The organism is Ralstonia sp. GX3-BWBA (assembly GCF_003290055.1).
Taxonomy (GTDB): domain Bacteria; phylum Pseudomonadota; class Gammaproteobacteria; order Burkholderiales; family Burkholderiaceae; genus Ralstonia; species Ralstonia holmesii.
This window is the reverse complement of sequence record NZ_QMKS01000002.1, coordinates 57,672-171,660: the sequence shown is the minus strand read 5'-3', so window position 1 is coordinate 171,660 and position 113,989 is coordinate 57,672. Positions and strand designations below refer to the sequence as shown.

At 64.3% G+C, this 113,989-nt stretch carries 105 protein-coding genes (2 of these 105 only partly in view); 51 read left to right on the top strand and 54 right to left on the bottom strand.

Annotated elements, in window-relative coordinates:
* On the bottom strand, positions 1 to 744 hold the 5' portion of the coding sequence (purB, locus tag DOD19_RS01540; protein ID WP_024979068.1) for an adenylosuccinate lyase. Its footprint begins 630 nt before the window's first position; only the first 744 of its 1,374 coding nucleotides appear in the window; it begins with the start codon at positions 742 to 744; its stop codon lies beyond the left edge, outside the window.
* A gap of 239 nt (positions 745 to 983) precedes the next feature.
* Between purB and DOD19_RS01535 the strand changes: the two genes are divergently transcribed.
* Positions 984 to 1,592: a glutathione S-transferase gene (locus tag DOD19_RS01535; protein ID WP_024979069.1), complete on the top strand. Its 609-nt coding sequence runs from the start codon at positions 984 to 986 to the stop codon at positions 1,590 to 1,592.
* Between the two features lie 19 nt (positions 1,593 to 1,611).
* On the opposite strand, the gene DOD19_RS01530 is transcribed toward DOD19_RS01535, so the two are convergent.
* The 3 genes from DOD19_RS01530 to DOD19_RS01520 form a co-directional block, all read right to left on the bottom strand.
* Positions 1,612 to 3,210: an FMN-binding glutamate synthase family protein gene (locus tag DOD19_RS01530; protein WP_112183689.1), complete on the bottom strand. Its 1,599-nt coding sequence runs from the start codon at positions 3,208 to 3,210 to the stop codon at positions 1,612 to 1,614.
* 89 nt (positions 3,211 to 3,299) lie between these two features.
* Positions 3,300 to 4,412, bottom strand: a complete 1,113-nt coding sequence (gene mnmA, locus DOD19_RS01525; protein ID WP_112183687.1) for a tRNA 2-thiouridine(34) synthase MnmA — start codon at positions 4,410 to 4,412, stop codon at positions 3,300 to 3,302.
* On the bottom strand, positions 4,409 to 4,903 hold the full coding sequence (locus tag DOD19_RS01520; protein ID WP_112183685.1) for an NUDIX hydrolase: 495 nt from the start codon (positions 4,901 to 4,903) through the stop codon (positions 4,409 to 4,411). The genes mnmA and DOD19_RS01520 overlap by 4 nt, the downstream gene beginning before the upstream one ends.
* 287 nt (positions 4,904 to 5,190) lie before the next feature.
* On the opposite strand from DOD19_RS01520, the gene DOD19_RS01515 reads away from it, so the two are divergent.
* The 9 genes from DOD19_RS01515 (at position 5,191) to DOD19_RS01475 (ending at position 15,443) form a co-directional block, all read left to right on the top strand.
* Positions 5,191 to 6,330: a Re/Si-specific NAD(P)(+) transhydrogenase subunit alpha gene (locus DOD19_RS01515; protein WP_024979073.1), complete on the top strand. Its 1,140-nt coding sequence runs from the start codon at positions 5,191 to 5,193 to the stop codon at positions 6,328 to 6,330.
* An 82-nt stretch (positions 6,331 to 6,412) separates the two neighbouring features.
* Positions 6,413 to 6,775, top strand: a complete 363-nt coding sequence (panD, locus tag DOD19_RS01510) for an aspartate 1-decarboxylase (RefSeq protein ID WP_024979074.1) — start codon at positions 6,413 to 6,415, stop codon at positions 6,773 to 6,775.
* A gap of 71 nt (positions 6,776 to 6,846) precedes the next feature.
* Entirely contained in the window at positions 6,847 to 7,176 is a 330-nt protein-coding gene (locus DOD19_RS01505) for an NAD(P) transhydrogenase subunit alpha (RefSeq protein WP_024979075.1), read from the top strand.
* The gene (locus DOD19_RS01500; RefSeq protein WP_024979076.1) at positions 7,173 to 8,633 is read left to right on the top strand and encodes an NAD(P)(+) transhydrogenase (Re/Si-specific) subunit beta; all 1,461 of its coding nucleotides are present in this window, start codon (positions 7,173 to 7,175) and stop codon (positions 8,631 to 8,633) included. Before DOD19_RS01505 ends, DOD19_RS01500 begins: the two co-directional genes overlap by 4 nt.
* Positions 8,634 to 8,783: 150 nt before the next feature.
* Positions 8,784 to 9,821 (top strand): response regulator, encoded by a 1,038-nt coding sequence (locus tag DOD19_RS01495; RefSeq protein WP_024979077.1) that lies wholly within the window; start codon positions 8,784 to 8,786, stop codon positions 9,819 to 9,821.
* Positions 9,822 to 10,477: 656 nt separating this feature from the next.
* Positions 10,478 to 11,890: a class I SAM-dependent methyltransferase PhcB gene (gene phcB, locus DOD19_RS01490; protein WP_024979078.1), complete on the top strand. Its 1,413-nt coding sequence runs from the start codon at positions 10,478 to 10,480 to the stop codon at positions 11,888 to 11,890.
* A gap of 20 nt (positions 11,891 to 11,910) precedes the next feature.
* A complete protein-coding gene (locus tag DOD19_RS01485) occupies positions 11,911 to 13,239 on the top strand; it encodes an ATP-binding protein (protein ID WP_112183684.1) in 1,329 nt (442 codons plus the stop codon).
* Between the two features lie 7 nt (positions 13,240 to 13,246).
* Positions 13,247 to 14,353, top strand: a complete 1,107-nt coding sequence (phcR, locus tag DOD19_RS01480) for a two-component system hybrid sensor histidine kinase/response regulator PhcR (RefSeq protein ID WP_112183682.1) — start codon at positions 13,247 to 13,249, stop codon at positions 14,351 to 14,353.
* 82 nt (positions 14,354 to 14,435) lie between these two features.
* Positions 14,436 to 15,443 carry a response regulator gene (locus tag DOD19_RS01475; RefSeq protein ID WP_024979081.1) on the top strand — a complete coding sequence of 336 codons (1,008 nt, stop codon included), beginning with the start codon at positions 14,436 to 14,438 and terminating at the stop codon, positions 15,441 to 15,443.
* Positions 15,444 to 15,477: 34 nt separating this feature from the next.
* Here DOD19_RS01475 and DOD19_RS01470 read toward each other — a convergent pair whose 3' ends face one another.
* The 8 genes from DOD19_RS01470 to DOD19_RS01435 form a co-directional block, all read right to left on the bottom strand.
* Positions 15,478 to 16,896, bottom strand: a complete 1,419-nt coding sequence (locus DOD19_RS01470) for a class I SAM-dependent RNA methyltransferase (protein ID WP_112183680.1) — start codon at positions 16,894 to 16,896, stop codon at positions 15,478 to 15,480.
* Positions 16,897 to 17,025: 129 nt separating this feature from the next.
* Positions 17,026 to 17,448: a CopD family protein gene (locus DOD19_RS01465; protein ID WP_024979083.1), complete on the bottom strand. Its 423-nt coding sequence runs from the start codon at positions 17,446 to 17,448 to the stop codon at positions 17,026 to 17,028.
* 87 nt (positions 17,449 to 17,535) lie between these two features.
* The gene (locus DOD19_RS01460; RefSeq protein ID WP_112183678.1) at positions 17,536 to 18,816 is read right to left on the bottom strand and encodes a glutamate-5-semialdehyde dehydrogenase; all 1,281 of its coding nucleotides are present in this window, start codon (positions 18,814 to 18,816) and stop codon (positions 17,536 to 17,538) included.
* 72 nt (positions 18,817 to 18,888) lie between these two features.
* On the bottom strand, positions 18,889 to 19,965 hold the full coding sequence (gene holA, locus DOD19_RS01455) for a DNA polymerase III subunit delta (protein WP_024979085.1): 1,077 nt from the start codon (positions 19,963 to 19,965) through the stop codon (positions 18,889 to 18,891).
* Between the two features lie 25 nt (positions 19,966 to 19,990).
* Positions 19,991 to 20,515: an LPS assembly lipoprotein LptE gene (gene lptE / locus DOD19_RS01450; protein WP_037027129.1), complete on the bottom strand. Its 525-nt coding sequence runs from the start codon at positions 20,513 to 20,515 to the stop codon at positions 19,991 to 19,993.
* A 30-nt stretch (positions 20,516 to 20,545) separates the two neighbouring features.
* Positions 20,546 to 23,179 carry a leucine--tRNA ligase gene (gene leuS / locus DOD19_RS01445; RefSeq protein ID WP_112183676.1) on the bottom strand — a complete coding sequence of 878 codons (2,634 nt, stop codon included), beginning with the start codon at positions 23,177 to 23,179 and terminating at the stop codon, positions 20,546 to 20,548.
* A gap of 177 nt (positions 23,180 to 23,356) precedes the next feature.
* Positions 23,357 to 24,148 (bottom strand): 4-hydroxy-tetrahydrodipicolinate reductase, encoded by a 792-nt coding sequence (gene dapB, locus DOD19_RS01440; RefSeq protein ID WP_112183674.1) that lies wholly within the window; start codon positions 24,146 to 24,148, stop codon positions 23,357 to 23,359.
* 123 nt (positions 24,149 to 24,271) lie between these two features.
* Positions 24,272 to 24,928: an outer membrane protein assembly factor BamE gene (locus tag DOD19_RS01435; protein WP_112183672.1), complete on the bottom strand. Its 657-nt coding sequence runs from the start codon at positions 24,926 to 24,928 to the stop codon at positions 24,272 to 24,274.
* A gap of 149 nt (positions 24,929 to 25,077) precedes the next feature.
* On the opposite strand from DOD19_RS01435, the gene fur reads away from it, so the two are divergent.
* Positions 25,078 to 25,509, top strand: coding sequence for a ferric iron uptake transcriptional regulator (gene fur / locus DOD19_RS01430; protein WP_004632868.1), 432 nt, complete (start codon positions 25,078 to 25,080; stop codon positions 25,507 to 25,509).
* Positions 25,510 to 25,580: 71 nt separating this feature from the next.
* Here fur and DOD19_RS01425 read toward each other — a convergent pair whose 3' ends face one another.
* The 13 genes from DOD19_RS01425 to DOD19_RS01365 all read right to left on the bottom strand — a co-directional run bounded on the left by DOD19_RS01425 (position 25,581) and on the right by DOD19_RS01365 (position 40,477).
* The gene (locus tag DOD19_RS01425; protein WP_112183670.1) at positions 25,581 to 26,624 is read right to left on the bottom strand and encodes a LysR family transcriptional regulator; all 1,044 of its coding nucleotides are present in this window, start codon (positions 26,622 to 26,624) and stop codon (positions 25,581 to 25,583) included.
* Between the two features lie 312 nt (positions 26,625 to 26,936).
* A complete protein-coding gene (gap, locus tag DOD19_RS01420; RefSeq protein WP_009241512.1) occupies positions 26,937 to 27,935 on the bottom strand; it encodes a type I glyceraldehyde-3-phosphate dehydrogenase in 999 nt (332 codons plus the stop codon).
* A gap of 86 nt (positions 27,936 to 28,021) precedes the next feature.
* Complete coding sequence (tkt, locus tag DOD19_RS01415; protein ID WP_112183668.1) at positions 28,022 to 30,037, bottom strand: transketolase; 2,016 nt, start codon at positions 30,035 to 30,037, stop codon at positions 28,022 to 28,024.
* A 116-nt stretch (positions 30,038 to 30,153) separates the two neighbouring features.
* Complete coding sequence (dgoD, locus tag DOD19_RS01410; protein WP_012762895.1) at positions 30,154 to 31,302, bottom strand: galactonate dehydratase; 1,149 nt, start codon at positions 31,300 to 31,302, stop codon at positions 30,154 to 30,156.
* A gap of 15 nt (positions 31,303 to 31,317) precedes the next feature.
* Positions 31,318 to 31,944: a 2-dehydro-3-deoxy-6-phosphogalactonate aldolase gene (locus tag DOD19_RS01405; protein WP_024979091.1), complete on the bottom strand. Its 627-nt coding sequence runs from the start codon at positions 31,942 to 31,944 to the stop codon at positions 31,318 to 31,320.
* Positions 31,941 to 32,750: an SDR family oxidoreductase gene (locus DOD19_RS01400; RefSeq protein ID WP_024979092.1), complete on the bottom strand. Its 810-nt coding sequence runs from the start codon at positions 32,748 to 32,750 to the stop codon at positions 31,941 to 31,943. Before DOD19_RS01400 ends, DOD19_RS01405 begins: the two co-directional genes overlap by 4 nt.
* Entirely contained in the window at positions 32,747 to 33,631 is an 885-nt protein-coding gene (locus tag DOD19_RS01395) for an aldose 1-epimerase (RefSeq protein WP_112183666.1), read from the bottom strand. The genes DOD19_RS01400 and DOD19_RS01395 overlap by 4 nt, the downstream gene beginning before the upstream one ends.
* The gene (locus tag DOD19_RS01390) at positions 33,612 to 34,526 is read right to left on the bottom strand and encodes an SMP-30/gluconolactonase/LRE family protein (protein ID WP_112183664.1); all 915 of its coding nucleotides are present in this window, start codon (positions 34,524 to 34,526) and stop codon (positions 33,612 to 33,614) included. The genes DOD19_RS01395 and DOD19_RS01390 overlap by 20 nt, the downstream gene beginning before the upstream one ends.
* 10 nt (positions 34,527 to 34,536) lie before the next feature.
* Complete coding sequence (araH, locus tag DOD19_RS01385) at positions 34,537 to 35,544, bottom strand: L-arabinose ABC transporter permease AraH (RefSeq protein WP_024979095.1); 1,008 nt, start codon at positions 35,542 to 35,544, stop codon at positions 34,537 to 34,539.
* A gap of 17 nt (positions 35,545 to 35,561) precedes the next feature.
* On the bottom strand, positions 35,562 to 37,109 hold the full coding sequence (gene araG / locus DOD19_RS01380; RefSeq protein ID WP_112183662.1) for an L-arabinose ABC transporter ATP-binding protein AraG: 1,548 nt from the start codon (positions 37,107 to 37,109) through the stop codon (positions 35,562 to 35,564).
* 33 nt (positions 37,110 to 37,142) lie between these two features.
* On the bottom strand, positions 37,143 to 38,090 hold the full coding sequence (locus DOD19_RS01375; RefSeq protein WP_235193270.1) for an arabinose ABC transporter substrate-binding protein: 948 nt from the start codon (positions 38,088 to 38,090) through the stop codon (positions 37,143 to 37,145).
* A 133-nt stretch (positions 38,091 to 38,223) separates the two neighbouring features.
* Positions 38,224 to 39,237, bottom strand: coding sequence for a 2-dehydro-3-deoxygalactonokinase (locus DOD19_RS01370; RefSeq protein WP_024979098.1), 1,014 nt, complete (start codon positions 39,235 to 39,237; stop codon positions 38,224 to 38,226).
* A 175-nt stretch (positions 39,238 to 39,412) separates the two neighbouring features.
* On the bottom strand, positions 39,413 to 40,477 hold the full coding sequence (locus DOD19_RS01365; RefSeq protein ID WP_024979099.1) for a porin: 1,065 nt from the start codon (positions 40,475 to 40,477) through the stop codon (positions 39,413 to 39,415).
* 174 nt (positions 40,478 to 40,651) lie between these two features.
* On the opposite strand from DOD19_RS01365, the gene gcvA reads away from it, so the two are divergent.
* The 4 genes from gcvA (at position 40,652) to DOD19_RS01345 (ending at position 43,541) form a co-directional block, all read left to right on the top strand.
* Positions 40,652 to 41,578: a transcriptional regulator GcvA gene (gene gcvA, locus DOD19_RS01360; RefSeq protein ID WP_024979100.1), complete on the top strand. Its 927-nt coding sequence runs from the start codon at positions 40,652 to 40,654 to the stop codon at positions 41,576 to 41,578.
* A gap of 77 nt (positions 41,579 to 41,655) precedes the next feature.
* Positions 41,656 to 42,075 carry a glyoxalase/bleomycin resistance/extradiol dioxygenase family protein gene (locus DOD19_RS01355; protein ID WP_024979101.1) on the top strand — a complete coding sequence of 140 codons (420 nt, stop codon included), beginning with the start codon at positions 41,656 to 41,658 and terminating at the stop codon, positions 42,073 to 42,075.
* 34 nt (positions 42,076 to 42,109) lie between these two features.
* Positions 42,110 to 42,859, top strand: a complete 750-nt coding sequence (locus tag DOD19_RS01350) for a 16S rRNA (uracil(1498)-N(3))-methyltransferase (protein WP_112183660.1) — start codon at positions 42,110 to 42,112, stop codon at positions 42,857 to 42,859.
* An 82-nt stretch (positions 42,860 to 42,941) separates the two neighbouring features.
* On the top strand, positions 42,942 to 43,541 hold the full coding sequence (locus DOD19_RS01345) for a YidB family protein (protein ID WP_024979103.1): 600 nt from the start codon (positions 42,942 to 42,944) through the stop codon (positions 43,539 to 43,541).
* Between the two features lie 57 nt (positions 43,542 to 43,598).
* On the opposite strand, the gene DOD19_RS01340 is transcribed toward DOD19_RS01345, so the two are convergent.
* Entirely contained in the window at positions 43,599 to 44,543 is a 945-nt protein-coding gene (locus DOD19_RS01340; protein ID WP_112183658.1) for a LysR family transcriptional regulator, read from the bottom strand.
* Between the two features lie 202 nt (positions 44,544 to 44,745).
* Here DOD19_RS01340 and DOD19_RS01335 point away from each other — a divergent pair, with 202 nt between their 5' ends.
* The 6 genes from DOD19_RS01335 to araH (DOD19_RS01310) are packed head-to-tail and all read left to right on the top strand — an operon-like array spanning position 44,746 to position 52,080.
* The gene (locus DOD19_RS01335) at positions 44,746 to 46,482 is read left to right on the top strand and encodes an IlvD/Edd family dehydratase (protein WP_024979105.1); all 1,737 of its coding nucleotides are present in this window, start codon (positions 44,746 to 44,748) and stop codon (positions 46,480 to 46,482) included.
* A 26-nt stretch (positions 46,483 to 46,508) separates the two neighbouring features.
* On the top strand, positions 46,509 to 47,450 hold the full coding sequence (locus DOD19_RS01330) for a dihydrodipicolinate synthase family protein (protein ID WP_112183656.1): 942 nt from the start codon (positions 46,509 to 46,511) through the stop codon (positions 47,448 to 47,450).
* A 2-nt stretch (positions 47,451 to 47,452) separates the two neighbouring features.
* A complete protein-coding gene (locus tag DOD19_RS01325; protein WP_112183654.1) occupies positions 47,453 to 48,391 on the top strand; it encodes a Gfo/Idh/MocA family oxidoreductase in 939 nt (312 codons plus the stop codon).
* A 53-nt stretch (positions 48,392 to 48,444) separates the two neighbouring features.
* The gene (locus tag DOD19_RS01320) at positions 48,445 to 49,449 is read left to right on the top strand and encodes an arabinose ABC transporter substrate-binding protein (protein ID WP_112183652.1); all 1,005 of its coding nucleotides are present in this window, start codon (positions 48,445 to 48,447) and stop codon (positions 49,447 to 49,449) included.
* 57 nt (positions 49,450 to 49,506) lie between these two features.
* Entirely contained in the window at positions 49,507 to 51,036 is a 1,530-nt protein-coding gene (gene araG, locus DOD19_RS01315) for an L-arabinose ABC transporter ATP-binding protein AraG (RefSeq protein ID WP_112183650.1), read from the top strand.
* A gap of 33 nt (positions 51,037 to 51,069) precedes the next feature.
* Entirely contained in the window at positions 51,070 to 52,080 is a 1,011-nt protein-coding gene (araH, locus tag DOD19_RS01310; protein WP_112183648.1) for an L-arabinose ABC transporter permease AraH, read from the top strand.
* A gap of 89 nt (positions 52,081 to 52,169) precedes the next feature.
* Here the strand turns inward: araH (DOD19_RS01310) and DOD19_RS01305 are convergent, their stop codons facing one another.
* From DOD19_RS01305 to DOD19_RS01295, 3 genes are all read right to left on the bottom strand, one after another.
* Positions 52,170 to 52,793 carry a barstar family protein gene (locus DOD19_RS01305; protein WP_024979111.1) on the bottom strand — a complete coding sequence of 208 codons (624 nt, stop codon included), beginning with the start codon at positions 52,791 to 52,793 and terminating at the stop codon, positions 52,170 to 52,172.
* A complete protein-coding gene (locus DOD19_RS01300) occupies positions 52,790 to 53,221 on the bottom strand; it encodes a ribonuclease domain-containing protein (RefSeq protein ID WP_024979112.1) in 432 nt (143 codons plus the stop codon). The genes DOD19_RS01305 and DOD19_RS01300 overlap by 4 nt, the downstream gene beginning before the upstream one ends.
* Before the next feature lie 472 nt (positions 53,222 to 53,693).
* A complete protein-coding gene (locus DOD19_RS01295) occupies positions 53,694 to 56,039 on the bottom strand; it encodes an NADP-dependent malic enzyme (RefSeq protein WP_112183646.1) in 2,346 nt (781 codons plus the stop codon).
* A 161-nt stretch (positions 56,040 to 56,200) separates the two neighbouring features.
* On the opposite strand from DOD19_RS01295, the gene thiL reads away from it, so the two are divergent.
* From thiL to DOD19_RS27660, 4 genes are read left to right on the top strand one after another with little or no spacing between them, the layout of a single operon-like run.
* On the top strand, positions 56,201 to 57,286 hold the full coding sequence (gene thiL, locus DOD19_RS01290; RefSeq protein ID WP_112183644.1) for a thiamine-phosphate kinase: 1,086 nt from the start codon (positions 56,201 to 56,203) through the stop codon (positions 57,284 to 57,286).
* On the top strand, positions 57,283 to 57,861 hold the full coding sequence (locus DOD19_RS01285) for a phosphatidylglycerophosphatase A (RefSeq protein WP_024979115.1): 579 nt from the start codon (positions 57,283 to 57,285) through the stop codon (positions 57,859 to 57,861). Before thiL ends, DOD19_RS01285 begins: the two co-directional genes overlap by 4 nt.
* Before the next feature lie 32 nt (positions 57,862 to 57,893).
* On the top strand, positions 57,894 to 58,394 hold the full coding sequence (locus DOD19_RS01280; protein WP_024979116.1) for a CinA family protein: 501 nt from the start codon (positions 57,894 to 57,896) through the stop codon (positions 58,392 to 58,394).
* Positions 58,395 to 58,434: 40 nt separating this feature from the next.
* Positions 58,435 to 58,674 carry a hypothetical protein gene (locus tag DOD19_RS27660; protein WP_204360015.1) on the top strand — a complete coding sequence of 80 codons (240 nt, stop codon included), beginning with the start codon at positions 58,435 to 58,437 and terminating at the stop codon, positions 58,672 to 58,674.
* Here the strand turns inward: DOD19_RS27660 and pyrF are convergent.
* Positions 58,655 to 59,470: an orotidine-5'-phosphate decarboxylase gene (pyrF, locus tag DOD19_RS01270; protein ID WP_024979118.1), complete on the bottom strand. Its 816-nt coding sequence runs from the start codon at positions 59,468 to 59,470 to the stop codon at positions 58,655 to 58,657. The genes DOD19_RS27660 and pyrF overlap by 20 nt on opposite strands.
* A gap of 210 nt (positions 59,471 to 59,680) precedes the next feature.
* Between pyrF and corA the strand changes: the two genes are divergently transcribed.
* Positions 59,681 to 60,643: a magnesium/cobalt transporter CorA gene (gene corA / locus DOD19_RS01265; protein WP_024979119.1), complete on the top strand. Its 963-nt coding sequence runs from the start codon at positions 59,681 to 59,683 to the stop codon at positions 60,641 to 60,643.
* A 12-nt stretch (positions 60,644 to 60,655) separates the two neighbouring features.
* On the opposite strand, the gene mtgA is transcribed toward corA, so the two are convergent.
* The 7 genes from mtgA to mpl all read right to left on the bottom strand — a co-directional run bounded on the left by mtgA (position 60,656) and on the right by mpl (position 68,115).
* Positions 60,656 to 61,360 (bottom strand): monofunctional biosynthetic peptidoglycan transglycosylase, encoded by a 705-nt coding sequence (gene mtgA, locus DOD19_RS01260; RefSeq protein ID WP_012436427.1) that lies wholly within the window; start codon positions 61,358 to 61,360, stop codon positions 60,656 to 60,658.
* A gap of 20 nt (positions 61,361 to 61,380) precedes the next feature.
* Entirely contained in the window at positions 61,381 to 62,295 is a 915-nt protein-coding gene (gene aroE, locus DOD19_RS01255; protein ID WP_024979120.1) for a shikimate dehydrogenase, read from the bottom strand.
* Between the two features lie 11 nt (positions 62,296 to 62,306).
* Positions 62,307 to 63,221 carry an energy transducer TonB gene (locus DOD19_RS01250; protein WP_024979121.1) on the bottom strand — a complete coding sequence of 305 codons (915 nt, stop codon included), beginning with the start codon at positions 63,219 to 63,221 and terminating at the stop codon, positions 62,307 to 62,309.
* Between the two features lie 52 nt (positions 63,222 to 63,273).
* On the bottom strand, positions 63,274 to 65,370 hold the full coding sequence (locus DOD19_RS01245; protein WP_112183642.1) for an RNB domain-containing ribonuclease: 2,097 nt from the start codon (positions 65,368 to 65,370) through the stop codon (positions 63,274 to 63,276).
* A gap of 153 nt (positions 65,371 to 65,523) precedes the next feature.
* The gene (locus DOD19_RS01240) at positions 65,524 to 66,102 is read right to left on the bottom strand and encodes a chorismate lyase (protein ID WP_112183640.1); all 579 of its coding nucleotides are present in this window, start codon (positions 66,100 to 66,102) and stop codon (positions 65,524 to 65,526) included.
* On the bottom strand, positions 66,099 to 66,722 hold the full coding sequence (locus DOD19_RS01235) for a YqiA/YcfP family alpha/beta fold hydrolase (protein WP_112183638.1): 624 nt from the start codon (positions 66,720 to 66,722) through the stop codon (positions 66,099 to 66,101). Before DOD19_RS01235 ends, DOD19_RS01240 begins: the two co-directional genes overlap by 4 nt.
* Positions 66,723 to 66,729: 7 nt before the next feature.
* The gene (gene mpl, locus DOD19_RS01230) at positions 66,730 to 68,115 is read right to left on the bottom strand and encodes a UDP-N-acetylmuramate:L-alanyl-gamma-D-glutamyl-meso-diaminopimelate ligase (protein WP_112183705.1); all 1,386 of its coding nucleotides are present in this window, start codon (positions 68,113 to 68,115) and stop codon (positions 66,730 to 66,732) included.
* A gap of 78 nt (positions 68,116 to 68,193) precedes the next feature.
* Between mpl and DOD19_RS01225 the strand changes: the two genes are divergently transcribed.
* The 10 genes from DOD19_RS01225 to DOD19_RS01180 all read left to right on the top strand — a co-directional run bounded on the left by DOD19_RS01225 (position 68,194) and on the right by DOD19_RS01180 (position 76,795).
* On the top strand, positions 68,194 to 68,868 hold the full coding sequence (locus tag DOD19_RS01225; protein WP_024979126.1) for a hypothetical protein: 675 nt from the start codon (positions 68,194 to 68,196) through the stop codon (positions 68,866 to 68,868).
* Between the two features lie 66 nt (positions 68,869 to 68,934).
* Positions 68,935 to 69,459 carry a TlpA disulfide reductase family protein gene (locus tag DOD19_RS01220; protein WP_112183636.1) on the top strand — a complete coding sequence of 175 codons (525 nt, stop codon included), beginning with the start codon at positions 68,935 to 68,937 and terminating at the stop codon, positions 69,457 to 69,459.
* A 183-nt stretch (positions 69,460 to 69,642) separates the two neighbouring features.
* Positions 69,643 to 70,110: a type II 3-dehydroquinate dehydratase gene (gene aroQ, locus DOD19_RS01215; protein ID WP_112183634.1), complete on the top strand. Its 468-nt coding sequence runs from the start codon at positions 69,643 to 69,645 to the stop codon at positions 70,108 to 70,110.
* 142 nt (positions 70,111 to 70,252) lie between these two features.
* Complete coding sequence (accB, locus tag DOD19_RS01210; protein ID WP_024979129.1) at positions 70,253 to 70,717, top strand: acetyl-CoA carboxylase biotin carboxyl carrier protein; 465 nt, start codon at positions 70,253 to 70,255, stop codon at positions 70,715 to 70,717.
* A 136-nt stretch (positions 70,718 to 70,853) separates the two neighbouring features.
* Positions 70,854 to 72,221, top strand: a complete 1,368-nt coding sequence (accC, locus tag DOD19_RS01205; protein ID WP_024979130.1) for an acetyl-CoA carboxylase biotin carboxylase subunit — start codon at positions 70,854 to 70,856, stop codon at positions 72,219 to 72,221.
* The gene (prmA, locus tag DOD19_RS01200) at positions 72,218 to 73,114 is read left to right on the top strand and encodes a 50S ribosomal protein L11 methyltransferase (protein ID WP_024979131.1); all 897 of its coding nucleotides are present in this window, start codon (positions 72,218 to 72,220) and stop codon (positions 73,112 to 73,114) included. The genes accC and prmA overlap by 4 nt, the downstream gene beginning before the upstream one ends.
* A 96-nt stretch (positions 73,115 to 73,210) precedes the next feature.
* Positions 73,211 to 74,668, top strand: a complete 1,458-nt coding sequence (locus DOD19_RS01195) for a DUF3426 domain-containing protein (protein WP_112183632.1) — start codon at positions 73,211 to 73,213, stop codon at positions 74,666 to 74,668.
* Between the two features lie 121 nt (positions 74,669 to 74,789).
* Complete coding sequence (gene tpx / locus DOD19_RS01190; protein WP_024979133.1) at positions 74,790 to 75,290, top strand: thiol peroxidase; 501 nt, start codon at positions 74,790 to 74,792, stop codon at positions 75,288 to 75,290.
* 92 nt (positions 75,291 to 75,382) lie between these two features.
* Complete coding sequence (locus DOD19_RS01185; protein ID WP_024979134.1) at positions 75,383 to 76,318, top strand: carbohydrate kinase family protein; 936 nt, start codon at positions 75,383 to 75,385, stop codon at positions 76,316 to 76,318.
* A 9-nt stretch (positions 76,319 to 76,327) separates the two neighbouring features.
* Entirely contained in the window at positions 76,328 to 76,795 is a 468-nt protein-coding gene (locus DOD19_RS01180; RefSeq protein WP_009241557.1) for a membrane protein, read from the top strand.
* A gap of 253 nt (positions 76,796 to 77,048) precedes the next feature.
* Here DOD19_RS01180 and DOD19_RS01175 read toward each other — a convergent pair whose 3' ends face one another.
* Positions 77,049 to 77,624, bottom strand: coding sequence for a histone H1-like DNA-binding protein (locus DOD19_RS01175; RefSeq protein ID WP_004632965.1), 576 nt, complete (start codon positions 77,622 to 77,624; stop codon positions 77,049 to 77,051).
* 992 nt (positions 77,625 to 78,616) lie between these two features.
* Here DOD19_RS01175 and DOD19_RS01160 point away from each other — a divergent pair.
* The 7 genes from DOD19_RS01160 (at position 78,617) to DOD19_RS01130 (ending at position 86,178) form a co-directional block, all read left to right on the top strand.
* Entirely contained in the window at positions 78,617 to 78,805 is a 189-nt protein-coding gene (locus tag DOD19_RS01160) for a hypothetical protein (RefSeq protein WP_112183628.1), read from the top strand.
* 561 nt (positions 78,806 to 79,366) lie between these two features.
* A complete protein-coding gene (locus tag DOD19_RS01155) occupies positions 79,367 to 80,164 on the top strand; it encodes a collagen-like triple helix repeat-containing protein (RefSeq protein WP_112183626.1) in 798 nt (265 codons plus the stop codon).
* Between the two features lie 132 nt (positions 80,165 to 80,296).
* Complete coding sequence (locus tag DOD19_RS01150) at positions 80,297 to 81,409, top strand: collagen-like triple helix repeat-containing protein (RefSeq protein ID WP_112183624.1); 1,113 nt, start codon at positions 80,297 to 80,299, stop codon at positions 81,407 to 81,409.
* 65 nt (positions 81,410 to 81,474) lie between these two features.
* Complete coding sequence (locus tag DOD19_RS01145; protein ID WP_024979138.1) at positions 81,475 to 81,930, top strand: DUF2147 domain-containing protein; 456 nt, start codon at positions 81,475 to 81,477, stop codon at positions 81,928 to 81,930.
* A gap of 205 nt (positions 81,931 to 82,135) precedes the next feature.
* A complete protein-coding gene (locus tag DOD19_RS01140) occupies positions 82,136 to 83,683 on the top strand; it encodes a methyl-accepting chemotaxis protein (protein WP_112183622.1) in 1,548 nt (515 codons plus the stop codon).
* Positions 83,684 to 83,801: 118 nt separating this feature from the next.
* Positions 83,802 to 85,145: a peroxidase gene (locus DOD19_RS01135; RefSeq protein ID WP_112183620.1), complete on the top strand. Its 1,344-nt coding sequence runs from the start codon at positions 83,802 to 83,804 to the stop codon at positions 85,143 to 85,145.
* A 121-nt stretch (positions 85,146 to 85,266) separates the two neighbouring features.
* Positions 85,267 to 86,178: a DMT family transporter gene (locus tag DOD19_RS01130; RefSeq protein WP_112183703.1), complete on the top strand. Its 912-nt coding sequence runs from the start codon at positions 85,267 to 85,269 to the stop codon at positions 86,176 to 86,178.
* A 6-nt stretch (positions 86,179 to 86,184) separates the two neighbouring features.
* Here the strand turns inward: DOD19_RS01130 and DOD19_RS01125 are convergent, their stop codons facing one another.
* The 3 genes from DOD19_RS01125 to DOD19_RS01115 form a co-directional block, all read right to left on the bottom strand.
* Positions 86,185 to 87,267: a M14 family metallopeptidase gene (locus DOD19_RS01125; protein ID WP_204360014.1), complete on the bottom strand. Its 1,083-nt coding sequence runs from the start codon at positions 87,265 to 87,267 to the stop codon at positions 86,185 to 86,187.
* A gap of 168 nt (positions 87,268 to 87,435) precedes the next feature.
* Entirely contained in the window at positions 87,436 to 88,644 is a 1,209-nt protein-coding gene (locus DOD19_RS01120; protein WP_024979143.1) for a ribonucleotide-diphosphate reductase subunit beta, read from the bottom strand.
* 116 nt (positions 88,645 to 88,760) lie between these two features.
* Positions 88,761 to 91,754, bottom strand: a complete 2,994-nt coding sequence (locus DOD19_RS01115; protein WP_112183618.1) for a ribonucleoside-diphosphate reductase subunit alpha — start codon at positions 91,752 to 91,754, stop codon at positions 88,761 to 88,763.
* A 651-nt stretch (positions 91,755 to 92,405) separates the two neighbouring features.
* Here DOD19_RS01115 and DOD19_RS01110 point away from each other — a divergent pair.
* Genes DOD19_RS01110 through DOD19_RS01100 form a run of 3 tightly spaced genes read left to right on the top strand, consistent with a single transcriptional unit; the run spans position 92,406 to position 96,857 of the window.
* Positions 92,406 to 94,436, top strand: coding sequence for an alkaline phosphatase family protein (locus tag DOD19_RS01110; protein ID WP_112183616.1), 2,031 nt, complete (start codon positions 92,406 to 92,408; stop codon positions 94,434 to 94,436).
* Between the two features lie 30 nt (positions 94,437 to 94,466).
* Positions 94,467 to 94,661: a hypothetical protein gene (locus DOD19_RS01105; protein WP_024979146.1), complete on the top strand. Its 195-nt coding sequence runs from the start codon at positions 94,467 to 94,469 to the stop codon at positions 94,659 to 94,661.
* Between the two features lie 36 nt (positions 94,662 to 94,697).
* Positions 94,698 to 96,857 (top strand): phospholipase C, phosphocholine-specific, encoded by a 2,160-nt coding sequence (locus tag DOD19_RS01100; protein WP_112183614.1) that lies wholly within the window; start codon positions 94,698 to 94,700, stop codon positions 96,855 to 96,857.
* A 71-nt stretch (positions 96,858 to 96,928) separates the two neighbouring features.
* Here the strand turns inward: DOD19_RS01100 and ampD are convergent, their stop codons facing one another.
* Genes ampD through ccsA form a run of 5 tightly spaced genes read right to left on the bottom strand, consistent with a single transcriptional unit; the run spans position 96,929 to position 102,439 of the window.
* Positions 96,929 to 97,525 (bottom strand): 1,6-anhydro-N-acetylmuramyl-L-alanine amidase AmpD, encoded by a 597-nt coding sequence (gene ampD / locus DOD19_RS01095; RefSeq protein ID WP_112183612.1) that lies wholly within the window; start codon positions 97,523 to 97,525, stop codon positions 96,929 to 96,931.
* Complete coding sequence (locus tag DOD19_RS01090) at positions 97,518 to 99,143, bottom strand: sigma-54 dependent transcriptional regulator (protein WP_112183610.1); 1,626 nt, start codon at positions 99,141 to 99,143, stop codon at positions 97,518 to 97,520. Before DOD19_RS01090 ends, ampD begins: the two co-directional genes overlap by 8 nt.
* Positions 99,144 to 99,182: 39 nt before the next feature.
* Positions 99,183 to 101,222, bottom strand: coding sequence for an ATP-binding protein (locus tag DOD19_RS01085; RefSeq protein ID WP_112183609.1), 2,040 nt, complete (start codon positions 101,220 to 101,222; stop codon positions 99,183 to 99,185).
* The gene (locus DOD19_RS01080; protein ID WP_112183607.1) at positions 101,219 to 101,485 is read right to left on the bottom strand and encodes a hypothetical protein; all 267 of its coding nucleotides are present in this window, start codon (positions 101,483 to 101,485) and stop codon (positions 101,219 to 101,221) included. The genes DOD19_RS01085 and DOD19_RS01080 overlap by 4 nt, the downstream gene beginning before the upstream one ends.
* A gap of 45 nt (positions 101,486 to 101,530) precedes the next feature.
* Positions 101,531 to 102,439 (bottom strand): cytochrome c biogenesis protein CcsA, encoded by a 909-nt coding sequence (gene ccsA, locus DOD19_RS01075; protein WP_024979152.1) that lies wholly within the window; start codon positions 102,437 to 102,439, stop codon positions 101,531 to 101,533.
* A 173-nt stretch (positions 102,440 to 102,612) separates the two neighbouring features.
* On the opposite strand from ccsA, the gene ffh reads away from it, so the two are divergent.
* Both ffh and DOD19_RS01065 read left to right on the top strand, forming a co-directional pair.
* Positions 102,613 to 104,028, top strand: coding sequence for a signal recognition particle protein (gene ffh / locus DOD19_RS01070; protein WP_024979153.1), 1,416 nt, complete (start codon positions 102,613 to 102,615; stop codon positions 104,026 to 104,028).
* 68 nt (positions 104,029 to 104,096) lie between these two features.
* On the top strand, positions 104,097 to 104,645 hold the full coding sequence (locus DOD19_RS01065) for a hypoxanthine-guanine phosphoribosyltransferase (protein ID WP_024979154.1): 549 nt from the start codon (positions 104,097 to 104,099) through the stop codon (positions 104,643 to 104,645).
* A 67-nt stretch (positions 104,646 to 104,712) separates the two neighbouring features.
* Here DOD19_RS01065 and DOD19_RS01060 read toward each other — a convergent pair whose 3' ends face one another.
* From DOD19_RS01060 to DOD19_RS01045, 4 genes are all read right to left on the bottom strand, one after another.
* Entirely contained in the window at positions 104,713 to 105,306 is a 594-nt protein-coding gene (locus tag DOD19_RS01060) for a MarC family protein (RefSeq protein WP_024979155.1), read from the bottom strand.
* Between the two features lie 13 nt (positions 105,307 to 105,319).
* Positions 105,320 to 106,186 carry a 2OG-Fe(II) oxygenase gene (locus tag DOD19_RS01055; protein ID WP_112183605.1) on the bottom strand — a complete coding sequence of 289 codons (867 nt, stop codon included), beginning with the start codon at positions 106,184 to 106,186 and terminating at the stop codon, positions 105,320 to 105,322.
* 66 nt (positions 106,187 to 106,252) lie between these two features.
* Positions 106,253 to 107,014: a lytic transglycosylase domain-containing protein gene (locus DOD19_RS01050; protein ID WP_112183603.1), complete on the bottom strand. Its 762-nt coding sequence runs from the start codon at positions 107,012 to 107,014 to the stop codon at positions 106,253 to 106,255.
* A gap of 23 nt (positions 107,015 to 107,037) precedes the next feature.
* A complete protein-coding gene (locus DOD19_RS01045) occupies positions 107,038 to 108,762 on the bottom strand; it encodes a proline--tRNA ligase (protein WP_112183600.1) in 1,725 nt (574 codons plus the stop codon).
* Positions 108,763 to 108,982: 220 nt separating this feature from the next.
* Between DOD19_RS01045 and DOD19_RS01040 the strand changes: the two genes are divergently transcribed.
* Together DOD19_RS01040 and DOD19_RS01035 are read left to right on the top strand one after the other, a co-directional pair.
* Positions 108,983 to 109,690 (top strand): RNA pyrophosphohydrolase, encoded by a 708-nt coding sequence (locus tag DOD19_RS01040; RefSeq protein ID WP_024979159.1) that lies wholly within the window; start codon positions 108,983 to 108,985, stop codon positions 109,688 to 109,690.
* Positions 109,691 to 109,695: 5 nt separating this feature from the next.
* Complete coding sequence (locus DOD19_RS01035) at positions 109,696 to 110,325, top strand: CNP1-like family protein (protein WP_024979160.1); 630 nt, start codon at positions 109,696 to 109,698, stop codon at positions 110,323 to 110,325.
* 72 nt (positions 110,326 to 110,397) lie between these two features.
* Here the strand turns inward: DOD19_RS01035 and proB are convergent, their stop codons facing one another.
* The 4 genes from proB to rplU all read right to left on the bottom strand — a co-directional run bounded on the left by proB (position 110,398) and on the right by rplU (position 113,454).
* Positions 110,398 to 111,522, bottom strand: a complete 1,125-nt coding sequence (gene proB / locus DOD19_RS01030; protein WP_200869066.1) for a glutamate 5-kinase — start codon at positions 111,520 to 111,522, stop codon at positions 110,398 to 110,400.
* 33 nt (positions 111,523 to 111,555) lie between these two features.
* Positions 111,556 to 112,650 carry a GTPase ObgE gene (gene obgE / locus DOD19_RS01025; protein WP_112183598.1) on the bottom strand — a complete coding sequence of 365 codons (1,095 nt, stop codon included), beginning with the start codon at positions 112,648 to 112,650 and terminating at the stop codon, positions 111,556 to 111,558.
* 194 nt (positions 112,651 to 112,844) lie between these two features.
* The gene (rpmA, locus tag DOD19_RS01020) at positions 112,845 to 113,105 is read right to left on the bottom strand and encodes a 50S ribosomal protein L27 (protein ID WP_004633021.1); all 261 of its coding nucleotides are present in this window, start codon (positions 113,103 to 113,105) and stop codon (positions 112,845 to 112,847) included.
* Between the two features lie 37 nt (positions 113,106 to 113,142).
* Positions 113,143 to 113,454, bottom strand: a complete 312-nt coding sequence (rplU, locus tag DOD19_RS01015; protein WP_004633023.1) for a 50S ribosomal protein L21 — start codon at positions 113,452 to 113,454, stop codon at positions 113,143 to 113,145.
* A gap of 336 nt (positions 113,455 to 113,790) precedes the next feature.
* Here rplU and ispB point away from each other — a divergent pair, with 336 nt between their 5' ends.
* A protein-coding gene (gene ispB / locus DOD19_RS01010) for an octaprenyl diphosphate synthase (RefSeq protein ID WP_050775659.1) crosses the window boundary here: on the top strand, positions 113,791 to 113,989 show its beginning. It continues 731 nt past the right edge of the window; the window shows 199 of its 930 coding nt (coding positions 1-199); its start codon is at positions 113,791 to 113,793; its stop codon lies beyond the right edge, outside the window.

Genomic DNA, 113,989 nt, shown 5'->3' with positions numbered 1-113,989 from the left:
CTGGATGGTGTACGGGTTGAACGTCAGGCCCAGGCGGGTCTCGATCACGTTCTTCGAGAAGGCTTCCCAGTCCAGCGACGGATATGCCGACAGGTGCGCGTTGTAGTTGCCCACGGCACCGTTCATCTTGCCCAGCAGTTCAACGGCTTCGACGCGGCGGATGGCACGGTCCAGGCGGGCGGCCACGTTGGCCATTTCCTTGCCCAGCGTGGTCGGGCTGGCCGGCTGGCCGTGCGTGCGCGACAGCATCGGCACGTCGGCATTGGCATGCGCCAGTTCCACCAGGCGAGCCTGTACGCGGCGCAGCGTCGGCACGATCACCGTATCGCGCGCGCCCTTGAGCATCATGCCGTGCGAGGTGTTGTTGATATCTTCCGACGTGCAGGCGAAGTGGATGAACTCGCTGGCGGCTTCCAGCTCGGCGTTGCCCTTCACGCGCTCCTTCATCCAGTATTCGACAGCCTTCACGTCATGGTTGGTGACGGCTTCGATCTCTTTGATGCGGGCGGCGTCTGCCTCGGCAAAGTTCTCGACCAGGGCCAGCAGTGCGCCTTCGGCGGCCGCCGAGAAACGCGGAATCTCGGCCAGGCCGGCCTGCGACAAGGCGATCAGCCAGTGCACCTCCACCTTCACGCGGTTGCGCATGAAAGCGGCTTCCGACAGCCACTCGCGCAGCGGATCGGCCTTGGCAGCATAGCGGCCATCGATGGGAGACAGAGCGGTCAGGGCAGAAAGCGACGACATGGCAGGCGGGGAAAAATGTGAAGGGAATCTCAATCCGGACAACCCGGACGCGGCGTTGCGCGTTGAACCAAGGTGCATACGCGCACCCAAGCAAGCCCGCGATTTTACCACCCGGCACCTGTCTTTCATGGCCAATCCGGCCTAAAGCAAGCCTCCGTTTGGTTGAGTCGGGTTCAGGCGCCGCGCAGCGCACTCGGGAAAGTGCGCAGCTATACTTCCGCCTCCAACATGACACGCCTATGAAACTGATCGGATCGCATGCCAGCCCGTACACCCGCAAGGTGCGCGTCGTCCTGGCTGAAAAGAAAATCGACTACCAGTTCGTGCTGGAAGACGTGTGGAGCGCAGGTACGCAAATCCACCAGTTCAACCCGCTGGGCAAGGTGCCCTGCCTGGTGATGGACGATGGCGGCGCCCTATTCGACTCGCGCGTGATTGCGGAATACGCCGATACGCTCTCGCCGGTGGCGCGCCTCATTCCGCCCTCGAGCCGCGAACGCGTGGAAGTCCGCTGCTGGGAGGCGCTGGCCGACGGCCTGCTCGACGCCGCGCTCATGCTGCGCATCGAACATACGCAGCGCACGCCCGAGCAACGCAGCGAAACGTGGCTCGCGCGCCAGACCCACAAGATCGATCAGGCGCTGCAAGCCATGTCGCAAGGCCTGGCTGACAAGACTTGGTGCAACGGCAACCACCTGACGCTGGCCGACATCGCCGTGGGCTGCGCGCTTGCCTACCTGGACTTCCGCCAGCCGCAGATCGACTGGCGCGAACGTCACGCCAACCTGGCGACGTTCTACGCGCGCATTGAAAAGCGGCCGAGTTTCATGGAAACCCAGCCGCAGTAGCAACGGAAACTCACGAGCGTTACACGGCCACCGGATCAAACCGTTCGGCCTGGGCCATCGGCCAGTAGCGCTCATAGAGTTGATAGCGGTACCGCCCCGCAAGCAGGTCGCCGGGTTCCAGGTACTTGAGCAGCGCGGAGAGCAACTGCACCTCGTTGCCCGACACGCGCCGCACGATGTGGTGCGCGCGAAAATCCGCCGGATGCTGCAAGCCGGCCGCCTGCGTCAGTTCCAGCAGCGCATGCAACGTGTGCGCGTGATATTGATGCACGCGCTCGGCCTTGTCGGGCACCACGAGCGCCTTCTGGCGAGACGGATCTTGTGTTGCTACGCCGGTCGGGCAGCGGTCGGTGTGACACTTCTGCGCCTGGATGCAGCCGAGCGCAAACATGAAGCCGCGCGCAGCGTTGCACCAGTCGGCACCCATTGCCAGCGTGCGCGCCACGTCAAACGCCGTGACGATCTTGCCCGACGCGCCGATCTTGATTTTGTCTCGCAGATTGGCACCCACCAACGTGTTGTGCACCAGCAGCAGCCCCTCCTGCAGCGGCGTGCCGACGTGGTCCGTAAATTCGAGCGGCGCTGCACCCGTGCCGCCCTCCGCGCCGTCGACGACGATGAAGTCCGGCAGGATGCCCGACTCCAGCATCGCCTTGACAATGCCGAAGAACTCCCACGGATGTCCGATGCACAGCTTGAAGCCAGTGGGCTTGCCGCCCGACAGCGTGCGCAGCCGATCCACAAACTGCAGCAGCCCCAGCGGCGTGCTGAACTCCGAATGCGCGGCTGGCGAAATACAGTCCTTGCCAATCTGAATGCCGCGCGTGGCGGCAATCTCGGGCGTCACTTTGGCAGCAGGCAATACGCCACCGTGCCCCGGCTTGGCGCCCTGCGACAGCTTCACCTCAATCATCTTCACCTGCGGGCTGCGCGCCTGCTCGGCAAAGCGGTCCGGATCAAAGCGGCCATTGGCGTCACGGCAGCCGAAGTAGCCCGACGCCACTTCCCAGATCAGGTCGCCGCCCTCTTCGCGGTGGTACGGCGAGATCGAACCCTCACCCGTGTCATGAATGAAGTTGCCGAGCTTCGCGCCACGGTTGAGCGCGCGAATGGCATTGCCCGACAGCGCCCCAAAGCTCATCGCCGAGATGTTGAACACCGACATGGAATACGGCTTGGCGCGGCCCTCGCCCACCATCACGCGAAAGTCCGACGAGGCGATGCGCGTGGGCGCCAGCGAGTGGCCGATCCATTCGTGCCCCGGCACCTTCACATCGACTTCAGTGCCGAACGGGCGGCTATCGACTTCGCCCTTGGCGCGCTGATAGACGATGCTGCGCTGGGCACGCGAGAAGGGCTTTTCGTCCGTATCGTCTTCAACGAAGTACTGGCGGATCTCCGGGCGAATGAACTCGAACAGGAAGCGGAAATGGCCCCAGAGCGGGTAGTTGCGCAACACCGAATGGCGCGCCTGTGTGATGTCGTGCACGCCCAGGATGACGAGCATGCCCGGAATGACCGCGCACACCCAATGCAGACGCCCCGCTATCGCAAACCCGGCGGTGACGGCAAACAACAGCACAACGCCCGCAAAGGCCCAGTAGCGACGTGGCAGCATGACAACCCTGTGTGGAGACAATCAGGGCGCAAGCTTAAACGAGTGCCGCAACGGCCGCAGCCGTCACAACGCAGTGTTGCGAAAAGCGCTTAGGCGATCGCCTTTTCGACGAGAGCCGGTTCAGCAGCCGAAATAATGCCGCCGCCCAGGCAGATTTCACCGTCATACAGCACAGCGGATTGGCCGGGTGTGACGGCCCATTGCGCCTCGGGAAAGGCCAGCGTGAGCGCGCCATCTGCCGCGCGTACAACCGTGCAAGGTGCATCCGCCTGGCGATAACGCGTCTTGGCGCCAAGATGGGCGCCTTCGGCGGGTGCGTGGCCGGCCACCCAACTCAGATCATCAGCATGCACGGTGTGCGCCAGTAGCCACGGGTGATCGTGACCCTGCACCACATACAACGTGTTGGCCGCCATGTCCTTGCGGGCCACATACCAGGCATCGCCGGTGCCGTCGCGGCTGCCGCCGATGCCAATGCCCTTGCGCTGCCCCAGCGTGTAGAACGCCAGGCCGATGTGCTCGCCGATGGTCTTGCCGTCGGGCGTCTTGATCGGGCCGGGCTTGGTCGGCAGGTAGCGGTTGAGGAAATCGCGGAAGGGCCGCTCGCCGATGAAGCAGATGCCGGTGGAATCCTTTTTCTTGGCGTTCGGCAGGCCAATCTCGGCGGCGATCTCACGCACCTTCGTCTTCGGCATCTCGCCCAGCGGGAAGAGCGTGCGCGAGAGCTGCGCCTGGTTCAGCCGGTGCAGGAAGTAGCTTTGGTCTTTCGTGTGATCGAACGCCTTGAGCAGCTCGAAGCGGCCATCGACCTCGCGCACGCGGGCGTAGTGCCCGGTCGCGATCGTGTCGGCGCCCAGCGCCATCGCGTGATCGAGGAAGGCCTTGAACTTGATCTCGGCGTTGCACAACACGTCGGGATTGGGTGTGCGGCCAGCCGAATATTCGCGCAGGAAGTCAGCAAATACGCGGTCCTTGTACTCGGCGGCAAAGTTGACGGCTTCCACATCCACGCCAATCAGGTCGGCCACCGATACCACGTCGATCCAGTCTTGCCGGGTCGAGCAGTACTCGCTGTCGTCATCGTCTTCCCAGTTCTTCATGAACAGGCCGACGACGTCGTAGCCCTGCTGTTTGAGCAGCCAGGCAGTGACAGACGAATCCACCCCGCCGGACATGCCGACGACGATGCGCTTCTTGCTCATGGCTGCCCTCCGAGCCCATACACACTGGCGTGCGTATGGATGACGTCGAGCGGGTAGCGCTTGCCGGCCAGGTAGTCTTCCACGCAGGCGAGCAGCAACGGGCTGCGGTGGCGTTCGCGGCTGGCGCGGATTTCATCCGGTGTCATCCAGACGGTGCGGACGATGCCGTCGTCCAGCGCGCGGCGCGGGTCTTGGGGGCCGAGCTCGCCGGTAAATGCCATCCGCACATAGGTGATCGGATCCCCCTGCGGCGGTTGGAACTGCGCCATGTAGCAGCCCAGGAACGCGGTCGGCACAAAGCTGTACGCGGTTTCTTCCATCGCCTCGCGCGCGACGGCGTCGACCAGGCTTTCGTCCGGGTCGAGATGGCCGGCAGGCTGGTTCAGGCGCAAGCCGACATCGGTGTGCTCTTCAACCAGTAGAAAGCGCCCATCTTGTTCAATGACGGCGGCAACGGTAACACCGGGTTTCCAGCGAACAGCTTGGTTCATGGCAAAAAGGCAACAAAAACAAGGCGTTATTGTAGCTGGAGGCCGCCCTCCCCGCTTGCCCAGGGCGTTGGAGCAGACGCATATGGCCGCGCGCCGCTGTTGTGAGCAATTGAGCACACGTTTGCGCAGGATCGGCCTGCATTCCTTGTCGGTTCGGATATTCGACATGCCATTCGACGAGCGTCCGTGCGCCAAAAAGTTCGGGTAAGCTGCACGTCGATCCTGATCCCGCGCGCCTTCGTTCACTTCGCGCGCATCCTAAACATAATCAGCGAGGAGAGAACACGATGCACATCGGCATCCCGCAGGAGACGCGGGCGGACGAGACGCGCGTTGCCGCGACCCCGGAAACGGTGAAAAAGTACGTGGCGCTTGGCCATCAGGTGACGGTGCAATCGGGTGCCGGCGTAGCCGCCGCCCAGCCCGACGACGCTTACGTGGCTGCGGGCGCCAAGATCGGCACCGCGGCTGAAGCGCTCGGCGCGCAGATCGTGCTGAAGGTGCGCTCGCCAGAAGCGGCCGAACTGGCGCAGATGCAGCCGGGCGCGGTGCTTGTCGGCATGCTCAATCCCTTTGATGACGAAAATACGGCCCGCCTCGCCGCCGCCAACGTCACCGCGTTTGCGCTGGAAGCTGCACCACGCACCACGCGCGCGCAAAGCATGGACGTGCTCTCCTCGCAGGCCAACATCGCCGGCTACAAGGCCGTGATGGTGGCGGCCAACCATTACCAGCGTTTCATGCCGATGCTGATGACGGCCGCCGGCACGGTGAAGGCCGCGCGCGTGCTGATCCTGGGCGCCGGTGTGGCCGGTCTGCAGGCCATCGCCACGGCCAAGCGCCTGGGTGCCGTGATCGAAGCCTCCGACGTGCGCCCGGCCGTGAAGGAGCAGATCGAATCGCTGGGCGCCAAATTCCTCGACGTGCCGTTCCTGACGGACGAAGAGCGCGAGATCGCCCAGGGCGTGGGCGGCTATGCCCGCCCGATGCCGCCCGACTGGATGCGCCGCCAGGCAGAACTGGTGCACACGCGCGCAAGCCAGGCCGACATCGTCATCACCACGGCGCTGATCCCGGGCCGCCGCGCGCCGACGCTGCTGTCCGAAGCCACCGTGCAGGCGATGAAGCCGGGCTCGGTCGTCGTCGATCTGGCGGCGGCGCAAGGCGGCAACTGCCCGCTCACCGAAGCCGACCGTGTGGTCGTCAAGCATGGCGTCACGCTGGTGGGCTACACCAACCTCGCGTCGATGGTGGCGGCCGATGCCTCTGCCCTCTACGCCCGTAACGTGCTCGATTTCCTCAAGCTGATCATCGACAAGGATGGCGGCCTGAACATCAACCGCGAAGACGACATCGTGGCCGCCTGCCTGCTCAGTCAGGCCGGCCAGGTGGTGCGCGCTCCCGCAGCCACGAGCGCCGCCAAATAAGAACGGAGACGGCGGCCTGGCGGGCGTCACAACCCGGCCTGGTCGCCAGTGGCGATTTCATTTTTGTTTCAAGGAAAGCTTCATGCAACGCAACATGCTTCGCGCCAAGCTGCACCGCGCGACGGTCACCCAGGCCGATCTCGACTACGAAGGCTCATGCGGCATTGACGAGGACCTCCTCGACGCTGCCGACATGCGCGAATACGAGAAGATCGAGCTGTACAACGTCAACAACGGCGAACGCTTCTCGACCTACATCATCAAGGGCAAGCGCGGCTCGGGCGAAATCTCGCTCAACGGCGCCGCTGCACGCCGCGCCCACGTGGGCGACCTGCTGATCATCTGCACCTACGCGCCGATGAACGAAGAGGAGGTCGCCGCCTACAAGCCCAAGGTCGTGCTGCTGGGCGAGGGCAACAAGATCAAGGCCATCAAGGAAACCTGACGCGCCAGGCGGCCCGTGTCTGCATGACAGGGCCGCTTCGCACATCGACCAAGAAGCGAGGAGGAGCACTCATGGAGCTGGTCAATCACACGGTGATCAACCTGATCATCTTCGTGCTGGCGATCTACGTCGGCTACCACGTGGTCTGGACGGTCACGCCGGCGCTGCATACGCCGCTGATGGCCGTGACGAATGCCATCTCGGCCATCATCATCGTCGGCGCCATGCTGGCGGCCGGCCTGACACAGACGGGCCTGGGCCGCACGATGGGCGTGGTGGCGGTGGCACTGGCAGCGGTCAACGTGTTTGGCGGCTTCCTGGTCACCCAGCGCATGCTGGAGATGTTCAAGAAGAAAGAGCCGAAGGCCAAGGGCGGTCAGAGCGAGGGAGCCAAGCAATGAGCATGAACCTCGTCACCCTGTTGTACCTGCTGGCGTCGGTGTGCTTCATCCAGGCGCTCAAGGGGCTTTCGCACCCGACCACGGCGCGGCGCGGCAACGCGTTCGGCATGACGGGCATGGCAATCGCCGCCGTCACCACCATCGCGCTCATCTACAAGCTCAAGGCCGAGATGTTTGCCGGCACCGAGAGCGGCACATCCACGGGTTTCATCCTGATCTTCGCGGGCTTGGTTGTTGGCGGCGGCATCGGCGCCTATGTGGCGCGCACGGTCGAAATGACCAAGATGCCCGAGCTGGTGGCCGCCATGCACTCGCTGATCGGTCTGGCCGCCGTGTGCATTGCCGTGGCCGCCGTGGCCGAACCGTCGGCGTTCGGCATCACGATGGCTGGTGACAACGTGCTGCCGTTGGGCAACCGCGTGGAGCTGTTCATCGGCACGTTCGTCGGCGCCATCACGTTCTCGGGGTCGGTCATCGCCTTCGGCAAGCTGTCGGGCAAGTACAAGTTCCGCCTGTTCCAGGGCGCGCCGGTGCAGTTTGCCGGCCAGCACATGCTGAACCTGCTGCTGGCGGTGGCCATGCTGGGCTTCGGCATCCTGTTCTTCCTGAGCCAGAGCTGGCTGCCGTTCGTCATCATGACGGCCATCGCCTTTGTACTGGGCGTGCTGATCATCATTCCGATCGGCGGCGCCGACATGCCGGTGGTGGTGTCGATGCTGAACTCGTATTCGGGTTGGGCAGCGGCCGGCATCGGTTTCTCGCTCAACAACCCGATGCTGATCATTGCCGGCTCGCTGGTCGGTTCATCCGGTGCCATTCTGTCTTACATCATGTGCAAGGCGATGAACCGGTCGTTCTTCAACGTGATCCTGGGCGGCTTCGGCTCCGAGGCTTCCGCCGGAGCCGCAGCGAGTGGCGGCGGGCAGCAGCGCCCGGTCAAATCGGGCTCGCCGGATGATGCGGCCTTCCTCATGGGCAACGCCGAAACAGTCATCATCGTCCCCGGCTACGGCCTGGCGGTGGCGCGCGCGCAGCATGCCCTGAAGGAACTGACCGAAAAGCTGTCGGACAAGGGCGTCACCGTCAAATACGCAATCCACCCGGTCGCAGGCCGCATGCCGGGCCACATGAACGTGCTGCTGGCCGAAGCCGAAGTGCCGTACGACCAGGTGTTTGAAATGGAAGACATCAACGGTGAGTTTGGCCAGGCCGACGTGGTGCTGGTGCTGGGCGCAAACGACGTGGTCAACCCGGCGGCCAAGAACGATCCGAAGTCGCCCATTGCCGGCATGCCGATCCTGGAGGCCTACAAGGCCAAGACGATCATCGTGAACAAGCGCTCGATGAACGCCGGCTACGCCGGGCTCGATAACGAGCTGTTCTACATGGACAAGACGATGATGGTGTTTGGCGACGCCAAGAAGGTCGTCGAAGACATGGTGAAGTCTGTCGAGTAAGGCCGTGCACTGACGGCTGTCAACGGGCCGTCAGGTCAAACGGGTTCCGCTTGCTCCCGGCGGCGGCAGGCAGTAACGTAGTGCAAACGGGCAGCGCCGGCCACACCGGCCGTGCGCTGCACCCGGCCCCCTTCCGATTCCTCCCGACGTATGCAACAGGACAGCGCCCTGCCGGTCTATTTCCACCCCACCCTGACGGTGGTGGTCGACGACAGCCAATCGTTCGTGGAAAGCCTCGGGTTCCAGATGGACCCATCGCGCGCGCTGTTGGCCTTCAATGATCCGGAAGAGGCCCTGGTGTGGCTGCGCCAGTGGCATTCGCTTCGCATGCCGGGTTTCCTGCCCGTGCGCGTCACGCACGACGACCTGACGTTCTCGACCGAGCGCCGCACCATCCAGCTTGACGTTGACCGCGTCTACCGTCAGATCCACGAGGTCAATCGTTTCCTGCAGCCCTCTGTCATCGTGGTGGATTACTCCATGCCGCGTATGAACGGGCTGGAGTTCTGCGCCAAGCTCAAAGATCTGCCGTGCATGACGATCCTGCTCACCGGCATGGCCGACGAGAACATCGCCGTGCAGGGTTTCAACGACGGCCTGATCGACCGCTACATCAAGAAAGACAATCCGGCGATGGCCGAGCGGCTTAGCGCGGAAATCGAAGCACTGCAGGTGCGCTACTTCAGCAACCTGTCGAGCACATTGCGCGATCTGCTGTCGCGCCACTCATTCAGTTTTCTGTCGGACCCCGCGATCACACGGCTCGTGCGTGAGCTGTCTACACGCTACCGTTTCATCGAGTACTACTTGTATCCGCACCCCGCCGGCGTGCTGCTGCTCACGGCCGACGGGCGCGCCACGCTCATGGTCATCGAGACCAACGCGAGCATGCTCACGCACCTGGAGAACGCCGAGGCGTACAACGCGCCCGATGCGCTGCTCAAGGGCTTGCACGACAAGCAGATCGTCCCGTTCTTCTGGCCCGGCGACGGCATGTACACCCCGGCCTGTGTGGAGTGGGAACAATATTGCCTGCCCGCAGAGGTTTGCCAGGGGCGCGAACCGTACTACTACGCGCTGTTCGACATGCCCAGCCACCTGCTGCCGGCACAGGTCTACAGCTACACCCAGTTCCTCACCAACTACAAGCAGGATCCGGACGCGCTCACCGGCCGCAAATCACGCTGAGGTGGTGTTTTCGCTTTGCTCTGCACTGCGGGTTTCCGCATTGTGTGGGTCACATTGGGCAAGTACAATCGATTGCGTCATCCGGCAGCCACGACGTCAGAGCATGGCCCGGCTGAATCGCCCTGATGCATGCGTGGCATAGCTGCGGCATCATGGCGAACGAGGGTTCCGGCACGCAACATTCGATACGGCGCCCCAAGTTCATTACTGTGCGGGATTCTCCTTGAGGGACGATTTGGGATGCAGCAGCGGGCCGCGCGTTCAAGCAGCGCGCGTTGCGGATGTCAGGGGAGTGCATCGTTCCAATCTGGTCATGGTTCACGGTTGCACGATTCCCGTTGCCACGCTGTTGATCGGCCGGTAGTAGAGGTGCCGCGGTAGCAATACTGACGGCGCCGGCTGCAGTCGATCATCTTCCCCGATCTTCTCGGAGCGGGTTTGGGCGAGAGACGCCCGGGCTGGCGCGTATTGCGCACGGCCAGCGGACGGCTTCAAGCACGCTTTCACGACTGATGCGGCGGCATGCCCGGCAGTGTCGGCGGGGCGCGTCGTATTCGCGGTGCCCGGATTCGCGGTGCGACCCCGGGTGCACGGTTGTTGGAGTGAGCGTCCCGCTTGGCAGACGTTTTCCCTGAAGTCTCCGGCAAATTCGCACCGTGTACTCACCCAACCAAATCGATCCCGCGGTCAGCTTCCGCAACTCACAGGGTCAGCAGGTCCGCGGCACCATCATCACGCTGCAGCGGCGTGCCCTGGTGATGGAGATCTACAACCCCTACTCGATCGTGCAGGTTAGCGAGGTGCTGTCCGAACTCGCGATCAAGATGGGGACGCGGCAAGCCTATCTTGGCAAGGCGGTGGTGATCAGCCTGGTGAACACGGGACTGACCGCAGTCGTCTCGCTCACGCTGATCGACGAATGGCGCGAGCTATCGGAAGTGGCCGACACGCCCGCCTCGGTGGGCGAAGAAGCGCGAACGTTCGTGCAGGAATGGCAGGAACGCTTCCGCATCCATCGCGACTATCAGATCGTCGTCAACGAGATGCGTGCGTTCTTGGCCGAGGTGTCGCGCTGGGTAGAACAGGTGGATCTGTCGAAGACATTGCCGCGAGAAGACAACAAGCTGCGCATGGATGTCTTCCAGGAGCTGGCCGAGCCCATCATGCTCAAGCTTAAGGGCTACATGGATGGGCTGGAGTCGGAAGCAGGCAAGGTGGAGGCGGAGCTTGCGCCGGCGCACCGCACGTTCGCGCAAGCCGCGCTGCATCCGCTGCTGTTGCGCGCGCCCTTCATCTATCGCACGTACACCAAGCCGCTGGGCTATGCGGGCGATTACGAGATGGTCAATCAGATCCTCTCCGACCCGCGAGAAGGTCCGAACACGTATTTCCAGATCGTCAACGCCGCCTTCCTGCGTACCGACGTGGCCGAGGCGCACCGCAACCGCATCGACATTCTTGTGCAGTATCTGAGCGACCTGGCCGCACAAGCCAAGGCGGCGGGCCGTACGTTCAAGGTGCTCAACGTGGGCTGCGGACCAGCGGTGGAAATTCAGCGCTTCATTCAGCAGCATCCGGAACCAACGCTGCTGTCGTTCGAACTGGTGGACTTCAGCGAAGAAACGCTCGACTACACCCGCGAGCAGATGCGCCGCGCGATGGACCGCGCGCGCAAGACCGTCACCGTCGATTTCGTGCATGAATCTGTACACCAACTGCTCAAACGCCGCATCACGGCCGACAGCCCGCAAGCCGGCGATTGCGATGCGGTCTATTGCGCCGGCCTGTTCGACTATCTCTCCAACAAAGTCTGCCAGCGCCTGCTCGCTTACTTTGCTTCGCGTACGCGTCGGGGCGGCGCCATTCTTGCGACCAACGTGCACGGCAACAACCCGATGCGCTTCGTGATGGAACACGTGCTGGAGTGGTACCTCGTCTATCGCGATGAACCACTGATGGCCGAGCTGCTGCCCGAAGGCTCGCACGACGTGCGTGTCTATACCGACGTGACCGGCGTCAACGTATTCGCCCATGCCAGCGTAGCCGGGCTCGCCACATCCGCCGCTTAATCCGCCGCCCAGGAACACGCATGGAGCCCATTACACATCGCGGATACCAGGCCGAGCTGAAGCAGTTCCGGCTCGTCTTCAGCCGCATGGCGGCCGTTACCGGCATCGTGCTGGTGCTGGCAGGCGTCGGGCTGGACTACGGCATGTACGTGGACAAGCTCTGGCTGTTCGCCTCACTGCGCGTCATCACCTCGCTCATCATGTTCGGCGCACTGCTTGTGCTCTATACGCGCTGGGGCGAAGAGCATGTGCAGAGCCTGACGTTCTTCTGGTTGATCTGTCCGCAGATCATGATCTCGTGGATGATCTACGACACCGAGGGCGCCAGTTCACCGTATTACTCGGGGCTCAACCTGGCGATCTACGCGGTGGGCATGGTGATGCCGATCGGCTTTCTGCAAGCCGTACTGTTCGGCACCTGCACGTATATCTTCTGGGTGATTGCGCGCACGCTGCATCCGGGCGGCATCCAGTCGCGCGAGATCTTCATCGTGCATTCGCTGTTCATCCTGTTCTCGATTGCGACGAGCACGCTGTACACGTACTTCAACGAACGCGGGCGCTTCCAGCTCTTCCGACTCAAGGAAGAAGTTGCGCAGAAGAACGAGCAGCTCGCGCAGACCAATCAGAACCTCACCGACATCAAGGGCCAGCTTCTGCAGCAGGAAAAGATGGCCGCCATCGGCACGCTGTCTGCGGGCCTGCTGCATGAGATCAACAATCCGGTCAACTTCTGCCTGATGGCGATTGCCGTGGCGCAGGAAGACCCGACCGCCAAGGGCAGCCCGATGCTGCTCGAATGTCTGTCCGATGCCAAGGAAGGCATGCAGCGTGTGCAGCATATCGTGTCGGATCTGAAAACCTTCGCCTACCGCAGCCCTGAGAAGGGCGAGGCCGACGCGCCGTTCCTGGCGGAGAAGGCAATCGACTCGGCCATCCGCCTGACGAGCCACGAGTTGCGTGGCGTGGCCCTCGAACGCAAGCTTCCTCCGGACACGCTCGTGCGCGGCGACGAGGCCGCCATCATCGGCGTGCTCATCAACCTGCTGTCGAACGCGGCGCTTGCCATGCAAAAGGTGCAGCGCGAGAACCCGCGCATCGAAATTGCCGGCGAGTGGATCGACAACCGCCTGCATGTGGTGGTGACCGACAACGGCCCGGGCATCTCCGAGAAAAACCTGTCGCGCGTGTTCGAGCCGTTCTTCACCACGCGCGATGTCGGCAAGGGCCTTGGTCTGGGCTTGTCGATCAGCTACAGCGTCATCCAGCGGCACGGCGGCACCCTTGCCGTGACGAGTCAGGAAGGCGAATGGGCGCGCTTCACGTTCGACCTGCCGCGCTCGGAGTAGAAGCATCATGGACACCACGCCGGACACCGTCACCATCCTCTACGTCGACGACGAAGCGCAGGCCTGCAAATGGTTCGCGCGCATGATCGGCACCGGCTACGAGGTGCTGACGGCCAACAGCGTCGAAGAGGCCAAGACCGTGCTGCACGATTCGCACGAGCGCATCAGCGTGGTCCTGACGGACTTCCGCATGCCGGGCGGCGACGGCACCGAACTGCTGCGCTTCATCGATGCGGAATACGGCGACATCGCCACCATCCTCGTCACCGCATATGCCGACAAGGACCTGCTGATCCAGGCTGTGAACACCGGGCGCGTGTTCAAGATCCTGGAGAAACCCTATCAGCCCGATGACGTGCGGCGCTCGCTGCAAGAGGCGCTGGCACTGCGCCAGGACCGCCTCTTGCGTACCCAGCGCCTCATGGCAATCGACGAAACGCTGGCTTTTCTTGCGCACGAGCTGAACACGCCGTTGGCCGCCATCTCGAACTTTGCACGCGGCATCCGCATGCGCGTTGACCAAAGCGAGCCCACACCCGGGGCCCTTCCCGAAATTGGCCGCGCTGCCGACCGCGTGCAGGACAACGCGCGCTATTGCCTCTCGGTGATCGCCACGTTCCTGAACTCCGTGCGCAACACGTACGGCAAGCCCGGCACAGCGGCCACGCCCAACAGCGCGGGCGGGCTGATCCGCTCGTTGTTCGACACGTACCCGTTTACGAACGCGCAGCGCGAATGGGTGTCGTACCGCGTGGAAGACGATTTTCCGATCCAGACGCTGCCCAACTGCGTGATGCTGGTGCTCTCGTCGCTCACGAGCAACGCGTTGCAGGCATTGCGGCACACCAACGCGCCGAAGCTTGAAATCGTTGCCAGCCGTGTGCCGGACGCCGGCACCACCCAGCACATGATTCGCATCGAGGACAACGGCCCCGGTATTGCGCCCGACGTTCTCGCGCGGCTGACCATCGACCCCGTGACGACGCGCGCCGAAGAAGGCGGCAACGGCATGGGCATGATTTTTTGTACGCGGATCATGCAATCGTTCGGGGGAGCGATTGCGATTGATTCTGCACCCAGCGCAGGCACGCGCGTGACTCTGACGTTCCCATGACAACACCACAAGACTTACGAACCAGGCCGCACGTGATTCGCGCGTTTGCCGTATCGACTGCAATTGCTATGAGGAGTGACGGATGATCAATCCCGGGGGCAACGAGCCCAAGATCCTGTACGTGGACGACGAGACATTGGCGCTGACTTACTTCGGCCGTGCCATCGGTTCACTGGCGCCGGTCGTCACCGCCACCTCGGTCGAAGAAGGCAAGCGCATGCTCGACCAGCACGCCGCCACGCTGGGCGTGCTCGTGTCGGACCAGCGCATGCCCGGTGAACTCGGCAACGAATTGCTGCGCTACGCACGCGAGCGCTATCCGCACCTCGTGCGCATCCTGACCACCGCCTACTCCGAAATCGAAGACACGGTTGAGGCAGTCAACCAGGGGCAGATTCACCGCTACATCAAGAAGCCGTGGGACATCACCGCGCTGCGTGTGGAACTGAAGCAGGCATTGGAATTCTCCGATCTGCGTCGCGAGCGTGACGCGCTGCTGCGCGAGAAGATGACCGTGCGCCAGAGCCAGACGCTTACACATCGCATCGGCGCGTTGCAGACGCTGTACCTCGCGGTGTCGGGGCTGTCGTCGTTCAGTGCAGTCAACGATTACCTCCGTGCAGCCGCCGTCGTGGGTCTGCAATCGCTGGCACAGCCCGATTGGGCGATGAAGGACTATACCGAGCTGGTTGGCGAAGAAAGCCTGCGTACCGGTGAGTTCAGCCACGCAGTGCGGCAGGCATATGTGGACCTGTCATCGCGCTTTGACAGCAAGCCCGCGGCGCAGGCGTTGGAAGTGCTGGCCGAGGTACTGCACGGCAAGGTCTCGCCGTCAGGTAGCGATGCTGCGGCGGTGGTGGATCTCACCACGCTGACGGAATTCCTGGAGGCGGCGTCCACGCACAAGGTGTCGGAATCGCATGCCAAGTGGCTGGCGTTCCTGCTGTGGCTCGATGGCAAGGGTTGGTCGCTCACGGCCGAGCGCGATGGCGCGACAGTCAAGCTGCGCCTGCTCGACAACCAGACGCAGCTCACGCCGGATCAACTCGCGGCGTGGATGGAGCATTTCCAGGATCTGCAGGCCGCCTGAAACGCCGCCCGCAGTTGTCACACAACGCCGATGCTTATGCGTCGGCGTTGTCGTTTGAGGCATCGCCCTTTGAGGGCCACTCGGACCGCTCGGGTCGATCGCGCATACCGCCCTTCACCATGTCGAAGCGGAACAGACGGCATTCGATGTTGCCGTTGTAGAGCGGTGTGCGCTGCGATTCCTTCAGTCGCATCCGACGCGGCATCGACAGATCGCCGGTGAAGACGAACGCCTTCCAGCCGGCGAAGTCGCGCTTGAGCGTGCCGGCAAAGGCCTGCGCGAACTCGTTGGCGGCGGCCTCTTCCTCGGGGTCGACGGGGGGCGGCGGCTCCGGTTGACGCAGCTCGCGCATCGGACGGCGACCATCGTCGCGCGGGGCGCCCATGGCTCGGCTGGCGCGCTCGAACACGGTGCCGTCCTCCTCACTCTCGCCTTCCGGCCGGCGGCGGCGCGAACCGTGAGCACCACGCACGACAATACGTTCACCGTAAGGCGGGTTCATCAGCAGCACACCGGCGGCCTCGAACGGCGGCTTGCCGAAACGCGCATCAACTTGCTTGAGCACCGGCTCGCCGGGCAGGCCGGCACGCTGCCAGTTGGCTGCGGCATAGGCGAGCATGTCGGTGGAAATGTCGGCGCCAGCAACCAACGGCGGCGCACGGCGCATGGAGGCGGCGGCAGCATCGGAGGCGGCTTCGCGCAGGCGCTTGAAGCATTTGGCGTCGTGGTCCTGCAACCACTCGCAGGCGAAGGCGCGCTGGCCGCCCGGCGCAATGCCAAGCGCGCGTTGCGCGGCTTCAACGAGGAATGTGCCGCTGCCGCACATCGGATCGTAGAACGGCATGCCGTGAGCACCCGTCCAGCCCGTCAGGCGCAGAATGCCGGCGGCGAGATTTTCCTTCAGCGGCGCCTCGCCCTTTTCCTGGCGCCAGCCGCGCTTGAAGAGCGGCTCGCCGGTGGTGTCGAGATAGATCGTGCAGTCGGTCTCGGTCAGGTACGCGTAGATGCGCACGTCGGGGGAGACGGTATCGACGCTGGGCCGCGCGCCCATGCGTTGGCGGAAGCGGTCACACACCCCGTCCTTCACGCGCAGGCCGACAAACTTCAAGCTCTGCAGCGGCGATTTGTGCGCAGTCACGTCCACGCGGATCATCTCGTCGGGCGTGAAGTAATCTTCCCAGCGCTGCGCGGCGGCCAGCGCGTAGATGTCGTCTTCCGAGCGATACCCGCGCGAGCCGAGGCGCATCAGCACGCGGCTGGCGATGCGGCTGTGCAGGTTCACGGCATACGCCGCACCCTGCGTGCCGAAGAAGTGCACGCCACCCGGCACGGTGCGGCCCACCTCGAACGCGGCCAGCTCATCCACCTCCGGGCGGATGGCGATTTCGGCCAGTTCATCGGCCAGCGCCTGTTCTAGCCCACGGGGGCATGGCGCGAAGTAAGCAGTTGCCATCGGAACACAAAATAGTTAGAGATCGCTGCAAAATGAAGCGAAGCGGTTCTGACGGGTCAATGCCGACGCAGACAGTACAAGTCGTACGGCAAGGAGGGGTTGGGCCGTCAGAATCATTTTGCAGTGATCTCAGAACGGCTTGACGACCACCAGGATCGTAATCGCCAGCAACAACAGCACCGGCAGTTCATTGAACCAGCGGTAGAACTTGTGGGAGCGCTTATTGGTGCCCGCCTCGAACTTGCGCAGCAGCACGCCACAACCGTGGTGATATCCGATCGTCACGAGCACCAGCGCGAGCTTCGCGTGCATCCAGCCATTGGGCGGATACAGCCCGATGCGATATCCCAGGAACAGCCACAGCCCCAGCAGGATCGCGACAATCGCCAGCATCGTCGTGAAGCGGAACAGCTTGCGCGCCATGATCAGCAGGCGCGTGATGGCCGCACGCTCGGTTTCCATCGCAAGGTTCACGAAGATGCGCGGCAGATAGAACAGCCCGGCAAACCACGACGCGATGAAGACGATGTGAAAGGCTTTGACCCAGAGCATGCGAACAGTCCCGTGAATGGTATGAAGCGCGATCGATGAAAACGCGTCGCGCCGCTCGTGGCGGCGCAAAACGTGCAAGAAGCGATATCAGGTGCGAATCTCGCCGTGCCCGAACACGACGTACTTCAGCGAGGTCAGCCCCTCCAGCCCGACTGGCCCGCGCGCGTGCAGCTTGTCGTTTGAGATGCCAATCTCGGCGCCCAGGCCGTACTCGAAGCCATCGGCAAATCGCGTAGACGCGTTGATCATCACGCTCGCCGAATCGACCTCGCGCAGGAAGCGCATGCCGGTCGAATAGTTTTCGGTGATGATCGAATCGGTGTGTGCAGACCCGTAGGTGTTGATGTGCTCGATGGCGGCGTCCAGGCCGTCAACGGTGCGGATCGACAGGATCGGCGCGAGGTACTCGGTGTGCCAGTCGGCCTCAACGGCATCCTTCAGATTGCCGAGGCCGGCAGCTTCCAGCGTGGCGCGCGTGGCCGGGCATACGCGCAGTTCAACGCCCTTGTCCTGGTAAATCTTCGCCAGAGGCGGCAACGCGCGCGCAGCCACATCGCGCGATACGAGCAGCGTCTCCATCGTGTTGCACGGCGCATAGCGCTGCGTCTTGGCGTTGTCGCACACGCGCACGGCCTTTTCGATGTCGGCATCGGCGTCGATGTAGACGTGGCAGATGCCATCCAGGTGCTTGATCATCGGCACCCGGGCTTCTTCGATCAGGCGCGCGATCAGGCTCTTGCCACCGCGCGGCACGATCACATCGACATACTCCGTCATGGTGATGAGCTTGCCTACCGCCGCGCGGTCTGTGGTGGCCACCACCTGCACGGCGTTGGCAGGCAAGCCCGCATCGGCCAAACCTTCCTCGATGAGCGCGGCCAGCGCGCCGTTCGATTCGATCGCCTCGGAGCCGCCGCGCAGAATGGTCGCGTTGCCCGACTTGATGCAAAGCGCCGCGGCATCCACCGTCACGTTCGGACGCGACTCATAGATGATGCCGATCACGCCCAACGGCACACGCATCTGGCCGACCTGGATGCCGGTCGGGCGGAACTTCATGTTGCTGATCTCGCCGATGGGGTCCGGCAGCGCGGCGATCTGCTCCAGGCCAGCGGCGATGGTATCGATGGCGCGGTCGGTGAGCGTGAGGCGGTCGATGAAGGCAGCATCCTGGCCGTTAGCGCGGGCGCGCTCGACGTCGCGGGCGTTGATCTCTTTGAGCTTGGCAGCATCGCGACGGACGGCGGCTGCAATATGCAACAGCGCGCGGTTCTTCTGCGCGGTGCCGGCACGTGCCATGCCGCGCGAGGCGGTGCGCGCCTGACGGCCGACCAGGGCCATGTATTCGTTCACGTCGAGCTGCTTCATGATGATCGCGACCGGCGAGCTGCCGGCAATTCAGAGTGAGGACAATTCGGAGGCTTGCGCCAATGGCGCGGATCAGGCCGGCACCGGGAGGCTGCCGGGCCGCGCGATGCGCATCGCCAGTTGCAGCAGGCCATCCCATGGTTCAGCCGGTAGCGATGGTTCGCGCAATCCCTTGACCTGCCGATCCAGCTTGGCAGCCATGGAGAGTGCTCCCTCCAGCTCGTGCAGCGACAACCGCTGCGCCGCCTGCGGCACCAGCCGCTCGCGCGGGCCCCACACCCGAAGTTCCCGCAGCATCGAGGCCACCGGCTTGCCTTGGGCCGCACCCGAGGCGATTTTTGATAGTACGCGAATTTCTTCGGTCAACGTCCAGAGGACCAGGACCGTGGCTTCGCCCTCGCCGCGCAGGCCTTCGAGCATGCGGACCAGACGCGGCACATCTCCCGCCAGCATGGCTTCGGACAGCTTGAACACGTCGTAGCGCGCCACGTTGAGCACCGCATCGTGCACATCGTCGAACGTCAGTACGCCCGCCGGATGCAGCAGACCGAGCTTCTGGATTTCCTGATGCGCGGCCAGCAAGTTGCCCTCCACACGGTCGGCAATGAACTGCAGGGCGCGTCGGCCAGCCTCACCAGGCTCCGCACGCTGCTGCTGGCGTGCCAGGCGCTCGCCAATCCAGCCAGGCAGCTTGGTGCGGTCCACCGAATCGATCTTGATCGACACGCCCGCGCCTTCCAGCGCCGCGAACCACGCCGACTTGGCGGTCGCAAAATCCAGCCTCGGCAGCGTAATCAGCGTGAGGGTATCGGTGGCGGGGCCGGACGGCGTGCCCGCAGCCAATGCGCGCAATGCCTCACCGCCATCCTTGCCGGGCTTGCCGGACGGAATGCGCAACTCGACGATCTTGCGATCCCCGAACAGCGACATCGATTGCTGCGCCTCGGTCACGCGCGACCACGAGAAACCGCGCTCGACGCTCATCACCTCGCGCTCGCTAAAGCCCTGCGCACGGGCGGCTTGGCGCAGCGCATCGACAGCTTCCAGTGCGAGCAGGTGCTCGTCGCCGTGCACCACATACAGCGGCGCGAGCCCCTTGGTGGTGGCCTGCTTCAGATGACCTTCGAGCGCATCGAGCCGCAATTGCATGCCAAACCTTGCCCTGATCCGCCGCTTACGACGGCAGCTTCACGGCACCCAGACGCCGCACGAGCTGATTGATCGTATCGCCCTGCATGTCGCGGTAGAGCGCCGCTTCTTCGTAGTCCTTGGCGAGCACCTGCGTCTCGTTGTACGAGAGATCGCGGAACTGCGTGATTTCCGACGGCGGGATCAGCAGGTTGTCGTGCGCATCGCGCAGCTGGAAGCGGAAGCGATACGTAATGCGGTATTCGCGCACCACACCTTGCGGCGTGAGCGACGAGATGGTCTTCACGCGATCTTCGGCCAGCACGTCGAGCAGCGCATCGGCGTCTTTCTTGTCCGACACGATGACGGTGTCAGAGCCGTTGTCGATTAGCCGGCGCAACTGCGCGCGCATCTGCGAGTTCTGCGGCAGATTGATGTACAGCCGCTTGAACGCAAAGTCGGTATTGCCCCGCATGTGAAAACCGCAGGCGGACAGCGCCGGAAGCGCGATCGCCAGGGCAAGGACAGAGCGACCAAAGCGGCGGCGGGACAAACCTCGGGACAACGACATAACCATGCGTTCCTTGAGTGGGATGGCCGATCAGGCCACCACGTTCACCAGACGGCCCGGCACCACGATGATCTTCTTGGGCGGCTTGCCTTCAGCAAATTTCTGGACCGCTTCATCCTTGGCGGCAATCGCTTCGATGGCGGCGCGGTCGGCATCGGCCGGCACGACGATGCTGCCGCGCACCTTGCCGTTGACCTGCAGCACAAGTTCGATCTCGCTCTGCACCAGGGCGCCTTCGTCGACCTGCGGCCACGGGGCGTCGAGCAAGTCACCATACGCGCCGGCGTAGCCCAATTCCGTCCACAGCACGTGCGTGATGTGCGGCACCACCGGATACAGCACGCGCAGCAGCAGCCCCAAGCCTTCGCGGCGCGTATCGGCACCCGCGTCCTTGGCGCCTTCCAGCGCGTTGAGCATCTTCATCGTCGCCGAGACAACGGTGTTGTACTGGAGGCGCTCGTAGTCGTAGTTGGCCTGCTTGAGCACGGTGTACAGCTCGCGGCGCAGCGCGCGATCGGCATCCGTTGCACCCGCCACGACGCCATTGCCGTGACCGGCGCGAATGGCGTCACCATGCGCCACGCCAAAATTCCACAGACGGCGCAGGAAGCGCGAGGCACCTTCCACACCGGCGTCGTTCCACTCGAGCTGTTGCTCGGGCGGCGCGGCGAACATCGTGAACAGGCGCGCCGTGTCGGCACCGTATTGGTCGATCAGCGCTTGCGGGTCGATGCCGTTGTTCTTCGACTTCGACATCTTTTCCACGCCGCCAATCACCACCGGCTGGCCATCGGCTTTGAGCGTGGCACCCACCGGGCGGCCGCGTTCGTCGGTCTGCACGTCAACATCGGCCGGATTGATCCACTGTTTCTTGCCCGACGCATCTTCGCGGTAGTACGTCTCGTTGAGCACCATGCCCTGCGTGAGCAGGTTGGTGAACGGCTCGTCGAACTTGACCAGGCCCAGGTCACGCATGACCTTGGTCCAGAAGCGCGCGTACAGCAGGTGCAGGATCGCGTGCTCGATGCCGCCGATGTACTGGTCCATCGGCATCCAGTAGTCGTTGCGGGCGTCGACCATGGTGTCGCCGTCCGGGCACGTATAGCGCATGTAGTACCAGCACGAATCGATGAACGTATCCATCGTGTCGGTCTCGCGGCGCGCGGGCTTGCCGCACGACGGGCACGGGCACTCCAGGAAGCGGGGGTCCTTGGCGAGCGGGTTGCCCGTGCCATCCGGAACGAGGTCTTCGGGCAGGCGCACCGGCAGATCCTGCTCGGGCACCGGCACGACGCCGCAGCTCTCGCAATGGATCAGCGGGATCGGCGTGCCCCAGTAGCGCTGGCGCGAGATGCCCCAGTCGCGCAGGCGCCAGGTCGTCTTCTTCTCGCCAAGGCCCTTGGCGGCCAGGTCAGCGGATACGGCGTCGACGGCCTGCTGATAGTTCAGGCCATCGTACTTGCCGCTGTGGAACAGCACGCCGTGTTCCTTGTCGCCGTACCACTCGGCCCAGGTGGTCGTGTCGTACGGCTGACCCTTTACGTCGATGACCTGCTTGATGGACAGGCCGTACTTGTTGGCGAAGGCAAAATCGCGCTCGTCGTGCGCGGGCACGCCCATCACGGCGCCATCGCCGTAGGTCATCAGCACGTAGTTGCCGACCCACACCGGCACGGATTCGCCCGTGAGCGGGTGTGTGACGGTCAGGCCCGTCGGCATGCCCTTCTTTTCCATGGTTGCCATGTCGGCTTCCATGACGCTGCCGTGCTTGCACTCTTCGATGAACGCGGCGAGTGCCGGGTTGGTCTGCGCGGCGTGCGTGGCGATCGGGTGCTCGGCGGCCACGGCGCAGAAAGTCACGCCCATGATGGTGTCGGCACGCGTGGTGAAGACATACAGCTTGCCGTCGTTGATCAGCTTGCCGTCGTCACCGGAAATGTTGTGCGGGAATGCAAAACGCACACCCTCGCTCTTGCCGATCCAGTTCTGCTGCATCAGCTTGACGCGCTCGGGCCAGCCCAGCGGATCGAGGTCGGAGAGCAACTCCTGAGCGTACTTGGTGATGCCCAGGTAGTACATCGGGATCTCGCGCTTTTCCACGATCGCGCCCGAGCGCCAGCCGCGCCCGTCGATCACCTGCTCGTTGGCGAGCACGGTCTGGTCAACCGGGTCCCAGTTCACGGTACCGGTCTTGCGGTAGGCGATGCCCTTTTCGAGCATCTTCAGGAACAGCCACTGGTTCCAGCGGTAATAGTCCGGGCTGCAGGTCGCCACTTCGCGCGACCAGTCGATCGCCAGACCCATCGACTGCATCTGCTTCTTCATGTAAGCGATGTTGTCGTAGGTCCATGCAGCCGGCGCCACGCCGTTGTTGAGCGCCGCGTTTTCCGCCGGCATGCCGAAGGCGTCCCAGCCCATCGGCATCAGCACGTTGTACCCCTTCATGCGCAGCTGACGCGTCATCACGTCATTGATCGTGTAGTTGCGCACGTGGCCCATGTGCAGCTTGCCCGACGGATACGGCAGCATCGAGCACGCGTAGAACTTGGGCTTGTCCGAGCCGTCAGCAGCGCGCGCGTGTTCGGTCACCCGGTAGGCATCCAGGGCCTGCCAGTGTTGCTGCGCTTGCTGTTCGACTTCGGACGGGGAGTATTTGTCTTGCATGGTGATGGGTCGTCCGGGTGCCCCGGGCGATTGCAGCCGCACAACCAACGCGCGCAGCCGGATTGAATAACGGAAAAGGCCCGATTATACCGTCGCCACCCATCCCATCCGGGCGATCGCGAGCGGAGAAAAAAGGCGCCGGACAGGCCTGCCGGCGCCCTTTCCTGCCCACCTGATTTACAGGCCGAGCACGTCATTCATGTCGTACAAGCCTTTCTTGCCGGCCACGTACACCGCAGCGCGCACGGCGCCTTCGGCATACGACTGGCGCGTGTTGGAGCGATGCGTGATCTCGATGCGCTCGCCGTCACCGGCAAACAGCACGGTGTGGTCGCCTACGATGTCGCCGCCGCGCACGGTGGCAAAACCAATGGTGCCAAGCTCCCGCGGGCCGGTCTCACCTTCTCGGGCATACACCGCACGATCAGCCAGCTTGGTGCCCTGCGCCTCGGCCACGATCTCGCCCATCTTGAGCGCGGTGCCCGACGGCGCGTCGATCTTGTGCTTGTGGTGCGCCTCCATGATCTCGACGTCATAGCCCTGCGCCAGGATCTTCGCGGCGACTTCGATCAACTTGAAGGTCGCGTTCACGCCCACGCTCATGTTTGGCGCCCAGACCACGCCGATCGACTCGCCGTAGGTCTTGAAGCTGGCCTTCTGCTCGGCCGTGAAACCGGTCGTACCGATCACCACGGCAGTGCCCAGCTCACGCGCCACATTCAGATGATTGAGCGTCGCGTCAGGACGTGTGAAATCGATCAGCACGTCGGCCTGCGAGAGCCCCGCGCGCACGTCGTCGGTCACAATCACGCCAGTGGTCTTGCCAAGCTTGGCGCCGGCGTCCTGTCCCACGGCGTCGCTGCCGGCGCGGTCCAGCGCGGCGCCCAGCGTCACGCCCGGCGTGCGCAGTACGGTGTCGATCAGCATCTGGCCCATGCGGCCCGAGGCGCCTGCAATCGCAATTTTCATGTCGGTGGAAGCGAAAAGCTGCAAAAGAGAAAGCGGTCTGTAAAACGCACAAGCGGCGGAACCCGTCCGCCGCTCGCTCGAAGATGGTGTGCCGGTGCTCCGGCTACACGCGCCCCTGGGCGTTCAGGGCGACGTGGTGGCCGGCGGCGGAACGCTGGTGTCGGTACCGCCACCACCAGTGCGGCGCTCCGGCAACGTCACGTCAACACTGTTTTTGGAGCCGGTGGTCGACTGCACGCGGTCAGCTGCTTCAGCCGACGGAATCGACGGCGCGCGCGCTGCCGGTGCGGCACCCGCAGCAGCAGCGGCTTGCGCGGCATCCTTCTTCGGGCGCTTGATGCCATCGATCTCGGAGATCAGTTCCGATTCGGACGGCAGCTCATCAGCGCCTACCCACTTGGCAAGGCGATCCCCATCAAACCACACGGTCAGCTTGCGTTCCTGCACAACGGCCGTGTTGCCACGCTTGAACGAGAAGATGTAGTCCCAGCGGTTGGCATGGAACATATCCGTCAACAGCGGCGTGCCGAGTACGAAGCGCACTTGGTCGCGCGTCATGCCTTCCTTGAGCTGCGCTGCTTGTTCGCGCGAGACGAAATTGCCTTGGACGATATCGATGCGATACGGCGTGATGGCATTGGCGATCTTGCGCGTGGTGCTGTCATAGGTGCCGCATCCGGCCAGCAACGCCGACGCAGCGAGCATGGCACCCACCAACAGGCCGCCGCGACGGACGACGTGGGTAAAACGGACAGGACTGCGCGCAAAGGAAAAGGTCATGAGCGATCGGCCTTCAAACGGTTCCGGACATGCCGGTACGGGAGGAATCGGCGACGGCGGTGCAAATCGTGCACGCCCGTCAATAGGACTTTTGCCGCCAAAACCCTTATGATTGGAATCCGAACATTGTACTCTAGGGAGCCTGGCGCATGCCGAGTCCTGCAGACCTCAAGAACATCGGTCTGAAAGCCACGGTGCCGCGGTTGAAGATCCTCGAGATCTTTCAGACCAGCGAAGAGCGCCACATGAGCGCCGAAGACGTGTACCGCATCCTGCTCGCCGAGCACATGGACATTGGCCTGGCCACGGTCTATCGCGTGCTGACGCAGTTCGAACAGGCGGGGCTGCTGTCACGCAACAACTTCGAATCCGGCAAGGCGATCTACGAACTCAACGAAGGCAAACACCACGATCACCTGGTGTGCCTCGATTGCGGCCGCGTGGAAGAATTTTTCGATGCCGAGATCGAGCAGCGCCAGCAGAGCATCGCCCGTGCGCGCGGCTTCGCGCTGCAGGAGCACGCGCTGTCGCTCTATGGCAATTGCACGAAGGAAGCCTGCCCGCATCGGCCAAAGCGCTGAAGCGTCATCGCAAAAGAAAACGGCCGCATCGTCTGCGGCCGTTTTTCATTGGAGCGGCGAGATGGCGGATGTCAGGCAGACAACCGCGTCTCGCCCTCCTTTTCTGCGTCGCCCTGGCCGCCCTTCTCGGCCTTGCCATGCTCATTGGCCTGTACGGGCGGATGGGCCGGCACGCCCGACGCCTGCCCGGTGTATTCGGCCACGACCTGCTTGAAGAGCTGACGCGCCCACACCAGCATCGGGTGCGTGTTGCGGCTACGGTGCCACAGCATGTTCAGCCCCAGCACGGTTTCAAGCTCTGCGGGCAGCGGGAACGCGTTGAGGTCGTACATCTTGCAGACCATGTCCTTCATCAGCGAGTTGACCGTGAAGATCATGTCGGTCTGGGCAGCCACTTCGCCCTGCGTGCGCCAGCTATGCACGGTCATGGTCGAGTTGCGCTTGAGGCCACGCTGCTGCAGGGCGTAGTCCAGCGGAATGAGCGACGGCGCAACGCGGCTGCCGGGGCTGCCCTGCGCGATGAAGATATGCTCGCAGTCGAGGTATTGCTCGAGCGTGCAGCGATCACCGAGGATCGGGTGGTCCTTGCGTGCACAGACCCACATGTTGAAGGAGGTCACGACCTCTTCCATGATCTCGGGGTGGCGCGTGGGAAACGGCGAGAACGCCAGATCCAGCTCGTTGGCGCGCATGGCGGCCACATCGGCCTCCCACGAGGACGACTCGGTCAGGCGTACCTGCAATGACGGTGCCAGCCGCTTGATGCGCAACAGGAAGCGATCGAACAGCGCATCGCCCAACGTGCCGGCAAAGCTGACGTTGAACGTACCGGTGGCTTCGGCCGGGTCAAACGTGGCGATATCGCCTTCGTTGATGGCAGCCCACAGGTCAAGCATCTCACGCACCTTGGGGCCGAGTTCGAGCGCCTTGGGCGTGGGTGTCAGACCGTGCGGAACACGGATGAAGAGGGGATCGTCGAAAATTTCGCGTAGACGGCCCAGCGAATGCGAGACAGCCGGTGCGGTCATGTGCATCTTTTCAGCCACGTAGGTGGCGTTGCGCTTGCTGAGCAGCTCAACAAAAATCACCAGCAGCTTGGTATCGACGTTGACCATGGGACGCCTTGGCTCGAACACGTTGGGAAACTGGAAAGGCAACCATTGCCGAGGCAACGGGTCAGATGCGGCGTAAAAGCCCGCCACATCACAATGTAGTATTTGTTCAGTGTACGGACTGCAACCCGATTTTCAAAGCGAATTCCTGTTGCGCGAATTCGAAACTTGCCCATCCGCAAACGTTTCTTTTCAGTTCTTAACAAACTGGTATCGAGCGTGCGCCGAGTGGCGCGTGGCTGTGACGGCTGCTGCGCTTCGCCCGCCTATGAAAAACGCGCCCGAAGGCGCGTTTTTCTGTGCCGTTAAGCAGGATTACTTGCCCACCACACGCGCCATTTCCAGGCACTTGTTCGAGTAGCCCCACTCGTTGTCGTACCAGCTCACGACCTTGATGAACGTGCCGTCCAGTGCGATGCCGGCTTCGGCGTCGAAGATCGAGGTGCGTGCATCGCCGCGGAAATCCGTAGCGACGACCTTGTCTTCGGTGTAGCCCAGCACGCCCTTCAGCGCGCCCTCGCTCTGTGCCTTCATTTCGGCGCAGATTTCAGCGTACGTGGCAGCGCTTTCCAGCTCGACGGTCAAATCGACGACCGACACGTCCGAGGTTGGCACGCGGAACGACATGCCGGTCAGCTTCTTGTTCAGTTGCGGGATCACCACGCCCACGGCCTTGGCGGCGCCAGTGGACGACGGGATGATGTTTTCCAGGATGCCGCGGCCGCCGCGCCAGTCCTTGTTGGACGGGCCGTCAACAGTCTTCTGCGTGGCGGTGGCAGCGTGCACGGTGGTCATCAGGCCGCGCTTGATACCCCACTTGTCGTTCAGCACCTTGGCAACCGGTGCCAGGCAGTTGGTCGTGCACGAAGCGTTGGAGATGATCGCCTCGCCCTTGTACGTTTCGTGGTTCACGCCGTACACGAACATCGGGGTGTCATCCTTCGACGGAGCCGACATGATCACCTTCTTGGCGCCCGCGTCGATGTGCTTTTGCGCGCCTTCCTTGGTCAGGAAGATGCCGGTCGATTCGATCACCACGTCGGCGCCGACTTCGCCCCACTTCAGCTCGGACGGATCCTTCACGGCGGTCAGGCGGATCTTCTTGCCGTTGACGACGAGCGTGTTGCCGTCGACCGACACTTCACCGTCGAAGCGGCCGTGCACCGAGTCGTACTTGAGCATGTACGCCAGGTAGTCGGGCTCGAGCAGGTCGTTGATGGCAACGACTTCGATGTCCTTGAAGTTGGCGGCGGCGGCGCGGAACACCATGCGTCCGATGCGGCCGAAGCCGTTGATGCCGATCTTGATGGTCATGGTCAGTCTCCTGATAGCAGAAAAGAAATCGACGGTGCGATAAAAACCAGCGCGGCACCTCGTGGGTGCCGCGTGCGCAAATTCAGTTAAGCAATGACGCTCTTGGCGGTGTTCACCACGTTTTCGACGGTGAAGCCGAAGTGCTTGAACAGCACGCCTGCCGGGGCCGACTCACCGAACGTGTCGATACCGACCACGGCTTGTACCTGGTACTTCCACCAGAAATCGGTCACGCCCGCTTCCACCGCAATGCGCGGCACACCGGCCGGCAGCACGCTCGCCTTGTAGGCAGAATCCTGCTTGTCGAACACGGTCGTGGCGGGCACCGATACCACGCGCGCATGAATACCCTCGGCAGCAAGCTGATCTGCTGCACCCACCGCCAGGCCAACTTCTGAGCCGGTGGCGATGATCACCACGTCCGGCTTACCGTTAGCGGCATCGCGGAGCACGTAGCCGCCGCGCGCGATGGCTTCGCGCGTGACCGGGTTGCGCGCCTGGAACGGCAGGTTCTGGCGGCTGAAGATCAGGCAGCTCGGGCCGTTCTGGCGCTCGATGGCAGCAGCCCAAGCGACGGCGGTTTCGGTGGTGTCGGCGGTGCGCCAGACGTCCATGTTCGGGATCAGGCGCAGGCTGGCAACGTGCTCGATGGACTGGTGCGTCGGACCGTCTTCGCCCAGGCCAATCGAATCGTGCGTAAAGACGAAGATCGAGCGGATCTTCATCAGCGCGGCCATGCGCAGCGCGTTGCGGCTGTAGTCGGAGAACGTCAGGAACGTGCCGCCATACGGAATGTAGCCGCCGTGCAGCGCGATGCCGTTCATGATGGCGCTCATGCCGAACTCGCGCACGCCGTAGTTGATGTGGTTGCCCCAGGCATCCACACGCACGGCTTTGCTGCCGCTCCAGTTGGTCAGGTTCGAACCGGTCAGGTCGGCCGAGCCGCCCAGCAGCTCACCCAGCACCGGGCCATAGGCTTCGAGCGTGTTCTGGCTGGCCTTGCGCGTGGCAATGGTCTCGGCCTTCTGCTCGCACTTCTCGATGAACTCGGCGACGGCCTTGTCGAAGGCTTCCGGCAGTTCGCCACGCATGCGGCGCTCGAACTGCGCGGCTTCGGCCGGGTGGCGCTCGGAATAGGCATCGAACAGCGCGTTCCAGGCCTTTTCCAGTGCCTGGCCCTGGCCCTTGGCATCCCACGCGTCGTACACGGCTTGCGGCACTTCAAACGGGGCGTGCGGCCAGGCCAGCGCTTCGCGCGCGGCAGCGATTTCAGCGCCGCCCAGCGGCGCGCCGTGCACATCGTGACCGCCTTCCTTGTTGGGCGCACCCTTGCCGATGAGCGTGCGGCAGCAGATCAGGGTCGGCTTGTCCGACTTCTTGGCTTCGGCAATGGCGGCGTCCACGGCGGCAACGTTATGACCATCCACGGCGCGGATCACGTTCCAGCCGTAGGCTTCGAAGCGCTTCGGGGTGTCGTCGTTGAACCAGTGGACAACGTCGCCGTCGATCGAGATGCCGTTGTCGTCCCACAGCGCGATGAGCTTGTTCAGCTTGAGCGTGCCGGCCAGCGAGCAAGCCTCGTGGCTGATGCCTTCCATCAAGCAGCCATCGCCCAGGAAGACATAGGTGTGGTGGTTGACGATGTCGAAGCCCGGGCGGTTGAATTCCTGGCCCAAAAGGCGCTCGGCCAGGGCCATGCCGACGGCGTTGGTGATGCCTTGGCCCAGCGGGCCAGTGGTGGTTTCCACGCCCGGGGTGATGCCGTATTCCGGGTGGCCAGCGGTCTTGCTGTGGAGCTGACGGAAGTTCTTCAGTTCCGACATCGGCAGGTCATAGCCGGTCAGGTGCAGCAGCGCGTAGATCAGCATCGAGCCGTGGCCGTTGGACAGCACGAAGCGGTCGCGATCAGGCCAGCGCGGGTTCAGCGGGTTGTGGCGCAGGTGGCGGCTCCACAGTGCCACGGCGATATCCGCCATGCCCATCGGCGCGCCGGGGTGGCCCGAATTGGCTTGCTGGACGGCGTCCATGGCAAGCACGCGAATGGCGCTGGCCATCAACTGGGTAGGCTGGGTGGTATTCGAGTGGAGGGCGGGGGCGGTCATGCGAACCTGCGGCAGGAGATAGGCGGGAAAACCGCGATTTTACCAGACGGGGATGACCCGGCTGGGGTGATCGCGGTCAGTAAAACGTGCTACGACTTCCCCCTCCCCCGCCCGGCTTACCACTCCGCGACGGAACCGTCGGCATGGCGCCACACTGGGTTGCGCCAGTCGGGGGCTTCCTTGCTGCGTTCGATGACCAGCGCCTCATCAATGTCGACGCCCAGGCCGGGCAGGCGCGGCGGGCGGATATAGCCGCCTTCCAGGGCGAAATCGGCCTTGTTCCGCACGTAATCAAGCAGTTCGGCGCCCTTGTTGTAATGGATGCCCATGCTCTGTTCCTGCAACGTGGCGTTCCAGCTCACGAAATCGACGTGCAGGCAGGCCGCCAGAGCGATGGGGCCCAGCGGGCAATGCGGCGCCAACGCCACATCGTAAGCTTCGGCCATTGCGGCGATCTTCACGCATTCGGTAATGCCGCCGGCGTGAGACAGGTCCGGCTGCAGAATCGATACCCCACCCGCTTCCAGCACGCGCTTGAAGTCGAAACGCGAGAACATGCGCTCGCCGGCGGCGATGGGCAGATGCGTGTGGGCGGCCAGGCGGGCGTAGGTTTCGGCCTGCTCGGCCAGCACCGGTTCTTCGATAAAGAGCGGGCGATACGGCTCCAGCTCCTTGATCAGCACCTTGGCCATCGGCGCAGAAACGCGGCCATGGAAATCGAGCCCGAATTCGACGGTATTGCCAAAGGCCGAGCGAATTTCTGCAACCTTCGCCACCGCGGCATCCACGGCGCGGGACGTGTCGATGATGCCCATCTCTTCGCAGCCGTTGAGCTTGAAGTGATCAAAGCCGCCGGCCTGCAGCGCCTTCATGCCGGCAATCACGTCGGCCGGACGGTCGCCGCCGACCCAGCTGTACGTGCGCATCTTGTCGCGCACGAGGCCGCCGAGCAGTTCGTACACCGGCACGCCCAGCACCTTTCCCTTGATGTCCCACAGCGCCTGGTCAATGCCGGCAATGGCGCTCATCAGAATCGGGCCGCCGCGGTAGAAGCCGGCGCGGTACATGGTCTGCCAGAGGTCGTTGATGCGGCTCGGGTCTTGGCCGATGAGGTAGTCGGACAGCTCATGCACCGCCGCTTCCACCGTGCGCGCACGGCCTTCGATGACGGGCTCGCCCCAGCCGGTGACGCCCTCATCGGTCTCGACTTTCAGGAACATCCAGCGCGGCGGCAGGCGGTAGGTGGTCAGACGGGTGATTTTCATGGATCGATGATGCGTTCAGGTGCGGACAGATTGGGCGGTGCGGTAAGCGGTGACGAAGGCGCGTGCGCGTTCGGCGGTGCGCTCGACGGGCTGGCCTGGGCGATACAGGTCGCTGCCGAGGCCAGCGCCAATGCAGCCGGCGGCAAGGTAATCGGCGAGGTTCTCCGGCGTGATGCTGCCCACGGCAAATACCGGCACCTCGGGCGGCAGCACGGCCTTGAGCGCGCGCACATAGCCGGGGCCGAGCGCGCCGGCCGGGAAAATCTTCAGTGCCTGCGCGCCCGCATCGAGCGCGGCAAAGGCTTCGGTGGCGGTCATGCAGCCAATGCAGGTGACGAGGCCGGCGTGGGCGGCGGCGCGGATCACCGGCGCATGCGTGTTGGGCGTGACGACCAGCTTGCCGCCCGCCGCGACCATCAGGTCAACGTCTTCGGGGCGCAGCACGGTGCCTGCACCGATCAGGGCGCGGTCACCGAAGGCGCGAGCGGCCAGTTGCACGCTTTGCGCCCAGTCGGGCGAATTCAGCGGAATTTCGATGGCATCGAAACCGGCATCGACGAGCGCCTGCGTGTGCGCCAGCACCTCGTCGGGCCGGATGCCGCGCAGGATGGCGATCAGCGGAAGGTGGGTTGTCCAGGTCATTCGTGATAGAGCTGCGAGCGCCCGCCATCGATCAGGATGTCGGTCGCGTTGATGAAACGCGCCTCGTCGGAAGCGAGGAACAGCGCGGTGTAGGCCACCTCTTCGGGCTCGCCGATGCGCTTGCACGGCAGCAGCTCAGCCTGGCGGCGGCGTTCGGCTTGCGGATCGGGGGCGGCGGCAAAGCCGGCCTCGGCAATCGGCGTAAGGATCAGCCCCGGCGAGATCGAATTCACGCGGATACCCCGCGCCGCATATTCAATGCCCAGCGCCCGCGTGAGCCCGATCAGCCCATGCTTGGCCACCGGATACGGAAACGCGCCCGGAATGATCTTGTGCCCATGCACCGAGGCAATGTTGACGATGCTGCCCGCGCCGCGCGCCAGCATGTGCGGCAGCACGGCGCGCGCGCAGTGCCACGCGCCTTCCAGATCGACGGAAAGACAACGCGCCCAATCGTCCTCGCTCAACTTGAGGGGATCGGCAAACACGTTGATGCCGGCGTTGTTGACCAGCACGTCAATCCCGCCAAAGCGCTCGACGCCTGCGGCGACCATCGCGTCGATCTGCGCACGGTCGCGCACGTCGGCTTGTACGAGGAGGATGTTGTCGTCGCTGCCGACGCTGTTGCCAATTTCGGCGGCGAAGGCCTCGGCGCGCTCGTCACGCACCAGCGCGTTGACGATCACACGTGCGCCGTGTTGCGCGAACAGCTTGGCAATCGCGCCGCCAATGCCTTGCGTGGCGCCCGTCACCAGGGCGACCTTGCCTGCGAGACGCGGCGGAAAAGACATCGGAGAAGCAGTCATGCGTCGGGTTGATTCACGGTGAATTGATAGCTGCGTTGCAGGCTCTGGCCGGTGCCGAGAATGGTCAGGCCGTGGTCTTGCGGCAAGCCCGGCAGGTTGTGCGCGTTGATCGCGTGGTCGATCGGCTCGAAGCAGAAGAAGTCGTACGCAACCGGCGTGTACAGCACATAGCGTGACGTGTCGGCGGCAATCTGCACGGACATGCGGCGGCTGGGCCAGACGATCTCGGCGCGGCCATCCCAGCCTTCGAAGCTGTGATTGATGGCGGCGCTGGCCTCCAGCTTCCGGAGCTTTCGAAAATCTGCGTCGGAAGATGGCGCCTGCAAGACCGTCGGCAGATAGTCCGGCGCGGATTGCCACATGGCCGTTGCGCCAGCGCGCAACCGAACATCGGGTGTGCGCGGAAAGAACGGATGCACGCCAAGCCCGAATGGCAGCGTCGCACCTTCGTTGCGCACCGTCAGCGCGATGTCTAGCGTGTTGCCTGCCAGCGTGTAGCGCTGCACCGCCAGATAGCGGAATGGGCGGCCGTGGTCGACCATCACGGCGAGTTCAACGGACGTATCTGTTTGCGACACTGCATGCCACGGCATCAGCCAGCCGTGGCCATGCAGCGGATACGGTTCGTCGTCACGCGTGCGCGGCACTTCGATGGTCTGCCCCTGGAACGCGAAGCGCCCGCCGCCAATGCGGTTGGACCACGGCACCAGCGGATAGCAGGCCAGCGTTCTCGGATCGCGCAGTGCAGCGTCTGCCTCGCCCTGCCGGAAGATGGGTGCAACATCACCGTCTCGCAGCAGATCGAAACGCAGCAATCCGGCTCCCGCCTCGGGCAGCACCTCGGCGCGTAGCACGCCGTTGTCAAGCCGCAACGTAGGCATGGCCGAAACGGCTCTCCGGCAATCCGCGTACGTCGGGCACGGCAAGCTGCAGCGTCGCGCCGGCGTTCACGTCTTCTGCCAGGCGGTGCGACGACAAGCCGTCGCGCGCCGTCGTCAGATACAGCGTGTCGAGCGCCTCGCCGCCAAATGCGGGGCACGTGGGCTGCGATGCCGGTACGGACATGCGCGCCAGCACGCGCCCATCCGGTGCGTAGCGCGTCAGGCGGTTGCCGCCCCACTCTGCGTTCCAGAGGCAGCCGTCTGCGTCGACGGTGGAGCCATCGGGCGAGCCTTTGTGGGCACCCTCGGCATCCTGGTCGCGCAGATCGGCGAAGACGCGAATATTGGCGACTTCGCCGGTCTGCCCGTCGTAATCGCACGCGTGGATACGGCGGCTGTGCGTATCGCACCAATACATGGTCTCGCCGTCGGGGCTGAAGGCAATGCTGTTGGCGATGGCAATGTGCGGTAGCGCCAGACGCTGCAGCGCACCCATCGGCGTGAAGCGATAAAAACTGCCGGTGGGTTCGGGGCCGCCTTCGTGCATGGTGCCGAAGACGTAATTGCCGGAGCGATCGGCGCGGCCGTCGTTGACGCGCGTGGTCGGGTTGTCGGGCTCAACCTCGGCCAGCAGCGTAAGCGTGCCGGTGTGCGTGTCGAAACGGGCGATGTTCTTGGCAAGGCCCAGGATGAGCACGCCGGGTTCGTCCGTCAGCACGAAAGAGCCCACGCGTTGCGGCAGCGGCCATTGGCGCTCCTGCCCCGTCGCCGGATCGTGCTGCCACAGCAGCGATTCCTGGATGTCCGTCCACCAGAGCAGGCGCTGGGCGTCGTCCCAGACAATGCCTTCGCCCAGCGTGCACCGCAGATCGGAGAGCGTGGTTGCGGTTGTCATCTGCGCAGCCTCACTCACGGCCGCCGCGGTTCTTCAACTGGTCGACCAGCACCGCTGCCAGCAGAATCGCGCCGCGCACGAGGTACTGGTAGAACGCGTCGATATTCAGCAGGTTCATCGCGTTCTGCACGGTGCCCATGATGAGCACGCCGACCAGCACCCCGCTGATGGTGGCGCGGCCGCCCAGCAGCGACACGCCGCCCAGCACACACGCCGAGATCACGTTCAGCTCAAAGCCTTGCGCAGCATTCGGCTGGCCGCTGGTGATGCGCGCCGCCAGAATCACGCCCGCCAGCGCAGCAACCACGCCCTGGATGAGGAAGATGACGATGCGCGTCATGTTGACGTTCACGCCCGCCAGCCGTGCCGCTTCCGGATTGCCGCCAATCGCCAGCGTATTGCGGCCGTAGATCGTCTTGTTGAGCAGCACGCCAAACACCACGAAGCACAGCCCCGCCACCCACACCGGCGTCGGCACGCCAAAGACGATGGTGTTGCCCAGGTCGAAGAAGTCCATGTCGGACACGCCCACCGCCTGCCCGTGCGAGGCAATGAAGGCGAGGCCGCGTACGATTTCCATCGTGGCCAGCGTGGTGATCAGCGCGTTGATCTTCAGCTTGGCGATCACGAAACCGTTGACGCCACCGATGATCGCGCCCGCCACCAGGCTGCCGCCGATGCCGAGTGCGATGCTGCCGGTGGCGTTGATGATCATCGCGCACAGCACGCCGGCAAACGCCACCGTGGAGCCGATCGACAGGTCGAAATCACGCGACGCCAGACAGAACATCATCGTGCAGGCGACCATGCCGATCTGCGAGACGGAGAGCGCCAAGCCCACCATGTTCTGCCACGAGAAGAAGTACTCGACCGAGAACGACAGCGCGGCAAACAGAATGGCGAAGATCAGCGGCAGGCTGAAATCGTCCAGCAGGCGAAGTAGGCGCGTCTTGTTCATGGCAGAGCGTGCCGATGCGGCGAGCGCATCGGAATGTTGCAGGGGTTGAGACTGGGACATCTTGGACTCCGGGGTTCTCAGGCAGCCAGCGGCGGCATGGGTGCAGACGGCAGCGGCGCAGATTCAGGGCCTGACTCGGGACGTAGGGCGAGCTTGAGCACGGCCTGCTCATTGGCCTGCTCGCGCGGCAGTTCGCCGGCGATGCGGCCTTCGCTCATCACGAGCACGCGGTCGGCCACACCGAGGATTTCCGGCAACTCGCTGGAAATCATCAGCACGGCCACGCCACGTTCGGCCAGCTCGTACAGCACCTGGTAGATCTCGTTCTTGGCACCGACGTCGATGCCGCGCGTGGGCTCATCGATGATCAGCACACGCATGTCGTCTTCGGCCAGCCAGCGCGCCAGAATGGCCTTCTGCTGGTTGCCGCCCGACAGCAGGCGAATCGGCTGCTCGCGGTTGGGCGTCTTGATGCGCAGGCGCGTGATGTAGTGGTCAGCCGTCTTCGCTTCCTGCTTGTCATTGACGAACAGGCCGAAGCGACGCTGGTTGCGCCGGCAGCTGATGTTGATGTTTTCCGACACCGAGCGGCAGCCGATGATGCCCTCTTCCTTGCGGTCTTCCGGGCACAGGACGATGCCTTGGCGGATGGCATCGGCCACATCGCGGATGCGGATCGGCGCGCCGTCGAGCGTGATGCTCCCGGCCGTCTTGCGATCGGCCCCGTAGATCAATCGCGCCAGCTCCGATCGCCCCGCACCCACCAGCCCGAACAGGCCGACGATCTCGCCGCGGCGCACGGACAGGCTTGCCGGCTCGGCCAACTTCGGGCCCACCAGGCCATCCACCTGCAAGCGCACGTCGCCCAGCGGGCGCGCGCGGTAATCGAAGATATCGTCGATCTGGCGGCCGACCATCTGCGCGACCAGCTCGTCGCGCGTGACGTTGGCCATCGACGGGAAATCCGCCACCTTGCGGCCGTCGCGGAAGATCGTGCAGCCGTCGCACAGCTCGAAAATCTCATCCAGCCGGTGCGAGATGTAGATCAGCGCACGGCCCTGCGCGCGCAGGTCTTTCACGAGGCGGAACAGGATGTCGGTCTCGCGGATCGACAGCGAACTTGTCGGCTCGTCCAGCGCAATCACGCGCGCATCGCGCAGGATCGCCTTGCAGATCTCGACCATCTGGCGCTGCCCGATCGACAGGTGTTTCAGCTTGGCGCGCGGGTCCAGATCGACACCGATGCGCCCGAGCTGTTCGCGCGTCCAGGCCATCGCCTCGCGCTGGCGGATGAACCCGCCGCTGGCCGGCAAATGGCCGAGCAGCAGGTTGTCCATCACCGTCAGTTCGGGCACCGTCTGCAGCTCCTGGTGGATGACGGCAATGCCGGCATCCAGCGCCGCCCGCGTGGTCGGGAACGCCGTCGGCTGGCCCTCGACGACGATCTGCCCTCCGTCGGGCTGATAGTCGCCGCCCAGGATCTTCAACAGCGTCGACTTGCCCGCGCCGTTCTCGCCCAGCAAGCCGTGCACGCGGCCGCATTCGATGCCAAACGACACATCGGACAGCGCCCGCACACCCGGAAACACCTTGCTGATGCCACGAAACTCAAGAAACGCCGACATGGCAAGTCTCCTTCAACAACGTTGTCCGCAAGATCACAAACCCATTTCCTGGCGGACTTGCTTCTCGTTGTCGCGTGTCATCAGGCGGCCGCTGGTCAGGGTAAGCGGGTCCGGTGCCTTGTTGTTCTTGATCCACTCGTACATGTTGATCGAGGTTTCGTAGCCGTGGCGCTTCGGGCTGATCAGCACGGTGCCGAAGAAACCGGTCTTCTCGGGCTTGGAGAACTCGTTGAGCGCCGACTGGCTGCCGCCGATGCCCACACCGATGATGTCTGCCGGCTTCACGCCGTGGCCTTCCGCTGCACGCACTGCGCCCAGCACGGCTTCGTCATTCAGGCCGAAGGCAATCCAGTGCTTGAACTTCGGGTTCTTGGTCAGGGTGATGTTGGCGGCGTTGAACGCGGCTTCGGTATCCGTCTTGGCCTGCGGGCTGGTCAGCACGTTCGCGGCCGGGAAGCCCGCTTTGGTGAGCGCTGCGACTGCGCCGTCGGTGCGCTCCTTGGCGGTCGGCAGTTGGTCATACGCAATACGGATGGCACCGACTTCCGACAGATTCCAGCCGCGCTTTTTCATCTCCTGCGCAATCGCATCGCCCACCTGTTCGCCGATCTTCGTGGCCGAGATGCCCATGTGCGGCACGGATTCGATCGGCTTGCCAGCACCGTCGACCAGGCGGTCATCCACCGTCATCAGCTTGAGGTTGTTCTGCTTGGCCTTGGCCACGACTGCCGGTCCGAGCTTCACGTCGGGCACGCAGATCACGAAACCCTGCGCATGCTGCGCGCCCAGGTTGTCGATGGCCGTCAGCACTTCGCCGCCGCTGGGCACGCCGATCTTCACCAGCTTGAAGCCCTTTTCCTTGGCGGCCTGGTCTGCGAACTTCCATTCGTCCTGGAACCACGGCTCTTCGGGCTGCTTGACCAGGAAGCCGATCTTCACGTCATCGGCTGCATGGGCAAACACCGAAAGGCCGCCGGCCATGGCGAACAGCGTGGCGGCAGCAATGGCCTTGAATGTCCCGCGTCGTTGTTGTTGCATGTTGTCTCCTTGCGATGCCGTCTTTGCGGCATCTGTTCTGCGTTGGATGAAAGATGGGATGGCGTGGGCGCCGGGCTTACGCCACCTTCAAGGTTTTGACCAGGCCGCGTTCGCGTGCGATGGCGATCGCGCCGCTGCCGGCCAGGTGTTCCTGCTGTTCACTGCTCGTAACGGTGACCTTGCCCGAGAAGAAATCGTCGTCCGACACCAGCACGGCCAGCGCCTCGCGCAGCAGCGGCTTGCCGGTGATGACGAACTGCGTGCCGGGGTTCATGCGGATCGCGCTGCTGTTCTTGAGCGTGAGCAGATCCGCGCCCAGCACCGCGCCCAGCAGGAAGTTGGCCCGCGCATTGCGCTCGTAGATCGTGAACTGACCCAGCGTGCGCACCATGAAACAGGCGCGCCCCAGTCCGATGCTGCTGGCGCTGCGCGCGCCGGACAGCAACATTTCCGAATCGACCTCGGTGGCAAAGTCGGAGTCGAGCGCGTCGGCCAGGATGGTGTTGTGCGTGATCACGTGCAGCAGCTCGCCAGCCAGCGTCGTCACACAGCCGGTGATGCGCTGATCCGCGTCCAGATGCACAAACTTCGAGTGCGAACCCGGCAGCACGATCACCGCCGGCTCTGTGATGCCAAGGCGAGCGACCAAACCCATGGTCTCGACTTCTTCGCCGCGCATCATGTCCATCGACTCGATGTTGTGCAGGCCGAGGTTGTCCACCGGATTGCGCACGCCCGGCACAAACCAGATTGGCTGGGGGCACACCTCGGGAATGCTCGCCTGCACCATCCCCGCGGCCAGGTCGCGCAGGCCGGCTGGCGCCACCAGGTGCGGTACTTCATGCAGGCCAACGTTGGAGGTGATCATGCCGGACGCCAGCACCAAGTCGACCTGGCTCATGCCGAAACCGGCCTTCTGCAGCGCAGCTTCAATGGTGTCCTGCACGCCGCGCTGCAGCGTCGTCCGGTTGCCGGTGATGGCGGTGTCGCGCACGCCAACCTGGCGCGCAGCCTGGCAGAGCGCAACGTCATCGCGCCAGACCGTGACGCGTGTGTTGGTGGTACCGGTATCGATGGTGAGGATGTTCATGCGTGGCATTGCTTGGTGTGACGTGGGACGGGCCCTGGGTTAAAACCGTTTCATGATCCGCAGCGAGCGGCCCGTGGTTGACTTGGAAGGCGCCGCCGTCCATGAAGACGTCGTCGAGAAGCGGCAACGTCGCACAGTCGAGTTCGGGGCGCGCAACAGGATCATGAGCGGTTTTTTAGAACGAGTGAACGATACCGGTGTAGGCACCCAGTTGGTTCTTACCCGGCGCCGGGTTGTTGTTGGTTGCTTCCACCGAGAAGTTGGCGGTAGCGCTGTTCTGCACCGTGCCCACGCTCGCGTACAGCATCGTGCGCTTGGACAGGTTGTAGTTGGCACCCGCCATGAACAGGTTGGCGTTACCGCCACCGTGGTTCACGTTGACGCGATAGGCCGCGCCGATCAGCGTCAACGCCGGCGTGACTTCATAGTTGATGCCCAGCCAGTAATGATTGGCCTTGGTCGGGGCGCCCGCTGCCGCATCCGGTGCAGACAGGTTTTCATACGCGGCAAACAGCTTCGCCTTGCCGATGGTGTACGTGCCGCCGATCGTCGCTTCCTTCGAGAAGTTGAAGATGTCGCTGAACTTGCCGTTGCCGTCGCGGATCACGTCGTAGATCGCGCGCACTTCCAGCGGGCCGGCGGTGTAGACGGCGGACACGCCATCGCGACGGCTGTTCGTGAACGAGCCGGGTTGTTCACCCAGGCCGGTCTGCAGGCCGATCTGGAAGCCGCCCCAGGTCGGGCTTTGGTATTCGACGACGTTGTTGGCGCCCGGCCAGTTACGCCCGCGCACCAGCGTGGCCGAGCCGATGAACTGCTGGCCGGTCGGGTCCAGGAACCAGACGTCGTTGCTGATGAAGAGGTTCTTGCCAGCCGTCAACGTGCCCCAGGTCGGGCTGGACAGGCCGACGTACGAACGGCGATTAAACAGCGCGTCACCGTTGGTTTTGCCTTGCGCCGCGCCAAAGCCGGACTCCAGCCGGAAGACCGCCTGCAGGCCACCGCCCAGATCCTCCTTGCCCATGAACCCGAACATGCTGGTCCCCCACTGGTTGTCGGCGGCGCGCCAGAGGCTGCCGCCCGGGGAGGTCGCGGTGGGGGCGACGTTGTTCTGGTAATCGATGCCGCTGGCGACGCGGCCGTACAGCGTGACGTTGGTTTGTGCGAGGGCGGGAGCGGTCCAGCCAGCGAGCGCAAGGCTGCACGCCAGCATCCCGCGAACAGCGGTGGTTCGATTCATGACGTCTCCTGAATGTTTTTGTAGGCGGGGTCCGGTGCGTCGCGCGGTTTGAGATCGCTGGAGGCACACACCAAGCATCGTCACCGGCCCCAGGCGCATTTGTAGTCGGGGCGGCCTTAACGTGGCAAACTACAAATTCTTCGTTGTACGTTAAATTTTTCTTAACGAGAACGCATGGCACGACGCCTCCCTCCCCTTAATGCATTGCGCGTCTTTGAAGTTGCGGGCCGCCATTTGAGCTTCAGCCGGGCTGCGGACGAGCTTTGCGTGACCAACGCTGCCGTCAGCCATCAGATCAAGCAGCTCGAAGATCATCTGGGCAAAAAGCTCTTTGCGCGCCGCAACAACCAGCTCTCGTTGACCGACGCCGGCGACAACTACCTGCCTCGCGTGCGCGACGCGCTGCGTGCCCTCGAACAAGCCACCGACCTACTGATGGACACCGCCGACGCGCCGCTGCGCGTGGCCGTGCCGCCAACCTTCGGCGCCAAATGGCTGGTGCCGCGGCTGTACCGTTTCTTCAACCAGCATCCGCACGTGCGCGTCGAAGTCTCGACCGCCGACGTGCAAGATCACGGCCAGTTCGATCTGTGCATCGACGACCGGCAAGTCAACGCGCCCAACCTGCGCGTCGAGTGGTTCACCTCCACCGATTTTTTTCCCGTCTGCAACGCCACGCTGCAGGCGGCCATCCGCATGCCGCAGGACCTCGCCACGCAAACGCTGTTGCACGAGCGCGGCGGCCGCCATCTCGCGCACCATCCGACGTGGCGGCAATGGCTCGACGAGGTCGGTGTGCCCCACATCGATGCCACGCGCGGGCCGGCATTTTCTGAGGCCCTGATGGCGCTGCAGGCAGCTATTGACGGCCAAGGCGTGGCGCTCGGCCAGGGCATCCTTGTCGAATACGACATCGCCGCCGGACGTCTGATGCGACCGCTGGCGACCGAAGCCTCGCTGCGCCTGTCGTACTACCTGATCCATCCACACCAGGCAGCCGAGCACGCGGGCTTTGCATTGTTCCGCCAGTGGCTCGTCGATGAAGTCGCGCGCGGGGGCGGCCGTGCACGCAACCAGCCCCCGGCAAGCGAGGTGTTTTGATTTCTTTTTGATTGTGGCGTGGCGGGCGCTCTACACTACTCGTCCCTGGCTGCATTGCGCCGAAGAAGGAGCCCGCCATGAGCTTCCCCCGCCCCGCCAACACCCCGTGGCTTGTCCCGTACCTGACCGTGCACGACGCCTCAGCCGCCATCGCCTTCTATCGCAACGCGTTCGGTTTCGATGTGCAGGATGAAATGCACGACCATGGCCGCCCGATCCACGTCGAGATGACCTACCAGGGCCAGCTCATGCTGATGTTTGCGCCCGAAGGCGTCTTCGGCTCCACCGCCAAAGCCCCTGCCGCCGCGGGCTTTGAATGCCCGCAGAGCTTCCACCTGTATTGCAACGACGTCGACACCGCGTATCAGAACGCGCTGGACCAGGGCGCCACGTCCATCATGGCGCCGCACGATGCCTTCTGGGGCGAGCGCTACGCCGCCGTGCGCGATCCCGACGGTTATCGCTGGGGCCTCGCCTGCCGCCCGGCGGCAGCCTGATCGCCTGACCCGATTCACCACAAGGATTGCTGTCATGGGGCTTCCCCGTTTTTTCGTCGATACGCCGCTCGCCCCCAACACAACCGTCACGCTGCCCGAGGCCGTCACACGCCACATCCACGTGCTGCGGCTGGCCGTCGGCGATGACGTCTGCCTGTTCGATGGCTCCGGCCACGAATTCCGTGCTCGGCTCGCCGCCATCAACAAGCGCGATGCCACCGCCAGCCTTGCGGATGCCACACAGCCCGACACAGAGGCCCGCTACGCCATCACGCTCGCGCAAGGCATTGCCGGTGGCGACAAGATGGATTGGCTGATCGAGAAGGCCATCGAACTGGGCGTGAATGCGGTGGCTCCGCTGCAGACCGAGCGCGCCGTGGTGCGCCTCTCCGGCGAGCGTGCAGCCAAGCGCGTGCAGCACTGGCAGTCACTGGTGCAGGCCGCCTGCGAGCAATGTGGCCGAGCCCGCGTGCCGGTTGTCGCACCGGTCGCCACGCTGCGCGAATGGCTCGCCGCCGCCACGTCGACCGAGGCGCCGCGCGTGCTGCTGTCACCGCGCGGCACGCAATCGCTTACGCAATGGGCGGTGCAGTCGCGCACGCGCATCGAAGGCAGCGGCATCGTGCTGCTGATCGGCCCCGAAGGCGGTCTTTCGCCCGACGAAGAAGCGCTTGCCGAGGCTGCCGGTTTCTTACCGCTGACACTCGGGCGACGTATTCTCAGAACGGAATCGGCGGCGCTTGTTGCCGTGTCCGCGCTGCACGCCGTGCTCGGCGAGTTCTAAGTTCTGACAACGAAACACTGACCGCTTGATCCCCCCGGCGGGCCTTTCCCCCATGCCCGCCACTGACCAAAGGAGCTTCATCATGGGTCTACTCGATTCGATTCTCGGCGGCGGCAATGACGCCAGCGGTGCGCAATCGTCCTTGCTCGGCAACAAGAAGGTGTTGCTTGCCGTGGGCGTGCTGGCTTACCTGGCGATGAAGCACAAGTCGCAAGGCGCGGGCGATGCGGCCGCGCCGCAAGGGCAGGAAGATCAGGGCGGCGGCCTGTTCGGTTCGCTGGGTGGCTTGCTGGGTGCGGCAGGCGGTGCCGGCGCACTGGGCAGCCTGCTCGGCGGCGCAGGCGGAGCGGGTGGCCTTGGTGGTCTGCTCGGCGGTTTGCTGGGCGGTGGCAACGGCAATGCCGATCAGGCGGCCGTCGGAGGCCTGGGGCCGCTGCAGCAGATCCTGGAGCAAGCCGGTCTGGGCGAACAGGTCAAATCGTGGATCGGCAATGGCCAGAACCTACCGGTGTCAGGCGAGCAGATTACGCAGGCACTGAGTGGCACGGGTGCGCTGGAGGAGGTATCGAAACTGGCCGCCCACTTCGGCATCAGCGAAGGCGACCTCGCCAACCAGCTCGCCGAAGGCCTGCCCGAAGCAGTCAATCACCTCACGCCGCAAGGCGCAGTGCCGGCGGCCTGAACGTTTATCGCCGCACAGAAGAAAGCCCGCAATTGCGGGCTTTTTTTGCGCCGACGGTCAACCCTCGCCGTAGGCCGTCCGGCCCGCGTCGCGCAGCGCCTGCACCACATGCAGCGCCGCCGGAGACAACAACCGGTCCGTGCGCGTGATGATGCCGAAGTCGTCCATCTGGCACGGCATCGGCAACGGAAGAATCGCCAGCATCCGATACGACGCGTAGTACTGCGCGACGTCGGTGCCGATCACGGCCAGCATGTCGCTCTGCTCGAGGATGCGCGTCAGGAACAGCAGCGCTGAAGTTTCCACCACGCTCGACGGCGCTGTCAGGCTCTCCCGCTGGAACATCAGGTCAAACCGGTGACGCAGCACGCTGCCGATGGGCGGCACCACCCAGGTGGCCGGCTGCACATCGGCCAGCGTCAGCGATGGTTCCGCCAGCAAGGGATGCCCCGGCCGCGCCACCGCAACCACCGGCTCGTCGGCCAGCGGCTCGTAGCGCAGATGCAGTTTGTCGTGCTCAGCAAACAGGCGGCCGACCACGAGGTCGAGCTTGTCTTGCGCCAATCGCTCCAGCAACACATTGCTGCTTTCGATTTCCAGCGACACCCGCAGCCCCGGATGCTCGCGCGTGATCTGCGCCACCACCGGCGGCAGCAGCCGCACGCCCGGCGACGTGATCGTGCCCACCGCCACGTGCCCGAGGTGTCCGGCCTTGAGCCCGAGCACTTCCTCCTGGGCCTGGTCCAGGCTGCCGACCACCGCACGCGCGTGGCGGATCAGCGCATCGCCATAGCGCGTGGGCCGCATGCCGCGCGGCATGCGCTCGAACAGCTGCACATCAAGCATGGCCTCCAGCTCGCGCAGCAGCTTGGAGGCGGCGGGCTGCGTCATGTTGAGCGCGGCGGCCGCCCGGTGGATGTTGCCCTCCTCGGCCAGGGCAATCAGCAGCAGCAGTTGTCGCGTCTTCAGGCGCGCACGGACGTACCAGGGGCTGTTCGACATCGGGTCTTCCTTGAGATATCAAATTGGATATCGGTCACGGCCAATATTTCATTGGAAGGATATCAGGGCGCTCCGTACACTCGGTCCGATCAAAAAACCACAACCACACCGGAGACAACGGACGTGCCGCGCGGCCCGCAAGTGCCACGCAGCCGATCGATGCGCGCGCGCCTCGACCTCCACGTCCGTGACACACGCACCCATGTCGGAATCGAAACCCAAGCTGCGCTCGGCCCAATGGTTCGGCACCGCCGATAAGAACGGCTTCATGTACCGAAGCTGGATGAAGAACCAGGGCATCCCCGATCACGAATTCGACGGCCGCCCGATCATCGGCATCTGCAATACCTGGTCGGAACTGACGCCGTGCAATGCGCATTTCCGCAAGCTGGCGGAACACGTCAAGCGCGGCATTTACGAGGCGGGCGGGTTCCCGGTGGAGTTTCCGGTGTTCTCCAACGGCGAATCGAACCTGCGCCCGACTGCCATGCTCACGCGCAACCTCGCGGCCATGGATGTTGAAGAGGCGATTCGCGGCAACCCGATCGACGCGGTGGTGCTGCTCACCGGCTGCGACAAGACCACGCCGGCCCTGCTGATGGGCGCGGCAAGCTGCGACGTACCGGCCATCGTCGTGACGGGCGGGCCCATGCTCAACGGCAAGCTCGACGGCAAGAACATCGGCTCCGGTACTGCGGTGTGGCAGCTGCACGAATCGCTCAAGGCGGGGGAGATCGACCTGCATCGCTTCCTGTCGGCGGAAGCGGGGATGTCGCGTTCGGCCGGCACGTGCAACACGATGGGCACGGCGTCCACCATGGCATGTATGGCCGAAGCGCTCGGCACATCGCTGCCGCATAACGCGGCCATTCCGGCGGTGGATGCGCGGCGCTACGTGCTGGCGCATATGTCAGGCATCCGCATCGTCGAGATGGCGCTGCAAGGGCTGACGCTGTCCAAGATCCTCACGCGCGCCGCGTTCGAAAACGCCATCCGCGCCAACGCAGCCATTGGTGGTTCGACCAACGCCGTGATCCACCTGAAGGCGATTGCCGGGCGCATTGGCGTGCCGCTTGAGCTGGAAGACTGGTCGCGCATCGGCCGGGACACGCCGACCATCGTTGACCTGATGCCCTCGGGCCGCTTCCTGATGGAGGAGTTCTACTACGCGGGCGGCCTGCCCGCCGTGCTGCGCCGCCTGGGCGAGGCGAACCTGCTGCCGCATCCCGATGCGCTGACCGTCAACGGCAGGACGCTGTGGGACAACGTCAAGGACGCGCCCATCACCGACGACGAAGTCATCCGCCCGCTCACCAACCCGCTGATCGACGATGGCGGCATTCGCGTGTTGCGCGGCAATCTGGCGCCGCGTGGCGCGGTGCTCAAGCCATCTGCGGCGAGCCCAGAGCTGCTCAAGCATCGCGGCCGCGCAGTCGTATTCGAAAACCTGGAGCACTACAAGGAACGCATCGTTGACGAGTCCCTGGAGGTGGATGCCAGCTCCGTGCTGGTGATGAAGAACTGCGGGCCCAAGGGATATCCGGGCATGGCCGAGGTCGGCAACATGGGCCTGCCGCCCAAGCTGCTGCGCCAGGGTGTGAAGGATATGGTGCGCATTTCCGACGCACGCATGAGCGGGACCGCCTACGGGACAGTGGTGCTGCACGTGGCGCCCGAAGCTGCGGCGGGCGGCCCGCTGGCCGCGGTGCAGGACGGCGATTGGATCGAACTCGACTGCGAGGCCGGCACGCTCCACCTGGACATTGCCCCCGAAGAACTCGCGCGCAGGCTGGCGGCCTACCAGCCCCAGCGTTCGCATGGCGAGGCCGGCGGCTACCAGCGCCTGTACGTCAACCACGTGCTGCAGGCTGACGAAGGCTGCGACCTCGATTTCCTGGTCGGTTGCCGTGGCGCCGCAGTACCGCGCCACTCGCACTGAATCGACACACGCGTAGGAGACTGGCTTTGCCGATTGCTCAACCCGCCGCGCACGCACCACGCTATCGCGGCATCTTTCCGGTGGTGCCCACCACCTTCACCGAAACCGGCGAACTCGATTTGCCGAGCCAGAAGCGCGCGATCGATTTCATGATCGATGCCGGCTCGGATGGCCTGTGCATCCTGGCCAATTTTTCCGAACAGTTCTCGCTGTCCGATGACGAGCGCGAAGTGCTCACCCGCACCGCGCTGGAACACGTGGCTGGCCGTGTGCCCGTGATTGTCACCACCTCGCACTACAGCACGCAGGTCTGCGCGCAACGCGGCCGCCGCGCGCAGGACATGGGCGCCGCCATGCTGATGGTGATGCCGCCCTACCACGGCGCCACCTTCCGCGTGCCCGAAGCGCAGATCTACGAATTCTTTGCGCGCGTGTCGGATGCCGTGGGCATTCCGATCATGATTCAGGATGCGCCGGCCAGCGGCACGGTGCTGTCTGCGGCGCTCCTCGCGCGCGTGGCCCGCGAGATCGAGCAAGTGGCCTACTTCAAGATCGAAACGCCCGGTGCGGCGGCCAAGCTGCGCGAGCTGATCCGCCTCGGCGGGGACGCCATCGAAGGCCCCTGGGACGGTGAAGAAGCCATCACGCTGCTCGCCGATCTGGATGCCGGCGCCACGGGCAGCATGACCGGTGGTGCATATCCCGACGGCATTCGGCCGATCATCGAGGCGCACGCGCAAGGGCAACACGATCTCGCCTTCGATCTGTATCAACGCTGGCTGCCGCTCATCAACCACGAGAACCGGCAGGCCGGCATCCTGGCCGCCAAGGCACTGATGAAGGAAGGCGGCGTGATCGCCTGCGAGGCGTCGCGCCATCCATTGCCGCCAATGCACCCAGACACGCGCCGGGGCCTGATCGACATTGCCCGGCGGCTCGATCCGCTGGTCTTGCGCTGGGGGCGATAGCCATGCACGGTGAACGTACCCCCGTTTCGATCGGCATTGTCGGCGTTGGCAAGATCGCGCGCGATCAGCATCTGCCGGCGCTTGCCGCGCAGCCCGGGTTCAAGCTCGCGGCCTGTGCCAGCCCGCATTCACGCGTCGACGGCCTGCCGCACTACACGACGCTCGACGCCATGCTGGCAGACGAACCCGCACTGCAGGCGGTGTCGCTGTGCACGCCGCCGCAGGTGCGATTTACGCAGGCCCGCGCGGCACTCGCCGCCGGCAAGCACGTGATGCTGGAGAAGCCCCCGGGCGCCAGCGTGTCGGAAGTTGCGATCCTGGCTGAACTGGCACGGGAGCATCGCAGCACGTTATTCACCTCATGGCACTCGCGCCATGCGCCCGGTGTCGAGGCCGCACGCGAGTGGCTTGCAAACGGCGCCATCGTCTCAGTCGATGTGCAGTGGAAAGAAGATGTGCGCCGCTGGCACCCGAACCAGGCGTGGATCTGGGAACCCGGCGGTCTGGGCGTGTTTGACCCGGGCATCAACGCGCTTTCGATCCTGACCCGCGTGCTGCCGCATGCGTTCTTTCTGACGGCGGCCGACCTGTGGGTGCCCGCCAATCAGCAGACCCCGATTGCTGCCCACCTGGCATTCACCGATGCGCACGGCACGGCCATCCAGGCGGAATTCGACTGGCGCCATGACGCAGGCGAGCTATGGCAGATCGACGTGACCACGCGCGACGGCACCTTGCGGCTAGCACAAGGCGGCAAGCAATTGACCATCGACGGCGTTGAGATCGACGTCGGCCCCGAACGCGAATACCCAAGCCTGTACACACGCTTTCTCGAACTGATCGCCAGCGGCGAGAGCGATGTCGATGTCCGCCCGCTTCAGCACGTGGCCGACGCCATGCTGCTCGGTCGGCGCCATCTGATTGATCCGTTCGTGCCGTGAAGCACGCCCGATTCACGTAGTGCCATAAGAGCCATTCCAACGAGGAGACAACCATGCAACGCAAACTTCGCCGCCTGACCCTATCCGCCCTGGCAGCCACCCTGTGCCTGGGGCCGCTGGCCGCCGCCCTGCCCGCCCACGCCGACGATCCGCTCAAGATCGGCTTCCTGGTCAAGATGCCCGAGCAGGCGTGGTTCATCAACGAACAGAAAGCTGCCACCGCGCTTGGCCAGAAGGACGGCTTTTCGGTGGTGAACATCGGCACGCCCGATGGCGAGAAGGTGCTGTCCGCCATCGACAACCTGGGCGCACAAGGTGCCAAGGGCTTCGTCATCTGCGCGCCGGACGTGCGCCTGGGGCCGGCTATCTCGGCACGCGCCAAGCACTACAACATGAAGTTCGTCACGGTTGACGATCAACTCGTCGACTCGTCCGGCAAACCGCTGGCCAACGTACCGCACCTGGGCATGTCGGCATTCAAGATCGGCAACCAGGTCGGCCAGGCCATCTCCGACGAGATGAAGCGCCGTGGCTGGAAGCCCGAGGAAGTGGGCGCGCTGCGCATCACCAACTACGAGCTGCCGACCGCCAAGGTGCGCACCGACGGCGCCACGCAGACGCTGCTGGCCGGCGGCTTCAAGAAGGAAAACATCTTCGACGCGCCACAGAAGACAACCGACGACGCCGGTGGCTTCAATGCCGCGTCGCCGGTGCTGGCACAGCATGCGGGCATCAAGAAGTGGGTCATCTTCGCGCTCAATGAAGAGAGCGTGCTGGGCGGCGTGCGCGCAACCGAGCAGTTGCACATTCCGGCAGCCGATGTGATCGGGGTCGGCATCAACGGTGCCGGCGAGGCGTTTGCCGAGTTCCAGAAGAAGGAGCCGACGGGCTTCTTCGGCACGATTGCCGTCAGCTCGACCAATCACGGCAAGGACAGCGCTGCAAACCTTGTCGATTGGATCAAGACCGGCAAGCAGCCGCCAGCCGATACGCAAACCACCGGCAAGCTGATGGTGCGCAGCAATTGGCAAGAGGTCCGCAAGGAACTGGGCATTTGATGCAACGCGCGGCGCGGGCCAGTCCCGCGCCCCACGTGCATCCGCAGAGAGCAACCGATGACAGTTCAATCACTTGATGAGAGTGGCCCGCCCGACGCTTCCGCAGGCGCCTATCTGAAGCTCGACGGCATCACCGTGCGCTTTCCCGGCGTACTGGCACTCGACCACGTCTCGCTCGACATCCGCCGCGGCGAAGTGCACGGCCTGATGGGCGAAAACGGCGCGGGCAAGTCGACGCTGCTCAAGGTGCTGTCAGGCGTCAACCAGCCGGAGGACGGCACGCTGTCGCTCGACGGCGTGCCGCAGCAGTTCACGAACACCCGCGCAGCCATCGCGGCGGGCGTCGCGATCATCTATCAGGAACTGCACCTCGTACCCGAACTGACGGTGGCAGAAAACCTGATGCTCGGCGCGCTACCCAATCGCTTTGGCGTGCTCGACGAGAAGACGTTGATCGCGCGTGCGCTGCGCGAACTCGAACGGCTGGGCGAGAAGCTCGATCCGGCCCAACCCGTCAAGCATCTGTCGATCGGCCAGCGCCAGATGATCGAGATCGGCAAGGCGCTGATGCGCGACGCGCGCGTGATCGCGTTCGACGAACCGACGAGTTCGCTCTCCTCGCGCGAGACGACGCAGTTGTTCCGCATCATTCGCGCGCTCAAGGCCGAGGGCCGCGCGGTCATCTATGTCACACATCGCATGGAAGAGGTGTACGAACTGTGCGATCGCGTGACGGTGTTCCGTGACGGCCGGCATATCGACACGTTCAACGCCGGCGCGAGCCTCGACCGCGAACGGTTGATCCGCTGCATGGTCGGCCGCTCGATCCAGGACGTGTATGGCTACAAGCCACGCCCGCTCGGTGAGGTGAAGGTCGACGTGCGCGGCCTGATGGGACCCGGCTTGACCGAACCCGCATCGTTTCGCGCGCATGCTGGGGAAATCGTCGGCTTCTTCGGGCTGGTCGGCGCGGGGCGCTCGGAACTGATGAAGCTTCTCTACGGCGCGGTCAAACCCACAGCGGGCGAGGTTCACCTCAAAGGCAAGCGCGTCCAGTTCAACACGCCGCGCGATGCGGTGCGCGCGGGTGTCGCGCTCTGCCCGGAAGACCGCAAGCAGGAAGGCATCGTCGCGATCGCCTCGGTGTCGGATAACCTGAACATCAGTTGCCGGCGCCACTTCAGCCGCTTCAGCGTGCTGAACAACCGGCAGGAAGCGCGGACCACCAAGTCGTTCATCGACAAGCTCGCCATCAAGACACGCAACGGTGAAACACCCATCGGCAAGCTGTCGGGCGGCAATCAGCAGAAGGTGATCCTCTCGCGCTGGCTGGCCGAAGACATCGACGTCTTCCTGATGGACGAGCCCACGCGCGGCATCGACGTCGGCGCCCGCAGCGAAATCTACAGCCTGCTCTACGGCCTTGCCGAGGCGGGCCGCACCGTCATCGTCGTGTCGAGTGATCTGGCGGAAGTCATCGGCGTTGCCGACCGAGTGCTCGTCATGAAACAGGGCCGCATCGTCGGCGATCTGCCCAGAGAGCACGCCTCGCCCGACACCCTCATCAAACTCGCGCTGCCACGCTAGCGCGCGAATCACGCCCTCATGGAAACCGATCCTATGCAAACGCCATCCACCGAATCCGTGCCGGGCGGCCCGCCATTGGCAGCCCCGGGCATCCCCAGCCGCGCAGCCCTCACGTGGGAGCTGGTCAACCGATCGGGCATCGTCGTGGTGTTCCTTCTGCTGTTCACCGCGCTGGCGTTCACGGTGCCGGGCTTCATCAGCAGCCGCAATATCCAGGGCCTGCTGCTCTCCGTCACCTTGATCGGCTCTATCTCGGTCACGATGATGTTCGTCCTCGCACTCGGCGAGGTCGACCTTTCCGTCGCCTCCATCGTGGCGTTCGCCGGCGTGGTGGCCTCCACGCTCATCACCGCAACCCATAGCGTGGTGCTTGGCGTCGGGGCCGGCGTGCTGGCGGGCGGCTTGGTCGGGCTCGTCAACGGCGTGCTGGTGGCGCGCTACCAGATCAACTCGCTGATCGTCACGCTGGCCATGATGGAAGTCGTGCGCGGCCTCGCCTTCATCACCTCCAACGGCGACGCGGTGATGATTTCCGAAGAGAGCTTCTTCGACCTGGGCGGCGGGTCATTCCTTGGCATCTCGTACCCGATCTGGAGCAATATCGTCGGCTTCGCGCTGTTCGGTTTCCTGCTCAAGAAGACGGTGTTCGGCAAGAACGTGCTCGCCGTCGGCGGCAATGAAGAAGCCGCGCTGCTTGCCGGCCTGCCCGTGACGCGCATCAAGATCGCCGTGTTCGTCCTGCAAGGCCTGGTGACCGGTTTTGCGGGCGTGATGCTCGCCTCGCGCATGAGCCTGGGCGATCCGAAAACGTCGGTCGGGCTCGAACTGGGCGTGATCTCAGCCTGCGTGCTGGGCGGTGTTTCGCTCACAGGCGGGGTGGCAACCGTGTCCGGTGTGCTGGTCGGCGTTCTGATCATGGGGTCGGTGCAGAACGCGATGAGCCTGATGAACGTGCCGACGTTCTATCAGTACCTGATTCGCGGCGGCATTCTGCTGCTGGCGGTGTGGTTCGACCGCATTCGCCGCAACAAGCGGGTAGGCTGACACGTCGGTCGGCCTTCGCACGGCAACAAAAAAGCCCGCATTTGCGGGCTTTTTCATTCCAACGCCGATCAATCAGCGGGAAAGTCAGTTCACGCGAACGAATAGAACACGCGGAACTGAACCTTGCGCTCGCCCCAGAACTCTGCCGCGTCGCGGAACACGTCCAGCAGCACTTCGCGCGCTTCCTTGTCGAACTTGGGCTGGCACGGCAGCCCCTCGAGCACGATGACAAAACCCGGCTGCGGGCCGGCCTTGTAGATCATGTCGGTCAGGCAGTCAGCCAAGGCGTCGAAGTTCTTGCCGAAATGCTTCGGGAACAGGAACTCGCGTGCGATCACGTCGAGCACTTCGCTCTTGGTGGTCGCGGCCGCGCAGTTGGCGTACAGGAAATGCTGGCCAAGGCTGGCCGCCGACTCGGCCAGATCCGCCACGCGAAACGCGCGGATCGACTGCACGATATTCGGACGCACCGTCTTGAACAGGTTCATGGCGTCTTCGCGGCCTCCGTCGTCGTCCGTCTGAATATTGTCCTGCGTCATGATGTTCTGCGGTGCGCTTTGAGGCAACTTGGCCGCTCCCCCGACGCGTGCGCCCAGAGCTTGCATTCCGACCACACCGTCGTACAGATTTTGCGCCTTGTGCCACGCCTCGCGGGCCACGCGCTCATCGCGTGCGGTGAGCGAGTCGTCCAGCCCAAACATGTTGGTCGTCATCGCTGTATCCGTTGAAAACTGTTGTAGTGATCTTCCGTGTAGTAGCAGTCGTTGGCCGCTTGCTGATCGCCACCGCAAATAATGCGTCGGGCGCCACGGTTGCGTGCCCCTCGCGTCTTCACGGTGTACTCGTGGTAATAGCCACGCCGCTGTGCAGGCAAACGCCGTTCATAATTGCCGAACGTGGTGCCATCTTTTGCATACGGAAACGGGCCGCCCTGCTCAATCAGTGCCAGCGTGCGCTGCGCCTCGTTGGGCAGGTCTACCGGGCGAATGGTTCCCACGGCGGCAGCCATGCCGGTGGTGTCCCGAGCAACCGCATTGGCCGGCAGGCCGGCCACCGACAACGCGAGCGTTGCCATCAGCGCGCCACGCGCCATCGCCTGAGATACGGAGCGGCCGATCCACGCTCCAAGTCGCTTTGTCATCAGCAGGCCCTAACGGGAGAATCGCGCCGACCGGAGCCCGGCGCAGGTCACAAGCGCAGGTGGCCGTCCAATAACGATCCGGACAGCCGGTTTGCAGCTGAAAGCGAAGCGGCTCAATGCGTGAGAGGCCTGGCAGGGAATGACAAGTCGGGCGACTGCCGAAGACTTGGGGAATCCTTCCGCCTGCAAAAACCACCCATTGCGCGCACCGAATAAGGCGAGCCAGTCAGACGTGTGTACGGAAAACCGCATTTTTTGAAACCCGTCCGGCCCGGTTCGGACCTCATGTGCTCAGAAGCACCCCTTCAGCCCGTAAGGGTACGCTCATCAATGACAACAATCAACCGACGGTGGAAGTCTGAAGGGTTTTTTGATATAGCTATTTAGTTTGCGTAAATGTAAGTACACGCAAACTTAGTGAATAAAAAAAGGGAGCGCAGCATCGTGCGCTCCCTTTTTGGTGCAGTCGCGATCAGCGTTGCGCTTGCGCAGCGGCATCCACGACGGTCAGAGCCGTCATGTTGAGGATACGCCGCACCGTAGCCGATGGCGTGAGGATATGCACCGGCTTTTTCGCGCCCAGCAGGATCGGACCGATGGCGATGTTGTTGCCGGCGGCCGTCTTCAGCAGGTTGTAAGCGATGTTGGCGGCGTCGATGTTCGGCATGACCAACAGGTTCGCTTCGCCTTTGAGCGGCGAATCCGGCACCAGCGAGTCACGCAGCTTCTCGTCGAGCGCGGCATCACCGTGCATCTCACCGTCCACTTCCAGGTTCGGGGCACGTTCGCGCAGGATTGCCAGCGTTTCGCGCATCTTGACGGCCGAAGGCGCTTCCGAGGAGCCGAAGTTCGAGTGCGACATCAGCGCGACCTTGGGCTTGATGCCGAAGCGGCAGAGCTCCTCAGCAGCCATGATGGTGATCTCGGCGAGTTCCTCGGCAGTCGGGTCGACGTTGACATGCGTATCCGCCAGGAACACCTGGCGGCCCGGCAGAACCAGGCCGTTCATGGCCGCGTACACGCAGTTCGTGCCACCCAGGATCTGGTCGATGTAGCGCAAGTGGGCGGCCGTGTTGCTGATCGTGCCGCAGATCATGCCGTCCGCTTCGCCCTTGTGGACCATGACGGCGCCGATCAGCGTATTGCGGCGACGCATCTCCAGCTTGGCGTACTGCGGCGTCACGCCCTTGCGCGCCATCAGCTTGTAATACGTCTCCCAGTAATCGCGGAAGCGCTCGTCATGCTCGGGGTTGACCACGGCGAAGTCCACGCCTTCGCGCAGACGCAGGCCGAAACGCTCGATGCGGTGGGCGATCACGCTCGGGCGGCCGATCAGGATCGGGCTGGCGAGCTTTTCGTCCACGACGATCTGCACCGCGCGCAGCACGCGCTCTTCTTCGCCCTCGGCAAAGACGATGCGCTTGTTCTCCATCGGCACCTTGCGGGCGGCCGAGAAGATCGGCTTCATCAGCGTGCCCGAGTGGTAGACGAACTGCTGCAGATGCTGGCGGTAGGCATCCATGTCTTCGATCGGACGCTGCGCCACGCCCGAGAGCATGGCGGCCTGCGCCACGGCCGGCGCGATCTTGACGATCAGGCGCGGGTCGAAGGGCTTCGGAATCAGGTATTCGGGGCCGAACGACAAGTCCTGGATGCCGTACGCGGAAGCAACGATGTCGCTTTGCTCCTGGCGGGCCAGTTCAGCCACGGCGTGCACGGCGGCAACTTCCATCTCACGCGTGATGGTGGTCGCGCCCACATCGAGCGCGCCGCGGAAGATGAACGGGAAGCACAGGACGTTGTTGACCTGGTTCGGGTAATCCGTGCGGCCGGTGCCCATGATGACGTCGGGGCGCACTTCCTTGGCCAGTTCGGGCAGGATTTCCGGATTCGGGTTGGCCAGCGCGAAGATGATCGGCTTGTCGGCCATGCGCTTGACCATGTCCTGCTTGAGCACGCCAGCGGCGGACAGGCCCAGGAAAATGTCGGCGCCGTCGATGACTTCAGCCAGCGTACGCAGATCGGTCTTCTGTGCGAAGTGCGCCTTGTCCGGGTCCATCAGTTCGGTGCGGCCTTCGTAGACGACGCCCGCCAGGTCGGTCACCCAGATGTTTTCGCGCGTCAGGCCCAGATCAACCAGCAGGTCAAGGCAGGCCAGCGCCGCAGCGCCCGCGCCCGAGGCCACCAGCTTGACCTTCTTGATGTCCTTGCCGACGACCTTCAGCGCGTTTGTAATGCCAGCGCCCACCACGATGGCGGTGCCGTGCTGGTCATCGTGGAAGACGGGGATCTTCATGCGCTTGCGCAGTTCGCGTTCGACGAAGAAGCACTCCGGCGCCTTGATGTCTTCCAGGTTGATGCCGCCGAAGGTCGGCTCCAGCGAGGCGATGATATCGACCAGCTTTTGAGGGTCTTTTTCGTTGATCTCGATGTCAAACACATCGATACCGGCGAACTTCTTGAACAGGCCGGCCTTGCCTTCCATGACCGGCTTCGAGGCTTCCGGGCCGATATCGCCCAGGCCGAGCACGGCCGTGCCGTTGGTCACCACGCCGACGAGGTTGCCGCGGGCGGTGTAGCGGAACGAGTTGGCGACGTCTTCGACAATCTCTTCACAGGCTGCGGCAACACCCGGCGAATATGCCAAGGCGAGGTCGCGCTGGTTCGACAGCGGCTTGGTCGGCGTGACGGAAATCTTGCCCGGGGTCGGAAACTCGTGGTACTCCAGCGCGGCCTTGCGCAAGGCGGCGCGCTGCTGCGCCTTGAGTTCTTCATCCGTGCGGGCGGGCTGCTGAGGCTGGGTATCCACCGTGGTCATGGGTCTCTCGTATCGGGTGGCCAGCGCGCGCGCCGGCCGTCGCATCTAGCGGGCCACCGGGATACCCTCACGAGCGCCACGGGAATACGGTCCGCCTCCTTGGGCCCGTCATTTTATATAGTGAAAAGCGATCTCACAACGGGATTTTGGGTGGGGGTGACATGCGTATTCGCTACAATATTCCACCGCCCTGTCACGGCACCATCGGGCTTGCCCCATATCTTTCCATCGCCGCCGCCGTGCCCAAGCCCGAAAATCCCAACAACTTCGCAGATCCAGCGGCAAATTTATCCGAATTTGACCTGATCAGGCGCTATTTCACCCGGCCGACGCCAAAAGCAATATTGGGCGTGGGCGACGACTGCGCCCTCCTCGCGCCGCGCCCCGGACACGAGTTGGCGATTTCCACAGATATGCTGGTCGCCGGCCGTCACTTTTTTCCGCATGCGGAGCCGCGCGCACTTGGACATAAAGCGTTGGCTGTCAACCTGTCGGATCTGGCTGCCATGGGTGCGGAGCCGCGCGCTTTTACGTTGGCCGTGGCGCTGCCTGAAGCCAACCCTGCGTGGCTTAAACCGTTTTCCGAAGGCCTGTTCGCCCTGGCGGATGCCTTTCACTGTGAACTCATCGGCGGCGACACCACGCGCGGGCCGCTCACGCTGAGCCTGACGGTCTTCGGCGACGTCCCCACCGCTGCGGCACTACGCCGTGACGCTGCCCGGCCCGGCGATGACCTCTGGATCTCGGGCACCGTAGGCGACGCGCGGCTGGCCCTCGGCGCCCTGCGCAACGAATGGGCGCTTACGCCCGACGCACTCGGACACGTGCAGCCGCGCATGGACATGCCCACGCCGCGCGTCGCACTCGGCCTGGCATTGCGCGGTGTCGCCCGGGCAGCGCTCGACATATCAGACGGCTTGTTGGGCGATCTAGGCCACATCCTCACACAATCCCGCGTCGGGGCGACGATCACGGTCGACGATGTACCGCGCTCGGCGACGCTCGCGGCGCAGCCCCTGGCACTCCAGCTGCAATGCACGCTGGCCGGCGGCGACGACTACGAACTTTGCTTCACTGCTCCTGCCGATGCGCGCGATGCCGTGGTCGCGGCGGGGCAGCGTGCGGGTGTGGCTGTCACACGCATCGGCCGCATCGACGCCGAAACCGGCTTGCGGCTCGTCGATGCCCACGGCATGCCAGTCCTCTTCACGCACGGCAGTTTCGATCATTTCTCTTCCGCCTCATGATGTCTTCCGCTCCCTTCCCGCCCTCCAATCCGCCGGGCCAGCCTGAAACCGTCGTCCTCGAGGCGGGCCAGACCGCGCAGGTGCGGCGCCCGACGGCGCGCTTCATGTTCGGCCATCCGGCACGCATCCTGGCGCTCGGCTTCGGCTCGGGCTTGTCGCCCATCCTGCCGGGCACGGTCGGTACGCTGTACGCGTGGCTGATCTACGTGGTGTTTGCACGGTGGATTTCGGGGCCGACTTGGCTGCTGATCGCGGCGGTTGGCTTCGTGATCGGCATCTGGGCATGCGCCCGCACCGCACGCGATCTGGGCGTGGCCGATCATGGCGCCATGGTCTGGGACGAGATGGTCGCGTTCTGGCTCGTGCTAGCGTTCGTCACGCCCACCACGCTGGGCGGGCAGTTCGCCGCGTTCCTGTGGTTCCGCTTCTTCGACATGGTCAAGCCCGCGCCCATCCGCTATTACGACCGCACGCTCAAGGGTTTTGGCGTGCGCGGCGGCTATGGCGTGATGGTCGATGACATTCTCGCGGCGTTCTACACGCTGCTCGTGTTTGCGCTGTGGCGCTCGTTTTAACGTCTGACGTCAGAAGCTTCGAAGGCATTGCAATGGCTGAATCCCGCGCCCTGGCCCAACTGGCCGAACTTGTGGCTGACACGCTGAACAAGCGCAGCCTGATGATGGCGTCCGCCGAGTCGTGCACAGGTGGGCTGGTGTCTGCAGCCATCACCGATGTATCAGGCTCGTCCGCGTGGTTTGAGCGCGGCTTCGTCGTCTATTCCAACGAAGCGAAATCGCAGATGTTGGGCGTTCCGGCGGCGCTGATCCGCGAACATGGCGCCGTGAGCGAGCCCGTGGCGCATGCCATGGCCGAGGGTGCAGTGCTCAACAGCCGCGCGCAGGTGGCCGTCTCGATTACCGGTGTGGCGGGCCCAACCGGCGGCACGCCCGACAAGCCCGTCGGCATGGTGTGTTTCGGCTGGAGCAACCGCCTGCAGACGCGCGTCGAAACGCGCCACTTCAAGGGCGATCGCAAGCAGGTCCGCCTGCAGGCAGCCGAGCACGCACTGCGTGGCCTGCTCGACTTCCTCGACTCGGCTGAGTCGTGATCTAAATCTCGCTGGGATGATCCGGCCGGCGACGATCTCCGTGATCGTGTTCCGGCTGGTGCTCGTGGTCGTGCTCGTGGCGACGGTCACGATCATGATCGCGGCGCGTCGTCTCGTGCTGATGGGTGTCGTCGCGCTCTTTCTCGAGCTTGCGGTCCGGGTCCTTGCCAGTCTCTTCTCGGTGCGTACCGGCAACGGGGCGGTGCGGATGCGTGGTCATGGTGTCCTCGCTCTCACCGCAACCGGACCGACAAGGCGGATCAGTTGCGGAACTGGTTGATCTGGTCCCGAGTGGCTAGCGCCACGCGGCGCGCGGCATCGGCGAAATCGCTGTCGGTGCTGGCGTAGAGAATGGCCCGCGACGAGTTGATCATCATGCCGGTGCCGTCGGCCGTACGGCCTGCGCGCACCGTGGCTTCGATATCACCGCCCTGGGCGCCCACGCCCGGAATCAGCAGCGGCATGTCGCCGACAATTTCTCGCACCTTGGCAATCTCTTCGGGGAAGGTCGCGCCCACCACCAGGCCCATCTGGCCGCTGGTATTCCACACGTCGCGCGCACGTTCCGCCACGACCTGATAGACAGGGCGGCCGTCGGTTTCCAGAAACTGCACATCGCTGCCGCCGGCGTTCGAGGTGCGACACAGCACGATCACGCCCTTGTCGGCATGCGCGAGGTACGGCTGCATCGAGTCGAAACCCATGTACGGGCTGACGGTGACGGCGTCGGCCTGATAGCGCTCGAAGGCTTCCTTGGCGTAGTGCTCGGCAGTCGAGCCGATATCGCCTCGCTTGGCATCAAGAATGACGGGGATGCCCGGATATGCCTCGTGGATGTAGTTGATGAGCTGCTCGAGCTGGTCTTCGGCGCGCTGCGAGGCGAAGTAGGCGATCTGCGGCTTGAAGGCGCAGACCAGATCGGCGGTCGCGTCCACAATGGCGCGGCAGAACGAGAAGATCGCTCCGCCCGTGCCCGTCAGCGACGCCGGCAGGCGCGACGGGTCAGGATCGAGCCCGACGCACAGCAGGGAGTTGTTGCGCTGCCAAGCGGCAGCCAGTTGTTCGGTAAATCGCATGGTGTCGGGAATGTGAGAGCGGCCGGCCGGCCGCGTGACTTGTCTGCATTTTACCCGTCGGGCGGCCCGGTGGCGGCATCTTCCGGGCGTGGCGCCTGCCCCACGCGTGTGCGCCAAGCCACCGCTTGTGGCTGAACCTGCCGCCTCTTTACGCTACACTCGGCGCGATTTTTTCGCCGCCCGTTCAACGCCTGCTTCAAGGAAACACCCATGATCAACCTGTTCGTCGTGCAAAAAGGCCGTCTCGCGCAGGAACAGGTCGAAGAACGCAGCGAACTCCTGCAGCATAAGCCGATCTGGATCGACGTGATCGACCCCGACGACGAAGAGCTGGCGTGGATCAAGGAAGCCTACGGCGTGGTCCTGCCCGAACTGGAGCAATTGGGAGACCTGGAAGCCTCAGCCCGCTACTTTGAAGGCGAGGACGGCCACATCCACATCCGCACCGATTTCCTGCTCGACGAAGAAGCCACCTCCCGTAACGTGCGCGTGGCCTTCGTCTTGACCAAGGATGTGCTCTTCTCCATCCACGACGAGGATTTGCCCGCATTCCGGCTGGTGCGCATGCGTGCGCGGCTTCGCCCGGGCTCGGTGCGCAACGCCAAAGATGTGCTGATGGATCTGTACGCCACCGACGCAGAATACTCGGCCGACTCCATCGAAGAAGTCTATGAACGCCTGGAAGATGCCAGCAAACGCGTGCTGGCCGATGAGGTGACCGACGCCGCCGCCGCCGATGTGCTGGAGATCATCGCCCGCGTGGAAGACTTGAACGGCCGGATCCGCCGCAACGTGATGGATACGCGCCGCGCGGTGTCGTTCCTGCTGCGCAGCCAGTTGCTCTCGGCTGACCAGCAGGACGAAGCGCGCCAGGTGTTGCGCGACATCGATTCCATCGAGAACCACACGGCATTCCTGTCGGACAAGGTCAACTTCCTGATGGACGCCACGGTCGGCTTCATCAACATCAACCAGAACAAGATCATCAAGCTGTTCTCGGTGGTGTCGGTGGCGCTGATGCCGCCCACACTGATCGCCTCGATCTACGGCATGAACTTCAAGGTGATGCCGGAGCTGGACTGGGCAGAAGGCTACCCATACGCGATCGTGATGATGGTGGTGTCGGCGGCGATTCCGCTGGTGTACTTCCGCCGCAAGGGCTGGCTGAAGTAGCCCTACGTCAGGTCAATCCGGCAGCGTGGCCGAGCCCATGCGGTTGGCGATTACGGTGGCCTTGCGTGTGAAGTTGACGTGCACGTTGGCGCAGTAGCTCTTCTTGTCGAAGCACTTCGGCGCGGGCAACGCTGCAGCCAAGCGGGCCGCCTGACCTACGGTGAGCTGCGAGGCCGGGCGCTTGAAGTAGTGCTGCGCTGCCGCTTCGGCGCCGAATACGCCTTCGCCCCATTCCACCGAATTCAGATAGATCTCGAGAATGCGTTCCTTGTCGAGCCAGAACTCAAGCATCCACGTGATGACGAGTTCTTCACCCTTGCGCAGATAGTGGCGCTCGCCCGAGAGGAAGAGGTTCTTGGCCAGTTGCTGCGTGATGGTCGAACCGCCCGCGACCACGTGGCCGCGCCGCTTGTTTTTCTCCCACGCGTCGAGCATGGCGTCGACTTCCCAGCCGCTGTGCGAGACAAAATCTGCGTCTTCACTGGCGATGACCGCACGCTTGAGGTTGCGTGATATCTGGTCGTAATTGACCCAGCGGTGGTCGACCTTGCAGGTAAAGACGTTGGCGCCGCACAGGCGCATGCGCTCGGCGCGCATGAAGCTGGTAGACGACGGATCAAACACCTGCCAACTCGCGATGGCGGCAAAGAAGTACAGGTTGAGCGCGACCACGCCCGCGACGAAGCAGCCGATCACGTAGCCGAACCAACGCATCATCGCGGGACTCCGCTCCAGGTTCAGCGAGGCGCGCGAGCCGCGACCGCGGCTTCGCCCTGCAACCCCTCGCGCATGGCGAGCAGCACCGGAGCGGTGTCCGGACGCACGTTGCGCCAGACGAAGAACGATTCCGCCGCCTGCTCCACCAGCATGCCCAAGCCGTCCCATGCGCGGGCGCCGTTGCGCCGGGCGAACTCCATGAATACCGTCGGCCGCGGTCCGTACATCATGTCGTAGGCCAGTGCGTTGGGGCCAAACACCGTGGTCGGGATCGGCGGCACTTCGGCCTGGAGGCTGCTCGCCGTAGCGTTGATGACGACGTCGAAAACGTCGTCCGCAGCAAGCTCGTCATAACCGCCGCCCACGAGTTCGACCTCGTGCAGCTTGGCCGAGACCTCGAAGCGCTCGACCAGCTTGTTGGCGCGGTCGGCCGTGCGGTTGGCAATAAACACGCGCGCGGGCTTGTGTTCCAGCAGCGGCAGCAGCACGCCACGCGCCGCACCGCCCGCGCCCAGGAGCAGCACGCGTTCGCCTTCGAACGAGTTGCCGATGTTGTGGGTGATGTCGCGCATCAGGCCGACGCCGTCGGTGTTGTCGCCAAAGATCTCTTCGCCGTCGAACTTGAGCGTGTTGACCGCGCCGGCAGATTCCGCCCGCAGCGACAGCGACGTCGACATGGCATACGCATCGAGCTTGAACGGCACCGTGACGTTGAGCCCACGCCCGCCTTCGCGCACGAAGGCCATCACGGTTTCGTCAAACGCGATCAGCTCCGCATAGATGCGGTCGTAGCGGATGAGCTGCCCGGTCTGCTGCGCAAACGCAGCGTGGATGGTGGGCGACTTGCTGTGCGAGATCGGGTTGCCGATCACGCCATAGCGATCTGTGGGCGGCGCGCTCGCAGCTGCGAGGATGGCCTCTTGAAACGACGACATGGACGACGAAATCAGCGGGTCTGCAGGTGGGTTTCCAGGCCTGCTCGGGTGAACTTGAAGGTGGCAACGACATCTTGGATGTCGACGCGCTTGCGCATCTCGGCCGGGAAGCCGCCAAACGGTGAAGACGAACGCACGATTGCGACGGCCTGCCGATCCAGCACGGGGTTGCCCGAGCTTTTGGCGATCTCGATGCCTTCGATCTTGTAGCCGTCCTGGTTGTAGCCAAGCTGGCCTTCGCGGTTGATGCTGATCACCACGATCAACTCGCCGTACAGCGGGCGGCCGTTCTGGCTGGGAAAGTTGGCGGTGCCGCGCGCTTCGATCTTGCGGCGCACGGCATCGTAGTAGCGGGCGTAATCGACCTGACGCGCGCTGGCGGCCGTCAGCACATTGCGGCGCGGGCGCTTGGCGTAGTTTTCGAGGTTGCGGTCAATCTCGGCCTGCAGACGGGCGATTTCGTCTTGCGTGGTGCGGTCGTCGGTACCATTGGTGGGCGATGGCTGCGGACGCTCGCCGGGCTTGACCTGACGATCGTTGACCAGCGGTGCGCGGTCAGTCGATTGCGTGAGCAGGCGACGCTGCTCTTGCTCAAGATATTCAACGCGGCGCTGCGTGAGCTTGATGGCATCGCCGGTCTGCTCGTTGGTGTCGGCGGGCAGCGGCGTGGTGGCGCGCTGTTGGTCGTATTCACCACCGCCGTTCAGGTTGACCTGGGCTACAGCCGTCGCCTTGGACGGCGCCGTCGACGACTTGGCGTTCACCAGCACCACATCCAGGCCCGGATCTTCGCGCTTGATATCGAACGCCTCGGGGGCCACCACACGCACGAACAGCAGCAGAACATGCACGGCCAGCGACACCACCAGTGCCTTGGTGAGCGTGCTGCTGCCGGACCAGTCCGGACGGTTTGCAAGGGCGGCCATGGGGCGATTCCTGGTCGATGCGCGAAGAATGAAGGTCAGGTTGCGATTGTAGTTAGGCAGGGCCAGGCGTTCCACCGCTCTCGCCGTCTTGCGGCGGCGGCGCCACAGCAGCGTCGGCTTCTGCGCGAGCCTCTTCCTCATCGGCCGCCGGTTGTGGTTCAGCCGGCACATCCGCTTCGTTCTCTGCCTCGGCCAGTTCCTCTTCGATGGCTTCGGCTTCAGCTTGCGCGTCCGTCGCGGGTGTAAGGATTTCGACCACGCGGCACGATACTTCCAGGCTGATCTCGTCGGTGTCCAGGATATCGAGCACGACATGCGTGCCGCGTGGCGTTTGCGCCAGTTCCGGCACCTTCGTCACCAGCGGAATATCGGCGAAGCGCACGGCGCCTTCCTTGAGCACCACGGCCTGCATGCGCGTGCGATTTTCCTGCTTGAGCCAGCGCAGGCACCAGTAGCGCTCCATGGTCGACTGATGGTCGGCATAGGCAGCGTAGGTGGCCTCGAAGTCGGCCACGGCAGCCAGCAGGTCGGCATCTTTGGGCTTGAACGGCGCGATCAGCTTGGCTGTCACGCCGTGCTGCGCCACCGCGGCAATCTGCCATTGGTTGACCAGATCGACATAGCGGCGCAGAGGCGAGGTGCTCCACGCGTACTGCGCCACGCCCAGGCCTTCATGCGGCGCCGGATACGTCTGCATGCGCGTGCGGTGCATGCCCCACGCCTTCTGCGTGCGATAGATGCCCGGCACCCCGGCGTCGGCCAGCATGCGGCCCCACGTGCTGTTGGCCAGGATCATCAGCTCGGCAACGATCTTGTCCAGCGGCGAGCCGCGCTTGCGCTGTTCGATCCGCACGCGCTCGCCGCCGCCTTCCGCTTCCGGAATCGCATCGATGTAGAACGAATAATCGCCCTTCTGCGCGCCCTCGGGCTTCAGGCCGCTGGCGATGCGTGCCTGCTGGCGACCGTCGTACAAGGCGCACACAAACGGCCACAACACCGCCAGTTCGGCCTTGAACGGGTAGTCGCCCGAGCCATCGGCCAGCGCGTCGGCGGTGATCACGTCGTCGAGCAGGTTGTGGCGCAGGTTGGCGGCCACGGTCACGGATTCGCAGCGCGTTTCGCTGGCGGTGACCGTCCAGGTGGCGCGGTCGACCGTCGCATACAGGGACAGCGCCGGGCACGCGCGCCCTTCCTGCAGCGTGTAGCGATCCACCACCGACTCCGGCAGCATCGTGATCTTGTCGCCGGGGAAATACACGGTCGACAAGCGCTGGCGTGCAATCACGTCCAACGGTTCGCCGCGCTGGATGCCAAAGCCCGGCGCGGCAATATGGATGCCGATGCGCACGGTGGCGTCATCAATCGGGGTTACGGAGATGGCGTCGTCGATTTCCGTGGTGGTCACGTCGTCGATCGAGAAGGCGCGCACGTCGGCGGCCGGCAACTCCATCGCCGGTTCCGGCACGGTCACATCGGGAAAGCCGGTGCCCTTCGGAAAGCATTCCGACAAAAAGCGCGCCTCGTGCAGCGCGCGGGCGTTGGCGATGCCGCCCACCGCCACCATCAGGCGCATCGGCGACAGGCCCAGCGCCGTGCACGCCGCGTCGAGCGCCTTGTATTCGAGACTGTTCTTGTCCGGTTTGAACAGCAGTTGCAGCGTCTTCCCGCGGAAGGCCTCGGGCAGGCGCATCGCCTTCAACTCGGTTTCGTATTCGGCCTGCAGTGCGGCTTGCTGCTTCTTGCGCTCCAGGCCCGCGAGCGCGGCTTTCAGTTGATCTTCGGGTGCGCGCTGGTAGCGGCCGCGGCCCTTGCGGCGGAAGTAGATCGGCGAGCCATGCAGCGCGATGGCCAGCGCGGCCTGCTGCGTGGCATTGGCGCCAGCGCCAAAGTATTCCCCGGCCAGATCGGTAAAACCGAATTCATCGGCCGAAGCGCATTCCCAGAGGAAATCCAGGTCGATCTCTGCTGACAGAGCCTGGGCGGCCTGCGACAGCTCCCCTGCGGACGGCTGCGCGAATTGCAGCAACACGTCGCGCGATTTGACCTTGGTGCGCTTGGCGCTCGGCAACTCGACCTGATAGGCCTCGCCCTGTTGGGACAAGACGGTGCCCGCGCGGATCTCGCCGCCTTCTTCAAACAGCAACTGCATGGATTTGTATGGATTGCGGCACTCGCACGACCGAGCATCGCTTTGAATGAGATGGAATGGCCGCGCACCCTGACGTCACAACGTAATACGCGGCGATAAAAAGTTGGGGGCGATGATACCGCACTGGCTCAACGCCTGGCCCGCCAAATACGCTTAACGCGGCGGCTGGAAGCCAGCCAGCGCGGGCAGGAAAACCTCCGTCACCAGCATCGCGCTCGCGCCACGCCGGAACACCGATCTGCGGGCCGGCAACCGGGCGGTGCCGGCAACAGGCGCATCGCCCAGTGCCCCGTGCGCACGGCGCACCAGCGGGTGGCGCGCGTCCAGCAAGGCGAATTCGAAGTCTCCGCGCTCGACACGCGGATCGGCAAACAGCGAGTGCCCCAGCGGCTGCGTCCCCAGCGCTTTCAGGAACGGCCAGTCAAGCGCCACGCTGCGCGGATGCACGATGGTGTGGGCATAGACCACCGGGATATCGTCGCAGATCAGCAAAACCTCGCGGACCAGCGTATCGGCAGGGCCGGCCATGCCGAGACAACGCCACTCGTCTCGCAATGGCATCGCCCGCCGCTGGCCGAGTAATTGAACGCGGAAGCGCGACGATGCCGCACGAAGCCGCGCAGTCAGCGAGTCGGCGCCGACTGCCCAGCGCGCCCAGTGCCGGTCATAGACCACAGCCGGGGGCAACGCGCTGCGCCAGAGGCTGCGCGGGTAAGACGGGGAATCGGTCATGCGGCGCTAAACGGATGCGCGGCCAACAGGTCGGCGGGAACGCCGCAGAAGACGAGCACTTCGTCCATGTACTGGGCGAAATCGCTGATGCCATGGTCGCCGCCCTCGATGATGCGGGTGGTCGCGCCAGGAAAGTGGCCAAGCATTTCACGGTAGTCGAGCACCTCATCGCCGGTCGCGGCGAGCAGGTAATAGCGCTCGGGTTGCGTGATGGCGGACACGGCGAGCGCTTGCAGCTCGTCCAGGTGATGCGGCTCGACGCGGATCGTGCCACCGCCATGCCACAGCGGCTGTTCGCCGACGTATTTGGCGAGATCCCGCTCTGGGCGGGTAGCGGGATTGAGCATTGCCGCGCGAAGCCCATGCCGCTCAGCCAGCCAAGTGGCGTAAAAGCCCCCCAAAGAGGAGCCGATAAGCACAGGTTTGATGCCGTCACGCGCACCCAACTCAGCGATCAGCGCCTCCATTTCGGCCATCGCTGCGCTGGGGGATACAGGCAATGTCGGGCAAACGTATTGATCTGCCAGCCCCACGGAAGCCATCCGCTTGGCCAACAACTGCGCTTTGAACGAGCGGGGCGACGAACGGAATCCGTGCAGGTAGATGATGGATGCCGGCATATACAGATCAGCTGGCGGTACCGACGCGTTCAGCCAAGGCGTTCAGCAGCTTCTGATGTACGCCGCCGAATCCGCCGTTGCTCATGACAAGGACATGGTCGCCTGGGCGCGCTGTAGCAGTGACGTCTGCGACTAGAGCGCCTAGATCAGAGAATGCCTTCGCGCGCTCCCCCAGCGGCGCCAACGCGCCAGCCAGATCCCAACCGATTGCATCGCGGCCATCGGCTGCCCCGTAAGCGAAGACTTGATCGGCTCCAGACAAGCTGTCCGGAAGCGCCTGTTTCATCACACCCAACTTCATGGTGTTTGAACGCGGCTCCAGTACCGCGAGAATGCGCCCCCTCCCTACGCGACGGCGCAGTCCCTCGATCGTCGTGCGAATGGCGGTCGGATGATGGGCAAAGTCGTCGTAGACGGTCACGTCATTGACGGTGCCGCGTACTTCCATACGGCGTTTCACATTTTCGAAACGAGCCAGGCTTTCAATGGCTTGAGCAGGCGACACGCCGACGTGACGAGCGGCGGCAATCGCCGCCAGCCCGTTCATGCGGTTGTGATCGCCCTGAAGCGCCCAGCGGACCCGACCCTGCGGTTGGCCATTGAAAACCACGTCGAAGCTATCGTCTTCACCCAGGTTCGCGATTTCCCAACCAAGGTCGCCTTCTGCGCCGAATTGCTCGACTTCCGACCAACATCCGCGCTCAAGTACACGCTTCAGACTATCTTCGCGACTATTGACGAGCAGGCGGCCTTGACCGGGCACGGTGCGCACCAGGTGGTGAAATTGGGTTTCGATTGCCGCAAGATCGGGAAAGATGTCGGCGTGATCGAACTCCAGGTTATTCAATATGGCAGTACGGGGGCGGTAATGGACGAACTTGCTGCGCTTGTCGAAGAAGGCCGTGTCGTACTCGTCGGCCTCGATGACGAAGAAGTCGGATTCCGTGAGCCGCGCCGACAGCCCGAAGTTGCACGGCACACCGCCCACCAGGAAGCCAGGGTTATAGCCTGCGTCCTGCAGAATCCAGGCGAGCATCGACGTGGTGGTCGTTTTGCCATGCGTGCCTGCCACGGCAAGCACCCATTTCTGACGCAGGACGTTGTCACCCAGCCATTGCGGGCCGGAAATGTAGGGCAGATTGCGATCCAGGATGGCTTCCATCAGCGGATTGCCACGGGAGATCACGTTGCCGATGACGTACAGATCGGCGCCGATGGAGAGCTGTTCGGGGTCGAAGCCCTCAATCAGCTCGATACCTTGCGCTTCGAGCTGGGTGCTCATCGGCGGGTAAACGTTGGCGTCGCAGCCGGTGACGCGGTGACCGGCCTGGCGGGCAATCAAGGCAATGCCGCCCATGAAGGTGCCGCAGATTCCAAGGATGTGGATATGCATGGGAGCCATCTCAACTTCGTTGCGCCGCATTGTACCTGCGGCTTCAGGCCGGCCCGCGCGCTTCAGTAAAATAGAGCCATGTCCAAACGCCCCACCCTCGACCCCGCCCGCGTGCGGGAGGAAATTGCCATCACCGCCGCTCGCATGATCGCGGAAGACGGCGCCGACTACGCCACCGCCAAGCGCAAGGCTGCGCGCCAAGTGCTCGGTACGGAATCCCGCGCGCCCGGCGAATGGCTGCCGGACAATGAACAGGTCGAAACGGAAGTCCGCGAATACCAGGCGCTGTTCCAGGCCGAATCCCAGCCGCGCGTGCTGGCGTTGCTGCGCCGCATCGCACTGCTGCTGATGGAAGGGCTGGCAGTCCATCACCCGTACTTGGCGGGCGCGGTCTTCAACGGCACCGCCAGCGAGCACTCCGACATCCACCTGCAGGTCTTCTGCGACAGCCCGAAGGATGTGGCGATCTTCCTGCTCAACGCCGGCGTGGATTTCGACACAACAGAGAGCGCTCACTTCGCCGGCCGCGACGAAGTGGAAACGCTCAGCTTCCTATGGCGCGGCCAGTGGCCCGCGGGGGCCGAATCCCGGGAGCTTGCGCGCGAGCTGCGCGCTGAAACAGGCACGCCTGTCGGCGTCCACATCGCCTTATACGACATGAACGATGTGCGCGGCGCGCGGCGCGCAGACGCCACCGGCAAGACCCAACGTGGCGACGCGGCGGCGGTGCGTGCCCTACTGTCGCAGGGGTGACCGGCCGACAGGAGTACAATCCCGCACGCTCCGCCTCTGTCTATATATAGAGACCTCCGCAAAACCATGTCCCGCCGTACCACTCTGATTGCCCTGTTGATCGCTGGCCTGCTTGCCGCGGCGGCGGGCGTCTATTTCGGACATCGCGCCACCGAGCCCAAAACGCCGGCTGACAATGCCGTCACCGCGTTCTACGGCAGCAAGCTTCCAGACGCCAATGGCGCGCCCCTGGATCTGGCAGCTTTTCGTGGCCAGCCGGTGGTGATCAATTTCTGGGCACCGTGGTGCGGTCCTTGCGTGGACGAAATGCCAGAGCTGTCCGCGCTGGCGCAGGAGCAGAAGGCCAAGGCAAAGTTTGTCGGCATCGGCATTGACTCGGCATCCAATATCCAGACGTTCTTGAGCAAGGTACACGTCACATACCCGATCGCGGTGGCGGGCTTTGGCGGGACAGAACTGGGCCGTCAGTTCGGTAACGAAGTCGGCGGCCTTCCGTTCACTGTGATTCTCAATGCACAAGGCGAAATCACGTTCCGAAAGATGGGCCGCGTGCATCCGGACGAACTGCGCGAGGCTTTGCAGCGCACTTGAATGTACAAAAACGTCATATGACGTTCATGTGCACGCAACTCCCCTTCTTCTGCGGCCAAAGCGTAGGCAGCGCCCTCAAGATCGGTGAAAACACCGATTTCTCAAGACTTTTTTGACAAAAACTAGACAAAGCATTCTAAGTTGCTGTAAATTGCGCCCAACTTCGCTCAACCGGTCAAAACCGTGGCTGATAAACCCATCGCCAAAGCGCTTCGCAACGTGCTCGTACTGCACGGCCCGAACCTCAATTTACTGGGGACGCGCGAGCCGGAAGTCTATGGTGCAACCACCCTTGCCGACATCGACGCCGCCTTGGTCGAACGTGCCACGGCGCGCGGCGTGACGCTGGCGCACTTCCAGTCGAACCATGAAGGTGCGCTGGTTGACCGCATCCATGCCGCCAAGCGCGAAGGCATTGAATTCATCATCATCAATCCGGCCGCCTACACGCACACGAGCGTGGCCCTGCGCGACGCGCTGGCCGGCGTGGTGATCCCGTATATCGAAGTACATCTGTCCAACGTGCATCGTCGTGAGCCGTTCCGCCATCATTCGTATCTGGCAGACCAGGCGGTGGGCGTGATTTGCGGACTGGGCTGGCGCGGCTATCTGGCGGCGCTGGACTTCGCAATTGACCAACACGGCGGCTGATCAGCCGTCTTCTTCCTTTTATTTCAACTACTTAACCAACGCAACGACGCCAGCGCCTGGAGCGCCTTTGACCGATGCGCGGCTGAAGAGCCATTCGCGCGCATCCACTGCCCCAGACCGCCGACGCTGCAGGAGAACGTTCATGGATTTGCGCAAGCTGAAAACGCTGATCGACCTGGTAGCCGAATCGGGCATTTCGGAACTCGAAGTGACCGAAGGCGAAGGCAAGGTCCGCATCGTCAAGTCGGCGCCACAAGTGATGGCGCCGATGCAATATGCGCCGATGCCCATGCAGGCTGCACCGGCCGTCGGCGCACCCGCCGCCGCTCCGGCTGCCGTCGGCGCCGAAGCTGCTGCCCCGGCCCTGCCGGCTGGCCACATCGTGACGTCGCCAATGGTCGGTACGTTCTATCGCTCGCCCTCGCCGGGCGCGGCCGAGTTCGTCAAGGTGGGCGACACCGTCAAGGAAGGCCAGACGATCTGCATCATCGAAGCGATGAAACTGCTCAACGAAATCGAAGCGGACAAGGCCGGCGTCATCAAGGAGATCCTGATCGACAACGGCCAGGCTGTGGAATACGGCCAACCGCTGTTCGTGATCGGCTGATCTTCCGGCATCTCACCGACTCTCATCGTGCGGCGCGCAGCGTGCCGCATCCGAGCGCGAGCCGGCGCACCCGGGCTGCCACTGTGCGCGGCCCAGCCACAGCGCCCTCGCCTCTCCTTTTTGTAGCGAGAACACGATGTTCGACAAGATCCTGATCGCGAATCGCGGCGAGATCGCTCTTCGCATCCAGCGCGCCTGCCGCGAACTCGGCATCAAGACCGTGGTGGTCTATTCCGAGGCGGACAAGGAAGCCAAATACGTCAAGCTGGCCGACGAAGCGGTGTGTATCGGCCCGGCACCGTCGCCGCTGTCGTACCTGAACATGCCGGCCATCATCTCGGCCGCCGAAGTCACCGATGCCCAGGCCATCCACCCTGGCTACGGCTTCCTGTCGGAAAACGCCGACTTTGCCGAGCGCGTGGAGCAATCCGGCTTCACCTTCATCGGCCCGACGCCCGAATCGATCCGCTTGATGGGTGACAAGGTGTCGGCCAAGCAGGCAATGATCAAATCCGGCGTGCCGTGCGTGCCGGGCTCGGAAGGTGCCCTGTCGGAAGACCCGAAGGAAATTCTGGCAACGGCCAAGAAGGTCGGCTATCCGGTGATCATCAAGGCGGCTGGCGGCGGCGGTGGCCGCGGCATGCGCGTGGTTCACACCGAGGCTGCGCTGATCAACGCCGTCAACATGACGCGCGAGGAAGCTGGCCGTGCCTTCGGCAATCCGGAAGTCTATATGGAGAAGTTCCTGGAGCATCCGCGCCACGTGGAGATCCAGATCCTGGCCGACCAGCACCGCAACGCCGTCTGGCTGGGCGAGCGTGATTGCTCCATGCAGCGCCGCCACCAGAAGGTGATCGAAGAAGCGCCGGCACCGCACATTCCGCGCCGCCTGATCGAGCGCATTGGTGACCGCTGCGCCGAGGCCTGCAAGAAGATCGGCTACCGTGGCGCCGGCACGTTCGAATTCCTGTACGAAAATGGCGAGTTCTACTTCATCGAAATGAACACGCGCGTGCAGGTCGAACATCCGGTCACGGAAATGATCACGGGCGTCGACATCGTGCAGGAGCAGATCCGTGTGGCGGCCGGCGAAAAGCTGCGCTTCCGCCAGAAGGACATCGTGCTCAAGGGCCACGCCATCGAGTGCCGCATCAACGCGGAAGATCCGTTCAAGTTCACGCCGTCGCCGGGTCGCATCACGTCGTGGCACGTGCCGGGTGGTCCGGGCGTCCGCGTGGACTCGCATGCTTACAACGGCTACTTCGTGCCCCCCAACTACGACTCGATGATCGGCAAGGTCATCACGTACGGCGCCACGCGCGAGCAGGCCATCGCCCGCATGCGTATCGCCCTGTCGGAAATGGTGGTGGAAGGTATCCAGACCAACGTGCCGCTGCACCGCGAACTGATGCTCGATGCCAACTTCGTTGAAGGCGGCACCGACATCCACTACCTGGAGCACCGTCTGGCGCAACAGGAAGTGGCCAAGGGTGGCGGCAAGTGACGTACCGCGAATGCGTGCTCGAAGTGGCGCGTGACGACGCCGAAGCGTTGTCCGAAGCCCTGTTTGATCTCGGCGCACTGTCGGTCTCGGTGGAAGACGCCGATGCCGACACGCCCGAAGAGCAGCCGCTCTTTGGCGAGCCCGGCCACGAGCCGACACGCCTGGCGTGGAACCGCTCGCGCGTGGTTGCACTGCTCGCCGACGACGCCGATCCGGCACTGCTGGTGGCAGCCGCTGCCAACGAGATCAACCTGACGCCGCTGCCCGCGTACACCGTACGCGAAGTCGAAGAGCAGGACTGGGTTCGCGTCACGCAGTCGCAGTTCGAGCCCATTCATATTGGCGAGCACATCTGGGTCGTGCCGTCTTGGCACGACGCGCCAGAGCCCGATGCCGTGGTGCTGGAACTGGACCCGGGCCTCGCGTTCGGCACAGGCAGCCACCCGACCACGCGCCTGTGCATGGAATGGCTGGAGCAGCACGTGCAGCCTGGCGAACGCACGCTCGACTACGGCTGCGGCTCGGGCATCCTGGCCATCGTCGCCAAGAAGCTGGGCGCCGGTGAAACCGTCGGTGTCGACATCGATCCGAACGCGGTGGAAGCCTCGCGCTACAACGCCGAGCGCAACCACGTCGAAGCCACCTTCGCTCTGCCCGACGACGCACCGGAAGGTACGTTCGATCTGGTCGTCGCCAACATCCTGTCGAACCCGCTCAAGCTGATGGCAGCCATGTTGTGCGCGCGCGTGCGCCCGGGCGGCCGACTGATTCTCTCGGGCGTGCTCGAGCGCCAGGCCGAAGAAGTGGCCGCCGCGTATGCCTCGGTCATTCCACTCACCGTGTGGCGTGCACGTGACGGCTGGGTCTGCCTGCACGGTGTGAAGCCCGCGTAATTTCAAGGTATTGCGCGCCAGTGTCGCCTGCAAAGGTCGACGCTGGCGCCGCTGTCTGCAATACTCGCGCGGTCGGCATTTTTCTCCTCGTCCCGCATGGCAACTGCGCCACAAGCTGCGCCACGTTTGGCCGCCCGCTGTCCCAACTGCCAAACCGCATTTCGCGTTGTCGCCGATCAGCTTCGGCTGCGCGGCGGGCTCGTCCGTTGCGGCCGCTGCAATCACGTCTTCGATGGCCGCGATCACCTGATCGAGCTTGGCGCCGTGCTCACGCCTGCGGCGCCGACCGCCGAAGCACCGCAGTCACAGCAATCGCCGGAACACGCCGCGCGCATAGCGCCGCTCTCAACGCCCGCCACCCCTGAACCGGAAACGCCCGCGGCGCCGCCTGCAGCAGAGGACGATCACGGCTTCGGCATGACGCTGATCTGGGAAGAAGACGTTCCAGAAGAAGGCATCGCCGAAGTGCATCTGGGGGAAGTTGAAGGCGCAACACCCGCGCCCGACGTGCAATCGACTGCGCCGGACACGCGCCCGCTACCGGACGAGGCGCCAATCGAGCACGCTGCCGAGCCTGCCGCCGAGCCCGCACAGCAGGCACCGCAACCCGAACCGCCCGCCGCAACCGCCGCTCCCGCCGCTCCCGCCGATCCGTTCCACGGCCTGCCGCCGATCCGCGACCTCGACGACGAGGAAGACGCGTTCGCCGCCGCCGTGCCCAAGCAGCCGTCGGCAGACCTGCCGGTAGAGCCGGCCATCGCGCCCCTGGCACCTCCGGCAGCGGCACCGTCCACGCCGGCAGCCGTCGCATCCCCGAAGCCCGAGGCGGAGAAGCACGATTCGGTCTGGATGCGCCACGAAACCGATCCGCACACGCTTTTTGCGCCGGTGCCGCGCCGCCATGGTCAAGCACGTCGCACGCAAGCCGAGCCGACCGGTCCGGCACCGCAGCGCACGCTGACCGGTGCTCCACGTCCGCGCAAGGCGCGTGGGCCGAATCATGGTGTCTCTGCCGCGACGCTGGATTTTCTGCGTGCCGCGCAGGCCCGCGAGCAGGCACGCAAAACCACCGGACGCCGTGCCCTCGCGCGCATCGCGATCGGCTTGCTGACGGTGCTGGCGGTGGCGCAGATGCTCTTCCTGGCGCGCGCGGAGATCGCGCGCCGCGTGCCCTCCACACGCCCGATGTTGGAAGCCCTGTGCCAGCCACTGCGCTGCACGATCGCGCCGCCGCGTGATCTCGATGCATTGCAGATCGAATCCTCGCAACTGCAGCGGCAAGAAGGCGATGCATCCGACCAGTACGTACTGACGGCCACGTTGCGCAACCGCGCCGGCGGCCCCATCGCCCTGCCGGCCATCGAGCTGGTAACAACGGACCTGCAAGACCAACTGCTCTCGCGCCGCGCGCTGCTGCCCACCGACTACCTGAACCCGACCGACAGTGCATACAGCAAGTCAGGGCTGCCCGCCCGCGCCGAATTACCGATTCGGGTACGATTCCAATCCCAGCGCCCGACGGCCAACTACCGGGTCCTGATTTTTTACCCCTGAATCTTCACCCCTGGCTTAGAGCCGCTAACAAGACCCTGCCGGCCCGGCGTGCCGACGCAGAGGCCAGAAGGGTCCTGTTAGCGGCTTTTCCCCAACATGTATCAAAGGAAGGAGTAACACCATGGCAAACGTGACCCTTGGCGGCAACCCGATCGAAGTCGGCGGCCAATTCCCGACCGCAGGCTCGAAGGCTCCGGCATTCACGCTGGTCGGCGCAGACCTGAAAGACGTCTCGCTCGCTGACTTTGCCGGCAAGCGCAAGGTCTTGAACATCGTGCCGAGCCTGGACACCCCGGTGTGCGCCACCTCCACGCGCAAGTTCAACGAAGCCGCTGCCAAGCTGGATAACACCGTCGTGCTCTCCATCTCTGCTGACCTGCCGTTCGCGGCCGGCCGCTTCTGCACCACCGAAGGCATCGCCAATGTGAAGCCGCTGTCGACCTTCCGCGACAAGGGTTTCAAGCAAGCCTACGGCGTCGACATCACGTCGGGCCCGCTGGCTGGCGTGACTGCGCGTGCCGTGGTTGTGCTCGACGCCAACGACAACGTCCTGTACTCGCAACTCGTGCCCGAAATCAAGGACGAGCCGAACTACGACGCTGCCCTGGCTGCGCTGAAGTAAGCTGAACTGATTGCATGGAGACCGGCTTCCGGTCTCTCGTTCATCACACGGCCGTCCACTGGGCGGCCGTGTCATATCTGGAGTGCTTCAATATGGCCAGCGTGATCTGCGGCTCGGTTGCCTACGACACCATCATGACGTTCGACGGACACTTCCGCGAACACATCCTGCCCGACAAGATTCACATCCTGAACGTTTCCTTTCTGGTGCCGACCATGCGCCGGGAGTTCGGTGGCTGCGCAGGCAACATCGCCTTCACGCTGAAGATGCTCGGCGGCGACCCCATCATCATGGGCACGGTCGGCCAGGATGCAGGCCCGTATCTGGACTATCTGCAGAAGCTCGGTATCTCGACAGCGCATGTCACGGAGGTTCCGGACACGTTCACCGCGCAAGCGATGATCACGACCGACCGAGACAACAACCAGATCACCGCGTTTCACCCAGGCGCGATGAGCCATTCGAGCATCAATTCGGTCAAGAATGCGCTGCCAGCCAGGCTCGGCCTCGTTGGCCCCGACAGCCGCGAAGGCATGCTCCACCACGCGACGCAATTTGCCGAATCCGGCGTGCCGTTCATCTTTGATCTGGGCCAGGCAATGCCGCTGTTTGACGGCGCTGACCTCCGCCACTTCGTTGAACTCGCCAGCTACGTGGTGGTCAATGACTACGAAGCGCAGGTCATGCTGTCACGCACGGGCTACAGTGCGGCAGAACTTGCGCAGCGCGTCGAGGCTTACATCGTCACGCGCGGGGAAGAAGGGGCGGAGATTTACGCCGGCGGCAAGCAGTACACTATTCCGGCCGTGCCGGCCGAACGTGTGGTCGACCCGACCGGTTGCGGCGACGCATTCCGCGGCGGCCTGCTCTACGGCATCGAGAACGGCCTGGATTGGGACACCACCGGCCGCCTCGCCAGCCTGATGGGCTCACTCAAGATCGCTTGCCAAGGCCCGCAAAATCACGGCCTGCCCGTCGACGAAATTGCGCGGCGCTTTGAATCCGCTTTCGGGTACCGGTATCAATAAGGAATCAACATGAAACCCATCTATCGCATCGGCGCCGCGACTCTGCTGGTCGCCGCCCTTGGCCTGCAAGGCTGCGCCATGGGCACCAACTCCAACAGCGCTTACACCTCGGGTCAGGCGCAGCGCGAGCAGACCGTGCGCTTCGGTACGGTAGATTCCGTGCGCAATGTCGTGATCGACCGTGAACAGACCGGCGTTGGCACCATTGCCGGCGGCGCGATCGGCGGCATCGGTTCGGCAGCAGCCATCGGGCGCGGCAACGGCTCGGTGGCGGCGGGTGTGCTCGGTGCGATTCTCGGTGGCGTTGCAGGCAGCGCGCTCGAGGGTCAGATGAACAAGCGTCCGGGCCTGGAAATCACGGTCAAGCTCGACAACGGCGAGTACCGCGCGATCACGCAAGACGCCGACGAGGCCTTCCGCCCTGGGGAGCGCGTGCGTCTGCTCTCATCGGGTGGCGTGACGCGCGTCACGCACTGATCGACAACGCTCGGCTGATAGGCCGAGGGCTTTATCGGAAACACCGCATCGGCATCGCGCCGGTGCGGTGTTTTTTTGCCTGCGAGAAACGTATGCGCGATGCTCGGGGCAAGAAAAAGCCCGCCGAGGCGTGAGCCGATCGGCGGGCGGTGCAAGACACTGAGGTCTTGCGGACCGGATACGCAGTATCCGATCAGGTGGGCGCGACTTGCGCGCCGCTGTGGTCCCGGAGGATCACCGTCGTAAGAATGACTTACGGACGGTTGCCGGTCGGGAACGGCCATGCCGCAGCCGGATTCAGCGCGGTCTTGGCAGCGGGTGCAGCAGGTGCAGCGGCCGGAGCAGCAGCGGGCTTGGCGACAGCCTTCTTCGCGGGGGCCTTCTTCGCAGCAGGCTTGGCAGCAGCCTTCTTCGCAGCCGGGGCCTTCTTGGCGGCAGCCTTCTTCGCAGCAGGCTTAGCAGCAGCCTTCTTCGCAGCCGGAGCCTTCTTGGCTGCAACCTTCTTCACTGCAGCTTTCTTGGCCGGAGCCTTCTTGGCTGCAACCTTCTTCACTGCAGCTTTCTTGGCCGGGGCCTTTTTGGCTGCAACCTTCTTCACTGCAGCTTTCTTGGCCGGAGCCTTCTTGGCTGCAACCTTTTTCACTGCGGCCTTCTTGGCGGGTGCCTTCTTGGCAGCGACCTTCTTAGCTGCAACCTTCTTGGCCGGGGCCTTCTTTGCGGCCGGAGCAGCCTTCTTTGCAGCAGCCTTCTTGGCGGCCGGAGCCTTCTTCGCAGCGGCCTTCTTGGCCGGGGCCTTGGCGGCCGGTTTCTTCTTAGCAGCAGTTGCCATGGGAAACTCCTTCAAGATTGGGTATCGAACTATCGAGATTGAGCAACCCGACCGGCCCGATCCCACGATGCATTGGCATCGCCAGACCAACCGAGCGAGCGATTCATCGGCGCACCACCAAACGGCAGTCGCACGCTAATGAATTCGGTAGGAAGATCTGCGACTTGCGCGGCGGAAACACGCAGCAAGTTACACGCCTCGATTGCGCACACAGGCGTAACCGCAGTCGGCCAGACATATTGCATCCGGCGAGTCTTCATCAATTGAGAGGACCGGGGCATCGTGGCCACACCGGTCGAAATCTGATCTTGCGCGAATCGCTGCGTGGACCGCAAAGCCGCGTGCAGCGTGACTTTGCACACAGCGAAAAACTGGAGAGCGCGCGTTTTCTTTTGGGGGTAGTACGCCCATCCCAACGGGGGGATCGCAGAGACGGCACCGAGTTCGAACAGCCCTGTCGGCGTGGCGTGCATCAAAGTGGTTACGCTCCTCGACTACCTTTCACTTGCCGCTTGGAACTTCATCGTCGTTGATCGCGCGAAGCTTCCTTGCATCGAAGTCAACGTCTTGTCAAGGCGAATCATAATTCGTTTGCGCGGTGATGTTAAGAGATTTATGCAAAAAGCGCGGTGAGTTTTGGTGAAGGATTGCGCTGCGTCTGTGCGTCGCTGCGATTCGATTCGCGCATGCACGCAGATCGACCTCGCGAAGGCGCATTTTCTTGCGTCGTGACATCACGTTACGGCGTTGCTCGACGTTGACACATGCGCCCCGCAAACCCAGTGGTCATGCCGGTTTACAGCAACACGCGATGTTGTGCGCGTGTGCATCGTGAACACACGCACGCGCCTCGCGCGCATTCGGCATCGTCGTGCGTACCGACGTGCGAGCTGCGCGATGCGTATCGAAAAAACCGATGCGTAGATGCGACAACGCGTGCGAATTTTTCGCGCTCAACACGTCGATACACACGCAATCGATGCAGTCGACACATGCGCATCGACGTGTTCAACGTGTCGACGACACTGCTGACACGCATCTCGAACACCGTCGATGCGCGCCGCGCGAAGTCGATGCGATTGCGATGGTCAACAGCGTGCATGCAGGTACCGCAAGTCGCGTGCCGCGCATCCGATGCGCGAGGTGTTGGCGATAGGGTCGACACATCGATGCGTGCGTGAGCGCGAATCGCATCGACGCATGCGATGTTGGTGCCAATGCATGCGACACCCGCGCCCAAGCGTGACGACGCCGAACTGCTGGCGAGCGCGACCGCGCGATCGCGACATGCGCTGCGCAAAACCAATCGTCGATTGCGGGAAAACCCTGCTCAGCAACCGCTGAAAAGTTCACGCAACTGCGTTTGAAACGAGGCTGTTTTACGACGATAGAAGGATTGTTCTACGGCGATCCACAGGCGATTTTTGCTGCGGATTTTCTACCCGAAGATTGGCTTCCGGTGTCGTTTCATTCGAAATCAAGTGCGTGAATTGCTGCAACCGCATATCTGGGTGTCAGGTTGACGCTGATTGTCATGCCATTCGGTTTCACTTCACGATCCGCTCACCACATCAGCACGGCATCGATCGGGCGGTGTGGCACGGGCCTCGCGCGTGGCACGTGACAAGACAGGGAGGTCGTCGCCAACGCCACAGCCTGACGAAGACAAACCCGACGAGCAAAGAGCGCAAGACAGAAGGGGTCCAACACAAGCGTTCTGTTCTGAGTAGTGGAGGCACAAGATGCGCGATCAAGCGTTCTTGTCGAAATCGAATCCGCCGAAGCGCGGAGTGTTCCTGCAGTGCGTGCTGGCGACGGCATCGCTCGTCGTGTTGGCCGGCTGCGCGAATTCGGGCAGCGGCGACATGGGTACGTCGCTGGGCGGCGGCAGCGATTCGCAATCCAAGCCGGCGATCGCAGCATCAAGCTCGCCCACGTGGTCGAACGACAACGGCAGCAATGCAACGGGTAGCACCGGATCGACCGGCAGCACGCCCATCGCGACGCTGACCGGCCCCGTCGAGCAGGTGACGACCGCCACCATCACCGCCATCGTGCCGCTCACCAGCACGCTGACTTCGACCACACAAACGCTGGGCGCCGCCACCGGTCTTGGAGCGCCGGTGAGCAACGTGCTGGCGACGCTCGGCAGTGCGCTAGGCAGCGAGGGCAGCACGATCACGACGGCCGGCAAGGGGGATGCGCTGGTGTCGACGTTGGGCAACACGGTCGGTGCGCTCGGTTCGCTCACCACCGGGTTGTCGACGATGGTTTCGCCGGCGACGCCATCTGCCGCGGGTGGTGCGCCGGGTAGTGCGCTAACCGGTGCACTCGGTGGTGCTCTGGCGCCGGTCACGACGGCAGTCGGTTCGCTGACGGCGGGCTTGCCTGGTGTCAGTGCGCTTGGTTCGGTCGGCGCCGTCAGCAGTGGTGGTACGGCCGCGACCGGTCCGCTGGGCGGATTGGGCAGCGTTGGTACAACGGTGGGCGGGTTGGTTGGCGGTGCGCTGTCGGGTGTGACATCCGGCGTGCATCACTAGCCACTGCTCTGTAGAACTTTCTTTGCATTCGACAGCAAACGCAGGCGGATGCTACCCGCTGGACGCCAGATGCGCGTTCTTCTGACCCGGCGGTGACACGCGGTACGGGCCGCGCTTACAAGGAGACTCACCATGAAGATTCAGAACCCGCTCCACACTTCTTCTTCCGCTTCGTTGTCCGCCGTTTCGGCGTCGCGCACCCTACTGGCAGCAGCTGCCGTAGCCGTGCTGACACTGGCCGGTTGCGCTTCGGGCGGCAACCCGAACGGTGATACGACGCCCTCATCGTCGGCCAACAACAATCCGGGCGCTGTGCCGGTCGGCAACGTGGCCAGCAGCGGCGGCAACGTGGTCACGCAGACGGGCAAGACCGTCAGCGACCTTGGCACGACGATCGGCACGGCGTCGGTGCCCGTCATCGGCGGCACGGCAGCGCAGAAGGATCTTGGCGCGACGGTCACCTCCACTGGCAATACGGTCCAGACGTTGGGTGCGGGCATCAGCAACGGGCTCGGCAAGATCGGCTCGACGCCCGACCCGGTCGGCACCACGGTGCAGAGCTCGGGTGACGTGATCCGCTCCGCCGGGGTGACGGCAGGCAACGCAGGGCAGACCATCTCGGATCTAGGTGCCGCTGGCAGCCCGCTGGCGCCGCTGAATCCGGTGACTTCGCCGGTGGGCAGCGGTGTGTCGGCGCTCGGGCAAGTGCTGCAAGGTGCGGGCGGCTTGGCCACCATCGCCACGTCGAGCGGCCCGGTCCAGCAGGTCACGCAGCAGACCAGCAACGCGATCGTGCCGCTGTCGTCGCAGGTGGTGAAGGGCACGCAGACGGTCGGCAGCACGACCATGCTCGGTGGCCCGCTGGCCGGTGCACTCAACACGGTCGGCGGCGGCCTGCAGAGCGGGGGGGCGCAAGTCGGCGCGGCCGGCGGCAACCCGCTCACGGCAGACGTTGGCGGTGTGGTCGGCGCCGTCGGCGGCACGGTAGCCAGCGCCGGTGGCCTGGTCAACGGCAGCAGCAGCGGTTCGACGAATCCTCTGGCGCCGATCACGGGCGCGCTCGGTGGCGGCCTCGGCGGTGGCAGCAATCCGCTGGCGCCGGTAACAAGCGCACTGAGCGGCGCAGCCGGCAGCAGCAACCCGCTCGCCCCAATCACGAATGCGCTGGGTGGCGTCACGAACGCCGCCGGCACCTCCGGCAGCAATCCGCTGTCACCCCTGACCGGTGCGTTGAGCGCGCATTGATCCCTGCGCCGACATCATCGATCAGCCCTCACCGATTTTTTGACTGACAACAAGGAGACTCCACAATGAAACATACCCCCCACTCTCTCGCGCGCCTGGCTGGCGCATTGGCCCTCGCACTGGCAGCCGGCAGCGCTTTCGCGCAAGTCAGCCCCGCCGGCACCTGGAAGACCATCGACGACAACACAGGCAAACAGAAAGGCGAGGTGACGATCGTCGATAACGGCGGCACGTTCTCGGGCAAGGTCAGCAAGATCCTGGTACCCGGCGACGAGAACAAGACCTGCACCAAGTGCACGGACGACCGCAAGGACCAGCCGATCAAGGGCCTGACGATCCTCACGGGTCTGAAGGCGGACGGCAACAACAACTGGGATGGCGGTCAGATCCTGGACCCGGAAAACGGCAAGGTCTACAGCGCCAAGATGTCGCTGTCGGAAGACGGTCAGAAACTGAATGTGCGCGGCTTCCTGGGCATCAGCCTGCTGGGCCGTACGCAAACGTGGATTCGCGAGCAATGATCGCCCACTGATAGCGAAACCTCCCAACGCGCGGCGGTGCCCCTCCTTGTGGATGGGCACCGTCTCTTCGGGCGCCGGTGCAAGCCGGCGCCTTCTTTTTGCGGAAATCCGCACACTGCGCGCACGGTATCTCCACTAAAGAAGACAACTCGATCGCCGTTACACCGTTGCGGAGTCGTCAAACAATAAGTGGAGAAAACGCGACATGCGACAGTGGACACTCAAAGCAAAGCTGCGCCTCGCGCTGGCCCTGATGTGGCTGGGGCTGATCGGCGTTGGCATCTGGAGCGCGATGGAGACCCGCGCGACCATGCTCGACGAACGTAAGGTCGGGCTGCAGAACCTGGTGGACGCCGCCGAAGGCGTCGCCAAGCTGTATCACGGCCGCGCACAATCGGGTGCCATGAGCGAGGCCGATGCCAAGAAAGCCGCGTTGTCGACGCTCGCCTCGATGCGCTTCGGCTCCACCGGCTACCTGTTCGTGGTCGATTCGCAGTTCATCCTGCTGATGCACCCGACGCTGGCCGACATGGTCGGCAAGAGCACCGCAGGCTTCAAGGACCCGACCGGCAAACCGGTCTACCCGACCATCGTCAACGCCGCCAAAGACAAGGGCTTCGGCTTTGCCGAATACCAGGGCCGCTTGCCCGGCAGCGAGACCGCATTGCCGAAGATCGGCTATGTGAAGCACTTCGCGCCGTGGGACTGGAACATTTCTAGCGCCGTCTTTCTGCAGGAAGTGGATGCGGCGTATCGCCACTCGCTCATCGCCAACCTGCTCGTCATTCTGCTGGTGGGCGGCGCGGTGTCGCTGGCCATGTCGCTCATCATCCGCAACGTGCAGCGCGGGCTGGGCGGTGAGCCCAGCTACGCCACTGAGGTCGCACGCCGCATTGCCGGCGGCGACCTGGCCGTGCACGTGCAAACCCACACCGGCGACCGCGACAGCATGCTGGTCGCCATGGCGCAGATGCAGCAGCAACTGACCGGCACCATCAGCCATATCAAGACGTCGGCGGACTCGATCGCGAGTGCCACCAAGCAGATCGCAGCTGGCAATGCCGATCTGTCGCAACGCACGGAAGAGCAGGCTTCGTCGCTGGAGGAAACCGCGTCGAGCATGGAAGAACTGACGAGCATCGTGCGTCAGAACGCTGACAACGCGCGCCAGGCGAGCACGTTGGCCGTCAACGCATCGGACATCGCGACCAAGGGCGGCGAGGTGGTCGGCCGCGTGATCGACACCATGGCGGGCATCAACGAAAGCAGCAAGAAGATTGCCGACATCATCGGCGTAATCGAAGGCATCGCGTTCCAGACGAATATCCTGGCGCTCAATGCCGCGGTCGAGGCCGCGCGTGCCGGCGAACAGGGCCGCGGCTTTGCCGTGGTGGCCGGAGAGGTGCGCAACCTGGCGCAGCGCTCGGCTGGGGCGGCCAAGGAGATCAAGGAACTCATCGGCGATTCGGTCGGCCGCGTAGAAAACGGCACCGCGCTGGTGGCCGAAGCGGGCAGCGTGATCGACGAGGTGGTGATCGCGGTCAAGCGCGTGACCGACATCATGGGCGAGATCAGTTCGGCCTCCGAAGAACAAAGCTCCGGCATCGAGCAGGTAAACCAGGCCGTGAACCAGATGGATGAGGTGACGCAGCAGAACGCCGCGCTGGTCGAGCAGGCTGCGGCCGCTGCGCTGTCGCTGGAAGAACAGGCGCAGGTGCTGCGGGACGCGGTGGCGTCGTTCCGCACCGCCTGATCGCCGAGACTTCACGCCCGATTCCCCAACGAGGGGAGGGGCGCCGCTCCGTTCTCTGGTGTGTCGCATGGTGCTATGCTGCGCGCCAGAGAATCGATAAAACCATGTTGGAATAGCCATGCCCGAGCGCAACCGGCCGCCATTCAGTGGCCCTTTTAGCGCGATTGCCGGGTCGACCACCAGCGCCTATGCCGCAGCAGGAGACACTGCCGGCGACGCCCATGAGCCGATGTCCGGCGGCCGCTCCAGTGCCGTGCGTGATGTCGCTGCACAGGATCTGGCCAGCGACACCGCGCTGTGGCGCTTTGCGCTGGCCGCAGAGCACGGCGGCCGCGCGCCCCACCCTGATGCCGCCTTGCGCGACGATCTTTCCGTCCTGCGCATCCTGCGCCACGCTGATGGCCTGCGCCTGCTCCGGCAAGGATTGCGCAGTGCGTTCCCGGGTTCAGCCCTGCGCTTGACCACCTTCTGGCCCGAAGAACAGCCGCACGCCTACCCGGCGCGCGCGGAAGCCCGCCCAGCGGAATTCGGCGATCTGCTCGTGCTGCTGCGCCTGCGCGGCGCGGTGCCGACGCTCGATTGCCGTGCGCTGTTTCTTACCAGCCGCCGCATCGATCAGCCCGACGATGCGCTCGACAAGCACCACGCGCTACCGCAGATCAACCTGTACGAAGGTTGGCCCGACTTCAACGTCTATGCGCGTTCGCCGATCAAGTCGCGCAACGCAACCTTTCTGGGCAAGTTTGCCCTGTCGGCCGAGCTGGACCCGCTGCGCCGCGTTGGCCGCGACCAGCGCCAGTGGCGCTACCTGACGCCCTGCACTGGCCTGCAGCAGTACGCGCAATGGCCTGGCGCACGGCCGGCTTCGCCGCTGCAATGGCGCTGGCCGTCGGGCGCGCAAGCCGCTGGCGCACGGCCCAGTTCCGGTTCGTTTACCGGGCTGCTGCGACAGCTCGCACGCCCGGAAGGCCCCGGCGAGGATTGCTCCGCGGGCACTGATGTGCCGACCTGGGGCCGCCTCATCAACAGACTGCTCGATCACAGTTGGGAAGTCGCCCCGAGCCACGCGCTCAAGAGCGGCAATATCAGCTCGCTGGCGTTCTGGACGCGACTGCGCGGCTTCCTGACGGCGGAGTACCTGCTGGGCTCGCATTCGTTGCAGAAGGGTTTTGGCGCGTCGTTGCAGTTCGAGATGGCCAACGGCCTGCAGGACATCGCCCGCGACGACTGGACGGCCACCACCGGCTTCGACCCGGAAGACCTCGACGTGCCCGGCGTGCGCGGCACGCTGCAGCGCATTGCGGCGTCCAGACTGGCCGTCTTCGGCATGAGCGCCGAAGACCCCGCACCGCTCGCAGCGCCGCGCCCGCAGCGCGGCGTGACCCCGCGCCCCGATGGCGAACGCGAAGGCCTGCGCGTGTTGCTGATCGACGTGATCCGCCCCAGCGCAGCCGCCCTGTAGGCACGCCAATTCGATAAAAAGCGACGCCCGCGCCGCAGAGAACGCAACGATTTCTCGGTGGTGCGCGGCTATGCTGTGGCGTTGCGCTGCTGCGCTTCCTGCCGCCCCTCCGCTGTCGCCCATGCCTTCCGCTGCTCCCGCCTCCGCCACTTCCACGACAACAGCCTCCCCCTGGATGCCCATCCTTGCGCTGATGGGTTCGATGGCCTCTGTGTGCCTCGGTAACTCATTTGCCAAGACGCTGTTTCCGGTACTGGGCGCTGCGGGCACGGTCACGTACCGCGTGACGATTGGCGCGGTGATCCTGCTGGCGTTCTGGCGGCCGTGGCGCCTGCACTTGAGCCGCGCAGATGCCGGCCGCATTGCCCTGTACGGCATCACGCTAGCGAGCATGAACCTGCTGTTCTACCTGTCGCTGCAGCGGTTGCCGATCGGCATTGCGATCGCCATCGAATTCACGGGGCCGCTGGTGCTGGCCGTGCTGCTGTCGCGCCGCGCTCTGGATTTCGTGTGGATCGGGCTGGCGGTGGTCGGCTTGCTCATGCTGACGGTGGCCGACAAGTCGGTCGGCCAGGTTGACCACCTGGGCGCGATGTATGCGCTGGCCGCCGGCGTGTGCTGGGCGCTCTACATCCTGACCGGCAAGAACCTCGGCGGCCTGCATGCGGGCCAGGCTACGTCGATCGGCATGCTGGTCGGTGCGCTGTTTGCGATTCCGTTTGGGGTGGCGCAGGCAGGGTCGGCACTGCTTGCGCCCTCGCTCATTCTGGCTGGACTGGGCATCGGGCTGCTGTCCAGCGCGATCCCGTATTCGCTGGAGATGGTGGCGCTCAAGCACCTGCCGGGCAAGACGTTTTCCGTGTTGCTGAGCCTGGAGCCCGCCATCGGCGCGCTGGCGGGGGCAATCGTGCTGCACGAGCAGCTGACCGGGCGCCAATGGGTGGCAATTCTGGCCATCATCGCTGCGTCAGCGGGGTGTGCGCTGACGGTGCGGGCACCTAAGCCTTCCCCTGATCCTGCCGGCGCCGCCTGACGTCGTTTAGCCGGAAAACCGCGCCAGCGCTTGCAGAACAGCCATGCGCGTCTGCGCGTAGACCATCCCCTTCCATTCCGGCGCGTCGCAATAAAACGCATCACGCAGCGCCTGGCGAATGCCGGTGCGCTGCGCGGCGCCCTGCTCCGGATGGCGATGCAGCCAATGATCGGCACGCAGCGCCTGCAGCACCGCCAGCGGTGCGAGCGTGCCGAACTCCAGCGTCACGCAGGTCTTCTCGATGCGGGGCAGCAGTTCGTATGCGATGCCGACCAGATCGCCCTTGACGACCGATGAGACCGAACCCGCTGCCGCAATCGGTCGAACATCGGCGCCCCAGGTGCGCATGGCGCGCTCCAGTTCCGCAGCGTCGGGGCTGTTGAAGATCTTCTCACCGTGGCCGTAGTGGCCGAGCCCGGTATGCAGGTCGATCCACACCAGGCGCGACATGCCGGCCGCATGCCGCGACACGATCCCGCGCATCTGCAGCGTGCTCCAGCACGGCGCGCTGCCGCCGTAGAACATGCCGTCCGGCACGCGGTATTGGCCGCTCGTTGCGGCGTCTTGCAGGGCCTTCTCGCCGCGCGTCACCATGTAGTGCTGCAGCGCTGCCTGATCCGCCTGGCTGGGCGGCCACGTGCGCGGCAGCAAAAGTGGATCGACTTCGAGATAGGCCGGGTTGGCAGAAGCGGCTTCGGCAAAGTCGACGCTGTTGCGGTTCAGGTCAACGTTGTCTTCATTCACGCGCCGCAAGTGTGCAAACCCGTACGGATTGACCGCGTGCACCAGCAGCAGCGCTACGTTGGCTGCCGCCAGCCGCGCGAATAGTTCTTCGTCTTGCAGCAGGCCGGTCTGGCAGCCGGAGCCGCAGAACCCCTCCACACCATGGACGCCGGAGGTGACGATCAGCAGCGTTTGCGCCTGTGCCGGCGCAAGCAGCGCGGTGTCGATGGAGAGCTGCTCGCCGGACGGCCCCGCCACATCCGGATGCAGATGACGCTCGATGCGGAGCCCGCGCGTCTGCGCGGCGGCGAGGAACTTGCCGCGCGCTTCATCGTAGGTCTGCGAGAAGAAAGCTTCGACCGTCATGGCGGGAATCCCGGGGGCAGTGGTAGCCGCAGCGTGCCATGCCCAACAGGCGCGGCGCAACCGCACAAACGTGAATCGACCGCCCCAAAACGCAAACAGGCGACGCATGGTGCGTCGCCTGTCTACGTTGATGCCGGGTCGAGCCGAGTGTCGAGCCGTTGGCTCAGATCACTCCCAAGACAGCGCACCGCCGGTCTGGTACTCGATCACGCGCGTCTCGAAGAAGTTGCGCTCCTTCTTCAGGTCGATCATCTCGCTCATCCACGGGAACGGGTTTTCTTCGTTCGGGAACAGCGCGTCCAGGCCGATCTGCTGGCAGCGACGGTTGCAAATGAAGCGCAGGTAGCCCTTGAACATCGGTGCGTTCAGGCCCAGCACGCCGCGCGGCATGGTGTCTTCTGCGTAGCGGTATTCCAGGTCGACCGCCTTCTTGAACAGCTCCGTGATCTCGGCCTTGAACTCGGCCGTCCACAGGTGCGGGTTCTCCAGCTTGATCTGGTTGATCAGGTCGATACCGAAATTGCAGTGCAGCGACTCGTCGCGCAGGATGTACTGGTACTGCTCCGCAGCGCCGGTCATTTTGTTCTGACGGCCCATCGCCAGGATCTGCGTGAAGCCGACGTAGAAGAACAGGCCTTCCATGATGCAGGCGAAGACGATGAGCGACTTCAGCAGCTTCTGATCGTTCTCGGGCGTGCCGGTCTTGAACGACGGATCGGTCAGCGTGTCGATGAACGGGATCAGGAACTCGTCCTTGTCACGGATCGACTGCACTTCGTGGTACGCGTTGAAGATCTCGGCCTCGTTCAGGCCCAGCGACTCAACGATGTACTGATACGCGTGCGTGTGGATTGCCTCTTCAAACGCCTGGCGCAGCAGGTACTGGCGGCATTCCGGCGCGGTGATCTGGCGGTACGTGCCCAGCACGATGTTGTTGGCGGCCAGCGAGTCAGCCGTCACGAAGAAGCCCAGGTTGCGCTTGATGATGCGGCGCTCGTCTTCGGTCAGGCCGTTCGGGTCTTTCCACGTCGCGATGTCGCGCGACATGTTGATTTCCTGCGGCATCCAGTGGTTCGCGCAACCGGCGAGGTACTTTTCCCAGGCCCACTTGTACTTGAACGGCACCAGCTGGTTGACGTCGGTGGCGCCGTTGATGACGCGCTTGTCGGCGGCGTTCACACGGCGGTTGCTCTGTGCGGCAGCGGCGTTCGGATTGTTACCGAGGATGCCCGTGCCGGCGGCAGCGGTGGCCGACGGAGGCAGCACGCCGCCCTGGTCAGCGGTGGCCGTTTGCAGTTGCGGCTGCGGTTGATACACCGGCTGCGGTGCAGCCGGAGGTTGTGCGGCAGGTTTGACGTCGTCGTCCCAGCTCAGCATGTGTGTTTCTCCTAATTCTTTGCTCGTCGCTCCCGCTCTTTTGGAGCGCGAGTCCAGTGTCGTTCAGGTCACGGCGCCCCCGCTTGCGCGGGAGCAACCTCAGACACTGTTTTGACTTATTGGCAGGCTTCGCATTCCTCGAAACCGGGGTCGCCGGGGCGCATCGTGCACACGGCGCCTTCAGCTTCCGGCATGGCCTGCGCGGTGGCAGCAGCGGCGTCCAGTGCGCTGGTCGGTGCGGCCGAATTCACGCCGGATGCACCTGCAGCCCCGGTTGCCGAATGACCACCCACATCGCTACCCGACGACACCGCATTCAGCGTGCCGCGCGACACGGTCGACTTCTCGACGTGCGTGGCGCCGATCGTGCGCAGGTAATACGTGGTCTTCAAGCCACGCAGCCAGGCCAGCTTGTACGTGTCGTCCAGCTTCTTGCCCGAGGCGCCGGCCATATAGATGTTCAGCGACTGTGCCTGGTCGATCCACTTCTGGCGACGCGAGGCAGCTTCCACCAGCCATTGCGGCTCCACTTCGAAAGCCGTTGCGTACAGGTCGCGCAGGTCTTGCGGGATGCGGTCGATGCGGGCCAGCGAGCCGTCGAAGTACTTCAGGTCGGCGACCATCACTTCGTCCCACAGACCGCGTGCCTTCAGGTCGCGCACCAGGTAGTCGTTGACCACCGTGAACTCACCCGACAGGTTCGACTTGACGTACAGGTTCTGGTACGTCGGCTCGATACAGGCCGACACGCCGATGATGTTGGAGATCGTTGCCGTCGGGGCGATCGCCACGCAGTTCGAGTTGCGCATGCCGTACTGCTTGATGCGGCCGCGCAGGCTGTCCCAGTCCATCGTCGACGACATATCCGTTTCCAGATAGCCGCCGCGCTCTTCGGCCAGCAGCTTGAGGGAGTCTTGCGGCAGGATGCCGCGATCCCACAGCGAGCCCTTGTAGCTGCTGTAGCGGCCACGCTCTTCAGCCAGTTCGGTCGACGCCAGGTAGGCGTAGTAGCACACGGCTTCCATCGAGGTATCGGCAAACTGCACCGCTGCATCGCTGGCGTAAGGCAGACGCAGCACATGCAGCGCGTCCTGGAAGCCCATGATGCCCATGCCGACCGGACGGTGGCGCAGGTTGGAGTCACGCGCCTTCTTGACCGCGTAGTAGTTGATGTCGATCACGTTGTCGAGCATGCGCATGGCCGTGCGCACGGTCTTCTTCAGCTTCTCGTGATCGAGCACCACGCTGCCGTCCGCCTGCTTGATCAGGTGAGCGACCAGGTTGACCGAACCCAGGTTGCACACGGCGATTTCGCTGTCGTTGGTGTTCAGCGTGATTTCCGTGCACAGGTTGGAGCTGTGCACCACACCCACGTGCTGCTGCGGGCTGCGGATGTTGCACGGATCCTTGAACGTGATCCACGGGTGGCCGGTTTCGAACAGCATGCCCAGCATCTTGCGCCACAGTTGCAGCGCCGGCATCTTCTTGAAGAGCTTGATCTCGCCGCGCGCGACCTTGTCTTCATAAGCCAGGTAGGCCTGCTCGAATGCCTTGCCGACCTTGTCGTGCAGGTCCGGGCAGGTAGACGGCGAGAACAGCGTCCACTCGCCACCTTCCATCACACGCTTCATGAACAGGTCGGGAATCCAGTTCGCCGTGTTCATGTCGTGCGTGCGGCGGCGGTCGTCGCCGGTGTTCTTGCGCAGTTCCAGGAATTCTTCGATGTCCAGGTGCCACGTTTCCAGATACGCGCAGACAGCGCCCTTGCGCTTGCCGCCCTGGTTCACGGCCACGGCCGTGTCGTTGACCACCTTCAGGAACGGCACCACGCCTTGCGACTTGCCGTTGGTGCCTTTGATGTGCGAACCGAGTGCACGCACGTTGGTCCAGTCGTTGCCCAGGCCGCCTGCGAACTTCGACAGCAGCGCGTTTTCCTTCAGCGCCTCGTAAATGCCGTCCAGATCATCCGACACGGTGGTCAGGTAGCAGGACGACAGCTGCGAGCGGCGCGTGCCCGAGTTGAACAGCGTCGGCGTGCTCGACATGAAGTCGAACGACGACAGCAGCTGGTAGAACTCGATGGCACGGGCTTCGCGGTCGATTTCGTTCAGCGCCAGGCCCATCGCCACGCGCATGAAGAACGCCTGCGGCATCTCGATGCGGGTTTCGTTGATGTGCAGGAAATAGCGGTCGTACAGCGTCTGCAGGCCGAGGTAGTTGAACTGGAAGTCGCGCGAGGCGTCCAGCGCCGCACCCAGGCGGGCCAGGTCGAACTGCGCCAGCTTGTCGTCGAGCAGCTCGGCGTTGATGCCGCGCTTGATGAACTGCGGGAAGTAGTCGACGTAACGCGTGCTCATTTCCGCTTGCGTGACTTCTTCGCCGAGGATTTCGCGGCGGATCGTGTGCATCAGGATACGCGCCGTGACCTGGCTGTACGCCGGGTCCTTTTCGATCAGGGTACGCGAGGCCAGGATGGCCGAGTCGTACACCTGCGTCATCGGCACGCCTTCATACAGGTTCTTGACCGTTTCCTTGAGGATCGGCTCCGGGTCCACCGCTTCGCCCAGGCCTTCGCAGGCCGAGACGATCACGTTGCGCAGCGCCGCCATGTCCAGCGGGCGGGAGATGCCGCCGTCGGTCACGTTCAGGCCGATGAAGGCCGGTTGCTGCTGGGTTTCGCCGGCTTGCGCGCGCTCCTGGGCGCGGCGCTCGCGATACAGCACGTAGGCGCGGGCCACGTCGTGCTCGCCCGAGCGCATCAGGGCCAATTCCACTTGGTCCTGCACGTCTTCGATATGGAACGTACCGCCGTTCGGGCGGCTGCGCAGCAGTGCGCGCACGACGTTCTGCGTTTGTTGGTCGACCAGCTCGCGCACACGCGCGGAAGCAGCGCCCTGCCCGCCATTCACGGCGAGGAAGGCCTTGGTCATGGCCACAGCGATCTTCGAAGGCTCGAAGCTGACCACGGCGCCGTTGCGGCGAATGATCTTATAGTCGGCAAGGTTGACGCCGGAAGCGATGCCGGTGGCCACGGCCGTGCCGCCAGCGCTTTGCGCAAATTGCGAGGGGTTGGCGGTGCCGGAGTGGATTTCGGATTGGGCCGTCTGCATGTGGACTCCTGTTGAACCGTTCGTTTTTTATTGGCTCGCCGAGCGGGTGACCCGTTGGCGAACCCTCGCGCTACGCGGAGAAATGAGACGGAAAAGACCCTTGCCTTTTCTCAGCTCCCAAGCGTCGGCTTGACCCGCCGTACGCCCGCCCCCGCGTGGCGCCGAAATAAGAATCCCGGAAAGTCACCACTATATCTAGTGTGTTACCCCGGGATTGACCCTAAGTATAGTGGATCGATCAAACAAGACCAGTCTTGACAGATGGCGGCGAAGGGGGGTTTTCTCAACCCAAATGCAGTGCCGCAAACCCGCCATCCCAGGCAGCACAACGGGTCGGCGGGACTGGCGTGCGGCGTCGCAATGACCGCCTCTTCAGAATAATTCTTTCTATCGACGTCGCAAGTTCAATAGACGTCACCTCATCCACGGTAGGGGCATGTGGGCCGCGCACAGCACTGGTGCAGACGTGCTGCGCTCCGCGCCCTCCTGGACATTCCCCCCGCTCAAGAAATCCGAATAGCCGCATCAGCATTCTTGCCGCGGCTGTCACTTGAGCGACAGGCCCCAACCCTACGCTTCGGTCGCATTGCAGGGAGCGCAATCACAGCGGTGGGACACCGAGCGCCGCACACAACGACCGAGGAAATCGACATGGACTGGAATCAACCCGCCCGCCGCCTGCTGACGGCTGCGCTGGGCACGACGGTGGCCGCCACGCTGGCGACCACCTTGACCGCATGCGGCGGCGGCGACAGCAGCCCCATCGCCAACCAGGGCAACACGGACGCACCGACCACCAGCGCCAGCAAGAAAGTGCTGGTGGTCGGGGTAGACGGTGCCACCTATGCGCAGGTGCAGAGCGCGCTCCTGCAGCGCAGCTTGCCGAACCTGGGCACCCTGGCAGTGATGCCGGCTTCGACGGGCGGCACGCTGGGTACCACCACCGCCCAGGCGCCGCTGGACACGCCAAGCTGGGCCACCGTGCTGACCGGCACCTGGCAGAACCGCCACAGCGTGACGGACGACACCGTCACCACCCTGGCCGCCCCGAGTGTCTTCAGCTATGCGCGCAGCGCCGCCAAGGCGGCCGGCACCACGCAACGCCTGGGCGCTGCCGTCAGCTCGGCCGTACTGCCGGCGCTGCTCAAGGCGGATCAGCAAGGCGGCAATCTCGACGCGCTCGTCGACTGCGCCCAGGTGGACACCTGCGTGACGCAGAACAGCGTGAAGCTGGTGCAGTCGGGCTACGACGTCGTCTTCGCGCAATACACCGCGCCGGCTGCGGCCGCGCTGGCTTCCGGCGTGCAGAGCGACGCGTACGCGGCCGCACTGGCCAACGTCGATCAGGCGCTGGGCACGCTGCAGGCTGCCATCGCCCAGCGCCGCACCGCCAACCCGAACGAAGACTGGCTTGTCGTCGTGACCACCAGCCACGGCCTGGACGCCACAGGCGCCACCACGTCGGCGCCGACGCTTGAAAACCGCACCGCCTTCATCGCGCTGAACAAAAGCGTCAATCCGGTGCTCGGTAAGAACGGCATGGCCGCGCCCACGTCGGAAGCCGCGCTCGCGGCCCTGCCGAGCGAGGCTGACATCGTGCCGACCGTGCTGGCGCAATTGAACGCCGCCGTGCCGGCGACCGCCCACAAGTTGGATGGCGCAGCGCTCACCGCCAGCACCATCGGCGTGCGCAACCTCCAGAGCACCGTGGGTACGTACAGCGCATCGCTGGTGCTGAACTGGCAGAACCCGACGTCAGCGAGCGGCCCCATCACCGTGCTGCGCGACGGCAAGCAGGTCGCCACGCTACCCACCACGGCCACGCAGTACACCGACAGCAACATCGCCACCGCAAGCGGCATCTACCGCATCAACTACACGCTGGTGCGCAACAACGTGCCGGTGTCGATGCTTGCGCAGATCGCCTACGTTGCACCGACGCCGCTGGCGACGTCGCTCACCAACGGCCTGGCCGCGTACTACAGCTTCGATCCGCTGCCGCCGACTGACCGTAAAGCCAGTTCGACGATCGGCCCGTGGGTGGCAGGCACCGACGGCGGTTCTGCGGTAACCGACCCCTTTGGCGGTACGGCGCTTTCGGTCGATTCGCGCATCGACGCCTACAAGCTCACCCAGAACGGCGCCGACATCGCGCAGAGCCCGCAGTTCACGATTGGCTTCTGGTTCAAGTCGGACTGCACGCAGGGCAACGGCACTGGCGAGCCCATCCTCGCCAACAAGGACTACTACTCCGGCTCCAATGCCGGCATCGCCATCGGCCTGTGGGGCGGCTGCGAAGTGCGCTTCAACCTGGGCAGCGGCGGCAAGCGCGACGACATCCAGGGCATGAAGTTCAGCGCCAACCAGTGGGCCTACCTCGCCCTGTCGGTCGATGCGCAGGCCAAGCTTTTCAGCGCTTACATCCTTGACCCGGTGCTGGGCGTGCAGAAGGTGGAAGACAAGGCCATCGCCAATACCGACGTCACCAAGCTCAATGGCCTGGCCACCAAGATCTGGGGCCTGAACGACGACGCCACGCACAACTACGTGCCCAACAACCCGGGCTCGCTCAAGGGCGTGATGGCCTACGACGACCTCGCCATGTGGACACGCCGGCTGACGCTGGACGAACTCAAGACGATCAACGGCTCGCACCAGCCGCTGTCGACGCTGAGCCCCTGATCCCCTCCCCCAACCCGAACGAGACAGCTCATGAAGCCTTTCATCAACCCTCTCGCGCGGCCGCACTGGCTGGCCGCCGTGCTGCTGTGCGCCGCCACCTTGTCGTTGTCGGCCTGCGGCGGCGATTCGAACGACGGCACGCCGAGCGCAGGCCCCGGCGCCGCTCAGCCGGATCAACCCGGCCAGCCGCCGGCCAACAAGCCGACCCTGCACTGCGCTCCGTAATGCGCGGCTTCCCATCGACTTGCGTTTGAGACCGACATGACTTCCGACACGAACCACGCCAACAACGGCAGCCGCCGCAACTTCCTCAAGATGGCCAGCACGGGCGCGATTTCCGCCGCTGCGCTCGCCGCCTTCCCGCCGTCGATCCGCCGTGCGCTGGCGATTCCGGCCAACAACGCCACCGGCACGATGCGCGACGTTGAACACGTGGTGATCCTGATGCAGGAGAACCGCTCGTTCGACAACTATTTCGGCACGCTGCAAGGTGTGCGCGGCTTCGGCGACCGCTTCCCCATTCCGCTGGCCGGCGGGCTGAACGTGTGGCAGCAGACCTACGTGCCAAGCAGCGGACCGAGCCGCACGGTGCTGCCCTATTACCTCGACAGCAGCGCCGGCAACGCGCAGCGCGTCTCGGGCACCCCGCACAGCTACCCCGATGCCCAAAACGCATGGGACCTCGGCCGCATGAGCAAGTGGCCGACCTACAAGCAGACGCAGTCGATGGGCTACTACAAGCAGGCCGAGCTGGACTTCCAGTTCGCGTTGGCCAACGCCTTCACGCTGTGCGATGCGTACCACTGCTCGTTCCACGGCGGCACCAACACCAACCGCCTGTTCCACTGGACGGGCACGAACGACCCGACCGGCGCTGCGGGCGGCCCGGTCATCGACAACAGCGGCGACCACCTCGACGCCAGCGTCACGTACAACTGGAAGACCTACCCGGAACGCCTGCAGGCTGCCGGCGTGTCGTGGAAGGTCTACCAGAACATGCCGGACAACTTCACCGACAACCCGCTCGCGGGCTTCAAGGCCTACCGCGATGCCAACGCCGCGCGTGGCAACCTGGCCGACGGCACCCCGTTCCCGCCGTACACGCCAGCCGACGAAACCGTCAGCCCGCTCATCAAGGGTGTCGGCAACACCATGCCCGACGGCGGCTTCCTGCAAGCCTTGAAGGATGACATCGCCGCAGGCCTTCTGCCGCAGGTGTCGTGGATCGTTGCACCGGCCACGTATTCCGAGCACCCCGGCCCGTCGAGCCCCGTGCAGGGCGCGTGGTACACGCAGGAAGTGCTCAACGCGCTCACCGCCAACCCGGCCGTGTGGAGCAAGACCGTGCTGTTCATCAACTTCGATGAAAACGACGGCTTCTTCGACCACGTGCCGCCGCCCGCAGCCCCCGCCTATGACAACGGCGTGCTGGCCGGCAAATCGACGGTCAGCACGGCCGGCGAATACCACACGGACCAACACCCCTATGGCCCCGGCCCGCGCGTGCCGATGTACATCGTGTCGCCGTGGAGCCGCGGCGGCTGGGTCAACTCGCAGGCGTTCGATCACACGTCGGTGCTGCGTTTCCTGGAGCTGCGCTTCAACGTCCAGGAGACGAACATCAGCGCATACCGCCGCGCCGTGCTGGGTGACCTGACCAGCGCCTTCAACTTCGTCAACCCGAACAACGAAACGCTGCCGACGCTGCCCAGCCGCGACAAGACCACTGCCGACGCCATCCGCACCGCGCAGGGGTTGCAGCCGCAGGTACCGCTGCCCTCCGTCACGGCGCAGCAAATGCCTACACAAGCCACCGGCACCCGCCCCTCGCGCGCCCTGCCGTACGAGCTGCACGTCAGCGCGCGCGAAGACGCCACCAACCGCGCGCTGCGCCTGATCTTCAGCAACACCGGCACGGCCGCCGCCGTCTTCCACGTGTACGACCGTCTGCATCTGGACCGCGTGCCGCGCCGCTATGCGGTCGAGCCCGGCAAGATGCTCGACGACACGTGGGACGTCTTCACCGCAGACAAGGGCAAGTACGACCTGTGGGTGCTCGGCCCCAACGGCTTCCACCGCGCCTTCTCGGGCGATGTGAGTGCCGTGTCGGCAGCGGGTTCGAGCGCGCCGGAAATCCGCGTGTGCTACGACCTGGCCAACGCCGAGGTCTACGTCACGATGATGAACACCGGCACCGCCGGCTGCACCTTCACCGTCAAACCCAACGCCTACCGCACCGACGGCCCGTGGACGTTCGACATCCCAGCCGGCAAGCAGCTCGACCAGCACTGGCCGATCGCGCGCCAGGGCAACTGGTACGACTTTACGGTGACGGTGCCGCAAGGCGGCTTCACGCGGCGCTTTGCCGGCCGGATGGAGACGGGCAAGGACAGCGTGTCCGACCCGGCGATGGGCAACTGAGGTGTTGAACTAGAAGGATCAGCTGGGAGAAAAACGCGGGCGGCCTTCGCAACGGGCCGCCCGTTTTCATTTCAGAGCGCGTACTGATACGGAAACAACGCCGCGTTGAACCCGCCGAGCGCACGCAGATGCGCCCAGTCGAAATGCGGCCCCGGATCGGTCTTGCGGCCCGGTGCAATGTCCGAGTGCCCGGCAATCGCCGTAATGGGATACGCCGCGCAGATCGCCCGCACGAGCGACGCCGTGGCGGCGTACTGCTCGGGCGCGAAGGGCAGATCGTCGGTGCCCTCGATTTCGATGCCGATCGAGAAATCGTTGCAGCGCGTTCGGCCGAAAAAGTCCGACGCACCGGCATGCCACGCGCGCGCGTCGCACGGCGCAAACTGCACGCACTCTCCTGTGCGACGGATGAAGAAATGCGCCGATACGCGCACGCCGCGCAACTGATCGAAGTACGGATGCGCGTCGCAGTCGAGCGTGTTGGTAAAGAAGTCGAGCACGTGATTGGTGCCGAAATCGGCAGCAGTCTGCGCGGGCGGCAGGCTGATGTTGTGCAGCACGATCAGGTCGATCGGCATGCCTTCGGGCCGCGCGTCGATATTCGGCGACGGATGTCGGTGCCCGCCATCGACCCATCCGTCAGCACCGATATGCAACCGTTCAGGCATCGCCGTTCAGCCCATTTCCGGCAGGTTCACCCACGCTGCCAGACGGCGCTTCAATGTCCCGCGGGTCACGGATGCCAAGTTGCTGCATGCGATAGCGCAACTGGCGGAATGACAATCCGAGCAGCTTGGCCGCTGCCGTGCGGTTGAAGCCCGTCTGGTCCAGCGCGGCCAGGATCACGTTGCGCTCGACCGACTCCAGGTAGGCCGGCAGATCGATCGGCAATGCAACGCTCGGCAGCGACGGCTCCGCCGGCTGCGCAACGGGCGCCGGCTCGGGCTGTGCCACTGGTTGCGGCATTCCCAAGGGGCTTGGCACAGGCGCCGGCATGTAGACGGCATCAGGCCAGTTCGCCATCGGCGGCGGCGACATCGGGTGATGGGCGGCTGCAGCAGCCTGCGCCTCGCGCGTGCGGTGGAACAACGGCGAGCGCTCGATCTCGGCGCCCAGCGCGCCAAGGTCGTCCACATCGATCGACTCGCCTTCCGCAAACGCGTAGGCACGCTCCAGCAGGTTCTCCAGCTCGCGCACGTTGCCCGGGAACGGGTACGCGCACAGTTGCTGCAGCGCCGGACGCGTCAGGCGCTTGGGGCGCGGATCGCCGTAGCGGCTGGCGAGCTGTTCGAGCAGCACCCCGGCCAGCACGGGCACGTCTTCGGCACGCTCGCGCAGCGTGGGCATGCGCAGCTCCAGCACGTTCAGGCGGTAGAACAAGTCTTCGCGAAAACGGCCGGCGGCCACCAACCGCGCAAGGTTCTGGTGGCTGGCGCAAACGACGCGCACGTCGACCGGATCTTCGCGGCTCTCGCCGATCTTGCGCACGCGGCGCTCCTGCAACGCACGCAGCAATTTCACCTGCATCGTGAGCGGCAGGTCGGCCACCTCATCGAGCATGAGCGTGCCGCCATTGGCCGCCTGGAAGAAACCCTGGCGATCGCTGTCCGCGCCGGTAAAAGCGCCTTTCACGTAGCCGAAGAACTCGGCTTCCATCAGGTTCTCGGGAATCGCACCGCAGTTGACCGCCACAAACGGCCGCGATGCACGCGCAGACAGGGCATGCACAGCGCGCGCAGCGCGCTCCTTGCCGCTGCCGGATTCGCCGCTGATCACCACCGGCGCCATGCTGCGCGACAGGCGCATCAGCGAACGGCGCACTTCCTGCATCGCGGCGGAATGGCCTGGCAGCAGGTCGTTGGTGCGCTCCACCAAGTCGGCATTACCGGGATCGGGATCGCGTTGCTGGCGACCCAGCGCGTTGAGCACGAGGCTGCGCAACTGGTCCAGCGAGAGCGGCTTGGCGATGTAATCGAACGCACCGGCCTTGAGCGCTTCGACCGCGTTCTCGGCGCTGCCATAAGCGGTGATGACGGCCACCGGCGTGCGATCTGCCGTGGCAGAGAGCTGGCGCACGAGCTCAATGCCCAGGCCATCGCCCAGGCGCATGTCGGTCAGCACGAGTGCGAAACGCTGGCGCGAGAGCGCCTCGCGCGCTTCGGCCAGCCCGCTGGCGAGCACGACGTCGTGCCCCATGCGGCGCAGGGATATCTCCAGCAGCTCGCGCAGGTCGGCTTCGTCATCGACGACGAGAATGGGTTCGCGAACGATGGCGGCTTTGGACATGAATCAGCAGAAGATCGGCGGAAATTCGCGGCCAGCGGATCATTCCGCTACGGCCAAGGCAGGTTGGTCAAACATCAGGGTGATGACGAAGGCGCGGCGCGGCAATGTGTCGCGCGCCTCCATGGTCAACGCTCCGGTGCGATCGAGCAAGGATTCCAGTGCGATGGCACCGTAACGGATCTGCGCATCGTTGGCGCTACACAACTCGCGGGCCATGTAGAGGCCCAGACCAGTGCCTTGTGCGTCATTCGTGAAGAACGGCTCGAACAGGCTGCGTTGCTGTTCGGTCGGCACTTCCGGGCCGTCGTTCCAGATCACGAGTTCGGCGTGGGTATCGTCCAGCGCGTAGGCGGCCAGCTGGATCGAACCCGGCACACGGCGGCAATAGCGCAGCGCGTTGTCGAGCATATTGCCCACGACCTGCTGCAACTGCGCCGGGTCGAACAGCACGGGCTTGTCCAGGTCGACCGCCACGCGTACGAGGTTCGGGTTGATCTCGGTGGCTTCACCTGCGCGGCGCAGGGCCTCGGCACGCCAGCGCTCGACCACCTCCGGCAGCACCTGCGCCAGTTGCACGCGCACGCGTTCGCCACGCGGGCGGCGCGAGAGCATCAGCACGTCGGCGACCACCTGATCGAGCCGGCGCACGTTGTCACGGATGATGCGCAGCAGGCGCGTCTCCACGCCGGAGCTTTCCGGACGCACGTGTGCGCCGCCATCCTGGCCGTCGCCCGGATCGTCCAGCAGTTCCGCGGCCTGGCTGATCGCGGCCAGCGGGTTGCGGATCTGGTGCGCGACGCTGGCCACCAGCCGCCCCATCGAGGCCAGCTTTTCCTGCTGCGCCTGCTCCGCCACACGCTCCCAGCTTTCCACATGGACCAGCACGGTGTCATGCAACTCGTGGCGCAGAAACGCTTCGTCGTCCACCGACCAGCCCTGTGCGGTAGCCTCGGCCGATGGAATACGTGGACGCATCTCGCCGCCCTCGCCCGGCAGGCCCCGGCCGATCGAGCTGACGAGGCTATCCATATAGACGCTGCGCAGGTTGGCCAGGCTCGGCAGGATGAAGCGCAGGCGCAGGCGAGCGCTCAACATGGCGCGGCCACCCCGCCCGCCCGAGGCAACGGGCAGCAGGTCGAGGATGCGCGGTGCATCGTCGTCACCGGTGCCATCGGTGGGACGGCTCTTGCGGCGCAGCCACTGGCGCAGCATTTCGAGCAGCGGGCGCAGATGCGGCACGTCCTTCAAGTCAAACAACATCGCACCGCTGCCGACAAACGCGCTCTGTGGCACGCCCAGCAGCATGGCCGCAGCCGGGTTGGCTGCAACGACACGGCCATCGGCACGCACCAGCATCACGCCGTCCTGCATGTCGTAGACCATCAGGCGGTTGACGAGCTGTTGCAGACGCAGCTCGCGCTCGCGGGCCATCGTCAAACGTTCCTGCGCGATCTGGCGATGCGACAGGCCGTACATCATCGACGCGGCCATCATGTAGACCAGGCCGTACAGCCCGGCAGATGCCAGCCCCGGCGCAATCACTCCGTCGCTCATCATCTGCAGGAACGGATCGGCCAGCACCACGATCGAGGCCACGGCCGCCGTGAACAGCGCAAACAGCAGGCTGGTGAGCGCGCCGGCGGCCAGCACAGGCACCAGCAGCACCATCGCCACGCTGGCCGACAGGCGCGAGAGCGTGGCATACACCAGCCCCAGGAACAGCAGATCGAGCACCACGTCCAGTCGCACGCGGAATTGGAATCGCGTGCGCCACCAGCCGGCCGCCGCCAGAATCAGCAGGGCCATCGCCAGATACGGCAGCGTCAGGCTGAGCAGGGCATCGCTATTGGGCAGGCCGACTGCGTCGTTGTGCTCGCGCGGCACCATCACGAATAGCAACAGCACCAACGCCACGGCTGCGCGGCTGAAGGCGAAATAGCGCAGCAGGCGCCATTGGAATTCAGGCGGATCGGGCTCCAGCCAGACCGAACGGAGCGCGCGCCAGGCGTTCAGGCGCGAGAGCAGGCTACGCGCGGCGGATGGCGTTGCCCGCACGGCACCCGACGCTTCGGGCGTCACGTGTTGCCTCGGTCAGCATGCTCGGGGCAGCGATAGCGGCCGCCCGGCAGCGCGATCATGCCGGTGCGCGGTGCATGCACGCCGCACACGGCACATTGCTCGATGGGTTGCGAGGCCTGGGGCTCAGGCGTGCGATTGGCCGCGCCCTGCCCGCGCGAGGCTGCCTGGCCCTGCCCCGAAAAGCGGGAGGAACGCGTCCCAAGGCGGCTCAACCACCACCAGCCGGCGAGCAGCATCAGGATCAGCAGGACAGGACGGGACATGGAGAACAGACAAGGGCAAGTAACGGCGCAGGCGCCAGGGGCGCACTAGGCGCGATGCAGGATGACTTCGAGCACGAAGCGGCTGCCCACGTACGCCAGCAGCAGGATCGCAAAGGACGCCATCACCCAGCGCAGCGCTACACGTCCGCGCCAGCCGCGAAAACGCCGACCGATCAGGATGCCACCGAACATCGCCCAGGACAGCACGGCAAAGATGTTCTTGTGATCGAAATGGAAGGCGCTGTGGAACAGTTGCTCGGAGAACAGCACGCCCGATGCGATCGTCAGCGTCAAGAGCACGAAGCCCGCGCCGATCAGGCGGAACAGCAGTTTCTCAAGCGTGAGCAGCGGCGGCAACAGATCCAGCCAGCGGCTGAACCAGCTTGCCTCCGGCCGGTTGATCGTATGCAGTCGGCGCTCTGCAGCCAGCATGAGGATCGCGTGGAATGCCGCCAGCGTGAACAGCCCGTAGGCGACGTTGGCAATAGCGAAGTGCAGCTTGAACAGCGGGCTAGCCGCATAGCCGAGAATCTGCGTGCCAGGGAAGACCACCGGCAACAGGCTTCCGACCAGCGCCACCGGCATCACGAGCAGGCCGAGGCCGGCAAGCGAGAAGAAAAGGCTTTCGATCCAGAAAATGCCCACGCCCAGCCACAGCATGGCCGACAGCGCATAGGCAAAGCCAAATACCATGGCGCTGGCCGGGAAAATCGTCTCGTGCAACAGGAACCCGTGCGCGATCAAAGCGGCCAGCAAACCCCAGCGCCACCAGGCCGGGACCGTGTCGGCGGCGCCCGGAGGCGGCGGAACGAGGACCGTGGCACCCGGCGACGGACCACCTGCCGCCATGGCTCCCGCCGGGGCCTGGGCACCCAGCCCACCGCGTCGCGCCCACGCTACCGAAGCGAGGATGCCGTAGAGAAGCGCCGTCAGCGCATACAGTACAATTGCCATTTGCACAGTTTACCGCAGCGCACCCCGGTTTTGGCTGGGGCCTGCCCCCGCCGAAAGCCTCGTTGGGCGGGAACGCAACATGCGCGCATTAAGTACATTCCCTGCCGGTGCAAGCCAAATGCGCGCCGGCCTCCTCTTCATCCCGTCCCCAATTCCGGATCTCTGTCACTGTCATGCTGGATAACCTGACCCAACGGCTTGCGCGCGTGGTCAAGACCATGCGCGGCGAAGCGCGCCTGACCGAAGCCAACACCGCCGAGATGCTGCGCGAAGTCCGCCTGGCACTGCTCGAAGCCGACGTGGCGCTGCCGGTCGTGCGCGAGTTCATTGCCCGCGTCAAGGAAAAAGCGCTCGGCGAAGACGTCATCACGAGCCTTTCGCCTGGCCAGGCGCTGGTCGGCATCGTGCAGCGCGAACTGACGGCCATCATCGGCGGCCAGGAAGCGCTGGAAGGCGTCGGCAGCAACATCATGGGCGGCCGCGCGGCGGAGCTGAACCTCAACGTCACGCCGCCCGCGATCATCCTCATGGCCGGTCTGCAGGGCGCGGGTAAGACCACCACGGTCGGCAAGCTCGCCAAGTGGCTCAAAGAGAACAAGAAGAAGAAAGTGCTGACGGTGTCGTGCGACGTATATCGCCCCGCCGCCATCGCGCAGTTGAAGACTGTTTCCGAGCAGGTCGGCGCGGACTTCTTCCCCTCGCAGCCGGACCAGAAGCCTGTAGACATTGCCGCTGCAGCACTGGATTGGGCCAAGAAGCACTACCACGACGTGCTGATCGTCGATACCGCCGGCCGCCTTGGCATCGACGAGGCGATGATGCAAGAAATCGCCGCGCTCCACGCCACGCTCAAGCCGGCCGAAACGCTGTTCGTGGTCGACGCGATGCTCGGCCAGGATGCCGTCAATACCGCCAAGGCCTTCAACGACACCCTGCCTCTGACCGGCGTGGTGTTGACCAAGCTCGACGGGGATGCGCGCGGTGGCGCGGCGCTGTCGGTGCGTCACATCACGGGCAAGCCGATCAAGTTCGTCGGCGTGGCCGAAAAGCTCGACGGGCTGGAGCCGTTCTATCCCGACCGCATGGCCCAGCGGATTCTGGGCATGGGCGACATCCTCGCGCTGGTGGAAGAAGCCCAGCGTGGTGTCGACATGGAAGAGGCGCAGAAGCTTGCCGCCAAGATCAAGAAGACCGGCGGCTTCGACCTCGAAGACTTCAAGGCCCAGATTGGCCAGATGAAGAAGATGGGCGGCCTGGGCGGCCTGATGGACAAGCTGCCTGCACAGTTCGCGCAGCAGGCGCAGGGTGCCAACATGGACCAGGCCGAAAAGCAGGTCCGCCGCATGGAAGGCATCATCAACAGCATGACGGCCGCAGAGCGTGCCAAACCCGAACTCATCAAGGCGAGCCGCAAGCGCCGCATTGCCGCCGGTGCGGGCGTGCAGGTGCAGGAAGTCAACCGTCTGCTCAACCAATTCGAGCAGATGCAATCCATGATGAAAAAGCTCAAAGGCGGCGGCATGATGAAGATGATGCGCGCCATGGGCGGCATGAAAGGCGGCATGAAGGGGATGTTCGGCGGCCGCTGAGCGGGCTACCCTCCTTCCTGAATCGCACCTTTGATCGACACACCGAACCGTTTCACCGAACTGACACGATGCTGAGCGCAGAACAGGCCCGCGAACTCTGGGCCAACTCCGAAGAAATCGTCAGCGAAGACGCCGTGCGCGGCTCGCTGGACCGCATGGCCGAACAGATCACCGAGAAGATCGGTGACACCTTTCCGATGGTGCTATCCGTGATGGGCGGCGCGGCCGTCTTTACCGGCATGCTGCTGCCCAAGCTGGCTTTCCCGCTGGAGTTCGACTACATCCACCTCTCGCGCTACAACAACAAGACGGTGGGCGGCGAGATGCAGTGGCGCGTGGCACCGCGCGAATCGGTCAAGGGCCGCACGGTGCTGGTGCTGGACGACATTCTCGATGAAGGCGAGACGATGGCCGCCATCCGTTCGCGCATCATCGACATGGGTGCCGCGGAGTTCTATTCCGCCGTGCTGTGCGAGAAGACGCTCAGCAAGTCCAAGCCGCTGTACCCGGACTTCTGCGGTTTCAACGTGCCGGACCGCTACGTGTTCGGCTGCGGCATGGACGCCAAGGGCTACTGGCGCAACCTGCCGACCATCCGCGCGCTCAAGAACACCTGAGGCGGCACCGCGGCAAACAAAAAGGGCGACTAATGTGTCGCCCTTTTTGTTTGCCCACGCCCCGCGTTCAAAGCTGGTGCGCGAACGTGCGGATGCCCTTGAGCAGCATCTCCACCGAGATCGCCACCAGAATCAGCCCCATCAGGCGCTCGAACGCCATCACCGTGCGCTCGCCCACGAGGCGCTGGATGTGCGTGGCGCTCAGTAGCACCACGGCGCACACGGCCATCGTCGCGCACAGCGAGCCGACCCACGTCCACATGCGCCCGGGCGCCTGTGACACGAGCAGCATCACCGTGGCCATCGCCGACGGCCCCGCAATGGCCGGAATCGCCAGCGGCACGATGAAGGGCTCACCGGTGGGCTGCGACTCTGCACCACCTTCACGCGGGAAGATCATCCGCAGCGCGATCAAGAACAGCACGATGCCGCCGGCAATCTGCAGCGACATGTCGGTCAGGCTCATCATGCGCAGGAAACTCTCGCCGAAGAACATGAAGACGAGCAGCAGCACGAACGCAATACCGACCTCGCGCAGCACGACGCGGTTGCGGCGCTCAGGCGCTACCGGCCTCAGCGCCGAGATGAAGATGGGGATGTTGCCGAGCGGATCGGTGATCAGCACCAGCAGGACGGTCGCAGAGAGGAACGTGTATTCCATCGCCTAACGTCGATCAGGCGCCGCGACGATAGGGGCGTTCACGCAGCCATTTGGTGGCGATCCATTTCTCACCGCGCTCGACCGGCAGCCCGGCATGCAGCGTGTCTTCGTCCAGCGTGCCGTCGGGGCGTTTGTAGACGAAAAAGACCGCGTTGCCCTTGACCGGCGCCACCTCTAGCCCGAGCTTCGGAAAGCCCGTCGCACCGCCGGCCTGCACGCTGTTCAGATAGATAACCATGGTGGCCACGCGCTGGCCGCCGACTTCAAGCTGGCGTGCCTCGCCGCTGCGGCCCGGGTTGAAGAAGTCGAAGTGCGGCTGATATTCGCCGCCGGGCTGGTAGTTCAGGACCTGGAAGCCTTCGCCGTGTTCGACCGGCACGCCCACGGCCTGCGCGATGCGTGCCTCGATCTTGGCAATCAAGGGATGCTCGCCCACCTGGAACATCCCGCCCTGGCTGGTGCGTGCCGAAATTAGATTTTCCTCGCCCGTATCGGGATTCACCACGGGCGAACGTTTGAGGCGGTTGCGCCCGATCGCGATCAGTTCGTCGCACTCGGCGTCCGACAGAAAGTGCTGGAACAGCACGATGCGCGGCGTTTCGATCGCAAACAGGATGGGGATATCGCCATCGGCGGTATGCACGGCGTTGCTGTTTTCGACCGCCTGATCGGCGACGGGTGTGGGCGCGGGCGCAGCAATCGGAGCGGGCGCGCGGGCGGTCAGCGCCTCATCGACGACACGGCGCGCGAAGGCGCGGTCGTAGCCGGATTGCACCATCGACGCCACCAGGGATTCGGCTTCGAAACCTTCGGTCACGTGACGCTGCAGCCAGTCGCGCAGCGCGTCGGACATCGTCGCGTACGGTTGGGAGGTGGACATGCGGGATGGAGATGCGGGCGAGCGAAAGATGGCCCTATTGTAGGCCGACCGTTCGTCGACTGAAGATCACGAACCGCCAGCCGGACCGCCAGCAATACGCAGCGGCGAGAACGGATTGCGCGCCGGCACTTCCGGCAACGCCTTGGCACGCGGAGCGGGCCGAAGGGGCTCGGCAGGAACCGGCGCAGACACCGTCATCGCGCTCGACTCCTGATATTGCCAGCGCTTCCAGGCGGCCAGCACGGCATTCGGATATTGCGGCTGCCCCCGGCTGCCGTTGTAGCGGCCCAGCGCCAGATACAGATTGCCGCCTTCCATGTCGAGGTAATGACGCAGGATCGTGCAGCCATAACGCAGGTTGCTCTGCAGATGGAAGAGCTTGCGCGCGTCGTTATCGCCGATGCTGCGTGTCCAGAACGGCATCACCTGCATCAGGCCCATGGCACCGGCACTGCTCATGGCGTACTTGCGGAAACCGCTTTCCACCTGGATGAGGCCGAGCACCAGCGCCGGGTCCAGGCCTGCGCGCTTGGCTTCGTAATACGCCGTCTCGATCAGCTCGACGCGTACCGATGCCTGCGGAATCTTGCCCGACATGCGCACCGACATCTCGGCCAGCCAGCGCAGGTAGCCGAGTTGTTCGTCGTTGCTGGCAAAGACCGGGCGCAGCGGGCGGCTATCGGCCACTGCGGCAGACAGCGCACTGCGCACGGAGTCCGCCAGGTACTCCTCTTTCTGGGCGCCCGCCCACGCCGCCTGCGTGCCCGCGAGCAACGTCCCTGCGCACAGCGCAGTGGCGATCAGGCGGGCGGAGAACAAGCGGGGCATGCGTGGTGGGTCCTGTCGTTGCGTTATTGCGCGAGACGCGCCTTCAGCGTAGCCAGCACGTCGGCCGGTGCCACGGCGGTGGCAGCTTCGTCGCGGCGGCCCTGGAATTCCAGCTTGCCGTCCTTCAGGCCGCGGTCGCCCACCACCACGCGGAACGGCACACCGATCAGCTCCCAGTCGGCGAACATCGCGCCGGGGCGCTCGCCGCGATCGTCCAGCATCACGTCGATACCGGCGGCGACCAGTTCGGCGTGCAGGCGGTCCGCTTCTTCGCGCACGGCGTCGGAGCGGTCGTAACCCACCGGGCAGATCACCACCTGGAACGGCGCGATCGACGCCGGCCAGATGATCCCGCGCGCATCGTAGTTCTGCTCGATGGCCGCACCCAGGATCCGCGTGATGCCGATGCCGTAGCAGCCCATCACCATCGGCTGGGTCTTGCCGTTTTCATCGAGGAACGTCGCGTTCATCGCCTCGGAGTAACGCGTGCCCAGCATGAAGACGTGACCGACTTCGATGCCGCGGCAGATGGCCAGCGTGCCCTTGCCATCCGGCGACGGATCGCCCGCCACCACGTTACGCAGGTCGTAGACCTCGGGCTCGGGCAGATCGCGGCCCCAGTTCACGCCAGTGAAGTGGTAATCCTCTTCGTTGGCGCCGACCACGAAATCACTCATGGCAGCCGCCGTGCGATCGGCCACGACCTTTACCGGCAGCTTCGTGCCGATCGGGCCGAGATAGCCCGGGCGCGTGCCGAACGCGCGCAGGATTTCACCTTCGGTGGCAAAGCGGAAGTCGGCCAGGCCGGGCACCTTCGATGCCTTGACCTCGTTGAGTTCGTGATCGCCGCGCAGCAGCAGCAGCCAGATCTGGGGCTCTCCGCCCTCGACTTCGGTTGCCAGCACGATGGATTTGATCGTGCGCTGCAGCGGGATACCCAATTGTTCGGCCACGGCCTCGCACTTGGCGCGACCCGGCGTATGCGTCTTGGTAAGCGCCTCGGTGACAGCCCCACGCGGCGCAGCCGGAGCCACGGCTTCGGCGGCCTCGATGTTGGCGGCGTAGTCCGAATCCGGGCAATAGATGATGGCGTCTTCGCCCGTGTCGGCAATCACGTGGAATTCGTGCGAGCCAGACCCGCCGATGGCGCCGTTATCGGCGGCCACCGCACGGAATTCCAGGCCGAAGCGCTGAAAGATGCGCGTGTAGGCGTCGTACATCTTCTGGTACGACACCTTCAGGCCCTCGGCGTCGCGGTCGAAGGAGTACGCGTCCTTCATCGTGAATTCACGGCCGCGCATGATGCCGAAACGCGGGCGGCGCTCGTCACGGAACTTGGTCTGGATCTGGTAGAAATTGACCGGCAGTTGCTTGTACGAGCGGATTTCGGTGCGGGCGATGTCGGTCACCACTTCCTCCGACGTCGGCTGCATGACGAAGTCGCGCTCGTGGCGATCCTTGAAACGCAACAGTTCGTCGCCCATCTTGTCCCAGCGGCCGGTCTCCTGCCACAGCTCGCCCGGCTGTACCACCGGCATCAGCACTTCCACCGCGCCAGCGGCATTCATTTCCTCACGCACGATCTGCTCAACCTTGCGGATCACGCGCAACCCCACGGGCATATACGTATAGAGGCCCGCGCCAAGCTTCTTGATCATGCCGGCACGCATCATCAACTTGTGCGAGACGATCTCCGCGTCGGCGGGCGCTTCCTTGAGCGTGGAAATGAAGAATTGGGACGCTTTCATGCGACTGACAATAAGGGATGACGCGGCCAACCAAAGCCGCGAAAACAAGGGCAAAAGCCACCGGAATCAGGAGATGAGACGAGGCGCCAAGCGCACATTCGCGCAATCGGCACCCCTCCCCCAGGAGGCGCGAGTGAGCGGCAACATTTCGGCGTCTGTGACAGCCGAGCGACGGGCCGCTCTATAATCGGCGTAATTCTAAAGTATTCGAGGTGCAGTCATGCTCGATCGTGAAGGCTTCCGCCCGAACGTCGGCATCATCCTCATCAACGCAAGAAACGAGGTGTTCTGGGGCAAGCGCATTGGCGAGCACTCCTGGCAGTTTCCACAAGGCGGCATCAAATACGGCGAAACGCCCGAACAAGCGATGTTCCGCGAACTGCACGAAGAAGTCGGCCTGTTGCCAGAACACGTCCGGATCGTCGGTCGCACGCGCGACTGGCTGCGGTATGAGGTGCCGGACAAGTTCATCCGCCGCGAAATTCGCGGCCATTACCGGGGCCAGAAACAGATCTGGTTCCTGCTGCGCATGGTCGGTCGCGACTGCGACATCCAGCTGCGCGCCACCGAGCATCCGGAATTCGATGCGTGGCGGTGGAGCCAGTACTGGGTGCCGCTCGAAGCCGTCATCGAGTTCAAGCGCGAGGTGTATCAGTTAGCGCTGTCGGAGCTTTCGCGCTTCGTGCAGCGGCAGACGCGCGCACCGCTCTCGCCCTACGGGCGCGGCGGGCAGCACCGTGAGCGCGACGGACGTGATGCGCGCGATCACCGTGAACGTTCTGGCGGCCAGAGCGGCCGAAACGAGCAGTACGCCCAGCCAGCCCTGACCGTCACCACCACGACGGTCATCGTCGAAACGGTGAGCGTATCCGCACCTGCCCCCTCCTCTCCCAACCCTGACGACACGGCTCCTAAGGACAATTCGTGAATTTGATGACGACGACACGTGGAGCGCGCCGCGCTCTCGTGCCGCTCGCGCTGGCGGCTGCGCTGGCGTTGACGGCATGTGGCCATAACCGCACCGGCGACCTCGAAGACAAGCTGTTGATGGACCCATTCAACGACAAGCCCTTCAAGGAAGACGCTGTGACCTTCCCGGCCCCGCCGGTCGATCGCGATGCCGTGCCGTTCGATGTGGGCGGCCGCAATGATTCGCCGCTGCGCTTTGCCATCGATCCGAAATCGGTGTCGATCGGCAAGGACAACGTAGTGCGCTACACCGTGCTGATCACCAGTAAGACCGGCGCGCGCAACGTGAACTACGAAGGCCTGCGCTGCGACACGGCCGAGCGACGCATCTATGCGACGCTGCGCAATGACACCAACCAGTGGGTCGGCAACCGCGCGGTCGACATGAACGAAACCGCGAATGCTGAATCCGCCAGCATGAACGCCTACAAGCCGGCCACCGATTGGCAGCGCGTTGGCAATGGCGGGCCGACGGACTATGCGTCGGCGCTGATGCGCTCTTACTTCTGCGACGTGCGCTCAGTAGCGGGAGATGGGAAGGCTTCTACGCTCGTGCAACGGTTGGGCGGCAGCGGGCGCTATTTCGGGCCCTAAAGGCGCGGGGTTTCGATTGCCCCCCTTTCGCCCCTACCGGGGCCGAAGGGGGCAAGCCACCAACACCCCAACTCAGAGCAAGACCAAATTATCGCGGTGCACCAACTCCGCAGCGCTCACATACCCCAGCACCGCCTCGATCTCCGAAGACGACTTCCGCGCAATCAAGCGGGCCTCAGCTGACGAATAGTTCGTCAACCCACGGGCCACTTCCAGCCCCGCCGCGTCCACGCACGAGATCACTTCGCCGCGCGCAAACTCGCCCTGCACTTCGGTCACGCCAATCGGCAGCAACGACTTGCCGCCGGCCGTGAGTTTTTCTACCGCGCCGGCATCCAGCACCACGCGACCGCGCAGCTGCAGGTGGTCGATCATCCACTGCTTGCGCGCCGCCATCCGCCCGGTCGGCGCGCGAAGTTGCGTGCCGATGGCCTCGCCGTTCGCCAGCCGCGCAAGCACGTCAGCCTCCCGACCCGAAGCAATGATGGTGTGTGCGCCCGATTTTGCCGCGCGCTTGGCCGCCAGAATCTTCGTCAGCATGCCGCCCTTGCCGATGCTCGAACCGGCGCCGCCAGCCATCTGCTCAAGGTCGGGCGTGCCGGCTTGCGCCTCGTCGACAAAGCGAGCGCCTGGGTCCTTGCGCGGATCAGCGGTATACAGGCCGCGCTGGTCTGTCAGGATGATCAGCGCATCGCCTTCGATCAGGTTGGTGACAAGCGCACCCAGCGTGTCGTTGTCGCCGAACTTGATTTCATCGGTGACAACGGTGTCGTTCTCGTTGATGATCGGCACGACACCGAGGCTCAGCAGCGTGAGCAGCGTGGAACGCGCGTTGAGGTAGCGCTCCCGATCAGCCAAATCGCCGTGCGTGAGCAGCACCTGCGCTGTGCGGATGCTGTGCCGCGCGAACTCAGATTCGTACACCTGCGCCAGCCCCATCTGCCCGACGGCAGCGGCGGCCTGCAACTCATGAATTTCCTTCGGACGCTTGGCCCAGCCCAACCGCTGCATGCCCTCGGCGATGGCGCCGGAGCTCACCAGCACGACTTCCTTGCCCGCCGCCCGTAACGCCGCGATCTGCGCGGCCCAGCGGGCAATGGCGGCCTGGTCGAGGCCACGGCCATCGTTGGTAACCAGGCTGGAACCGACCTTGACGACAAGGCGGCGCGCATCGGCAATCAGCGAATGCAGGGCCATGGTGGGCGTGTCTCCGAAGAATGTCTGTTGTGTTTAGGCTTGATCGTCGTGGTCGACGTTGTGCAGTGTCGGATCCAGACGCTGGTCGGGCGCGGCCGCTGCGGCGTCCTCTTCAGCGCGCAGCTCGTCGAGGTATTCCTGGATCGCGTGGACAAGCGCCTGCGTGCCATCGTGCGTCAACGCAGAAATGCGGTGCACCGGACCCTTCCACTTGAAGCGCTTCACGAAGTCTTTCACGCGCGCTTCACGTTCGTCCTCGGGCACCATGTCGAGCTTGTTGAGCACGAGCCAGCGCGGCTTGTCGAAGAGTTCAGCGTCGTACTTCTTCAACTCGCCGACAATCGCCTTGGCTTCGGCCACCGGGTCGACGTTCTCGTCGAACGGGGCGAGATCCACCACGTGCAGCAACACGCGCGTACGCTGCAGGTGCCGCAAGAACTGGTGGCCCAAACCGGCGCCTTCCGCTGCGCCTTCGATCAGGCCGGGAATGTCCGCCACCACGAACGATTTCGATGGGCCACTCCGGACCACACCCAGGTTCGGGTGCAGCGTCGTGAACGGGTAGTCGGCAATCTTCGGGCGCGCATTGGAAATGGCGGTGATCAGCGTCGATTTGCCCGCATTGGGCATGCCGAGCAAGCCCACGTCGGCCAGCACCTTCAACTCGAGGCGGAGGTTGCGGCGCTCACCGGCCTTGCCGTCGGTCTTCTGGCGCGGCGCGCGGTTGGTGCTCGACTTGAAGTGAATGTTGCCCCAGCCGCCCTCGCCGCCCTGCGCCAGGCACAGGCGCTGACCGTCGATCGTCAGGTCGGCGATCAGCTCTTCCGTGTCGGCATCGTAAATGGCAGTGCCCACAGGCATGCGCAGAGTGATGTCGTCGCCAGCGGCGCCGTAGCAGTCGGCACCGCGACCGTTTTCGCCGTTGCGCGCGAGATGCTTCTTGGCAAAGCGGTAGTCGATCAGGGTGTTGATGTTGCGGTCAGCCACGGCCCACACGCTGCCGCCACGCCCACCGTCGCCGCCGTCCGGTCCGCCAAACGGGACGAATTTCTCGCGGCGCATCGAGGCGCTGCCGTTGCCGCCGTCACCAGCGATCACTTCAATCCGGGCTTCGTCGATGAACTTCATGGAGGTCTCCGCCCGTGCGGCGTACGCACGGCAGGTAAAAAGAAATCGGCGCCACTCGCGCCGTCGCTAACAGAACGCACCTGGAACACGCGCCAAGAAGCAGCGTACCGCCCAGGATCAAAGTCGCGTTTTGTTAGCGGCCAGAAACGAAAAAGCCCCGCACGGGTGCGGGGCCTTTCTACTACAAGGCTGAATCAGGCCGCCGGAACAACGTCGACGAACTGCTTCTTGCCTTCGCCGCGGTTGGCGAACTTCACGTGGCCATCGACCAGCGCGAAGAGGGTGTGGTCCTTGCCCATGCCCACGTTCACGCCAGCATGCGTGCGGGTGCCGCGTTGGCGAACGATGATGCCGCCAGCGTTGATGGCTTGACCGCCGTACACCTTCACGCCCAGGCGCTTCGACTCGGAATCGCGGCCGTTCCGTGTGGAACCGCCGCCTTTTTTCTGTGCCATGACTGAACTCCTATCCGGTTACGTAGACGACGCAGCCTTAGGCCACGATCGAGTCGATACGCAACTCGGTGTAATTTTGACGATGCCCTTGGCGCTTTTGATAGTGCTTACGACGGCGCATCTTGAAGATGTGCACTTTGTCGTGACGACCATGGGAGATGACGGTGGCTTTGACGGCAGCCCCGCTCACCAGCGGCGCACCAACCTTGAGTTGGTCGCCGGCGCCCACTGCGAGCACCTGGTCAAGCGTGATTTCTGCGCCAACGTCCGCCGGTATCTGTTCTACTTTCAGTTTTTCGCCAGCAGCAACCTTGTATTGCTTACCGCCGGTTTTTACGACCGCGTACATTGTCGGACCTCGATAAAAGAACTAAAACATGACTCTTGCGCCACTTGTCGACCGCATGCGCAGACAACGGACACAGAGAACTCGCAACTATACAAGAAAAACTCAAGCAAATCAAAGGCTAATCGCCCAATGCGTGTGCTGCGCCCGCACAACAGCCAGCCACATCAAGCGTCGGGCGACACGCCATCGGGCAAACTACTTGGTTGCTCTATAATCTCGCGGTTTTTTGCGCCGCATCGCTCGCGCGCAAGTCGACTATCAGCCACACGCCTTCTGTCGGAATTCGCCTTGACCCAAACCTCCGCCTCCGTCCTGCTCGCCCCTGTCGCTGAAGACATGCGCGCCGTCGATGCCGTGATCCGCCGCCGCCTGGGCTCGGAGGTGGTACTGATCAATCAGATTGGCGAATACATCATCAGCGCCGGCGGCAAGCGGCTGCGTCCAGTGATCCTGCTGCTGGTGGCAAATGCGCTCGGCTACAAGGGCGAGCATCAGCACGAGCTGGCCGCCGTGGTCGAGTTCATCCACACAGCCA

Coding starts and splice junctions, on each gene's coding strand:
- phcR (WP_112183682.1), top strand. CDS start 13,247: ATGGACACCACGCCGGACACCGTCACCATCCTCTACGTCGACGACGAA.
- DOD19_RS01245 (WP_112183642.1), bottom strand. CDS start 65,370: ATGCAGTTGCTGTTTGAAGAAGGCGGCGAGATCCGCGCGGGCACCGTC.
- DOD19_RS01155 (WP_112183626.1), top strand. CDS start 79,367: ATGCGCGATCAAGCGTTCTTGTCGAAATCGAATCCGCCGAAGCGCGGA.
- DOD19_RS01160 (WP_112183628.1), top strand. CDS start 78,617: ATGCGCATCGACGTGTTCAACGTGTCGACGACACTGCTGACACGCATC.
- ccsA (WP_024979152.1), bottom strand. CDS start 102,439: ATGGCAATTGTACTGTATGCGCTGACGGCGCTTCTCTACGGCATCCTC.
- holA (WP_024979085.1), bottom strand. CDS start 19,965: ATGCAATTGCGGCTCGATGCGCTCGAAGGTCATCTGAAGCAGGCCACC.
- DOD19_RS01220 (WP_112183636.1), top strand. CDS start 68,935: ATGTCCCGCCGTACCACTCTGATTGCCCTGTTGATCGCTGGCCTGCTT.
- DOD19_RS01145 (WP_024979138.1), top strand. CDS start 81,475: ATGAAACATACCCCCCACTCTCTCGCGCGCCTGGCTGGCGCATTGGCC.
- DOD19_RS01345 (WP_024979103.1), top strand. CDS start 42,942: ATGGGTCTACTCGATTCGATTCTCGGCGGCGGCAATGACGCCAGCGGT.
- DOD19_RS01535 (WP_024979069.1), top strand. CDS start 984: ATGAAACTGATCGGATCGCATGCCAGCCCGTACACCCGCAAGGTGCGC.
- DOD19_RS01080 (WP_112183607.1), bottom strand. CDS start 101,485: ATGTCCCGTCCTGTCCTGCTGATCCTGATGCTGCTCGCCGGCTGGTGG.
- DOD19_RS01460 (WP_112183678.1), bottom strand. CDS start 18,816: ATGAAGCAGCTCGACGTGAACGAATACATGGCCCTGGTCGGCCGTCAG.
- DOD19_RS01135 (WP_112183620.1), top strand. CDS start 83,802: ATGCCCGAGCGCAACCGGCCGCCATTCAGTGGCCCTTTTAGCGCGATT.
- DOD19_RS01175 (WP_004632965.1), bottom strand. CDS start 77,624: ATGGCAACTGCTGCTAAGAAGAAACCGGCCGCCAAGGCCCCGGCCAAG.
- DOD19_RS01040 (WP_024979159.1), top strand. CDS start 108,983: ATGCTCGATCGTGAAGGCTTCCGCCCGAACGTCGGCATCATCCTCATC.
- DOD19_RS01110 (WP_112183616.1), top strand. CDS start 92,406: ATGGACTGGAATCAACCCGCCCGCCGCCTGCTGACGGCTGCGCTGGGC.
- proB (WP_200869066.1), bottom strand. CDS start 111,522: ATGGCCCTGCATTCGCTGATTGCCGATGCGCGCCGCCTTGTCGTCAAG.
- DOD19_RS01065 (WP_024979154.1), top strand. CDS start 104,097: ATGCTGAGCGCAGAACAGGCCCGCGAACTCTGGGCCAACTCCGAAGAA.
- DOD19_RS01405 (WP_024979091.1), bottom strand. CDS start 31,944: ATGACCTGGACAACCCACCTTCCGCTGATCGCCATCCTGCGCGGCATC.
- DOD19_RS01340 (WP_112183658.1), bottom strand. CDS start 44,543: ATGTCGAACAGCCCCTGGTACGTCCGTGCGCGCCTGAAGACGCGACAA.
- araH (WP_112183648.1), top strand. CDS start 51,070: ATGCAAACGCCATCCACCGAATCCGTGCCGGGCGGCCCGCCATTGGCA.
- DOD19_RS01090 (WP_112183610.1), bottom strand. CDS start 99,143: ATGTCCAAAGCCGCCATCGTTCGCGAACCCATTCTCGTCGTCGATGAC.
- DOD19_RS01370 (WP_024979098.1), bottom strand. CDS start 39,237: ATGAACATCCTCACCATCGATACCGGTACCACCAACACACGCGTCACG.
- DOD19_RS01115 (WP_112183618.1), bottom strand. CDS start 91,754: ATGCAGACGGCCCAATCCGAAATCCACTCCGGCACCGCCAACCCCTCG.
- rplU (WP_004633023.1), bottom strand. CDS start 113,454: ATGTACGCGGTCGTAAAAACCGGCGGTAAGCAATACAAGGTTGCTGCT.
- ampD (WP_112183612.1), bottom strand. CDS start 97,525: ATGCCTGAACGGTTGCATATCGGTGCTGACGGATGGGTCGATGGCGGG.
- DOD19_RS01045 (WP_112183600.1), bottom strand. CDS start 108,762: ATGAAAGCGTCCCAATTCTTCATTTCCACGCTCAAGGAAGCGCCCGCC.
- DOD19_RS01140 (WP_112183622.1), top strand. CDS start 82,136: ATGCGACAGTGGACACTCAAAGCAAAGCTGCGCCTCGCGCTGGCCCTG.
- fur (WP_004632868.1), top strand. CDS start 25,078: ATGCCGAGTCCTGCAGACCTCAAGAACATCGGTCTGAAAGCCACGGTG.
- DOD19_RS01235 (WP_112183638.1), bottom strand. CDS start 66,722: ATGCCGGCATCCATCATCTACCTGCACGGATTCCGTTCGTCGCCCCGC.
- DOD19_RS01435 (WP_112183672.1), bottom strand. CDS start 24,928: ATGACCTTTTCCTTTGCGCGCAGTCCTGTCCGTTTTACCCACGTCGTC.
- DOD19_RS01225 (WP_024979126.1), top strand. CDS start 68,194: ATGTCCAAACGCCCCACCCTCGACCCCGCCCGCGTGCGGGAGGAAATT.
- DOD19_RS01400 (WP_024979092.1), bottom strand. CDS start 32,750: ATGACTGCTTCTCCGATGTCTTTTCCGCCGCGTCTCGCAGGCAAGGTC.
- araH (WP_024979095.1), bottom strand. CDS start 35,544: ATGTCCCAGTCTCAACCCCTGCAACATTCCGATGCGCTCGCCGCATCG.
- DOD19_RS01125 (WP_204360014.1), bottom strand. CDS start 87,267: ATGACGGTCGAAGCTTTCTTCTCGCAGACCTACGATGAAGCGCGCGGC.
- DOD19_RS01035 (WP_024979160.1), top strand. CDS start 109,696: ATGACGACGACACGTGGAGCGCGCCGCGCTCTCGTGCCGCTCGCGCTG.
- DOD19_RS01285 (WP_024979115.1), top strand. CDS start 57,283: ATGATGTCTTCCGCTCCCTTCCCGCCCTCCAATCCGCCGGGCCAGCCT.
- DOD19_RS01495 (WP_024979077.1), top strand. CDS start 8,784: ATGCAACAGGACAGCGCCCTGCCGGTCTATTTCCACCCCACCCTGACG.
- accB (WP_024979129.1), top strand. CDS start 70,253: ATGGATTTGCGCAAGCTGAAAACGCTGATCGACCTGGTAGCCGAATCG.
- DOD19_RS01105 (WP_024979146.1), top strand. CDS start 94,467: ATGAAGCCTTTCATCAACCCTCTCGCGCGGCCGCACTGGCTGGCCGCC.
- leuS (WP_112183676.1), bottom strand. CDS start 23,179: ATGCAAGACAAATACTCCCCGTCCGAAGTCGAACAGCAAGCGCAGCAA.
- aroE (WP_024979120.1), bottom strand. CDS start 62,295: ATGTCGTCGTTTCAAGAGGCCATCCTCGCAGCTGCGAGCGCGCCGCCC.
- obgE (WP_112183598.1), bottom strand. CDS start 112,650: ATGAAGTTCATCGACGAAGCCCGGATTGAAGTGATCGCTGGTGACGGC.
- DOD19_RS01485 (WP_112183684.1), top strand. CDS start 11,911: ATGGAGCCCATTACACATCGCGGATACCAGGCCGAGCTGAAGCAGTTC.
- DOD19_RS01465 (WP_024979083.1), bottom strand. CDS start 17,448: ATGCTCTGGGTCAAAGCCTTTCACATCGTCTTCATCGCGTCGTGGTTT.
- DOD19_RS01060 (WP_024979155.1), bottom strand. CDS start 105,306: ATGGAATACACGTTCCTCTCTGCGACCGTCCTGCTGGTGCTGATCACC.
- DOD19_RS01120 (WP_024979143.1), bottom strand. CDS start 88,644: ATGCTGAGCTGGGACGACGACGTCAAACCTGCCGCACAACCTCCGGCT.
- DOD19_RS01185 (WP_024979134.1), top strand. CDS start 75,383: ATGGCCAGCGTGATCTGCGGCTCGGTTGCCTACGACACCATCATGACG.
- DOD19_RS01395 (WP_112183666.1), bottom strand. CDS start 33,631: ATGCCTACGTTGCGGCTTGACAACGGCGTGCTACGCGCCGAGGTGCTG.
- lptE (WP_037027129.1), bottom strand. CDS start 20,515: ATGTCGTTGTCCCGAGGTTTGTCCCGCCGCCGCTTTGGTCGCTCTGTC.
- DOD19_RS01530 (WP_112183689.1), bottom strand. CDS start 3,210: ATGCTGCCACGTCGCTACTGGGCCTTTGCGGGCGTTGTGCTGTTGTTT.
- gcvA (WP_024979100.1), top strand. CDS start 40,652: ATGGCACGACGCCTCCCTCCCCTTAATGCATTGCGCGTCTTTGAAGTT.
- dgoD (WP_012762895.1), bottom strand. CDS start 31,302: ATGAAAATCACCCGTCTGACCACCTACCGCCTGCCGCCGCGCTGGATG.
- rpmA (WP_004633021.1), bottom strand. CDS start 113,105: ATGGCACAGAAAAAAGGCGGCGGTTCCACACGGAACGGCCGCGATTCC.
- DOD19_RS01055 (WP_112183605.1), bottom strand. CDS start 106,186: ATGTCCACCTCCCAACCGTACGCGACGATGTCCGACGCGCTGCGCGAC.
- tkt (WP_112183668.1), bottom strand. CDS start 30,037: ATGACCGCCCCCGCCCTCCACTCGAATACCACCCAGCCTACCCAGTTG.
- DOD19_RS01365 (WP_024979099.1), bottom strand. CDS start 40,477: ATGAATCGAACCACCGCTGTTCGCGGGATGCTGGCGTGCAGCCTTGCG.
- DOD19_RS01180 (WP_009241557.1), top strand. CDS start 76,328: ATGAAACCCATCTATCGCATCGGCGCCGCGACTCTGCTGGTCGCCGCC.
- gap (WP_009241512.1), bottom strand. CDS start 27,935: ATGACCATCAAGATCGGCATCAACGGCTTCGGCCGCATCGGACGCATG.
- DOD19_RS01130 (WP_112183703.1), top strand. CDS start 85,267: ATGCCTTCCGCTGCTCCCGCCTCCGCCACTTCCACGACAACAGCCTCC.
- DOD19_RS01355 (WP_024979101.1), top strand. CDS start 41,656: ATGAGCTTCCCCCGCCCCGCCAACACCCCGTGGCTTGTCCCGTACCTG.
- DOD19_RS01300 (WP_024979112.1), bottom strand. CDS start 53,221: ATGACAAAGCGACTTGGAGCGTGGATCGGCCGCTCCGTATCTCAGGCG.
- araG (WP_112183662.1), bottom strand. CDS start 37,109: ATGTCGGCGTTTCTTGAGTTTCGTGGCATCAGCAAGGTGTTTCCGGGT.
- araG (WP_112183650.1), top strand. CDS start 49,507: ATGACAGTTCAATCACTTGATGAGAGTGGCCCGCCCGACGCTTCCGCA.
- dapB (WP_112183674.1), bottom strand. CDS start 24,148: ATGAAAATTGCGATTGCAGGCGCCTCGGGCCGCATGGGCCAGATGCTG.
- ffh (WP_024979153.1), top strand. CDS start 102,613: ATGCTGGATAACCTGACCCAACGGCTTGCGCGCGTGGTCAAGACCATG.
- DOD19_RS01505 (WP_024979075.1), top strand. CDS start 6,847: ATGGAGCTGGTCAATCACACGGTGATCAACCTGATCATCTTCGTGCTG.
- DOD19_RS01350 (WP_112183660.1), top strand. CDS start 42,110: ATGGGGCTTCCCCGTTTTTTCGTCGATACGCCGCTCGCCCCCAACACA.
- DOD19_RS01325 (WP_112183654.1), top strand. CDS start 47,453: ATGCACGGTGAACGTACCCCCGTTTCGATCGGCATTGTCGGCGTTGGC.
- mnmA (WP_112183687.1), bottom strand. CDS start 4,412: ATGAGCAAGAAGCGCATCGTCGTCGGCATGTCCGGCGGGGTGGATTCG.
- DOD19_RS01520 (WP_112183685.1), bottom strand. CDS start 4,903: ATGAACCAAGCTGTTCGCTGGAAACCCGGTGTTACCGTTGCCGCCGTC.
- accC (WP_024979130.1), top strand. CDS start 70,854: ATGTTCGACAAGATCCTGATCGCGAATCGCGGCGAGATCGCTCTTCGC.
- DOD19_RS01515 (WP_024979073.1), top strand. CDS start 5,191: ATGCACATCGGCATCCCGCAGGAGACGCGGGCGGACGAGACGCGCGTT.
- DOD19_RS01050 (WP_112183603.1), bottom strand. CDS start 107,014: ATGCCCCGCTTGTTCTCCGCCCGCCTGATCGCCACTGCGCTGTGCGCA.
- DOD19_RS01305 (WP_024979111.1), bottom strand. CDS start 52,793: ATGACGACCAACATGTTTGGGCTGGACGACTCGCTCACCGCACGCGAT.
- thiL (WP_112183644.1), top strand. CDS start 56,201: ATGCGTATTCGCTACAATATTCCACCGCCCTGTCACGGCACCATCGGG.
- DOD19_RS01500 (WP_024979076.1), top strand. CDS start 7,173: ATGAGCATGAACCTCGTCACCCTGTTGTACCTGCTGGCGTCGGTGTGC.
- DOD19_RS01320 (WP_112183652.1), top strand. CDS start 48,445: ATGCAACGCAAACTTCGCCGCCTGACCCTATCCGCCCTGGCAGCCACC.
- DOD19_RS01100 (WP_112183614.1), top strand. CDS start 94,698: ATGACTTCCGACACGAACCACGCCAACAACGGCAGCCGCCGCAACTTC.
- mpl (WP_112183705.1), bottom strand. CDS start 68,115: ATGCATATCCACATCCTTGGAATCTGCGGCACCTTCATGGGCGGCATT.
- DOD19_RS01280 (WP_024979116.1), top strand. CDS start 57,894: ATGGCTGAATCCCGCGCCCTGGCCCAACTGGCCGAACTTGTGGCTGAC.
- DOD19_RS01335 (WP_024979105.1), top strand. CDS start 44,746: ATGTCGGAATCGAAACCCAAGCTGCGCTCGGCCCAATGGTTCGGCACC.
- DOD19_RS01250 (WP_024979121.1), bottom strand. CDS start 63,221: ATGGCCGCCCTTGCAAACCGTCCGGACTGGTCCGGCAGCAGCACGCTC.
- DOD19_RS01295 (WP_112183646.1), bottom strand. CDS start 56,039: ATGACCACGGTGGATACCCAGCCTCAGCAGCCCGCCCGCACGGATGAA.
- panD (WP_024979074.1), top strand. CDS start 6,413: ATGCAACGCAACATGCTTCGCGCCAAGCTGCACCGCGCGACGGTCACC.
- DOD19_RS01475 (WP_024979081.1), top strand. CDS start 14,436: ATGATCAATCCCGGGGGCAACGAGCCCAAGATCCTGTACGTGGACGAC.
- DOD19_RS01195 (WP_112183632.1), top strand. CDS start 73,211: ATGGCAACTGCGCCACAAGCTGCGCCACGTTTGGCCGCCCGCTGTCCC.
- corA (WP_024979119.1), top strand. CDS start 59,681: ATGATCAACCTGTTCGTCGTGCAAAAAGGCCGTCTCGCGCAGGAACAG.
- DOD19_RS01470 (WP_112183680.1), bottom strand. CDS start 16,896: ATGGCAACTGCTTACTTCGCGCCATGCCCCCGTGGGCTAGAACAGGCG.
- tpx (WP_024979133.1), top strand. CDS start 74,790: ATGGCAAACGTGACCCTTGGCGGCAACCCGATCGAAGTCGGCGGCCAA.
- DOD19_RS01375 (WP_235193270.1), bottom strand. CDS start 38,090: ATGGCCGGCGGCCTTTCGGTGTTTGCCCATGCAGCCGATGACGTGAAG.
- DOD19_RS01240 (WP_112183640.1), bottom strand. CDS start 66,102: ATGACCGATTCCCCGTCTTACCCGCGCAGCCTCTGGCGCAGCGCGTTG.
- pyrF (WP_024979118.1), bottom strand. CDS start 59,470: ATGCGATTTACCGAACAACTGGCTGCCGCTTGGCAGCGCAACAACTCC.
- mtgA (WP_012436427.1), bottom strand. CDS start 61,360: ATGATGCGTTGGTTCGGCTACGTGATCGGCTGCTTCGTCGCGGGCGTG.
- DOD19_RS01425 (WP_112183670.1), bottom strand. CDS start 26,624: ATGGTCAACGTCGATACCAAGCTGCTGGTGATTTTTGTTGAGCTGCTC.
- DOD19_RS01150 (WP_112183624.1), top strand. CDS start 80,297: ATGAAGATTCAGAACCCGCTCCACACTTCTTCTTCCGCTTCGTTGTCC.
- DOD19_RS01390 (WP_112183664.1), bottom strand. CDS start 34,526: ATGACAACCGCAACCACGCTCTCCGATCTGCGGTGCACGCTGGGCGAA.